This window comes from Bacillus sp. ISL-45 (assembly GCF_018613195.1).
Lineage (GTDB): Bacteria > Bacillota > Bacilli > Bacillales > Cytobacillaceae > Mesobacillus.
This window is the reverse complement of record NZ_JAGGQQ010000003.1, coordinates 1-115,343: the sequence shown is the minus strand read 5'-3', so window position 1 is coordinate 115,343 and position 115,343 is coordinate 1. Positions and strand designations below refer to the sequence as shown.

Here is a 115,343-nt window from a genome sequence, read left to right as displayed (position 1 = left end):
TAAAAAAAATCCCTGATGGAGGAATTTTAACTCCAAAAGGATTCCAGTGCGGCGGAGTACATGCAGGGCTGCGCTATGCCAAGCTTGATTTAGGGATGATTGTAAGCGAGAATCCGGCCAGTTGTGCCGCTGTCTACACGACAAGTCACTTCCAGGCGGCTCCATTGGCGGTAACACAGGAAAGTATTGCGGAGGAGAAGGTTCTCCAGGCAATCGTCGTCAACAGTGCATGTGCGAATGCATGCACGGGAGAACAAGGATATAAGGATGCGCTGAAAATGCGATCATTGGCAGCAGCAAAACTGGGGATTCCTGAACATCATGTTGCTGTTGCATCCACTGGAGTAATCGGTGAATATATGCAGATGGAAAAAATTGAGTCTGGAATCGGAAAGCTTTCTATCGGCAAAACAGCGGATGATGCAAAGGATTTCCAAACGGCGATCCTGACAACGGATACAGTAATGAAAAGCTGCTGTTACACTGCTGAAATTGACGGGGTAACAGTGAGTATAGGAGGGGCCGCGAAGGGTTCTGGGATGATTCACCCGAACATGGCCACGATGCTTGGTTTTTTAACAACTGATGCTAATATATCAAGTGAATACTTGGCGGCAGCGCTAAAGGATGTAACGAATACAACCTTCAATCAAATCACGGTGGATGGAGATACATCCACGAATGATATGGTGCTGGTGCTGGCAAATGGAACTGCAGGAAATCTGTCATTGGACCCGGACCATCCAGATTGGGTAGTTTTTATAGACTTGTTAAAAGAAAGCTGTGCAAGTCTTGCAAAACAGATTGCAAAGGATGGAGAGGGAGCAACAAAATTGATTGAGATATCGGTAACAGGCGCAATGTCTGATGAAGAAGCACGAATGGTCGGAAAACAGATCGCCGGGTCTAACCTTGTCAAAACAGCAGTTTACGGGGCGGATGCGAACTGGGGACGGATCATAGGCGCGATCGGCCAAAGTGAGGCATCCGTAAATCCAAAAACTGTCGATATATCTCTTGGAGAAATTGCTATGCTTAAAGATAGTACACCTGTAGCTTTCGATGAAGATCAGGCGAGGGAGTACCTGATGGATGACAAGATTGAAATTTTCGTTGACCTGCATTTGGGGGAAGGAAAAGGAATGGCCTGGGGCTGCGATCTTTCCTATGATTATGTGAAAATAAATGCAAGCTATCGGACTTAAAGGGGCGGATTAATTGGAAACGGTGGTCATTAAATGCGGCGGAAGTGTGTTAGAGGAGCTTAATGACAATTTCTTCAGTAGTCTAAAAGAATTGATGGCGGATGGGTTCTATCCCGTCATCGTTCACGGGGGCGGGCCAGCAATCAACTCGATGCTTGATTTATATGAAATCCCGGCTATGTTCAAAGATGGTCTTAGAGTGACGTGTGAAAAGACGATCGGAATTGTTGAAATGGTACTTTCCGGACAGACGAATCGGCAGCTGTGCAGCATGCTGATGAAGCAGGACTTCAATGCTCTTGGCATCAATGGGAGCGATGGTCTTTGCCTTCAGGCCGAATATATTGATAAGCAGAGCTTGGGATACGTTGGGACGATTACCCAGGTAAACACTGACTTGATTATGCTGGCGCTTCAAAATGGCTATATTCCTGTGATTACGCCACTCGGTATTGCCAATGATGGCAGCAAGCTAAATATAAATGGCGATTATGCTGCTGCATCGATTGCGAAAGCCTTGAAGGCTGAACGTTGTGCTTTTATAACCAATGTGGACGGAATCCTGATAGATGGTGAGCTGGTGACCGAAATGACTGATAGTCAAATAGAGAGCTATATTTCTGATGGAAGTATCTATGGAGGAATGGTTCCAAAGGTAAAATCCGCCTTGTCAGCTACAGCGGCGGGTGTAGATACTGTCATGATTATTTCTGGCAAAAAGCGATTCTATAAAAATAACTGCTGGCATGGAACAGCGATTGCCGCAAAAGAAGAGGTGTTTTAATGAGCCATTTATTCCCTACTTATCAACGATGGGAAATACAGCCTGTAAAAGCAGAAGGGACGCTCCTTTATGGAAAGGACGGCCAGCAATACCTTGATTTTACTTCTGGCATTGGCGTCTGCAATTTGGGCCATCGTCATGAAGCAGTAGAGCATGCAGTCAAGGAACAACTCGACTTATTCTGGCATGTATCGAATCTCTTTCCGCAAACAATCCAGGAAGAAGCAGCTAAAAAGCTCGCAGATAGTTCTGGATTGGATTGTGTATTTTTTGCCAATAGCGGTGCAGAAGCAAACGAAGCAGCGATTAAACTTGCAAGGAAAGCTACTGGGCGCACCAAAATCATCACGTTCCTGCAATCCTTTCACGGCAGGACTTTCGCCGGCATGGCTGCCACCGGGCAGGATAAAATCAAGCAGGGGTATGGCAGCATGCTTGAAACATTTATCCATATGCCATTCAATGACCTGGATGCTCTAAAAACTGAAATTGATTCTGATACAGCTGCGGTAATGATTGAAATTATCCAGGGTGAGGGCGGAATTCATGTCGTAACAAACGAATTTATAAAGGAAGCAGCAAGTTTATGTGCTGAAAGTGGCGTACTGCTTATTATCGATGAAATCCAGACCGGGATCGGCCGGACTGGCAGACCATTTGCATTTCAGCATTTTGGGATAGAACCTGATATTATAACCGTTGCAAAAGGGCTTGGTAATGGGCTTCCAATAGGAGCCGCCATCGGCAAAGCTGGTCTCGCTGAGTTTTTTGGTCCGGGCACCCATGGTTCGACATTTGGCGGAAATCCGATCAGTACGGCGGCAGCGATAGCCGTTATGGATACCATTTTTAATGAAGGATTCCTTGCAGAGGCATCTGCCAAAGGGAAATTACTATTTGAGTTACTTCATAATGAACTCGGTTGGATGGAAGTGGTTAAAGACATCAGGGGACTCGGGTTGATGGCTGGAATTGAACTGACTGTCGATGCACAGCCGATTTTAGCTGAATTGAGGAAATCGGGAATGATTGCATTGCCGGCAGGAGAAAAGGTTGTCCGTCTGCTTCCGCCGCTGAATGTTACAGAAGAGGAGATAGAGAAGGCTGTCTCTTTACTGAAAGGAACCTTAAGTAAATCTAAGGTAACTGCATAAATTGCAGTAAAATTTTTTAAATTGCGTTGCATAAAAATAAATTAACTTAAATAAATATACGTTTGGAGATGTGTCTGATGAAAGGATATCTGCATCTGGCTGACGGCAAGACATTTCAGGGGCACTTACATGGATCGCTAGCTGAAGAGGCCATTGCCGGCGAGATTGTTTTTTTTACAGGAATGACGGGTTATCAAGAAGTATTGACCGATCCTTCATACAAGAATCAAATCATTGTTTTCACGTATCCGCTGATTGGCAACTATGGAATCAATGATAAAGATTTTGAAAGCAAAAAGCCGCATGTTGCGGCAGTGATTGTCTTTGAAGCTGCAAAAACAGCTTATCACTATGAAGCACAGCACTCATTCACTGAATATCTGGAGAAATGGGATATTCCCGTACTGGAGCATGTGGATACTCGCGAGCTCGTAAAATGTATTCGGCAGAATGGAACGATGCCTGCCATTTTATCAAGCGACTCAATATGTGAATCAAGCTGTGAAACGATCAAGGGTCTCAAGGTGCAGGCAGTATCATCGGTGGTACCAGAAACTTTAGGGTTTGGCGACACTCATATTGTGTTAATTGATTACGGTTTTAAGAAATCAATCGCAGACTATCTGGTAAAACAAAATTGTCTCGTGACAATTGTTCCTTTCAATTATAGCTTAGAACAAATTGCAGCCTTGAAGCCTGATGGTGTGCTTTTATCCAATGGACCTGGTGATCCGAAGGAATTATTTGGACAGCTGCATGAGATCAGGAAAATAATCGAGCATTATCCAGTATTGGGGATTTGCCTGGGGCACCAGCTGGCAGCGCTGGCCCTTGGAGGGGATACAAGCAAAATGCTCTTTGGCCATCGTGGTGCAAACCAGCCAGTTTACGATGTGAAAAGCAACCGGGTGTTCATGTCCTCGCAAAACCACAGCTATGCAGTTGATCCAAAAAGTATCGACAGTACAGGATTGAAGGTTCGTTTCTTCAATAAAAATGATCAGTCAATCGAAGGCCTTTACCATGAAAAATGGCCGCTGATGACTGTTCAGTTCCACCCAGAAGCCAGTCCTGGACCTGAAGACAGTGTATTCATATTTGAAGATTTCATCAATACAGTCAAATACAGAAAACGGAGAGAAGTCAGCTATGCCTAAGGATAAAAATATTCATTCAATACTGGTAATCGGTTCTGGCCCCATTATTATCGGCCAGGCCGCTGAATTCGATTATGCAGGGACACAGGCATGCATTGCCTTGAAAGAGGAAGGATACCGGGTCATTCTTGTAAACAATAACCCGGCAACTGTCATGACGGATCATGTATTTGCAGATGCAGTCTATTTTGAACCGATGACGGCAGAAGCGGTAGAAAAAGTGATCCAGCGGGAAAAGCCGGATGGTATTTTAGGGACTCTTGGCGGCCAGGCAGGATTGAATCTTGTGTTCAAGCTAAGTGAAGAGGGCATTCTCGAAAAATACAATGTAAAAGTGCTGGGGACTTCAGTTTCGAGTATTAAGCAAGGAGAAGACAGGGAAGCATTCCGCAGCCTGATGCATGAGTTGAATGAACCAGTGCCGGAGAGTGAAATCGTTCAATTTGTTGAAGAAGCGGTGGCCTTTGCAAACAAAATCGGCTTTCCGTTAATTGTAAGGCCCGCCTACACGCTGGGAGGCACAGGCGGCGGGATTGCCGGAACAATGGAAGAATTGATCTCTCTTGTATCCGGCGGGCTGAATGAGAGCCCGATTAATCAATGCCTGGTTGAAAGAAGCATTGCAGGCTATAAGGAAATTGAATACGAAATGATGCGTGACGCTGCTGGTACTTGCATCTCCATCTGCAATATGGAGAATATCGACCCGGTTGGCATCCATACTGGCGACTCCATCGTAGTAGCTCCATCACAGACGCTGACGGATCGAGAATACCATATGCTTCGGACATCCGCTGTTAAAATTATATCAGCTCTGGGAATCGTAGGAGGCTGCAATATCCAGTTTGCCCTCGACCCTAAGAGCAAAAATTACTTTTTGATTGAAGTAAACCCCAGGGTCAGCAGGTCCTCAGCGCTCGCATCGAAAGCGACAGGATATCCAATCGCACGGATGGCCGCAAAGCTGGCAGCCGGTTACAACCTTTCCGAAATCATTAACCCTGTTACAGGCAATACCTTTGCCAGCTATGAGCCGTCGCTCGACTATGTAGTGGTGAAAATACCGAAATGGCCGTTTGAGCAATTCCCGCAAATCGACAGGACCTTAGGGACGCAAATGAAGGCAACAGGGGAAGCAATGGCAATTGACCGAAGCTTTGAACGAGCTTTTATCAAAGCGATACGGTCACTGAATAGCAATGCTCTGGATCTACAACTGCCGGCGTTTGAAGAATTTACTGTCGAACAGCTGAATGCTCTGGCTGGAAAACAGACAGACCAGCGGGTTTTTGCATTGCTCGAATTGCTGCGTCGGGGTATGGAAATTCAATCCCTCCATGAAATAACAAAGATCGATTTATTTTTCCTGAATAAATTCAAGTCTTTGACCGATATTGAGAAGTCGATTGAAGGGCTTCAATTTGAAAGTATTACAGCTCCAAAGCTTAGATCTCTGAAAGAAAAAGGATTCAGTGATGCTTTTCTGGCCAAAAAGTGGAGTGTTCGTGAGCAGAAGGTCAGGGAGCTGCGGAAAAGCCATGGTATCAAACCTGTTTATAAAATGGTCGATACATGTGCGGCGGAATTCGAATCTGCGTCCAATTATTTTTACTCCAGCTATCTTGGTGAAAATGAAGCGACGGTTGATAGCAGCAAACGAAAGGTGCTTGTCATTGGCAGCGGCCCGATTAGCATCGGTCAGGGAATTGAGTTTGATTATTGCTCGGTTCATGGCGTTTTTGCCCTCAAAGAAGAAAATGTTGAAACGATCATGATCAACAATAACCCGGAGACTGTCAGCACTGATTTTGCCATATCAGATCGATTATATTTTGAACCCTTAACAATGGAAGACATCCTGAATGTGATTGAAATGGAAGGAATACAGGAAGTCATAGTCCAGCTGGGCGGGCAGACTGCCTTGAATCTGGCGAAGGGTCTTGAGGAAGCAGGAGTCAAGCTGCTTGGAACAAGTTCAGCAACAATTGACCTGTTCGAAGACCGGGATCAATTTTATCAGCTGCTCGACAAGCTTAAGATTCCGCGTGTAAAGGGTGAAACAGCTGAGGATGAGGGTGAACTGCTGTCTGCTGTGGAGGAGTTAGGATATCCAGTTTTAATCCGGCCTTCGTATGTGATTGGCGGACTTAATATGGTGATACTTCGAGATCAGGATGAATTGAAAAGAGTAGTGGATGAAGGTAACATTCAATACCCAATTCTGGTTGATCAATACCTTGAAGCAACTGAGGCGGAACTTGATCTTGCGTCCGATGGGGAGCATGTCCTGATACCGGCCATCATCGAGCATATCGAAAAGACCGGCGTCCATTCGGGGGACAGCTTTTGCATCATCCCAGCCCAAAGCTTCCCAAATGAAACGAAGCAGCGGATGGCGGAGTATGCAAAGAAAATCGTGAAGGAATTGAAGTATAAGGGATTAATGAACATCCAGTTCATTGTTAAGGGAAACGAAGTGTATCTGCTTGAAGTCAACCCGCGCTCAAGCAGGACGATGCCGATCGTCAGCAAGGCAGCTGGTGTTGAATTAGTCAAAAAAGCGACAAAAATATTGCTTGGGAAATATATTTTGTCGAAAGATGAAGTTCTGCTCGACTCTGATGCAAGATACACAGTCGTAAAGCATCCGGTATTTTCGAACTTTGCATTAAAAGGGCTGGACGCCAGGACTGGTCCGCAAATGATATCGACAGGGGAAGGCATCAGCATTGCATCGACACTTGAAGAGGCACTGCATAAGAGCTTCCATTCAATCAGCGGAAAAGCTGTCCAGGGAGACATCGCCTTTGCAGATGAAAATGATTTATTGGAAGCAGGAAAACTGGCAGCCGATTTTCATTTAATTCATATCGAAAAAGTATCCGACCATAAAAAAGTGGCAGCCTTGTATTGTCCGGGTTCATCAGAAAGAGATTTATCTTTGAGGGAATGGGCTGTCAAGAACCGGAAGATCGTATTGACCCAAAAGGAAACACTGCATGCACTATTAAAAAGTGCATCAGCCGAAAGTTGGAACGTTAACTCCCTGGATCAATGGCTGACAGAAACTAATGAGGAAGTGATGGCAGAATGACAGCACTACAGCAGCTTCATATTGATATAAAAGGCAAAGACCTATTAACCCTGGCCGATTTGGAACCACAGGAAATCTTAACTTTATTAGAAAAGGCAGTCATCTTGAAGGAAAAAACTTTAAAGAAACAATTTGACCAGCCCCTCAAAGGCAAAATACTGGGTATGATCTTCGACAAGTCCTCAACGCGTACTAGAGTATCATTTGAGGTAGGCATGATCCAGCTTGGTGGCAGTGCTCTTTATTTAAATGGAAACGACCTTCAGCTTGGGCGCGGAGAGACAGTGGCAGATACAGCCCAGGTTCTCTCGCAATACCTGGACGGCATCATGATCAGAACCTTCTCGCACGAGTCAGTTGAGGAATTGGCCGATTATGCCGACATACCTGTCATTAATGGTCTGACCGATCTGTATCATCCATGCCAGGCACTTGCTGATCTGTTGACGATTTATGAGAAAAAAGGGAAGCTTAAAGGCCTTAAGCTTGCTTACATCGGTGATGGGAACAATGTTGCCCATTCACTGATGATCGCCTGCACAAAAATCGGGATGGATGTATATATTGCTTCACCAAAAGGATACTTCCCCGATAAAACGATAACAGCACGGTGTGAGGACCTTGCAAGAAAAAGTGGTGCAAACATGGTCATCACGGAATCACCTCAAGAAGCTGTTCAAGACGCGGATATCATCTATACAGATGTATGGACCAGCATGGGCCAGGAGTTGGAAAATGAGCAGAGATTAAATGATTTCCATGGCTACCAGGTGAATGAAGCAATACTCAAAGCAGCGAAAAAAGACTACTTGTTTATGCACTGTCTCCCCGCGCACCGCGGCGAGGAGGTAACAGCAGGAGTGATGGACGGTGAGCACTCAGTGGTATTCGAACAGGCAGGAAACAGACTCCATGCCCAGAAGGCATTGCTTGTGGAGATATTGAAGGATTGATTGGGTGAAGAGGTGGAGAAGTCCTATAGAAATATTCTTTAAGCCCAAATGAGTGGTTGAAGGAGCGAAAAGGTTCTATAGAAATGTTCTATAAGCTCGAATGAGTGGCTGAAGGAGCGAAAAGGTTCTATAGAAGATCGTAACTGCCCAAATAAGTGAACCACGAGGCAAAAGGGCATAAAGGAGGTCACTTCAGAGTGACAAAAAACGAAAAAACCGGCTATGAAGGTAGCCGGCTTTTCTTGTATTAGGAAAAGAGCAAGACCAGTGGCCCAACAATGAAGCAGTATATTGCAAAGTACTTTAAGTTTCCGCGCGCCATGATATTCATGAACCATTTTAAAGAGAAGTAAGAGGCAATCAGTGAAGCGATGAAGGCAAAAGAATACGGCAATGCCAGCTCTCCAAGACGGTCATCAAGCAAAAGATCAGAAAAACCGAGAATCATTCCGCCGAAACTAACTGGAATATAAAGCAGGAAAGAGTACCTCAGTGCCGTTTCCTGTCTCATACCCAGGCTCATCGCTGCGACAATTGTTGCACCAGAACGACTGATGCCGGGGATAAGTGCAACTGCTTGGGCAAGTCCAACAATAATGGCATCTTTAAAGCTTAAATCTCCGTCATTCTTGCGGCCCCGCATGTTTCGGATCAGCCAGAGCGCCAGGCCGGTCACTATAAGTGTTACCCCAACAGTTTTAATATGGGCCAGTTCTTTCTCGATAAAATCGCCGAATAGGATCCCAATGACACCAGCAGGAATTGTCCCGACAATTAGATAAATGATGAACATAAAATCTGATTTTGCCTCGGGATCTTTACTTTTAAGATATGCAATTCCGTTAACAATTAACCGGATGATATCGGCTCTGTAAATTAACAAAACAGCAAATAGGGAAGCTGTATTCATTAGAAGGGCAAAACTCATTCCTTCAATTTGCAGTTTGAAAAAATGCTCTGCTATCTCCAGGTGTCCGCTGGATGATACAGGGATCGGTTCGGTGATTCCCTGGAATAGGCCAAGAAATATGTATTTAATCAATTCATAGAAATTTTCCATATTGTTTTTGCATTCCTCCGTTTATTTAAGATGACGTTGAGAATGATCCAGCTCCAGTGCCCAACAGGTTTTCAGCCAATTGGGGCGGCGTTTTAGGCGTGGAGCGCTTAAAGTGGCTGAAAAGATGTCTGCTCTTTTTTTCTCATACACACTAATGTACCGTATAACCCCTTTTTTTGAAAGGATAAAATATGCATAAATACTTTATTTAAATCAGTAAATAATAAAATTGCCGGAATACTTTTATGAAGGAGGAAGGCAAATGGGGCAAAGTCATCAGTTCCGTGCCGGACAAAAGGCACCCAATAATGGTATTTACATTGAAATTGGTGAAACAGGCAGCAATGTCAACAATCCGCAAAAAATTAAACTTAAAGCTGGGGATCGTTTTCCGGAAAACTCCAACCACAACCGCCACTGGACATATATGCCAAAGTTTAAATAACTCCCCCTGGTTCATCCAGGATTTCCGGAATGAAATTCATACTGTCTTTCTTAAAGCCATCCAGTGCGGATGGCTTTACTATTTGGAGATTTTTATTATAATAAAACTAAAGGTCAAAAAAGGTCAAAGGAGTGATTGGTCATGGATTTAAATAGAATGACAGAAAGCTTGCAAAATGCCTTTGTATCAGCTCAGACCCTGGCTGTTCAACATAATCATCAGGAAGTGGATGATCCGCATCTGTTGCTTGCCTTGCTTGAACAGGACGGCAGCCTGGCGGCAACCTTGCTTTCTGGTACCGGAATAAATCTAGACCATTTTCGAGAAGAATTAAACCGCAGCCTGTCAAAGAAACCGCAAGTTTCCGGAAGCGGAGCAGAACAGGGGAAATTATACATTACAGCAGCACTGCAAAAGGTTTTGGCCCAGGCAGAAAAGGAAATGAAACAGTTTGAAGATGACTATTTATCTGTAGAACATGTTTTGCTAGCTTTACTTGAGATACCTGGATCTGAAACAGGCGCAGCTTTGAGGAAATTAAGTGTTAACAGAGACACATTAGTGGCGAGAATTAATAGTGTTAGGGGGAACCAGAGAGTGACTTCACAAAACCCAGAAGCAACTTATGAAGTGTTGAAAAAATACGGACGTGATCTTGTGGAGGAGGTCCGTTCAGGAAAGGTCGACCCGGTAATCGGCAGGGACAGTGAGATTCGCAATGTCATCCGTATACTCTCAAGGAAGACGAAGAATAATCCGGTTTTGATCGGGGAGCCAGGTGTAGGTAAGACAGCTATTGTAGAAGGACTGGCACAAAGGATTGTACGGAGGGATGTTCCGGAAGGCCTGAAGGATAAGACGATTTTTGCGTTGGACATGAGTTCGCTGATCGCAGGCGCGAAATTCCGGGGCGAATTCGAAGAGCGGCTGAAAGCGGTTTTGAATGAAGTGAAAAAGAGTGAAGGCAAAATACTGTTGTTCATTGATGAACTCCATACAATTGTAGGTGCGGGCAAGACTGAGGGGGCAATGGATGCCGGGAATATGCTAAAACCAATGCTTGCTCGCGGGGAGCTCCATTGCATCGGTGCAACAACCCTTGACGAACACAGAAAATACATCGAAAAAGATCCTGCACTTGAACGCCGCTTCCAGCAGGTATTGGTAAAAGAACCAGACGTTGAGGATACAGTGTCAATTTTACGGGGATTGAAGGAAAGGTTTGAAATCCACCATGGAGTCAACATCCATGACCGTGCAATAGTGGCTGCTGCTGCATTGTCAGATCGATACATCACAGACCGATTCCTGCCTGACAAGGCGATTGACCTGGTTGATGAGGCTTGCGCAATGATCCGTACAGAAATTGACTCGATGCCGACTGAGCTAGATGAAGTGACAAGAAGGGTGATGCAGCTGGAAATTGAAGAAGCTGCGTTGACAAAGGAAAAAGATGATGCGAGCCGCGAGCGACTCGAAACTCTTCGTAAGGAACTCGCCAACTTGAGGGAAAAAGCGAATGCAATGAAATCGAGATGGCAGAAGGAAAAGGAAGGCATCCAAAAGGTACAGGAACAGCGGGAGCTGCTTGAAAAGCTGCGACGGGAGCTGGAAAAAGCAGAAAATGACTATGACTTGAACAAGGCCGCTGAATTAAGGCATGGCCGTATCCCTTCTCTTGAAAAAGAATTGAAAGAGCTTGAATTGGAAGTTAGCCAAAATGAAGGAGAACGGCTTCTTCGTGAGGAAGTGACTGAAGAAGAAATTGCTGGAATCGTTTCACGGTGGACGGGCATACCCGTGATGAAGCTGGTTGAAGGAGAGCGCGAAAAGTTACTAAAGCTTGAGAGCATTCTGCATGAACGGGTTGTCGGCCAGGATGATGCAGTATCACTTGTTGCCGATGCAGTCCTAAGAGCAAGAGCGGGCATCAAGGATCCAAACAGGCCGATTGGGTCATTCATTTTCCTGGGGCCTACTGGTGTTGGTAAAACGGAACTGGCCAAAACGCTTGCTCAGTCATTGTTTGACAGTGAAGAGCATATCATCCGGATTGATATGTCTGAGTATATGGAAAAACATGCAGTGTCAAGGCTGATTGGAGCACCTCCGGGATATGTGGGGTATGAGGAAGGCGGCCAGCTTACTGAAGCAGTCAGAAGAAATCCTTATTCTGTCATCCTCCTCGATGAAGTTGAGAAAGCACATCCAGAAGTTTTCAATATCCTTCTGCAAATGCTGGATGATGGTCGGGTAACGGATTCTCAAGGAAGAGTGGTCGACTTTAAGAATACTGTAATCATCATGACCTCCAATATTGGTTCGCACCATTTGCTTGACCGGCAGAATGGGGATGAAGAAATCTCCTCTGAAACCAGGGATCTTGTAATGGGCCAACTGCGTAGCCATTTCCGGCCGGAATTCTTGAATCGTGTAGATGAAATCATTTTGTTTAAGCCTTTGGCATTAAAGGAAATCAAAATGATTGTCGGAAAACTGGTAAAGAATTTGCAAGCAAGGCTATCCGACCAGCAGATACACCTGTCAATCACGGATGAAGCAAAAGAGTTTCTAGCTGAACATGGATTCGATCCCGTATACGGAGCGAGACCATTGAAGCGATTTATCCAGAGGAGTTTGGAAACTAAACTTGCCAGGGAAATCATTGCAGGCAGGATCAAAGAGAAGAGCCAGGTAGAAATTGGGGTTAAAGAAGGAGATATCTCGTTGAGCATTATATAGAATGAAAAAAGTCATCCGCTTTGGATGACTTTTTTGTGAATTTATAAGAAAGTTGAAGCTTTACACCAGGATTAGTGTCTAGCTCCAGCGCCTAGCCCTTCGAGTCGCTTGTCTAGCTGCGGCTCCTAACTCCTCGAGACGTTTCGGTCCTGCCAATGAAGTCAAAGGGCGACTTCACTGTCAGGCCCTCCAACGCATGTCGGAGTTGGGCAGTCGCCTCCGCTTTTCGAATTGTCTAGTGTCGCCTCCTAGAAACTCTCGAAACTTCAACTCCGCCGGCAGGGTCGGAGTCTCCAGTTTCTGCGTTTCTGGACAGTCGGCTATACTTTTCGATTTCGGTCCGCCCAATGAAGTCAAAAACCGACTTCACCGGTCGGCCCTCTAAGGCCCAGGACGTGCAAACCCGCCAGCCACACGATGGGGTGTTTTGTCGGGCAGCGCTTGTCAGGGCTGATCAAGGCGCTTACGCATTTCTTATTTAATGACTATGATTTTCTTCAGAACCAGTTGGAAGAACTGCAGGAATCACAAGGATAATGATTGTTGCCACAACTGCAATGATCACACTTTGAGCTAAGTCCAATCCAACGCCGATCATCGCGCCGGCTACATAATTTAGCATTAGAACCAGGAGGAATGTCCAGAGTAAAGTCCAGAAATATTTCACGATTTTCACCTCTTACATTATTAAATCTTTTCTCATCTTACCACAAGCCATATAAATTATAAATGAAATTTAAATAAAATGAAAAGCGTTTTCATAGAACAATTCGATTTTACCGATAAATTTGGCGGGATCAAGAAAATTTGAGCAAAGATAAGGGATTAATATGGAAAAATGGGCAAACCCCCTTTCATTTCCTGTTAAACTACATACAGTAATATGAATAATCTGTATGGAAGGGGTTGGTAAGATGGAGAGCCGGAACTTTAAACTGGATACCGAATGGAATGTCATCCATTATCCTGAAAGGCCAAATGGTTTCGGTATCCTGATGATTGGAGATGAAAGGCACTTTGTGAGCAGCAACAGCAGCTTCTGGACGCAGAATGAGGGTAAACGTTCACTGTTGAACATATGGAAAAAAGAAGGGTATACTGTTTTTTATTCAAATTTATATGGAAGACATTGGGGAAGTGAAAAGGCTGTCGAGTTAACGCTGAGACTGTGCAGCCATATCGTCCGTAATGAAATATTGAATACTTCCTTCCATTTAGTCGCTGAAGGAATGGGTGCGCTTGTGGCCTTGAAATTATTAAAGCATAATGATTTTAAAATAAGGAGCCTGGTCCTGATCAATCCGATCCTTTCTCTCAGTACCCATCTGGAGCAGGAAAAAGAGAATAAGTTTTTTTATAAAAAGCTTGTCGCTGAACTCGAAGCAGCTTATGAAACAGATATTAACACGCTCCTTGAAAGCCTTGACAGCGAATCTTCCAGACCTGCCTTCAATAAAGATACCCCGGTGAAGATCATCCAAGTATTATCAGGAAACAGGGCTTACAAGCAATCAAGTATCATTAAGGAACTGTCGGTTGAATGGGAAAAGGATGACCTGCCGGTTACCTTAAGCTATGTACTTCCAGAAAAAATGCTTCAAGTAGGAAGCCAAATCGTTCAGTTTTTTAGAAAACATGAGCAAGTCCTTTAACTCCCTGCAAATATTTTCAAGTTTATATTCATAGGATACAAGAGAGTATTTGCAAGGAGGAATTTAATATGGAAAGGGCAGTAATTCTCGGAATATATGATTTTATAGGATATAGCCTTTGCAGGTATTTGCTTGATCTGGGCGTTGAGATAGCTGGTATCCATCCAGAAGAGTCCAAAGAGGATTATTTTACAGAAGAAAAACGCCTGGAAATCGGCAGGAATGCCAACTTCACAGAAATCGGCCTTCACGACTGGCAAGTTGAAGAAGCAGAAGGTTTTCTCTTTCTGACTTTGTTTGAATCGCTCCAAGCACGGAATGAGACAGATGATTTAATGGAAGCACTTTTAAGCAAATTAGAAAACCGACATTTGAAAAGTCTGCCGACAGTCGTTATACTGCCTGCATTTTTTGCCGAGGAAAATGCGGAATTGAGAGAAGCAGATACTAAAATGAGCAGGTTTATCAGCAGCCGGGAATCAACGCTGCTGACAATCTACTTGCCAACCATTTATGGACCCTGGCAGCCGGAGGAGTGTTTCTTTCAGCAGGCAATTTCTCATTCTTCAATTGAAGGCAGGAAAATTCCTGATATTAGTCAATGGGAGTGGAAGCATGATTGTTTGTATATCGAGGATGCTGTAAAAACGATAAAGGAAATGGCTGAATCAGGCCAAAAGGGCCAGTATATACTATCGAGTGGAGAACGAGGCAGATGGCTGCAGTGTGCAGAGGAGCTGATTGGCAAGGAACCTGTAATACTTAGGAATGAAGTTAAGCCGCCGAACTTTAAAGGGTCTATCAAAGTCAGAACAGTAGAAAAAAATGAGCAAATCAGCAAGGGGTTAAACAGGCAAAAAGAGCAATTTACCCGGATACAGGACAGCAGAGTCTAAGTGAATTTCGATAAACCACTTTTCAAAGTTATACTCCAAAGAGTAAAATGGTAAAAGATTCTTATAATCGGTTCCATTTTAATAAAGCGGGCACTGAATGATTTGAAGGATTTGCACAGTGGCGCATAAAGGAGATGCATCGGATGCTGAAACGTTTCGGGCTAATATTGTTAAGCCTTCTTTTGCTTGGGGGATGCGGACAACCACTAGCAACAGGCAAGGTAGAGAAAGTCGGCCTGTTGGTGCCTGAAACTATTAATGATCAGGTGTGGGGGACGAAAGGATATCGTGGACTTCTGCAAATCCAATCCAGCCTGGAAGTTGATGTCTTTTTCAAAGAAGGAATGAATTCACAAGAAGCCGTAGAGGCTGCAGTGAGGGAGTTTGACAGACAGGGAGTCAACTTAATATATGGGCATGGAAATGAATACGCTGCCTATTTCAATAAAATTTCAGGGGAATATCCCGATATACATTTCATTAGCTTTAATGGGGATGCCAGGTCAAAAAATACGACAAGCCTAAATTTCAAGGCATATGCCATGGGCTTTTTTGGCGGAATGGTCGCGAGCCACATGTCTGAAACCGGCAGAGTCGGAATCATTGCAGCATATGAGTGGCAGCCTGAAGTGGAAGGCTTTTACGATGGCGCAATCTTTGAAAACAAGGATATGAAGGTCGACATTCGTTATGTTGGGCACTGGGATGACCAAAAAAAGGCACTCGATGTCCTGAATGATGTCCTGGATGAAGGGGCTGATGTCATATATCCTGCTGGAGATGGGTATAATGTACCTGTCATTGAAAGAGTGAAGGACCGAGGCTTGTATATTATCGGCTATATTTCAGACCAGTCGGATTTCGGTGAATCGACGGTGTTGACAAGTACTGTCCAGCATGTCGATGACTTGTATGAATTGACGGCCGATAAGTTCAATAATGGAGAGCTTAAGTCTGGCAACCTGTCATTCGACTTTCAGGATGGGGTTATTTCCCTGGGCAAGTTCAGTCCTAAAGTCGATTCTAACTTCAGGGAAAGAATAGGCACTTATATTAATTCTTATAAAGAAAATGGTAAATTGCCCAACCAGTAATTATTATTAAAGCTTTACTCGTATTGATTGCTGCTTTTCGTACACCTGCACTGACCCGCAGTCCGAAAGGTTTCGGGCTCTTTTCGAAGATGCTTCCGAATCGGATAGGTGATAAAGGGTGTGCAAGCAACATAATTTACGAAAAGAGCTATTATTAAAGGAGATAATAGACATGCAAAGCAATGACAAAACAATGGAGTTCATGCAAATTGCCATGAAGTACCTTCCGGAAGCGCAGCAAAAACTGCAGGAGGCAGGCATTGAGTTGACTATGGACAACCTGCAGCCATTTTTCACGCTTTTCACAAATGTTATGAACGAAGCTTATGAGCTCGGAAAAGCTGATGCTGCAAAAGAATAGCATACACCAGGAAAAGCTGAGGCTCGCCTCAGCTTTTGTTTTTATCTATGAAATGATCAAAAAGAGGTTTAACCTTTCCCACTAGCGGTTTGAGCTCTTTGGCTGATGTGATCAGTGTATCTACATGGTACATCACTTTATCTAAATCGATTTGTCCCAGATACTTGTTAAGGGGAGAATCATTTTTCTCATTTTGCTCACTTGATTCTTCTTTGTATCTTGGCTTCCCGAACATAAAATGATCGAAATGCGTATTCTCCCTCTCTCGTTGATCTGGGCTCTCTTCATCCTCTCTCTTTAGCCTGAAACCAAATAAGTCTCTATCTCTTCCATCCTCCATTTTCACTCCCACCTTCCTATTTAGTTTGATCTTAAGCAACTGGTTAGACTGGCTTATTCCAGTCTGTCCTGGCGCGTTGAAAAAATGCCCAAAAGCAACGGTCTTCACTGTCAGTTTATGATTCATATGGCCACATGGACTAGGGCATATGCGGAAATCTCAATTTTCAGTTGCAGTGAAAGAGCAGTTTCTGGTAAAATTAGTACCAAGTCATAATAATTGATAATAAAAATTTTAGCGAAAATAGACAGAATCCAAGATAAAAGGAGTTGGATCCCATGAATGCAGGGATAATTGGGGTTGGACGGTATTTGCCGGAGGAAGTGGTAACAAATCTCGATTTGGAAAAGAGGATGGATACTTCGGATGAGTGGATCCGGACCAGGACAGGGATTGAAGAAAGAAGAATAGCAGGCGACGATATGGATACATCGGATTTAGCCTATCGTGCTGCAGCGGAGGCAATCAGGAATGCTGGGATTTCAGCTGAAGAGCTCGACTTGATTCTTGTTGCGACAGTTACTCCAGATCAGCCATTTCCTACCGTCTCGTGCATGCTCCAGGACCAGCTTGGGGCGAAAAAGGCGGCTGCGATGGACCTGAGTGCTGCGTGCGCGGGATTTATGTATGGAATGGTTACCGGAAAGCAATTTATTGAAGCTGGCACTTATAAGTATGTTTTAATAGTAGGTGTAGAAAAGCTTTCCAAGATAACCGATTGGAAAGATCGTAACACAGCCGTGCTATTTGGTGATGGAGCCGGTGCGGTTGTCATGGGACCTGTTTCTGACGGAAAAGGAGTTCTTTCATTCGAGTTGGGCTCTGACGGTTCCGGCGGAAAGCATCTGTATCAGGATGATTATATTGTGATGAATGGCCGTGAAGTGTTCAAATTTGCGGTTAGGCAAATGGGTGAGAGCAGCATCAATGTTCTTGAAAAAGCTGGACTATCAAAAGAGGATGTTGATTTCCTGATTCCTCATCAGGCAAATATCAGGATTATGGAATCAGCCCGCCAGCGACTTGAGCTCCCCGTAGAAAAAATGTCAAAGACCGTCCATAAATACGGAAATACATCAGCCGCGTCAATTCCGATCTCCCTTTTTGAAGAATTGGAAGCAGGGAAAATCAAGGACGGCGATGTAGTGGTAATGGTTGGCTTTGGCGGCGGGTTGACATGGGGCGCCCTTGCCATGCGCTGGGGTCTATAAACGGAATAGAAGAACTTTATATTAGGCTCTTTTCTCAAACTTTGTTGCTACTGACTGCAAAATAGGAGTGAATGACCTATTTTTCTTTGTAAAGTTGGTTCTTTTATGAAGGCTCTTTTCTCAAACTTTGTTGCTATTGACTGCAAAATAGGATTGAATGACCTATTTTTCTTTGTAAAGTTGATTCTTTTGTGAGAAAAGAGCATGCAAACTTAATACCGACCAACAAAATGGCCTACTATTACGTTAAAATCGGCTTTAGGATTTTAACAACAATCTTTACGAAAGGCTCTTTTCTCAAACTTTGTTGCTATTGATTACAAACTAGGATTGAATGGCCCATGTTTCTTCACAAAAATTAAAGCTAATTATGAGAAAAGAGCTTGCACACTTAATTCCGAACTACAAAACGGCTTTTTTACACGTTAAAATCGGCTTTAGGATTTTAACAACAATCTTTACGAAAACAGCCTTACGAAAACAGCCTTTATGAAAAAAGAGCATGCAAACTTAATACCCGAAAACAGTCTTATATTAAATACGGTATAGATAAAGGAGATGCAATAATGATGGAGAAACGCAGAGTCGTTGTTACTGGTATCGGGGCTGTTACGCCTCTTGGAAATGACGCGGGAACTACCTGGAATAATATACTTGAAGGTGTATCGGGAATAGGCCCTGTTACGAGACTGAATGCCGATGATTTCCCTGCAAAGGTTGCAGCAGAGGTTAAGGAATTCAATGTTGAGAACTTTATTGACCGGAAAGATGCAAGGAAGATGGACCGCTTCACTCATTATGCGGTTGCTGCATCATTGATGGCTGTGAAGGATTCAGGACTTGAAATCACGGATGAAAATGCTCCGCGAGTCGGTGTATGGATTGGATCTGGTATCGGCGGAATGGAGACATTCGAACAGCAGCACGAAACGTTCATGAACAGAGGATATCGCAGGGTCAGCCCTTTCTTCGTGCCGATGATGATTCCTGATATGGCAACTGGACAGGTATCGATCACACTTGGTGCGAGAGGCTTTAACTCTTGTACTGTCACAGCATGTGCGACTGGAACTAACTCAATCGGGGATGCCTTCAAGGTCATCCAGCGCGGCGACGCTGACGTAATGGTTACTGGAGGGGCAGAGGCGCCGATTACAAAAATGTCTTTCGCAGGCTTCTGTGCAAATACAGCGCTATCTACCAATCAGGATCCGCAAAAAGCGAGCAGGCCTTTCGATAAAAATCGTGATGGATTTGTTATGGGTGAGGGCGCGGGAATCGTTGTCCTTGAAGATCTGGAGCACGCATTGGCCCGTGGAGCAAAAATCTATGCTGAAATCGTTGGTTATGGTGCTACCGGCGATGCCTATCACATTACCGCTCCAGCTCCTGAAGGGGAAGGCGGAGCAAGAGCAATGAAAATGGCTCTTGACGATGCAGGCCTTGCACCAGAAGAAGTAGGATACATTAACGCCCACGGAACAAGCACTGAATATAATGATAAATATGAAACAATGGCCATCAAATCAGTATTTGGCGAGCATGCTTACAAGCTTTCAGTCAGTTCAACCAAATCAATGACAGGCCACTTGCTTGGAGCGGCAGGCGGGATTGAAGCCATCTTCACGATCCTGGCTTTGAAGGAAGGAATCTTGCCGCCAACAATCAATTTGGAAACACCAGACCCAGAATGTGACCTGGACTATGTGCCAAACACAGCTCGCAAGCATCAGGTAAATGCTGCAATCAGCAACTCACTGGGCTTCGGCGGCCACAACGCGACAATTGCTTTCAAAAAATACGAAGGATAATGGAATACGAGGGAGAGACCCTCGCATATAGAAGCAGAAACCCTGTTTAGTTGAGGGTTTCTGCTTTTTATTTTGTTTTGGCATTGGTGCGGAGCAAATGAAGTTGTGTATTCCCCGTTTTTTCCGCTGGTTTGTGAATTCCGGTAAAATGAACGCCCCTGCATTGTCCGAATATGCTCCCGCTCTAGTACTTCGATAAAAGTAATTCCCCTCTACTACCTGTTCTTTAGCTACCCGAGCTTTGCCTCTGAAAAAACAGAAAATTAAGCACCCAAACTTAACTGAAAAATACCTAAATCTATTTTCCTGAAAAAGTATTTTTCCTTCAAAAAGCATGCTTTTAAAAAATAACGACGGAATATTGTCTTAAAAAAAGTAATGAAAGTGTAATAAAAGAACTACGTCTCTAATAATTAATAATTATCAGAATCTTTAACTGGTCAGAAAGTCAATTCTTTTTATATCAATTTCATTAGATAGGCGGTGTGCAAGAATCGTGACAGCCTTATTGGAACTAAAGAATCTTAAAACCTATTTTAAAAGGAAAAAAACAGTGATTCCAGCAGTAGACGGAGTAGACCTTGTGATCAATAAAGGGGAAACTGTCGCACTGGTGGGGGAGTCGGGGTCTGGAAAAAGTATCACTTCTCTATCTATCATGCGATTGATTCCTAGTCCGCCAGGGGAAATTGTGGACGGGCAGATCCAGTTTGATGGACGGGATCTTGTTAAAGCCAGCGAGGAAGAAATGTGCAGGATCCGCGGCAATGACATTTCGATGATTTTCCAGGAGCCGATGACATCACTGAATCCTGTGCTTACCATCGGGGAGCAAATCACCGAAGTCCTGACATATCATCAGGGGTTGAATCAGGCGATGGCAAAGAAAAAGGCGATCGAGATGCTTGAACTAGTTGGTTTTTCCCGTGCAAAGGAAATCATCAATGATTATCCCCATCGGCTTTCGGGGGGCATGCGCCAGCGGGTGATGATTGCGATGGCGATGAGCTGTAATCCGAAGCTGTTGATTGCGGATGAGCCAACGACAGCATTGGACGTGACCATCCAGGCGCAAATCCTGGACTTGATGAAGGATTTGAGCACAAAATTCGATACCTCCATCTTGATTATCACACATGACCTAGGAGTGGTTTCTGATATCGCTGACCGGGTTGTTGTCATGTATGCAGGCCAGGTCGTGGAAGAGGCAATGGTGGAAGATCTGTTTGAAAACCCACTCCATCCTTATACAAATGGTCTGATGGGTTCAATTCCATCAATAGACGAGGATCATGCGCGGCTTATCTCGATCGAAGGAAATGTACCTTCACCCGAGAACCTGCCAAAAGGCTGCCGTTTTGCCCCACGCTGCCCGCATGCTTTTGACCGTTGCTATAGTGAAATGCCAAATCTTATGAGGAAGTACAGTACCAGGTCTGTAAGGTGCTTTTTACACGATGGCAAGGAGGGGGAGAAATGATCTCAACAAATGAATCTCTTGAAAATAAAACATCAAAGAGTAACTCCGAAACCTTGCTTGAATTACAGGACCTAAAGAAACACTTTCCTATCAAAGCTGGTTTGCTGCAAAAGACAGTTGGTCATATAAAGGCAGTTGATGGAATAAATCTGAAGGTGAATAAAGGAGAGACATTAGGGATCGTTGGAGAATCAGGCTGCGGCAAATCGACTGTCGGAAGAACGATTATCCGACTCTATGAACCTACTGAAGGAAAAATCATCTTCAATGGCCAGGATATCTCCCAACTGGCAGAGAGTGATTTGAGGAAGGATGTGCGCAAAAATATCCAGATGATTTTCCAGGATCCCTTTGCTTCGCTCAATCCGAGGAAAACGTTGAGATCAATCATCAGGGAGCCACTCGATACCCACCATATATATAAAGCCAAAGAACGGGATGCACATGTTGAGGGTTTATTGGAAAAGGTAGGACTTAATGCTTCCTTTATCAACCGTTATCCACACGAATTTTCGGGGGGACAGAGGCAGAGGATCGGGATAGCCAGAACACTGGCGTTGAACCCGGAATTGATTATCGCTGATGAAGCAGTTTCTGCACTGGATGTCTCCATTCAGGCACAAATCATCAATTTGATGGAAGACCTTCAGGAAGAATTCGGCCTTACTTATATCTTCATATCCCATGACCTAAGTGTTGTCAGGCATATAAGCGACAGGGTAGGGGTTATGTACCTTGGGAAAATGATGGAGCTTGCCTCAAAGAAAGAGCTATATGCAGAACCGCTCCATCCCTATACACAGGCACTGCTGTCAGCTGTGCCGGTGCCCAGGAAAAAAGGTGTTATAAAGAGGGAGCGGATTATTTTAAAAGGAGAGCTGCCAAGCCCGGCTAACCCGCCAAAAGGGTGTGTCTTCCATACAAGGTGTCCAGCCGCATTTGATCTTTGCAAACAAGTGAACCCGGACTTCAAAGAAGTCAAGAACAATCATTTTGTTGCCTGCCATCTATATACATAGGGCAGCTGCAGGATTTGAAGGGGGGAGATAGGAACACCTTTCTGCTTGTCTTGAAAACTAGTAAAAATTTAAGGGGGAAAAAATGTGAAATTAAGAAAAGCTTCCTGGTTGTTAATCAGTCTTACCCTGATCCTGTCGATCTTCCTTACAGCATGTACAGGAAATAATGCAGAGGACCCAAAAGAAACTCCTGGAGATGATGGCAAGAAAGAAGAAGAGCAGGCTTCGGGTCCGCAGCAAGGCGGGGATTTGATCATTGGTTCTACTGGTGCACCAACAGTTTTCAACCCGCTTTACTCAACTGATACGTCGAGCTCTGACATTGAAGGGTTCATTTTTGACAGTCTTGTATCATCCGATACTGAATTCAATCCGACGATGAGCATGGCGGAGTCTATTGATATTTCTGAAGATGGCCTGACTTTTACAGCGAAATTGAAAAAAGGCATCAAATGGCATGATGGTGAAGAGTTCACTGCAGACGACGTTGTGTTCACCTTCAGTATCCCGAAAAATCCTGAATACAATGGTGAGCGCGGATCTGCCTTCGAAGCAATGGAATCTGTTTCAAAGGTTGATGATTATACTGTCGAGTTCAAGCTGAGCAAGAAGGATGCTTCCTTCTATCCAGTATCATTAAGCTACTACATCCTGCCTGAGCATATCCTGAAGGATGTCCCTGTTGCTGAACTCGGGGAGCATGAATTCAATACTAAGAGCCCGATTGGTACTGGTCCGTTCAAATTCGTTGAATGGAAAGACGGAGAGTATGTAAAAGTTGAAGCGTTCGATGATTACTTCAAAGGCCGTCCATACCTGGATACACTCACGTATAAGATCGTTCCAGATATGGATGCCATGATTGCACAAATCCAGGCAGGTGATATCCACTTTGCAGCTGGAGTCCCAGGTACAGATATTGAAACGGTCAAGTCATTCCCGGGTGTTAAAGTGGAGTCTGGTCTTGGTCTTTCATACACATATTTGGGATACAACCAAAAGAACGAACTGTTCAAAGACAAAAAAGTCCGCCAGGCGATCACTCACGCTATTGACAGGGAAGCAATCGTCAGCTCTGTCATGAACGGAGACGGAAAAGTGGCGCATGTTCCAGAAAGCCCACTATCGTTTGCATACAATGAAGATGTTCCTAAATTTGAATTTGATGTTGAAAAAGCAAAATCTTTACTGGCTGAAGCTGGCTGGAAGGACTCAGATGGTGACGGAATCCTTGACAAAGATGGCAAGAAATTCTCCTTCACGGTAAAAACAAACCAAGGTAACAAGGTAAGGGAAGACATTGTCGTCGTACTACAGGAACAATTGAAAGAAGTCGGAATCGAAGCGAAGCCTGAAATCGTTGAATGGAGCGCGTTCATCGAGCAAATCTCGGCTCCAAACTGGAATTACGACGCACTTGTCCTTGGATGGAGCTTGTCAACATTCCCGGATCAGTATGATATTTTCCATACAAGCCAGATGGAAGAAGGCTTGAACTTCGTCTGGTACTCGAATCCTGAAGCGGATAAGCTGATGGAAGAAGCGAAGCAGATCCTTGATCAGGATGAGTACAAAGCAGCATATGCCGACATTTATAAGATGCTGGCAGAAGACCAGCCATACACATTCCTGTATTATCCAAATGTTCACAGGGTCATGCCGGCTAATCTGGAAGGCTATGTGTTCCACGCGAAGGATGATTTTTATGATATCTCCAAGTGGTGGCTGAAACAATAGGATCAGGGTGGGAGGGAAGGGAGAATCCCTTCCCTTTCAAGTTTAATTATCTCTTATTACTAAAAGGAGAATTGCCATGCTATCTTATATCATTCGCCGAATATTGATGGCCATTCCTTTGCTGCTGGGCATAACCATCGTCTCTTTTGCCATTATGAAGCTGGCGCCTGGGGATCCTGCCAGCTTGATGATGGATCCGACGATCAGCCCTGAGGACAAGGCCAGGTTCATGGAAAGGTACGGTCTTAACGATCCTGTTCATATCCAGTATTTAAAATGGCTGGGAGCCATGCTTCAAGGTGATTTTGGTACTTCATTGATCCGCAAAGGGGTTCCTGTAATGGAAATGATCATGAACAGGATGCCGAATACTATTTTATTGATGGTCGTTTCGACTCTGCTGGCATTGTTGATTTCCATTCCTTTTGGAATCATTTCGGCCACAAGACCGTATTCGAAGCTTGACTATACAGTAACTGTTACATCTTTTCTAGGCGTAGCAACACCAAACTTCTTTCTTGGCTTGATTCTGATCATGGTTTTTGCTGTCCAGAATAACTGGTTCCCAACAGGTGGGGTGGCAACCCTGAATGCTCCGTTCAGTCTCTGGGACAGAATCCATCACTTAATCATGCCGGCATTTGTTCTGGCGGCCGCGGACATGGCAGGACTGACCAGGTATACAAGATCGAGCATGATGGAAGTGATCAAGCAGGATTATATGAGGACTGCTAGAGCGAAGGGATTCAAGGAGAACAAAGTCATCTATAAACACGGCCTTCGAAATGGACTGATTCCAGTCATCACGATTTTTGGTCTGATGATTCCTTCCTTCATTGGCGGAGCAGTTATAGTTGAAAAAATCTTTACCTGGCCGGGAATTGGCTTGTTATTCGTAGATTCTGCGTTCCAGCGGGATTATCCGGTACTGATGGGATTGACTGTCATTTCGGCGGTATTCGTCGTGATCGGTAATTTGATCGCAGACATCCTGTACGCAATTTTTGATCCAAGGATCGAGTATTAAGGGGAGGTAAACATGGCAAAAACAAATCTAGCTGGAAATCAATCTGGCAGCCTGGAATTGCATGGTGTTAACACCTCGCATGACACAATGCTTGGAATCATAGTCAGGAAATTCGTGAAAAATAAACTTGCTGTTTTTGGCGGTATTTTTCTGATCATCATCATAACTGCTGCTCTGTTAGCGCCAATGATTGCCCCGTACTCACCTTCCAAGCAGAATCTGCTTTTAAAATTGCAGCCGCCGAACAGTGAGCATTGGCTTGGCACAGACAGGTTTGGAAGGGATGTGTTTTCAAGACTTTTATATGGAGCAAGAATTTCGCTTTTGGTCGGATTCGCATCGGTTCTTGGGTCTATTACTATAGGCACCTTCCTTGGAGCTGTCGCTGGCTATGTTGGCGGGATTGTTGATGCGATCATCATGAGATTTGTCGATATCATCCTGTCAATCCCATCCATCTTCTTATTGATTACGCTGGTTACGATTTTCAAGCCGGGAGTGGATAAGCTGATTTTAATCTTCGCGCTGTTGGGTTGGACAACTACTGCACGACTTGTCAGAGGTGAGTTCCTCTCATTAAGGTCGAGAGAGTTTGTCCTGGCATCCAAAACGATTGGTACAAAAACACCAACAATCATTTTCTCTCATATCCTGCCCAATGCCATGGGACCGATCATCGTATCGGCCACGCTGGCAGTAGGCTATGTGATCCTGGCAGAATCAGGATTGAGTTATTTGGGTCTGGGAATACAGCCGCCCCACGCCAGCTGGGGCAATATGCTGCAGGACGCACAGAATTTCACGATTCTTTTGAAATCCTGGTGGTATCCGCTGGCTCCGGGATTGATGATCCTCCTGACCGTTATTTGTTTCAACTTTGTCGGCGATGGACTGAGGGATGCGCTCGATCCGAAGATTAACGAGTAAAATTTGATCTTAAGTTGGGATTAGGAAAACATATAGTAACTGTGAAAAGCCAGAGACCTCTCTGGCTTTTAGTCTTTGTCCAGGGAATTATAAAATGTTTCCGTTGTGGATTCCGTTTTTTGTTCATGTTGGGAAATTTTCTCCATGTGAAGGATCCCTTCGAACCATTGGCTGTTAATAACATAAAATGGCTGTAAAAGGGTAAGCCAGTGGAGGGAATGCAATGTGATCGTCAGGACAGATAAGTGGCTTGGAACTGATTTTGCCAATACAAAGAAAGTGTGTGAAAACCTGCTTGGACATTTTCAGGAAGCCGATAATCCCCAAAAAATCTATTCCTATTTAAAGAACTTTGGCATGTACAAGCCGGACCGACGAAACAAAAGGGTTTTCGAAAAGTTGAAAAGAGAAGGGTACTGGAAACGGACAGAGGAACTCTTTAATAAATACAAAAAGAAATGGAATGGACCGGACATTCCAATCTTCATTTTTCCGATGGATCAATCGAACGCGAGGTTAATGAAGGAAGGGAAAGGGAAATCAGGCGTTTCCTTCATCGATAAAATGTTCATCTTCCTGACTCCGGTCGATGACGAGAAAGAGCTGGAAGCATTGTTCGTGCATGAATACCACCATGTATGCAGGATGCAGGCACAAAAGAAAAAACCTGAGGAATATACTCTCCTGGATTCAATTATTTTAGAGGGCCTCGCTGAGCATGCAGTTGCCGAAAATTGCGGTGAAAATTATACGGGGGAATGGAGCAGACGATATTCGACAAAAATTTTGGCTGACTATTGGAAAAAAGAAGTGGAAAACAAGCTTCTAATTACGAGAGAAGATCGTCAGCATGATGAAATTTTGTTTGGTTTAGCCGGAAAACCAAGGCTTCTGGGCTACGCTATGGGCTATGAGATAGTAAAACAATTTAAGCAAAATAGAAATTTTACTGAAAAAGCATCATTTAAGATTCCTTCCTGTGAATTTACAAAGTTACTAAATTTTTAAAAATTTTAAAAACCTAAAAAACCCATTATCCTCGGGTTTTTTTACTATTTCTAAAAAATTATAAATTTCCCAATTGAAAAAAAAGTATTGCAAATGTAATAAATCTGTAATAACATTTTATTAAAATATATCGAATTTGCAGAATATTTTATTATTTAAAATGTGAGAAGGTGTCCAAATGAGCAACTATTCAATACATAATGAAGCACCTTTGCTTGAGGTCAAGAACCTTGAAACAGCTTTTAATATTGATGGTGAATTTTATAACGCTGTAGACAAGGTGAGTTTTGCTGTCAAACCAAGGCAGATTGTCGGGGTTGTTGGCGAATCAGGGTGCGGGAAATCGGTTATGAGCCTATCGGTCATGCAGCTCCTGCCAAAAGGGGTTGGAAAGATTCGAGGCGGCGAGATTGTTTTCGAAGGAGTTCATCTCGAACAGTTATCCGAAAAGGAAATGAACAAAATCCGCGGGCGGGATATCTCAATGATCTTCCAGGAACCCATGACATCGATGAATCCGGTTTTTACTATAGGATTCCAACTGCAGGAAGTATTGTTCAACCATACAAAAATCTCAAAAGCAGAAGCAAGGCAGAAGAGTATCGCGCTATTGAAAAGCGTGGGCATTTCCCGTCCTGAGAAAATCGTAGATGAGTATCCACACCAGTTATCCGGAGGTATGAGGCAGAGGGTCATGATTGCGATGGCCATTGCCAACCAGCCAAAGCTTCTGATTGCGGACGAGCCTACAACAGCATTGGACGTGACAGTCCAAGCCCAGATTCTCGAATTGCTCAAGAGTATCCAGGAAGTTAATGATATGTCGGTCATCATGATCACCCATGACCTTGGCGTTGTTGCAGAAATGTGTGATGAAGTCATCGTAATGTATGCAGGCCGGATTGTTGAACGTGCTGACGTTGACACACTTTTTTATAACCCGAAGCATCCATACACAGAATTGATGATGGGTGCCATCCCTAAAATGGATGAGGACAAAGAAGAACTAAGCTCAATCAAGGGAATCGTCCCGTCGCTAAAGAATATGCCTGCAACTGGCTGCCGATTCGCAAACCGTTGTCCGAAAGCAATGCCAGAGTGTACAAGTATCACTCCACAGCTTGGAGAAATCGAGCAAGGACATGAAGTGGCGTGCATTCTATATGAAGCAAGTATGCCAAAAGAAGGAGTTAAGGCATAATGAGCAATACAACATTAACAGAAAAAGAGAATTTGCTGGAAATCAATAATCTGAAAACCTATTATCCTGTAAAAGGCGGATTTTTCCGCCGCACAATTGGCAATGTCAAGGCTGTCGATGATGTCTCATTCGAAATTAAAAAGGGTGAAACATTGGGTCTCGTTGGGGAATCGGGCTGCGGCAAATCAACAACAGGAAGAACCATTATCAGATTGTTGAATGCGACAGATGGGGAAATCATTTTTGAAGGCAAGGACATCACAAAATTAAGAGGCAAGACACTTCAGGCGATCCGCCAGGATATCCAGATGGTCTTCCAGGATCCTTACGCTTCACTTAACCCGATGCAAATGGTTGGTGACATTGTTTCTGAACCAATCCGGAATTTCAAGAATGCAAGTTTGAAAGACTTGAAAGATGAAGTCATGGATTTATTAACAAGAGTTGGACTTCCTGAAGATGCTTACTACAAATATGCCCATGAATTTTCAGGCGGGCAGAGACAAAGGATCGGCATTGCCAGGGCGCTGGCGCTGAGACCAAAGCTGATCATCGCTGATGAGCCGGTATCTGCCCTTGACGTATCCGTGCAATCCCAGGTTCTCAATCTATTGAAAGAACTTCAGAAGGAATTTGACTTGACATTCTTATTTATCGCTCATGACCTTAGTGTCGTTAAGCATATGAGTGACCGGATCGGCGTAATGTATCTCGGCAATATGGTTGAAATTGCCGACCGCAACAGCATGTATGCTGAGCCGCTCCACCCATATACCCAGGCTTTGATTTCAGCCATTCCAATGCCGGATCCGCGCAGGAAGAAGGAAAGGATTGTACTTGAAGGAGACGTGCCAAGTCCATTGAACCCTCCAACAGGCTGCCCATTCCATCCGCGCTGCCCAGCTGCGATGGCAGAGTGTTCCCAAGTAAAGCCAGCTTTAAAGGAGGTGAAGCCAGGACACCGAGTTGCTTGCCACCTTTACTAGGGCAATAATTTTTGCAAACAAATACATTGAAAAACGGGGGGAAAACCATGAAGAAACCATTGCTTTGGCTAGCTATGCTAGTATTGGTTTTATCAACATTCCTTGCTGCGTGCAGCGGGGGAGAAAAAGAGAAGACAACAGCTGATCCAAAAAAGGACGACAAAGACAACGCAGCAGAAGAAACAGGACCGCAGGATGGCGGTACATTGACTTACGCTTTAAGCTCTGAGTTCAAAGGCCTTTTGAACTGGAACTTTTACGATGCTGACGGAGACGATGACATCATCGCATTCTTCGACGATGAGTTGATTAGTTATGATGAAAACTTGAAAGCAGAACCAAACATTGCAAGCTGGGAAACTGAAGACAACAAAGTTTTCACTTTCACATTTCAAAAAGGCGTAAAATGGCACAATGGAGAAGAATTGACAGTTCATGACTGGGTATTCGCTCTTGAAACAATCGCTACACTTGGTGGAGAACACCAGCGCTGGTCTAACGTTAACACAATCGAAGGTGCAAAGGATTTCAACGAAGGAAAGTCTGACAAAATTGCCGGTCTTGAAGTAGTTGATGATTATACTTTGAAAATCACTTTTGACAAAGCTCGCGTAAACAACCTTGAGAATGTTTGGGCTTACCCGCTTTCTCGCAAGGAATTCGAAGGAATCGATCCTAAGGATATGGCTGCTTCTGAGCAGGTCCGCACTAAGCCTGTCGGAACTGGTCCATTCAAAGTTGCAAAGGTTATCCCTGGTGAATCAGTAGAACTAGTTAAAAACGAAAACTACTGGAAAGGTGCTCCGCACTTAGACAAGATCGTTGTTAAAGTTATCGATTCTTCACTTACTACTGGAGAACTTAAGAATGGAACTCTTGACATGACTCCATTCCATCCAACAGTTCTTCCGGAAGTAGAAGCTCTTGATAATGTTGAAGTAGTAAAATACCCTGGCTTATCTTACTACTATATCGGTTTCAAACTTGGTAAATACGATGGCAAGAAAAACGTAATGGACAAAGATAAGTATCAAAGCAAAGAATTGCGCCAAGCTATGCTTTTCGCAATCAACCGCGAAGAGTGGGTAGATGCGTTCTTCAGTGGATTAGGAAAGCCGCTTAACCGTCCTATCCCATCTTCACACTGGATTGCTGCACCTAATGAAGATATGCCAATCCAATATGAATACAACCCAGAAAAAGCGAAAGAAATCCTTGACAAAGCTGGATATGTTGATAAAGACGGAGATGGATTCCGTGAAGATCCAAAGGGTGAAAAGTTCACTGTTAAGTTCTCTCACTATGCAACTGGAAACCCAACTTTCGAAGCACGTGCAAAAGCTATGACTCAGTATTGGGAAGAAGTTGGTTTGAAGTCTGAGCTTCAAATGACCGATGTTAACCTTTACTATGATCAGCTTGAAAAAGATGACCCTGCTCTAGAAGTATTCTATGGCGGATGGGGAACTGGTGCAGATCCGGATCCACTTCCACTTTGGGGTATTGAATCTGTATGGAACTACCCACGTTGGGTAAATGAAGATGCTCAAAAGCTTCTTGAAGATGCTGTTGATCTAGAAGTAGTTGGAACTGACACTGAAAAGCGTGCACAATTGTATGCTGACTGGCAGAAGATTTTCAACGAAGAAGTACCATCACTTCCAATCCTTGAACTAGAAGAAGTTATGGCTGTTGCTAAGCGCGTTCAAGGCGTCAAGTACGACGTTTCTGGTTCTAACTCACCTCATGAATGGTGGATCAAGCAATAATCATTAAGTACCACCTATTCAGTTAAGGAGAATGCATATGCTTAAATACAGTTTACGACGCATACTCGGCATGATTCCTATGCTTTTCCTTATCTCTATTGTAGTGTTTTCCCTGGCGAAACTTATGCCAGGGGACTCACTCAGTGGGGAGATCGATCCAAACAATACGGATCCGGCATACATAGAGGAGATGCGCGAGAAGCTCGGTTATAATGACCCAGTCCACATTCAATATTTCACATGGATCACAAATTTCATGCAGGGAGACTTCGGAAAATCAACCCGTTATAAAATCCCGGCAAGTGAAATCATTGGCGAACGTCTGCCAAATACGATATTTCTAGGCTTTTCAAGTATTTTAATAACTTATGTTTTAGCGTTTATCATGGGTATTTATGCCGGAAGGAAGCCATATACAATTGGTGATAACTTCATAGGTACCGCTAACTATATTGGATTGGCCCTCCCTTCATTTGTTGCAGGGGTGTTCGCCATCTATTTCTTCTCATTTAATTTAGGCTGGTTCCCTTCGAACGGTTCTGTGGATATCTCTACCACCGAAGGTACAGCTGCATATTGGTTAAGCCGAATTCATCATGTTTTCTTACCAGCACTTGTATTAGGTTTATTGAGTACTGCAAGCTATACGCAATTCCTGCGTAATGACATTATAGAAAACAGCCGTAAAGATTTTGTAAGGACGGCACGTGCTAAAGGCACACCTGAAAAAAAGATTTACAATCAGCACATCTTACGTAATTCAATCATCCCGCTGATTACATTCCTTGGATTTGATATCGTTGCATTGGTCGGTGGCGCAATTATCACCGAAACAATCTTCACTTATCCTGGTATCGGTCAATTATTCTTGAACTCTGTCAGCCAAAGAGACTATCCAGTCCTTATGACATTGACAATGATGTTCTCATTCTTGACACTGTTTGGAAACCTTGTTGCAGATATTTTATATGGAATCGTTGATCCAAGGATCAGGCTTGATTAAGGAGGATGGCTATGGAAGTTTCTACAGCAAATAATACACAGATTAACCTGAAGCCGGAAAAAGGCATGTCTCCTTGGGCCATCGCTAGAAGAAAATTTGTGAAAAACAAGTTGGCGATGACAAGCTTGATCTTCTTGGTTTTCGTAATGATTGTCTCTTTCCTGGCTCCATACATTACAACAACAGATATAACAAAAATCAACATTGGCTCAATGTCCTTAAAGCCATCTGCAGAGCATTGGCTGGGAACGGACAAAAATGGGCGTGACGTTTTCACCAGATTGTTATACGGCGGAAGGGTATCACTCTTAGTCGGAATAAGCTGTACATTATTCGTAATCATTTTTGGAACGATTGTAGGTTCAATCGCAGGATATTTCGGCGGTATCGTTGACAGCATGCTTATGCGCTTCACTGATTTCGTCCTGAACTTCCCATTCCTGGTTTTCGTTATCGTATTGGCTACAATTTTCCATGGTAAAATCAATGGTCTTGTCATCCTGATCATGGTTATCAGCTTGCTGAGCTGGGGCGGGGTAGCGAGGATTGTCCGAAGCAAGATTTTGGCGGAAAAGGAGAATGAATACATTCTTGCTGCCATCTCAATCGGATGTTCACCATTCAAAGTAATCACAAAGCATTTACTTCCAAATGTCCTTTCAACAATCATCGTACAAGCAACGATCTTGTTCGCTTCCATGATTGTCGCAGAGACTGGATTAAGCTTCTTGGGCTTCGGTGTTCCTTCTGAAATTCCAAGCTGGGGTAACATGCTTGCATTCGCAAATGAACCAGACGTATTACAAGGAAAGCAGTGGATCTGGATTCCACCTGCACTTGCCATTACACTCACGATTTTGTCGATCAACTTCGTTGGTGAAGGTCTAAAAGATGCATTGAATCCAAGATCACGCCGTTAAAAAATCTACCATACAAAGGTAGATTTTTTATTTTGCTTATTTTTCAATCAGAGGGGTGAGGTCATAGACCCGCCCCTTTTTAGAGCCTGCGCAGGGCAGACTGAGTGAAATCAGGAAAGAAGAGGCGGACTTCCGTTTTGATATTGGTATTAATAAAAAATCGGAAAATTGACTGAGCGTAATGGTGTTGCCATAGAGGAAGTAATAATCACTTAATGCGAGGATGTGGGCTGTTTTAGATGAAGTTTGGCATACAGGGCAATACCAGCTTCCATGAATTTTGTGCATAGATATAGCCTTGCATTCCGGACATTGGACTCCTTTTCTCACATCATCAGGATGAATGGAATAGGTATCAAATATATTGGGCTTAAAGGGTACATGATATTTTACCAGCTGTTTAGCTATTCTTTTAGTCTCCTTTATTGTAGTTATCTCTTTTAGATAACGTTTTTCTAAGTCGATAATCCTCGCTATTAGATGGCCAGCTTGTACAACTCGGAAGTTATTGTAAGAGTTATTTCCTTTTGATTTTATAATGGTTGAAGGTCTTGATATAGCAATAAGGTACTCGAGGTTTAATGAGGGTAGGTTATGATCATCAAGCCATTGTGACAATAGCCTGACATGTCTTTGAACTTGGGTGAAGGGATCACGGATGCCTTCTTCTTTTTCGTTGAAAATCCGAATGCACTGATTGAATTCATGGTCAAAGACAATTGTTCCGGCAATATTCTTGGAATCAATAATGAAAGAAACGCTGGGGGAGAGCAGGAGGGAGTCGATTTGAAAGAAGTGGACACCATGCTGTAACCGGAGATCATTAATAATCAGATAGTTATTATCTTTAAGAAACGATAAGTGGTATTCCAGTTCTTTTTCACCTCTTAATCCTGCAAGTTTTTTTCGATATTCTTCTTCTATTAAGGGCAGTTTCGGATGATTTACATCGAGTCGGCGGATTAATGCCTCTTCTGCTTTCAATTTATAAGGTATGTCCCTGTCTTTATAAAACAAAATCATCTCTCCTTTTGATGGTTTATAGGAGAGAATTCTTTAAAATACTGTAAACTCCTCTCGTTGAGTGTGAAGAATTAGTGACAAAAAGGATATATTCCTTAAAATCCTGATATATTCCTGAATTAGGTCAGGATATTCCTTAAAATCTGGTTTTATTCCTAAAAACAAGTGGATACCTTCCGTAAAAAATGAATATATTCCTAAATGTCATAAATAAACACCTTTCAGTACTTCCTCACCAACTTCCTTCATATATATATAATAAAAATGGACAGGCCGGGGTGAGGTAAGTGTGTGAAGTAATTTCCTGTTGTAAAGAGAGTCAATCTTATGATTTTTAGAATGTTTGTTTTGACGATTGGTTTTAGTCTGGCTGTATCAGGGGGGATCAGCACAATCGCGTATTTGAATATGATTACAGCCGGGCACGGTTTGGACGAGTATTTATCCTTTATCTCCCGGAGAGTGGAATGCTACTTGCTGCCAGCGGGAATGGGGATCATCTGGTTAAGTATTTATTGGCCGCATAACAGCGATATAAATTGATCTTCCTTTTAAGGAATATTTTTACTTAGTGCTGCCCATACTGATGGACAAACAGTTTCTTGAAGTGAGGGGTTAAAAATCATGTTGTATCTTCATGATGTCTGGGTAAACTGGTTCGAAGGGGAAGAGAATGGCTATAATGTCTGCCATTTCCACGAGTGGCGGAAGGATGATGGTGTTGAACTGCTTGACCAGGTGCCGCTTCTGAAAATTGATCATCTGTTATTTAATTACATTGAAAATGATTTATCTGAGTTGCCTCAACAGCTTCTGGATGACATTTACCGAAAGGCGTATTTGAGGAAAAATCATGAACGCACACAGCTTGATTATTGCTTCGTCGTATCGGATGGTACTGGAATCCTGGCAGTTGACACAATCGGCTATAATATCCCGATCCGAAAGAGCCGGCTTATCCCGCGTCAGGAACAGCTGGTGTACGAAATGATTGAAAATCAGGATACGATCCAATATGGATTCAATGACCAAAGTGCCTTAAAGGATTTCCATATCTTATCACCTTCTCCAGATTTAATGAGAGGATTGACCCGTAAGGAAAGACAGTTGAAGCAATTATTGTTCATGGCCATGGATCAGCTGAATTCTTCAAAAAATGTAGCTGAAGTCCGATATTGGTTCACTGAATGGAAACCTGAACTATATGAAGAAATTCAACGTCTCTCATTTGAAGAGGTGTGGGAGCAGTTGTATGAAGAAACAAAGTTTGGATGGTCACCTAAGCACCAGAAATTTTGCGAAAATATAATCAAGGGACAGGCCTTTTTCGAAAAACTTTGGGAAATGGAGCACGGCCCAAAAGTAAATTAATTAGCCTTATTGAAATAAAAGGAGCTGACACAGTGTCAGCTCCTTTCTTGGTTTATTTCCGCTTGCGCCCAAGGCCCATCGCATTCTCCATTTTCTTAAGCATTTTATTTGCAACAAAGTTTGCTTTTTCAGCTCCGCGATCAAGAATTTCATCCAGTTCCTCTGAATCAATCAGCTCATAGTATTTTTTCTGGATTGGTTCAATGACATTGACAACAACCTTTGCAAGGTCACCTTTGAAATCACCGTATCCTTTACCCTCATATTCCTTTTCAATTTCAGCAATCGCCTTGCCGGTTAAAATAGAGTAGATGGACAAGAGATTGGAAATGCCTGGTTTGTTTTCTTTATCATATTTTACAATACCCTCAGAGTCAGTTACAGCGCTCTTGATTTTCTTTTCAATTAGCTTTGGTTCATCAAGCATAGAGATGAAAGCCTTACTGTTAGGATCTGATTTGCTCATTTTCTTCAATGGATCCTGTAAGGACATGACTCTTGCACCGACTTTAGCTATTCGTACTTCCGGAATTGTAAAAATGTCATTGTATTTCTTGTTGAAACGTTCAGCAAGATCCCTTGTCAACTCTAGATGCTGCTTTTGGTCTTCTCCGACTGGCACGAGATTCGTATTATATAGAAGGATATCGGCAGCCATAAGCGGAGGATAGGTTAAAAGACCGGCTGAGACAGCTTCTTTCCCGGTCGATTTATCCTTGAATTGAGTCATCCTTTCAAGCTCGCCTATATAAGCAACACATTGCATCATCCATCCTGCCTGAGCATGTGCCGGAACTTCCGACTGAATGAATAAAGTTACTTTCTCAGGGTCAATTCCTGAAGCGATGTACAATGCTGCGAGGCTCTTTATATTTTTGCGAAGCTGCAAACGGTCCTGCGGCACGGTTATCGCATGCTGGTCAACGATACAGAAGTAACAATTATATTGTTCCTGCAGCTCTGTGAATTGTTTCATTGCACCGATATAGTTGCCAAGTGTGATCGTACCGCTCGGCTGGATGCCAGAAAATATAGTCTCCATAATAAATTCCTCCTATGAAATATATATTGTATTCTTTTGTCTGAATTCAGTTGGTATTGCCGCAAACAGAGGAAAAAGAACACAAAAAAGACCATTCGTCCCTAACTTCTAGGGACGAATGGTCCGTGTTGCCACCCTAATTACTCACGAATGAGTCACTCTGCCCATGCCTCAGTGAAGCATGGATACCTTTAACGCAGGATACGTCTGAGTTTACTAAAGTTCAACCCAGAAGCTCAAAAGTCCATTCCATTTGCCAGGCTGTTTGTTTCCACCAACCACAAACTCTCTGAAAGCCTTGAACAGATGTACTACTCTTCATCATTGCTTTTTATGATTTATTAGAAATGATTATAATCAAAACCTCCATGAGAAGCAAGGGTTCAGGTGCAATTTTACAGATAATAAATGAACAGTGCAGCAAGCATCAGGATAAAATCCAGCAATCCAACCATTAGTAACGGGTTAGCATTGAAAGTGACCAGTTCTGATAAAGGTGTCATCTCATCAAACGACTTTTTCTTGTCTCCATCTTCCTTACCAGCAAAAACAGACCGGAAAGAATAAGAAATTGCGTCAAAAAAACCAGAATTAATCGTAAAGACTATAAGAGAAGTAAACAGGAGAACGCTAGCAACATAAAAAGAGAAATTTATATAACTGAGCAATGTAATGCTCTGCTGATAGACAAGCGCAAGAATCAAAATCAATAGCTGTGTAACAATAAAACTAGAAAAAATTTTCCCAAATCTATTACGCATTTTTTAAATTCTCCCTTATATTGTTATTTCATAAAAGTAATTTCTTGAATAATTCTTCCGAATAAATCAAATATTACAATAAGATACGCCCTATATTTACTCCAGAAAGGCTTATAAGTCACTATTATAACACAAATCAAGCAGGGAATTTATTACTATTGTTTCAAAGTTGTAAATTTTTCGCGCAAAAATATTGAACATTTAATTCAATCTATGTATAATAGGGAATGTAAAAAGTTTTCAGAAAACATTAAAAAAGAGGGGGCATATCCTTGAAAAAGTCAAAATTTTCATTTCTATTGATTTTGACTCTAGTATTCTCGTTAATCCTGTCTGCATGTAACGGCGGCGAAAACAATGCTGGAGAAGAAAAGCCTGAAGATGATGCAAAATCAGGCGAAGACACACCTAATGTACCACAAGAATTAAGAATGTTGGATTCTTCCGAAATCCCAACAATGGACACAGTCCTTGCTGAAGGTTCTACAAGTTTCACTTACATAAACAACGTAGGTGAAGGTCTTTACCGCCTTGACCAGGACCACAAGCCAGTTCCTGCACTTTCGGACGGCGAGCCTGAAATCAGTGATGACAACCTTGTCTACACTTTCAAACTAATCGACTCAAAATGGTCTAACGGCGAGCCTGTAACAGCTCACGACTTCGTGTATGCTTGGCAGCGCGCTATCGACCCAGCGACTGCATCTCCATATGGTCCTTACATGATGGGCGGCAAGATCAAGAACGCTGAGAAAATCACTGAAGCCGGATCTAAGAAAGAGGCTTATGATGTAACTGAACTTGGCGTTAAAGCACTTGACGACAAGACTTTGGAAGTAACTCTTGAAAAGCCAATCGCTTACTGGCAAGACCTTTTCGCTTTCCCAACATTCTATCCGCAAAACCAGAAGTTTGTTGAAGAGAAAGGCGAGGCTTTCGCAAGTAATGCTGAAAACTTACTTTACAACGGTCCATTCGTAATGGAAACTTGGGAAGGTACTGACGCTACTGAGTGGGTACTGGCTAAGAACCCTAATTACCACAACGCTGATCAAGTTAAACTTGAAAAGATCACTGTAAACGTAGTAAAAGATTCTAACTCTGCTGTAAACGCATTTGAAGCTGGCGAAACAGATATGACTGGATTGCTTTCTTCTGATATCGTTCCTTCATATGAAGGCGATGAGCGCATGCTTAGCTGGATGGAAGCTGTAGTATTCTGGATCAAAATGAACCAGAAGAACGAAGCACTTGCTAACGTAAATATCCGTAAAGCAATCGCAATGGGCTTCAACAAAGAAGACCTTGCTAAGAGCATCCTGAACAACGGTTCAGTTGCTGCTAACTACTTTGTACCAAAAGATTTCGTAACACTTGATGGTGAAGATTTCCGTGAAAAGCATGGCGACCTAATCACTTTCAACGCTGAAGAAGCTAAGAAACATTGGGAAGCTGGTCTTAAGGAACTTGGCGTAGATAAGTTAGAACTTCGCTACCTTGGTGGAGACACTGAAGCAGCTAAGAAAACTGATGCTTACATCAAGAACCAGTTAGAAACAAACCTTCCTGGCTTGACAATCAAGCTTGAGAGCGTTCCTTTCGCAGTACGTCTAGAGCGTGACAACGCTATGGATTACGATCTTCAATTCGCAGGATGGGGACCAGACTACGGTAACGCATTGTCGTTCACTGACCTTTGGATCACTGATGGCGGAAGCAACAGAATGGGTTACTCTAACCCGAAATATGATAAGCTGATCAAAGATGCTCAAGGTGAACTTGCTACTGATGAGAAAGCTCAGTGGGAAGCACAGCAGGAAGCTGAAAGAATCATGCTTGAAGAAGATGCTGGTCTAGCACCTGTTTACCAGCGTGCAGCTAACATCCTTCTTAACCCGAATGTTAAAGGTCTTGCGATCTACAACTACGGTCCTGACTACTCATTCCAGTGGGTAACAATCGAAGGCGAAGAATAAAAACTTAAAAAAGTTTCTTATTTCAGAATGTAATAATTCTGAGGATAGAAAGAGAGTATATCTAGATATACTCTCTTTTTCCCTGTAAACGATTTGTCGAACAATAGGGAAAATTGAAATTATACAGGAGGTGCACCCATATGGCAAAATACCTGTTAAAAAGGGTACTTTATATGTTTTTGACTCTTTTCATTATTGCGTCCCTTACATTCTTCTTAATGAAAATCATTCCTGGTACGCCATTTGCAAGTGCGAATAAATTGGGTCCTGCACAAATGGAAATCATGAAGGCAAAGTACGGTCTCGACCAGCCGGTACCTGTGCAGTACGCTAAGTATATTGGAAACTTGCTTCAAGGCGATCTGGGTATTTCGTTTCAGTTTAACAATACACCGGTAACTGACCTGATGTTCAAACGCTTAGGACCATCTATGCAGTTAGGTGCCCAGGCTATGCTCTTTGGTACAATTGTAGGGATTGTCCTTGGGATCTTCGCGGCAATAAGACAGAATACTTGGGTCGATTATAGTTCTACTTTTATCGCAGTTTTGGGTAAGTCTATTCCTAACTTCGTATTTGCAGGATTACTGCAATACTTTGTGGGTGTTAAATTAGGCTGGTTCCCTGTACTCTTCTGGCGAGGATTTGAGTATACAATCCTGCCGACCATCGCTCTTTCCATGTTGCCAATTGCGATTGCTGCCCGTTTCATGAGAACTGAAATGATTGAAGTGTTAGGGTCAGACTATATCATGCTGGCAAAAGCTAAAGGTGCGAGTTTCTTTGAGATTGCGTTTAAGCATGCTTTAAGAAACGCGTTAATTCCGTTGGTAACGGTTTTAGGACCTTTGGCAATTTCATTGATGACTGGTTCCCTTGTAATCGAAAAGATTTTTGCGATTCCTGGTCTTGGTGAACAGTTCGTAAAATCTATTACAGTAAATGATTACCCTGTTATCATGGGAACAACCATTTTATTTGCTGCATTATTTGTAGTTATCATCCTTGTTGTGGATATTCTTTACGGTATCATCGATCCACGCATCAGGCTGTCTGGAGGTAATAAGTAATGGCTGACTTTGAATCAAACATTCCAAAAGATCGTTTTAGGCCGGCAGATATCGATTCGGCCAAAAGCGAGGAAATTAACAAGCCAAGCTTAACCTTCTGGCAGGATGCTTGGATGCGTGTACGCAAAAATAAAGGTGCGCTTGTAAGCTTAATTGTAATGGCAATAGTTATCCTATTGGCATTCGTTGGTCCATTAATCAGCGGCAAAGAGTTTGATAAACAAAATGTTTCTCATAATAATTTACCTCCCAAAATCCAGGGGCTAGAACATATTAGCTGGCTGCCATTTGACGGTGTAAAGACAAATAAAGCCGGCAAAGAAATCAATATGTATGAAGTCAAAAAAGTCGATGAATACTACTGGTTTGGTACGGATGCTTTAGGACGTGACTTATTTACTCGTGTGTGGAAAGGTACGCAAATTTCTCTGTATATTGCGTTTTTGGCCGCGGTTATTGATATGATCATTGGTGTTGCTTATGGTGCCATTTCGGGTTACTATGGCGGACGACTGGATAATGTCATGCAAAGGATCACTGAAGTGCTTGTTGGTATCCCGCTAATGATTGTCGTTATCTTGATGATCCTTGTATTGCAGCCAGGTATTATTTCCATTACCGTTGCACTGACCATAACAGGTTGGGTAGGTATGGCCCGTGTTGTACGTGCCCAGACGCTTAAGCTTAAGGAACAGGAGTTTGTACTTGCTTCTAAAACTCTCGGGAACAGTGATGGCAAAATCATCTCTAAACACTTATTGCCAAACCTTGCTGGTGTTATTATTATCAATACAATGTTCACGATTCCAAATGCGGTATTCTTTGAAGCATTCCTGAGCTTTATCGGACTTGGTCTTCAGGATCCTTATGCATCACTCGGTACATTGATTGATGAAGGTTTTAAAGTGCTAAGGTTACACCCACATGAGATGATAATTCCAGCTGTTATCATCAGTATCATCATGATTACGTTCAATATGCTGGCAGACGGATTGCGCGATGCGCTTGATCCGAAAATGCGCGATTAAGGGGCAGGTGAATGTATTATGGAAAATATTCTAGAAGTTAAGGATTTAAATATATCCTTCCATACATTCGCGGGCGAAGTGAAAGCGATCCGCGGTGTAAACTTTGAACTGAAAAAGGGAGAAACCCTTGCAATAGTTGGTGAGTCGGGATCAGGTAAATCAGTAACGACAAAAGCAATCATGAGGTTGCTGCCTCCATCCAATTCAGAGATTACGGAAGGAGAAATCTTGTTCGAAGGCAAAGACTTAACTAAATTGACAGACAAGCAAATGCAGAAAATCCGTGGACAGGATATCTCGATGATTTTCCAGGATCCAATGACCTCTTTAAATCCAACTATGAATGTTGGAATGCAGATCATGGAACCTTTGATCAAGCACCAAAATATGAGTAAATCAGCGGCGAAAGAGCGTGCGGTTCAGCTGTTGAAGCTGGTAGGTATCCCGAAACCTGAATTACGTATCAAACAATACCCGCATCAATTCTCAGGCGGCATGAGGCAGAGGGTTGTTATCGCGATTGCTTTGGCATGTAATCCAAAGGTTCTAATTGCCGATGAGCCGACAACAGCGTTGGATGTAACAATCCAGGCGCAGATTTTGGAACTGATGAAAGATTTGCAGCAAAAAATCGACACTTCCATCATTTTCATTACCCATGACCTTGGTGTTGTAGCGAACGTTGCTGACAGAGTGGCAGTCATGTACGGTGGGAAAATTGTCGAAATCGGTACAGTGGATGAAGTCTTCTACAATCCGCAGCATCCATACACTTGGGGATTGATCAGCTCTATGCCAAGCCTTGATGCTAAAGAAGAAGAACTTTATGCGATCCCTGGTACACCGCCAAACTTATTGTATCCGCCAAAAGGTGATGCTTTTGCGCCTCGTAATGAATATGCAATGCAAATCGACCTAGAAGAACAGCCTCCAATGTTTAAAGTGTCTGACACACATTATGCTGCTACATGGCTGTTGCATCCAGATGCTCCTAAGGTAGAACCACCGGAAGCTGTGAAGAGCAGAATGCGTAAATTCATGGGCGCTAAATAACTGTAGGAGGAGGACTGGCTGATGGAAAATAGAGAAAAGCTTCTTGAAATAAAGAATCTAAAGCAGTACTTCAATATGGGTCAACCAAATGAAGTAAGAGCTATCGATGGAATTACTTTTGATATCTTTAAAGGAGAAACTCTTGGATTGGTTGGAGAGTCAGGATGTGGCAAGTCCACGACGGGCCGAACAATCATCAGGCTTTATGAAGCGACAGATGGAGATGTCCTTTACAAGGGAGAAAACGTACACGGCAAGAAGAGCAAAAAAGATTTAAAAAGATTCAACAGAAGTATGCAAATGATATTCCAGGATCCTTATGCTTCCTTGAACCCAAGGATGAAGGTTTCCGATGTAATTGCCGAGGGTATTGATATTCACGGCCTTGCGAAGAGCAAACAAGAAAGAATGGAAATGGTATATGAACTGCTTGAAACAGTTGGCTTAAACAGAGAACACGCCAACCGTTATCCACATGAGTTTTCAGGTGGACAAAGGCAGCGGATCGGGATTGCGCGTGCCCTTGCCGTGCAGCCGGAATTTATTATCGCAGACGAACCAATTTCCGCTCTTGACGTTTCCATCCAGGCACAAGTTGTCAACCTGATGAAGAAACTTCAGCGTGAAAAAGGTTTAACATACTTGTTTATCGCACATGACCTTTCTATGGTAAAATATATCAGCGATCGCATTGGTGTAATGTACTTTGGTAAGCTGGTGGAGTTAACTACAGCTGAAGAGCTATACAAAAACCCGCTTCACCCATACACACAATCATTGCTTTCTGCAATCCCGCTTCCAGACCCAGAATCTGAGCGTACACGCCGACGCAAAACATATGATTCAAATGTACATCAGTATGCAGATGGAGAAGAAGTGAAGATGCGCGAAGTCGTTCCGGGGCACTATGTCTATTGCTCAGAAAAGGAACTGAAGCAATATCAGCAGCAATATGTCAAATAAACTAAACGATCTCTTATTTTGAGATCGTTTTTTTGTTTTCAAAAGGGCCGGTAATAAATTCCAAATAAAAATATTAAACTATAATATCTAAATCTGTCGAAAGTGGGTAAAATAGACTTATAGAAACATATTATAAAGATAGCGGTTATTTTGAGTGAGGTACGTTTTGAAAGGAGAGTTGTTTGTGCAGTTTAAAAAAATAGCAGCAGCAGCATTATTAGCTGCCTCTTTTTCACAAGCAGGAGGTACAGTATTTGCAGAATCGAAAGCGCATGAAACAGAAAGACTTCCGGTCAGGGAACATCAATCGTTGGTCAGGGAAATACCAGAGCAGATGCCAAGGTTCAAGTTTGATTCAGGTTATTCATTTGAATATCCTGATGCTGTAAGAGGAATCTATGTAACCGGGAATTCTGCTGGAGGAGAGAGGTTTAAAAGTCTTACCAAACTTGTTGATGAGACTGATTTAAACGCGATGGTCATTGATATAAAAGAAGACCATGGATATCTTACATATAAACCAGATGAGAATTCTCCTTTTAAAGATATCGGAAAGCCCTATATTAAAGATCCAGAAAAATTATTAAAGACTTTGGAAGAAAAACAGATTTATCCTATCGCCAGGGTAGTCGTTTTCAAAGATACAGCTCTGGCAAATAAAAAACCGGAGTGGTCATTTAAAGAAGGGAATCAAGTCTGGAAAAATGGCAGGGGAGAATCATTCGTAAATCCATTTGTGAAAGAAGTGTGGGATTACAACGTTCAAATTGCCATCGAGGCAGCAAAAATGGGCTTCCAGGAAATCCAGTTCGACTATGTCCGTTTCCCTGAGGGATTCGAAAAGAGGGACTCTACTCTTCAATATTCCATGGGGGACTATAAGGAAACAGACATGGATAATGTCCAAAAACGGGTCAAAGCAGTGACCGATTTTGTGGCCTATGCTAGGAAAGAATTAAAACCTTATGATGTCAAAGTATCAGTGGATATCTTTGGTTATACGGCAACTCTCCCTGAAGCCCCGGGAATTGGACAGAACTTCTCGAAAATCTCCGAGAATGTGGATGTCATTTCTTCCATGATTTATCCAAGCCATTGGACTTCTTATTTCGGGATTGCCAAGCCTGACACAGAGCCATACCGTCTCGTTCAGGAATATGCAAAAATGGAGAAAAAGAAGCTTGATGAATTAAAGACCCCGCCTGTTTCACGTCCATGGTTGCAGGATTTCACAGCATCATGGTTAGGCAGTGGAAATTACCTTGTCTACGGGAAAAAGGAAGTCGAAGACCAGATCAGGGCATTGAAGGATCAGGGGATTAACGAATACTTATTATGGAATGCAAGCAATAAATACTCTCCTAATGTTGATTACACACCATGATCATTCTCGATGTTAAAAATTATACTTTCTGATACTAAAACAGCCTGGAACGATGAAAATCATTCCAGGCTGTTTTCATATCATTAGATTATCGATATGAAAATAAGTTATAATAACAGATGGGATATGGATTACTTCTTGCTGCCGCCGACATTTTTCCAGCCAGTTTGCAAACTTGTTGATTGATCGACGAATTCATTTCTTTTATTTCCACTAAAGAACCTAGTTCCTACTCCATTGGTGATCACACCAATTGTCGCGGTAATACCCACAATCAGTAAAGCAACGATAGTTAGATCCATTATGTAACCGCCCATGATAAACCTCCACCTTTTTTTTCACATAATCTTGTTAGTGATTTTGTGATAAATATAATACATGATCCCCGTACATCTTTATTTTAAAAGAATTGCCGGTGTATTAAAAGAACTTTATAAAGAAAAAATAATACAAGTATTTAGATCATGGTTATATAAGAAAAGCTGGGTGCTTATCGGGATGGAATAAAATCAAAAAGGAGATAAGCAATGCATTGGTATGAGAAATTAAATCAATATTTCCCAATTGAGGAAATGAAATCAAAAGAACACATGGAAACACTTTTAAAGGAAAGACCAGAGATGTACCATAAGGATGAGGGGCCAGGACATGTGCTCATGTATGTAGAGACAGAGGATTTTGTGTTCATTGATTACCTATTCGTATCTAAGTCGACCCGCGGTCAGGGGCTCGGCCACAAGTTGATCGAGAAGCTGAAGGAAAAAAGCAAGCCGATTATCCTTGAGGTTGAACCAGTTAATTATGAGGACACAGATACTGAAAAACGCCTGCGCTTTTACAAGCGGGAAGGTTTCGAGCATGCGAGGACGATTGGTTACAGGCGTCGGTCGCTCGCTACGAAGGAAATCAATGAGATGGAAATCCTTTTCTGGTCACCTGATGAGGCGTCTGAGGATCTAGTGTACGAAGCCATGAAGAAAACCTACAACATGATTCACACTTATAAAGATAAAAAGTTTTACGGAGAATCATACCAGCCAGTTGATGAAGTATTGACTGTCGAAGATCAACGTGATGATTTGCTTCAGGACATCTAAGTCACGAACGCAACCAGTGTTTTTACACGGTTGCGTTTTCATTGTTACTAAATTAATTGAGAATAAATTTTTTTAAATAAAAAGGTTTAAGTCCTGCACAACCGGGTAAATATAATTAAATTAAGAAAATGAATACCCGACGGACACATCTGGGAAGAATTGTACGAATATTTATATAGATTGAAGCAGAAGGTGATGAAAAAATATAATCTTTCTTGAAACTTTTTTCTATTTCGTTCGTTATATATAGAGAAGAGAGAAAATAATCTTACATAAATACCCGGAATAATTTAAGAAAAGGGATACCTTTTATCAAATCCATGGTGTATAATAAACAATATGAATTATAAAATTAAACTTATTATTATTTAAGAAATGGCAGTTCATTTGAAGCAAATAATATATAAGTAAATCTAAGGGAGTGTGAATTAGCAATGGTCACTTTATACACTTCACCAAGTTGTACCTCTTGCAGAAAAGCCAAGTCTTGGCTGGAAGAACATGAAATCTCATATACTGAAAGAAATATATTCTCAGAGCCTTTATCAATTGATGAAATAAAGGAAATTCTTCGTATGACAGAAGATGGGACGGATGAAATCATCTCAACCCGGTCTAAGACTTTCCAAAAGCTTGATGTGAACCTGGAAACAATGCCTTTGCAAGAACTGTTTGAGGTTATCAAGGAAAACCCTGGCTTGCTCCGCCGTCCGATCATCATTGATGAAAAACGCCTGCAGGTTGGATACAATGAAGATGAAATTAGACGATTCCTGCCACGTAAAGTGCGTACTTTCCAGCTTCGCGAGGCTCAGCGTTTAGTAAACTAAACCTTTAAGCTCCCTTTTTGGGGGCTTTTTATTTTTCATGCCGCGCCTAACCCGGTGTGCTCCTGGCAATGCAGACAAATTGAAATTCAGGCACTTTTCTGGTAAAATGTAAAGAATACTTTAAATTGGTTTGTTAAGTCGCAATGAATTTTGGCTAACCTTCTTGATTGTATCTTTAGGGGCGGGAAGCCTGTGGTTAAGGCAGCGCATTAGCACAATCCCCGCAGCATATTAAACAGATAAATCTATTCAGGCGAGTCCATTCATCAGCCTTTTATAAAAGTTCTTTTCGTGAATTTTGTTGCTTGTACCACCTTTTTGCGCATTATAAGTTCGGAAGTCTCATCTAAAAGAACCTCGATGCCTATAATAATGCGGACATAACCATGTACGATAGCAAAAATAATTAATGCGGAAACTGCCTTTATAAAAATGGGTGTATATTTTGTTTCCAAAATGGCTTAATATAACATAAAATAAAAGTACAAGATCGTTTATTTCTTTTTACACAGCCCCTTTATAAATCAAGGTGATTCAGGCTTATTTATTAAGGGTAAATGATAAAGACCAACTGCTTTTTTGGGGGTATTTAGTCCCTTCAAATCTTTGCCTGGAAGGGAGAGAAAGCGAATGGAAATCGAGCGTATTAATGAGAATACCGTGAAATTTTATATTTCATATATGGACATAGAGGAGCGCGGTTTTGACCGGGAGGAAATCTGGTATAACCGTGATCGCAGCGAAGAGCTATTCTGGGAGATGATGGATGAAGTCCATGCCGAGGAGGAGTTCGCAGTTGAAGGCCCTTTATGGATCCAGGTTCAGGCCCTGGAAAAAGGTCTGGAGGTTTTAGTGACAAAGGCACAGCTGTCCAAGGACGGTCCAAAGTTTGAACTGCCGCTTCCAAATGATAAGATGAAGGATCTTCCAGTCGATGAGAGGATTGAAGAGCTGCTTGACCATCAGTTTAATCCAAAAGGAATTGATGATGCGGATCCTGCCTTCGAGGATGATTTAGAATTCCTGCTATACTTCAAGGATTTTGAAGATGTCATTGCTCTTTCAAAACGGCCGGGAATCGATAAAGTCAAAACAAGCTTATACAGCTATGAAGACAAATATTATTTATACATTGAGTTTCCTGAGCAGGAATTTGAGGATGAAGAAGAAATTGACAATATCCTTAGCGTTCTTCTAGAGTATGGGCAGGAGTCGACAGTCACGATTTACCGTCTCGATGAATACGGTAATAAGATTATCGAAGAAGATGTGTTTAGTGTCATAAGAAAGCATTTTTCCTGAGTGAAGGCCGATTTCAGAAATGAAATCGGCTTTTTTGATATAATAGTCTGTATGTATGAATCCCTTCATTACATATAAACGTATATATATATCTGAAGTTCCCAACGCTTGTTGCGGGAAAAATACAGAGAGAGAAACAGGTGGTTACATGAAGAATACAGTTCGGATCTTAACGTTTTTATTGATCCTTGCTGGGATCTACTATTTGTTTTATGAAAGACTTGATCCAGTTTATCTTGGATATATCAGTTTATTTATGTCGCTCACAGTCATCTTCATCAGCTTTGTGATATTCCTCGAGAATCGGCATCCAGCCCAGACATTGACATGGATTGTCGTACTGGGCGGCTTCCCAGTTGTAGGTTTTATTTTTTATCTGTTATTCGGCAGGAATAAACGCAAGGAAAAGATGTTCCGGCGTAAATATTTTCTTGATAAAAAAGCCTTCTCAAAAATCGAAGGAGACTCGGAAAGGGTCAACAAGGCAAGGATGCTTGACATGGAAGAAGATCATCGCCGCTTGTTTACCCTCGCCCAAAAGCTTGGGAACAGTCCGATTTCATTTGCGACCTCCACAAAGGTGCTGACAAATGGTGATGAAACTTTCAGCCACATTCTTGAAGAGCTAAAAAAAGCTACCCACCATATACACATGGAATATTACATTGTCCGCCATGATGAAATTGGAGAAGAAATAAAGGAAGTCTTAGTCAGCAAAGCAAGGAAAGGGGTTAAGGTCAGATTCCTGTTTGACTCTGTCGGTTCCTGGAAGCTGTCAAAAAAATATATTTCCGACCTGAGTGAAGCGGGGGTAGAGGTGGTCGAGTTTGGTCCTGTCCGCCTGCCGTTCCTAAATAGTAAATTTAATTTCAGGAATCACAGGAAAATCATCGTTATTGATGGAACTGTTGGTTTTGTAGGCGGCCTGAATATCGGAGATGAATACCTGGGCAGGGACAAAGGGTTTGGCTTTTGGCGGGACACTCATCTTATGGCAAAGGGAGAAGCAGTAAGGAGTCTTCAGCTGATATTCCTTCAGGATTGGTATTACATGACGAATAAAAGCTTTTTGACGTCGGATTATCTTTCACCATCCCTGCAGGCCAACACTCATGGAGGAGTCCAAATGATAGCTGGAGGACCTGACAATGAATGGAGTGTCATAAAGAATATCTTCTTTTCCATGATTTCCTCTGCTGATAAATCAGTTTGGATCGCGTCACCATATTTCATCCCTGATGAAGACATTTTCAGCGCAATTAAAGTAGCGGCGCTCAGTGGTCTGGATGTCAGGCTGCTTGTCCCGAAGCGGCCAGATAAAAGAATCGTATTCTTTGCTTCGAGATCGTACTTTCCGGAACTGCTTGAAGCTGGTGTGAAGATTTATGAATATGAAAAGGGCTTTATGCATAGTAAAATCGTCATAGTCGATGGTGAGCTCGCTTCCATCGGGACATCTAATATGGATATGAGAAGTTTCCACCTGAATTTTGAAGTCAACGCCTTCCTATACAAAACGAATAGCACGACGAAGCTTGTGAAAGAATTTGAAAATGATGTACTCCATTCAATAGAGATTGTCATGGATGATTTTAATAAACGTCACCTTGGCTATAGACTGCTCGAATCCACTTCGAGGCTCTTGTCACCGATGCTGTAGAAACCCGGATTTTAACTCCGGGTTTTTTTGCATTTTATAAGAAAGTATAAACATTTTTATTAAGATTAGTTTCTAGCTCCAGCGCTTGTCGGGGCTGACCAAGGCGCTTCCGCTTTTCTTGATTTGTGAACGTTTTATTAACCTTTTTCAAATATAAAGGTATTAACTCAATGAACTAGAATATGTCATGGAGAAAGGAGGCGCATAAAATGTGCTAGTTGCGAAAAAAAATGATGGCAAAAGGCTATCATTGGGTGAAAGATATGAAAAAAGTGATTTAATAGAAATCAGGTCGAGGGAGAAATTCTACTGTCCAGAATGTGATGAAGAAGTGGTTATGAAACTAGGCAATAAGAAGATTTGGCACTTTTCTCATTTGGCGGGAGGAAGCTGCCGGTATGAGTATGAACGAGAATCAGAGTACCATCTTACCGGAAAGCTAAAGCTTTATAATTGGCTGAAGAAGCAAGGAATTACTGCTGAACTTGAACAATTCGACCCAATAATGAAGCAGAAACCGGACATTGCTTTCGTATTTCAGAACCAAAAATATGCGATTGAATTCCAATGTTCTGTCATTCCTGCTGAGATATTTGAAAAAAGAACAAAAAGGTATTTTGATCATGGGGTAATTCCGATTTGGGTTGCTGCCGAGAACTTGATTAAGCGTAAGTCGAATAATGTTGTCTCAATCAATAACTTCCTCTTCCTCTTCATTCGGCGGTCCAGGTACTCCTGGAATATACCGGCCTTTTGCCCAATTACAGGGCAATTCGTTAATTTGCATGGAGCCATTCCAATCACTTCTAAAAAGACAATCACAAATTTTGAAGTACAGTCGATAAATCAGTACGCAATAGCGGAGTTTCTCAGTCCGGCTGATAAGCCATTTGCCTTCTTGAAGGCCTGGCAAAGTGAAAACCAAAAAATGAAATCACACTACTTAACTTCTCCTGGTGCATGGCAAAATCCATTCCTGAAAGAACTCTACCGCAATCATCTAAGTCTTCTTACAATTCCATCCCAAATGGGACTTCCTGTACGCTCAAGCCCCTATATCGAAACGCCTTCATTAATCTGGCAGACATATCTCTACCTCGATGTTTTCCGGCATTATCAAATTGGGGAAATTATAGATTATTCGAAAATCCGGGAAGCCTTTTATCAGCGTGTAAGAAGGAAAGAAATCAAACTTCGCATCTTGCCCGCAGCTCGAGAAAAAGATCACTGGCATGCTCTTGCTGAATACGTATTTCTTTTAACAAGAGTGTCATTCTTGGAAAAAATTGATTCAGGCAAAGTGAAAGTACTCCGGAAAATTATTATTCCGAATTCAATTGATGACCAAATTAAGGCTGAAGCAGACTTTTTCAACAAGTACGAAAATGAAATTAGAGAATCCGTATTCCCATAACATGAAATGTATTATAACTGCGTAAAATAGGGTAGTTGGAATTAGGGCATTTAAAACGAAAAAATTTTTCCTTATTAAAATTTATAGAAGGAATTAATAAACCATTAGCGAATATGTTACTAGAAAAGTTTTTCGAATTCCGAAATATTGTTAGGAGGATTTATATGTCAAACGAATCTGCAGTTAAGAAATTGCCAGTAAGGGACGAGGTTGCCACAGAGAATACGTGGAGACTTGAGGATATTTTTGCAGTTGATGAACAGTGGGAAAAAGAATTTAATGAAGTAAAGGGCTTGATTCCTTCTGTCCAGGAGTATCAGGGCAAGCTGGGAGAGAGCGCTGAACAACTATATACTGCACTTCAGCTGCAGGATAAATTGCTTGAGCGTCTTGGAAGACTTTATACATACGCGCATATGCGCTATGACCAGGATACAACGAATTCTTTTTATCAGGGACTGGATGACCGCATCAAGAATCTATATTCACAAGCGGCAAGCGCGCTTGCGTTCATCGTACCAGAAATCCTGGCTGTTGATGAAGAGAAAATAAAAAGCTTTTTGAATGAAAGAGAAGAGCTGAAGCTTTATGAGCATGCATTGGAGGAAATCAACCTGCAGCGTCCGCATGTCCTATCTGCTGAAGAGGAAGCGCTTCTGGCTCAGGCTTCGGAGGTTATGAGCTCACCTTCAAATACCTTCGGAATGCTGAACAATGCGGATCTCGAATTCCCTTCAATCAAGGATGAGAACGGAGAGGATGTGGAAATCACACATGGCCGCTACATCCGATTCCTGGAAAGCGAGGACCGCAGAGTTCGTGAAGATGCTTTCAAAGCTGTTTATAAAACATATGGCAGCTTCAAGAATACTTTTTCCAGCACATTAAGCGGCAATATCAAAAAGGATAATTTTAATGCAAGGATTCGTAAATATGACTCTGCGAGGCATGCTGCGCTTGCTGCGAATAATATTCCTGAAAGTGTCTATGAAAATCTTGTTAATACGGTGAATGACAATCTGCACCTTCTTCACAGATATGTTAAGCTCCGCAGGAAGGTACTTGGCCTGGATAAGCTTCATATGTATGACCTTTACACACCGCTTGTTAAGGATGTGAAAATGGAGATTCCTTATTCAGAAGCAAAGGAATATGTCCTAAAAGGATTAGCGCCTCTTGGGGATGAATATAATACTATCCTTAAAGAAGGATTCGAAAATCGCTGGGTGGATGTGTATGAGAATAAGGGTAAGCCCAGCGGTGCCTATTCATCAGGCGCGTATGGCACTAATCCATATATCCTGATGAACTGGCAAGATAATGTCAATAATCTGTTTACGCTGGCTCACGAATTCGGACATTCCGTACACAGCTACTATACAAGGAAGACACAGCCATATCCGTACGGCAACTATTCAATTTTCGTTGCTGAAGTGGCATCCACTTGCAATGAAGCATTATTGAATGACTATATGCTCAAGACAATCGATGATGAGCAGAAGCGACTGTATCTTTTGAATCATTACCTTGAGGGCTTCCGTGGAACAGTATTCAGGCAGACGATGTTTGCCGAATTTGAACATTTGATCCACCAGAAAGCACAGAATAACGAGGCATTGACAGCTGATGCACTGACAAAGGACTACTACGAGCTAAACAAAAAGTATTTCGGTGAAGAGGACATCATGATCGATGAAGAAATCGGTCTTGAATGGTCAAGAATTCCTCATTTCTATTATAATTACTATGTTTACCAGTATGCCACTGGGTTCAGTGCAGCAACAGCACTGAGCAAACAGATCCTTGAAGAAGGACAGCCGGCAGTCGAGCGCTACATTGAATTCCTGAAATCAGGCAGCTCGGATTATCCAATCGAGGTACTGAAAAAAGCAGGCGTCGATATGACAAGTTCGAAACCAATCGAGGAAGCATTGAAAGTCTTTGAAGAAAAGCTTAATGAAATGGAAGCGCTGCTTTCATAATAGAAAAGCACAAGCGCTGCAGCTAGACGATTCTCAAAGTGTATATATACTTTCTAATATCCCAAACGAAAACGGCCGCAGAGAATGCGGCCGGTTTTTTATATGTTATTAAAATCTTGTCACAAACTTGCAGCTGGCAAAAATGGTCTTGGAGTTTAGCGCGGTAGTTGTGCATAGTTTAAAAACCTTTAAACTTTTTACGGTTATTTAAATATATCAGTAAAATAAATAATGCTAGAAACAGGATAGGGGAGGTAAGATATAAGGGCAGAAGATGCATTAACCCCAAAATATGAAGGATAAAAGAAAAAAGTATGAATAGAGCCATAAGGGAAAGACCTATTTTATCCAATTTAATCACTCCGAATCGCTTTATATCTCATTTATATGCTTGTGCCCAGGCATTCATGAATCGGATTTGACAATATTGTGAAATAACACACAAGGATATTGTGATAGGGAGCCAGGATATGATATATTTATGGCGTGAAGTTGATCACAAGCAAACATTTACCCCTTTGTTTGACCGTGAAAAATTTCTCCCATCCCCTTTGTTCGTATAAAATAGAGAAAAGGCCTTGCAGTTGGAGAGCTGCAAGGCCTTTTTCTGTTTATCGACAGCACAAAAATTCTTTGCATATAAAAAACCGTGCAAATGCACGGTCAGCCTTCGTGATATCGCCAGAACACCCCATATTTTGCAGGGATTTGTTCGACTTGTTGTTTTAGCATTAATTTCTTTAATTCCTTCTCGGCCTGTTGGACAGTCATGTTATATACAACAGCTACTTCCTTGGAAGCAACCATCTTGTATTGCTTCATGAATTGCTCAAGCATTGGCGGCTGTGCAGGTTCTGGTTTTTCCTGCAGCATTTCTTCTAGAATCTGGACATATACCTCATATGGGTAAAGCCCCGTAACCTTGATGCCCTCCTCCTCGACGTTAGCGTTAAAGAAGACGAAAGTCGGAATTTCCTGGACATCCATTTCATTCGTTATTTTCAAGTCGCATTGAAACGCTTTTGCAGCAGTTTCAGAATGGATATCGGTTACAAATTCCTCTACGTCCAATCCGACGCTCCTTGCGCAGTTTTTTAACACCTCGAAGTTAGAGACATTCTGTTTTTCAAGGAAAAGGACTTCCTGAAGCTGGCGCAGGAATCTGATGCCTTTCTTTCTCCCCTGAAGCTCAGCTGATTTTATCGCAATGGATGCTAAATAAGGGGATGACACAGGGTTTTCAAACCACAGAGACCCGTCACAGGACATTCCTGTTCTGCTTGCTGTTTTTTCCCAAAGCTCAGCAATCGTTTCATAACGTTTTTTTCTGCTCATGTTCAATGTGGCCAGTTTGCCGCTTAATACATGGCGAATTGAAAAATATCTGCCATATTCGATTTGGAGCTTCTTGATGATTGGTTCTAGTGCCCAGCATTCCGGACAGAGCGGGTCGACAAACATGTAAATTTCGATGGGCTTTTTATCCAGGCTATGACAAAACTCAGATGGGTCATAGCTTAGAAGGTTTTCCCGACTCAGTTTCATGTGTTATCACCAGTTTCATCATCAGGAGTATTAATCATATGCTGGGCGGTCAGGTAAAGTCTTGCGTAAAAATCCTCCCTTACAGATCCTTTTAGTCCAACTTCATCCATGGCTTCAGTCATGCAGGCGAGCCAGGCTGTCGCTCTGGCCGGAGTGATTTCGAACGGCAAATGCCTTGCGCGGAGCATTGGATGGCCATGTTCATTGGTATATAAGGGTGGTCCTCCTAAATATTGAGTTAAGAACTGCTTTTGCTTTCGAGCAGTTTCGGTTAAATCATCCGGGAATATAGGAGCAAGATCAGGATGCATTCCAACACGGTGGTAAAAAGCATCGACCAGCCGGTGAAGTGTCCCTTCGCCAATGGCTTCGAATGGTAAGGTCTTATTCTCAACCATATTGATAACTCCTTTAAAATAGATTTTGAAATTTCTTTCTGCTTTGATAGTTATGCTATTTATTGTAGCAATGCTAAATTTATATCTCAAACAAATCGTCTTGGGTTCTGTGAAAAATGGAAAGGATTTGCTGTTCAAGTCTGGAAGCTTTTGTCTGGCTGACCAAGGCGCTTGCGCTTTTCTACTAATGTACACAAAAAGGCCGCCTGTTACCACTGACAGGCGGTCTAAACCAATGGGAATTTTATCCTTTTAAAGCAGCCTTTTATGTGTAAAAGACATCTGTGACTTTACGTACATAGTTTTGCGTTTCTTTAAACGGAGGAATTCCACCATATTTATCTACATTTCCCGGTCCTGCATTATAGGCTGCAAGAGCAAGCTCAAGATTATTGTCATACCTGTCCAGCATTTGGCGAAGGTATTTACTTCCGGCAATGATATTCTCCGCTGGATCAAAAACATTTTTGACACCGAGTCCACTGGCTGTTGCAGGCATAAGCTGCATCAGTCCTGACGCACCTGCATGGCTGACTGCATTTGGATTGAAATTTGATTCCTTTTGAATAACAGATTTAATAAGTTTGGCTGGAATATTGAACATGGAAGCAGCCTTATCAATGATTCCATCAAAATTAGCATTACTTTTGGCAGCTACTTTCGTCAGTTGAACAGGAGGCAGCATATGGCTAACGCTCTGTTTTGCTAAATCTAAATTGTTAACGGCAGTTTGCGCGCTGTTAAATAACTCCTCAAGCCTTGTTGCAGTGGCACCTAGAGCATTGCTTTCCTCACTCAGGATGCCGGAGAGCATTTCCTGAAAAAGGCCATTTCCAGATTGGCTCGTGGGCTTGTTAAAGTTTTGGAGTGCCTGTAATTCAAGTATGACTTTTAACTGGTCGACATTCATTGTGATTCTCCTGCCTGATCTATTATTGTAAAAGATTATATTTTTTTGCGTAAAATCTTTTAATTTTATTATCGGTCGATCTGAGAGGGATTTTTAGTTCTTCCAGTAATTTCAAGAATTCCTTATATCCTGCAGTCTCATTCGTCACTTCATATTCTAGCTCATAATCTTCTGTATTTAAATAGTAACTATGGTCCAGAACAAGCAATCCTTCTTTGTACTCAAGCTCAGCACGGACGGTGGTAAGAGACCCGAAATATAGCAATGACTCTGGATCTTTGATTAATCCCGAAACAGCGTCTTTAACCATACCATTTGGCAGTTTCCCCGTTGACAAAGCATCCTCCGCCTGGCTGGGCGTCAGCGTCTGGTTCGTTTCAAGCAATCCCTGTTGTGCAGGCTGCTTTAATGTCAATTCAAACCAGGATTCTTTTTCCCTGATTCTCAAGGCAGAACCTTTTTCCTTTAAGGTGAATGAGTTCGTATCGAAATAATGATTAATTTGTTTTTTGAATTGATTTGGTCCTATTTTAAAATGTATCGTAAGTAATTGGAATTCTTCCTGAGTCAGCATGTTCTTGAATTCTATTTCGATATTCTGGCTCACATATTTCCGCCCTTTCCAGTAAGTTGTCCTTATTATCTCTTTAAATCAGTTTGGCTTCAATGCTTAGTAGAAAATGGTTCGATATGATAAAATAAAAAAGATTATGGAGGTTGAAGATATGAGTCAAAAAATTTTAATTACAGAAGCGAAAATTGAAAATAATGAGCTGCGTCTCTCCACAAACACAGAGACTGACATTGGGGATTTTTCTCCAACAGGGCAAATGCTGGTTGATTCCGATCAATTATCATTTGTTTATATTGTTGATCAAGAGGATGGATATCGATACGTCACCATTCCAGAAGAGACTTGGAGTGTTATTCAGGATGGTCTCCAAGCTGGGCTTGAAACGTTTTTAACGAATAAAATCGGAAAACTTAAATTGGATAGCTTCCAAAGTGAAATGGAATATTTGATTGAGAATATCACCGGCAACAGCAATTATGGAGAGGAAATGGTCGCGAAAGTGGAACAGGTTTTTGCCGCACCCTCCGCTTAGGCTTTCGTGAATAGAATCGGATGAGGTGACTGATGTGAAACACTGGGATCAATTTTTAGAACCCTATAAGCACGCTGTTGAAGAATTGAAGGTAAAGCTTAAGGGAATCAGGAGCCAATATGAGCTCCATTCTGACCATTCCCCGATTGAATTCGTCACGGGAAGGGTAAAGCCTATTGCGAGCATCCTTGATAAAGCCCATCAAAAAGGAATTTCACTTGATAAACTTGAATCGGAAATGCAGGATATTGCCGGCTTGAGGATCATGTGCCAGTTCGTAGATGACATCAAGACAGTTGTCGAACTATTAAGAAGCCGTAATGATTTGGAGATTGTCGAGGAGAGGGATTATATCTCGCATAAAAAAGCGAGCGGCTACCGATCTTATCATGTCGTGATCAGCTATCCTGTCCAAACGATCCGTGGCGAAAGAAAGATCCTGGCCGAAATTCAAATAAGGACATTGGCGATGAATTTCTGGGCGACAGTCGAGCATTCGCTTAATTATAAATACAAAGGGCTTTTTCCGGAGGATATAAAAATCAGGCTGCAGCGCGCGGCAGAGGCAGCATTCCGTCTCGATGAAGAGATGTCGACCATCAGAGGAGAAATTCAGGATGCACAGGCATTTTTCACACGGAAGAAAGAAATGCAGCAGGGTGGGAAGAAATAGTAAATCCGAAATGCAGGGGTGTTTTGATACATGAAATTTGCGATCACTTCAAAAGGAGATTCCCGGTCCAATACGTTGATGCACAAGATGAAAACGTATCTTTTGGACTTTGATCTACAATATGATGAAGACCAGCCGGATATTTGTATTTCAGTAGGAGGCGACGGCACTCTTTTGTATGCCTTCCATCGATACAGCAGCCGGCTGGATAAAACAGCATTCATTGGAGTACATACCGGACACCTCGGCTTTTATGCCGACTGGGTCCCTGAAGAAATCGAAAAGCTTGTTATCGCCGTGGCCAAAACGCCATACCAGGTGATTGAGTATCCATTGCTCGAGGTCATTATCAGGTACCAGCACGGCGGCAGAGAAACTAGATATCTAGCCCTGAATGAATCGACCGTCAAATCTGTTGAAGGCACCCTGGTCATGGATGTTGAAATCAGAGGCCAGCATTTTGAACGCTTCCGTGGAGACGGTCTATGCGTATCCACGCCATCAGGAAGCACTGCCTACAATAAAGCATTGGGCGGTGCCATTCTGCATCCGTCACTGAGAGCAATCCAGGTTGCGGAGATGGCATCCATCAACAACCGTGTCTTTCGGACAGTGGGATCACCGTTAATCCTTCCTGACCATCATACCTGTACACTAAAGCCTGTCAATAGACCCGACTTCCAGGTAACGGTTGACCATTTGACCCTACTGCATAAAGACGTGAAATCAATCCAATTCCGCGTAGCAGACGAAAAAATCCGTTTCGCCCGATTCCGCCCCTTCCCATTCTGGAAAAGGGTGCATGATTCCTTTATCTCAGATAGTGATTAAAGAGCAAATGTTGAAGGGAAATTTTAAGAACCCGCGTTTAATGGACATTTCGATGCCGGAACAAGCACAAAATGTCTAAGAACCCGCGTTTAATGGACATTCTGAGGCCAGAATGAGCACGAAATGTCTAAGAACCCGCATTTAATAGACATTTTGAGGCCAGAATGAGCACAAAATGTCTAAGAACCCGCGTTTAATGGACATTTTGTGGCCAGAATGAGCACGAAATGTCTAAGAACCAGCGTTTAATGGACATTTCGATGCCGGAACAAGCACAAAATGTCTAATAACCAGCGTTTAATGGACATTTCGATGCCGGAACAAGCACGAAATGTCTAAGAACCCGCATTTAATGGACAATTTGAGGCCAGAATGAGCACGAAATGTCTAAGATGATGATGTAAATACAAAGTCTTGATAAACGAAAAGAAGAACGACAGGAGCCGCTGATATGGCAACAAACTTCACATTGGATTTTACTGCTGAGGAAGCTGATCAAGGGAAGCTGCTAAGGGAATTCCTCAAAGAGAAAGAAATCTCTAAATCAGCACTGACAGATATTAAGTTCAAGGGCGGTTTTATTTCGGTGAATGATCAGGAAGTAAATGTCAGGTACGCATTAAAAACAGCTGATCGAGTCAGAATCGAGTTTCCTCCTGAAGTTCCGTCTGAGGGAATGAAGGGGGAGGAAATCCCGCTTTCGATTATATATGAGGATGAATATTTGCTGGTGGTCAATAAACCTCCAGGAATGAATACGATTCCTTCCAGGGAGCATCCATACGGAAGTCTGGCGAGCGGACTTATCGGATATTATGAAAGTCACGGAATACCAGCTACCACGCATATTGTTACCAGGCTGGACAGAGATACTTCCGGACTGGTCCTGATTGCCAAACATAGCCATGTCCATCACTTATTCAGTAAGCAGCAGCGTTCGGGCGGTGTAAAGCGGAGCTATGAAGCTTTTGCTGAAGGTTTTGTCGAACAGGGTGATGGAATGATCGATGCCCCGATCGCAAGGAAGCCAGACAGCATTATAGAACGAGAAGTGCATCCTGATGGACAGTATGCCTGCACTTTATTTGAAGTTAAAAAACGATATGAGGGGTTCACTCATATGAAGCTCTGGCTAAAAACAGGCAGGACCCATCAAATTAGGGTTCATTTGAGTTACTTTGGCCATCCGCTTCTTGGTGATACTTTATATGGAGGCAGCCGGTATTCGATTTCAAGGCAAGCCTTGCATTGCAGGGAACTTACCTTTAGCCATCCATTTTTACATAAGCAAATGCATTTTACTGCAAGTTTGCCAATCGATATGCAAGAAGTGCTTGATCAAGGCAAGTCGTTTTGAAAACGATTTGCCTTTTTACATTTCTCTCAAATATTTCATCAGATATTTCCGGAAAAAAATCAAATCATAAGGAAGTAATGAATGCAATATGAAGGAGGAAGCATCACTTGAACATATATAAACATGGAAAGATAATGGCAGTATCTGCTGTTATGTTATTAGGGCTTACAGCATGCAACAATAATGATGAAGCGATGGATATGCGTGACAACAGGATGACTGCTCTGGGGAATAACCAGGAAAGCTATTGGGATAATGATGCAAATAGAATCAAGCAGCAAAGACGCAGAGCAGAAATCAATGCTGGTAAAGGAAATACTAATAAGCAAAACCAAAATCAAAATGGCGATAAGGCGACGAGTGAAATTATGCAGATGCCTGAAGGGTACATCACCGTAGACCCGAACTCTTACAGTACGGGAATTCCAAGTTCTAAATACCCTCATACAGAAATGAACACGCAGGGCAGGCTAACATTAACAGAAGGACAACGAGCTGATCTCGATAATATGCTGGCTGAATTGCAGCGTCGTACAGGTGTTGAACTTCCGGATTTGAACAAGGGACCTGAACAGGGTGCTGCACCTGAACAAGGAGCTGCACCAGCACCGCAGGAAAGGGCAACGCCAGCTCCAGCTCCTGAGCAAGGAACTGCCCCAACACCGCAGGAAAGAACAGCACCAGCTCCTGAACAAGGGGCCGCACCGGCACCACAGGAAAGGGCAACGCCAGCTCCAGCTCCTGAGCAAGGAACTGCTCCAACACCACAGGAAAGAACAACACCAGCTCCTGAACAAGGAGCTGCACCAGCACCACAGGAAAGAACAGCACCAGCTCCACAGGAGGAAGCAGCACCAGCTCCTGAGCAAAAAGCAACTCCTTCTGGTACCGAGATCAGTGCATTTGAAGCGAAAGTCATTGACCTGACAAACGAACAGCGCAGGAAAAACGGCTTGCCAAACCTGCAGCCTGACACAGCATTAAGCAATGTAGCTCAGGAAAAGTCAAATGATATGCAGGCGAAGAATTATTTTTCACATACAAGTCCAACTTATGGTTCTCCATTCGATATGATGAGGGACTTTGGTGTTTCGTACAATACAGCCGGTGAGAACATCGCGATGGGCCAGCGAAGTGCTGAAGAAGTCGTGAACGCATGGATGAACAGCGAAGGACACAGGAAGAATATCTTAAGTCCTAACTACACGCATATTGGTGTTGGGCATACAACACAGGGGAACTACTGGACGCAAATGTTTATTGGGAAATAATAAGAAAAAGCTAACCATTGATGGTCAATGGTTAGCTTTTTTAAATAGGGGTATTATTTTATCTCCCTGAATTTTTCGGGCACAAACGGCATCGAGGACGGAACAGATACAAGTTCCATTTCTGGATAACGCAATGCTGACAAATTGCCGCCAAAAACAGCTCCTGTATCTATATTATAAGTGTTGTTAAGGACTCTTGGCTCTCTTACCGGTGTATGTCCATATACAATGGTTGCTTTTCCTTGGTAATTCTTTGCCCAATCACGGCGTACAGGAGTTCCGTCTGGATTGGTTTTACCAGTGATATCGCCATATAGGACAAAGGTTTTTACTTTTGAATTATGTTTCCCTATGTAATCTTCGCGGATTCCGGCATGGGCGATCACAAGCCGGCCCTGGTCGAGGACGTGGTATAAAGGCGCAGATTCATATAAGGAAATGAATTTCCCGCGGAATTCATTTATTTGCTCTGAATTCAGTGACATAATTTCCGAAACTGTTGTCTCAAGTCCATGTGTTGTCTGGACTTTATTTCCTAACAGATATCGGTACAGTTTATTGCAATGGTTCCCCGGAACATAGAAAGCGGCTTTTTTATTCATTGCCAATTCCCAAACCAGAGTTGCTGTTTTTAATGATTCTGGTCCTCTGTCAGTCAGATCACCGACAAAAGCAAGATGCCGGTTATCCGGATGAACCGGAAGGCCGGTGCTCCAGTCGTAACCAAGTTTTTTGGTGAGTTCTTCAAATTCCTGATAACAGCCATGGATATCGCCGATAATATCTAGGTTCATTTATGAATGTCCTCCTTTAATTGTATATTCTTCCCGCAGTCTGAAAAAGGACAAGTTTACATCAAAAAAGGGAATGTTAAGACAAAGCAATAATCTGGTATCTAACATATATTGCCCAATTAATTTTAAATGAAAAAGAGTAGATAAAAGACAAAGAATTTAATAAATGCTAGTATAATGAAATGTACATAAAGGAAAGGGGGTAAGGTGTATGTCTGAAGAACGTCAAGAATCAGCATCCAGGCAGCAAATCAATTCTGAGCTGCTGATGGAAGCACTTTACTCTGAGAAAATTGATGATTTCCGTTCAGAATTTCTAGACTTGCATCCATATGACCAGGCCGAATTTTTCAGTGAGCTTGATGATGAGGATCGGGCGAAGGTTTATAACTTCCTTTCACCAGAAGAGATGGCAGATCTTTTTGAAAACCTGGAAGCGGATGAAGAGGACTTTAAAGATGTATTGGCCCAGATGAATCCTAATTATGCGGCTGACATGCTGTCTAATATGTATGCGGATGACGCGGTCGATGTCCTGAATGAACTCGATAAAGACCAGGTTGCCAGTTATTTGACCATCATGGACGAAGATGCAGCACAGGAAATCAAGGACTTGCTGCATTATGAAGAATATACTGCCGGAAGCATCATGACGACAGAATTCATTGCGATCTCTGCCAACCAGACGGTGAGATCGGCAATGTATATCCTGAAAAAAGAAGCGCCGCAAGCCGAGACGATTTATTACATCTTTGTCGTTGATGAAGAAAAAAGGCTGGCTGGTGTTGTATCTTTGAGAGACCTGATTGTTGCAGATGATGAAACGATGATTGTTGAGATTATGAATGATCGAGTAGTCTCTGTTTCGGTTGGCGAGGATCAGGAGGAAGTAGCCAGGATGATGAGGGATTATAATTTCCTCGCCCTTCCTGTAGTCGACTTCCAAAACCATCTCCTCGGAATCATCACGGTCGATGACATTATAGACGTCATGGAAGAAGAAGCTTCGGATGACTATTCAAAGCTGGCAGGTATAGCCGACCTTGATACTGTAGACCAAAATCCATTAAGTGCTGCCAAGAAGCGTTTGCCCTGGCTGATCATTTTGCTCTTTTTGGGCATGTTTACGGCTAGCCTGATAGGAAGGTTCGAGGATACATTGGATAAGGTAGCTATTTTGGCCGTTTTCATTCCTCTCATCGCCGGTATGGCAGGTAATACAGGAACCCAGGCACTTGCTGTAGCTGTAAGGGGGATTGCGACTGGGGACCTTGAAAAAGAGAGCAAATGGAGCATTATCCTTAGGGAAGCGGGAACTGGATTAATTACAGGAGCAGTTTGCGGCATCCTTGTCACATTCATCGTCTATTTTTGGAAAGGTGAACTATTCCTTGGAGCGTTGGTAGGAATTTCTATCTTTATCACGCTGATCATTTCGACACTGGCAGGAACGCTGGTTCCGCTGCTCATGCACAGATTGAAGATCGACCCTGCCGTTGCATCAGGTCCGTTTATCACGACGATTAATGATATCATCAGTATCCTGATATATTTTGGAATTGCAACAGCTTTCATGAGTTACCTTACTTAATATACAACGTTCAGGTGATAACTGTTCGTTTAGATCGATACAACGCAAATCCTATTTAACAAAGGAGGGAAGAGGATGGAACATCATGCTTCGATTACCTCACTCGTAATCGTCATCATTGTTGCATTTTTAACACCTATTTTATTGCACCGTTTAAAATTGAACATCATACCAGTTGTAGTCGCAGAAATCATAATGGGCCTAATCATAGGTAAAAGCGGCTTCAACATCGTCCATGAGGATGCCTGGCTTGGCACCCTTTCAACCCTGGGATTCTTGTTCCTGATGTTCTTGAGCGGGCTGGAGATTGACTTTACAGCCTTTTCAGGGAACAAAAAAAATCAAACCAGGAAGGGCAATGAGCAAAAAGAACCGAATACGTTTATTGTGGCCACGATCATCTTCATTGGCATTTTCATCGTCTCATTTGGCTTATCGTATTTGTTCGTACTTGCAGGCTTCATCGAAAATGTATTTTTAATGACATTGATCATTTCAACGATTTCACTAGGAGTTGTCGTGCCTACATTGAAGGACGCACACCTGATGAAAACAAATATCGGACAGACAATCTTGTTGGTGGCGGTTATTGCTGATCTGGCAACGATGATCCTGCTCGCGGTCTTTGTCTCTATTTATGATGGAGGGGAAGGAAACACCTGGCTGCTGCTCGTCCTGTTTGCGGCGGGAGTTGGGCTGTATTTTATCGGAAGAATTTTCAAGAACCGTACTTTCATCAATGCACTTTCGACAGGAACAACTCAGATTGGCACTCGTGCTGTTTTTGCCCTGATTATTTTGCTGGTCGCAATCTCTGAAACGGTAGGGGCCGAAAATATCCTGGGTGCGTTCCTGGCAGGTGTGCTTGTCTCCCTGCTGGCACCGGACCAGGAAATGGTCCATAAGCTTGATTCCTTTGGCTATGGCTTCCTGATTCCTATCTTCTTCGTAATGGTTGGGGTGGACCTGGACGTCTGGTCTTTGTTCAGTGACAAAAAGCTATTATTACTAATTCCGTTATTGCTATTGGCGCTGTTTTTGTCAAAATTGATCCCAGTCTATTTGTTGAAAAAATGGTACGACACGAAAACAGTCCTTGCAGCCGGGTTCCTGCTGACATCCACTTTGTCACTAGTCATAGCGGCTGCAACAATTGGGGAAAGAATGGAAATGATCACGCCGGAGATGAGCGGTACACTGATTCTTGTTGCAGTAATCTCCAGCGTTCTGACACCAATCTTATTCAAAAAGTTATTCCCGCAGGAAAAGACAGAGGAAGTAAAAGTCAAAGTGGCATTCATTGGCGCCAACCAGATGACACTTCCTGTTTCCCGGGCCCTTCAGTCTTCATTGTATGAACCGGTTCTTTTTCATACGAAACAGGAAAAAGCGGATAACCGAATTGCTGATTCAGTGTTTGAAATCATCGAGATGGAGAATTATGAAATTGATACACTAGATAAACACGAGGTGTATGATGCGGATATCATTGTCATCTCCACCGGAGATCCTGATCTGAACGCGACGATTGCTGTCAGTGCAAAAGAGCATGGTGTTGAACGTGTCATTGCGAGAATTGAAAGTCCGGACCTTGCAGAAAAAGCCCAGGAAGAGGGAATCGAGGTATTCTCGGTCCTCCGTTCAACAGAATCACTGCTTCGTGCAATGATTGAATCACCAGGGGTCATGACAATCCTGACCAATCAAGAAAATTCCCTGCATGAAATCAGGATGCTGAATGATCATTTTGACGGTATGTCACTAAGACGCTTCCCGTTCACTGGAGATGTCATATTTGTCCGGATCTTGCGTGAAAATGAATCAATCGTGCCTCACGGCGATACCGAGCTGAGGCTGAATGACCGTCTGATCGTTACTGGTTCCAAGGAATATGTCGATGAACTGAAACGAGAACTTGAATTCTGTTTTTGGTGCTAATTGAACTAAACCCGCCATCCCGGCGGGTTTTTCTTTGCAAATGAAGAAATTTAGTGTACAATTAGCACTAGGTACTAATAACTTGTATTAACAGGGGGATAATTTTCAAAATGACTCTTTCATTGAACGGTAAAACATATGTAGTAATGGGTGTAGCCAATAAAAGAAGCATTGCCTGGGGTATTGCTCAATCTCTCCACAATTCCGGGGCTAATTTAATTTTCACTTATGCAGGAGAGCGTCTTGAGAAAAGTGTACGCGAACTTGCCGCATCCCTTGATCAAAACTATTTAGTTTTGCCTTGCGATGTTACAAATGATGAAGATGTTGCTAAATGCTTCAAAGAAATAAAGGAAGAGGCTGGCACGATTTATGGTGTGGCTCACTGTATCGCATTCGCGAACAAAGAAGAGCTGCAGGGTGACTATATGAATGTATCACGCGATGGATTCCTGCTGGCCCATAATATCAGTGCATACTCATTGACTGCCGTCGCCAAGGAAGCGAAAGAGCTGATGGCTGAAGGCGGGAGCATTGTCACTTTGACGTATCTCGGCGGTGAACGTGCAATCCCGAACTACAATGTCATGGGTGTGGCAAAGGCATCCCTGGATGCAAGTGTCCGTTACCTTGCTGCAGACTTAGGAAAGCACAATATCCGTGTAAACTCCATTTCAGCCGGCCCAATCCGAACACTGTCTGCTAAAGGCGTAAGTGATTTCAATTCTATTTTAAGGGATATTGAAGAGAGAGCTCCGCTACGCCGCAATACTACTCCGGAAGAAGTCGGTGACACAGCCGTTTTCCTGTTCAGTGACATGTCCCGCGGGATAACTGGCGAAAATATTCATGTTGATTCAGGATTTCATATTTTATAAGAGAAAAGCCCGCATAATAGCGGGCTTTTTTTGTTTTTGTCAGGAACGATTTCGGCACCTATTATAGGCAAACGCATAAATATAAAAAGACTGAAGTAACGGAGGTGCTGTATGGGAAGGAAAAGAAGTCGTAAGCAAACGCCCTTGTTTTACATTAATCAACCAAACATAGAGTTCCCGAAACTCGATATGCAAAAGAATTTTATCTATAAAACTAATGAGGCTGATACGGAGCCGGAATTGCTTGATAACAACAAAACCGAAGATGATGCCGAGATGGTGGAACAGGAAGAAGTGGAAGAAGAAACAAATGAAAGTGAACAGGTGGGCGATAAAAAGAAAAAGACATTCCAGGAGTATACTCTGGAAGAAAAGATTAAGCATTTAAACCTCGTCCCCGCTACAGTAGCGAAGGTTAAATATGAGTTTATTACGCTTGAAAGATCCTATAAGGGATATTTTACGGGGATGAAAGGAAGAACTTTGCTCATCCATTCTGTGAGTCCAAGGAGGAAAAACGTTAATCTCCTAGTGGAGGATATTGTAGATATAAAAAGAATCGGACTGTAAAAATAGGCTTACCAATTTAAGGTAAGCCTGTTCTTACACACTTTCATGTTAGTCACTGCCAGGAAGGCTTGAAAGCGGCAAACCCTCTACAGGGTCTAAGCAAGTGACAGCACAGAAGCAATCGAGGTCGACAGTGATGCAGATACCAGTTCTGAAGAATTCATTTCTTGAACCGCCAGTTTGAATTTGGCGGCAAGGATCATCAAAGCCTTGGCCCTCATCGCCACGTGTAACCAGTAATTCAACTTTAGCGCAGCAGTCGTTGTCTACTGAAATTACCCGGAAGAAGAATGACCTAAAGCAATCCAATCTTTGTGGACCTCCGCCATTTGGTCGGACACGAGCTCCAAACCCTTCGAATGGTACACAATCACCGCAGTATAAAATAATTGGAATTGTATCTAAACCGTTGGTCGGAGTTTGCACGCCAGCCAGCAATTCTCTTATAGATCTATCGCAACTGACATCGCAATCATCGTCAACATCTACTTGATCCTGAGCGTCCGCTATTGCTCTTAGTACTTCACATACGCAATTGTCGCCATCATGCTTTTTACCTTTGCAACCCATAAAATATTCATCTCCTTTTAGTTGATATGACCTATTGTCCTTAATAGAATATGAATCGCCCTCCTAATGGTGTGGGTGTTTGTCTAATTTTTCAGCATCTTTCCTGAAAAAATAAGGTCAGGAGCGGACATGCTAAAGACCGCTCATAGGTATTTGCCATGTAGAAGCTGAATTGATTTGATCAAACAGGTGGTGTAAAGAATGGGAAGTTGGCTAGACTTATGCCTGCTTGTGTTTGCGAGCTTTCGATTGACCAGGCTGATTGTCTACGATAAAATCACTGAGTTCCTGCGTGCACCTTTCCATGATACGGTAGTTGAAACTTTGGAAGATGGCAGCACGGAAACATATATAGAAATCAAAGGAGATGGACTTAAATATTGGGTCGGAGAGCTGTTGAGCTGCCACTGGTGTTCCGGAATCTGGTCGTCTGTTTTCATATATGCTGCTTATGAATTGTTACCACAGCTATCCATGCCGGTCATAATAATTTTGGCGATTTCAGGAATTTCCTCGTTGGTACAGCATATTTTCATAGAAGACTGATCCTTAAGTTCTCTTAATGCTTGAAATATAGTGAGTCCGTCCAGAACCCCTTTGGATACTTGTTCATAAAGTATAATATGGACTCTTTAATGAAGGGGTTGTAATCATGGAAGAAAAACCAAAAAAGGATAGCAGCAAGGGTTCAACAGAATCTAAAAGTAGTGCAGCAACCCGCCGAGTGCGTAAAAAACGCGGCTGTGGCTGCGGTAAAAAGAAAAAGCGAGTATAGAAGCAACGTCTGCCAAAACTTTCTGGCAGGCGTTTTTTTTTGAGTTGTTTGAGCGTTAAAAAGGCATGCTATAAAGGCTGCAAAGTGCAATTGTTTCGTCATGGCCGGCTGTAATGAGAACTATAAAAACTAACTGGTACATTTTTCAGACAGTGGATTAATCTAATGCAGTTTTTCCTTAGAATAACTTTTTTACAATTACATGGAAATAAAACCCACACTAAAAAATTCATAAATTGGGTTTCAGACGTGGAAAATAATTTTATCAGATGAACCATAGGAAGGGATTAATGATGAATATGAAACAAGCTGTAAATCTTTTGGCGATAGTTATAATGCTTGGAGCTGGCACTGCTGGCTGTACTTCTTTTGGGAAAACTTCACCACAGAGCAGAGCATCCATGATTCAGTCCGTCAATCCTGATCCAGGTGCGACAAATGATCTGGATGAGAAGGATATCAAGCTTGCCAAGAAGGTTAAGAAAGATATCGCTGCACTTGATGAAATTTATGATGTCGCCGTCATTGCAGGAAAAAAAGAAATATTAGTCGCATACAAGGTTAAGCATTTAAAGCGGTTCGGCATGAAGCGGATCGAAAAAGAAATCAATAAGAAGCTGGAAAAGAATTATCCTGATGAAGATTTTATTGTTTCCAGTGACTATAAGATTTTTATTGAAGCGGTGGAGCTTCGGGAGAAAATGAAAGATCCGTCCTTTCCGGATAAGAAAGCCGAAGAGCAATTGCAGCGGATTATTTCGCTGAAAAAGGAATTAACATAAGAAAGGATGGGTGAAATGGGGGATAAAAAAAAGCAAAAGATGACACCTGAGCAGCAGCAGTATCAGGAGCTGGAACAAAAGCATGAACTAAAACGCCCAGTAGTTAAAAATTGTATCAAGGCATTTTTGGTTGGCGGATTGATTTGTACAATAGGTCAGGTAATCACCTATTTTTATATCTACTTTTTTAATTTTACAGAACAAACAGCTGGTAATCCGACTGTTGCTACGATGATTTTTCTTTCCATGCTGTTGACAGGGTTTGGTGTATATGACCATATCGGACAATTTGCAGGAGCGGGCAGTGCTGTACCGGTTACTGGCTTTGGGAATTCCGTCATCTCAGCGGCGATAGAACACCGAACTGAAGGTTTTGTCCTCGGTGTCGGCGGAAACATGTTCAAACTGGCAGGGTCAGTCATTTTATTTGGTGTCTTTGCCGCTTTTGTCGTTGCTCTGGTAAAAACTTTGTTGACGATGATGGGGGTGCTGTAAATGTTGATTGGAAAGCAATCATGGCAATTTGCTAACATGCCTGTCATTGAATCATGGGGCTCATCAGGCGGTCCTTTCGAGGCTGAGGGAAAATTGGCAGCTGATTTTGATGTCCTGCATGATGATTTGTGGATGGGAGAAGACTCATACGAAAAAGCACATAGAGTTTTACTGGAGGAGGCAATTAAGTCTGCGTTGCAGAAAGGGAATTTCAACAAAGAGGATATGCAATTTATGCTTGCAGGGGATTTAATCAACCAGATCACACCGACCAGTTTTGCGGCAAGGACGATGGAAATTCCATATTTCGGCCTCTTCGGTGCCTGCTCAACCTCAATGGAGGGCCTTGCGCTAGCATCATTTATTGTGAACTACCAGGGAGCAAAGAAGACTGTAACCGGCGCATCAAGCCACAATTCGGCGGCAGAAAAACAATTCCGCTACCCGACAGAATATGGTGGACAAAAGCCACCGACAGCACAGTGGACTGTTACCGGAGCCGGAGCGGCTGTTTTAACGGACAATCCGGAAAAGCAGGGGAAAATCGTAACCACCTCTGCGACTATTGGGAAAGTAGTGGACATGGGGATTACTGATCCCTTTAACATGGGCGGGGCAATGGCTCCTGCAGCCGCTGATACGATCATCGCCCACTTTAAAGATTTTAATCGAGAACCCTCCTATTATGACTTGGTTGTCACAGGTGATCTTGGAAGGATTGGACAGGCTACTACATACGAGCTTTTGCAGCAGTCTGGACTAGAGATTACCAAGGAACAATTTAAGGATTGCGGTTTGATGATTTATAACGATGACCAGCAGGTCCAATCTGGAGGCAGCGGAGCAGGATGCTCGGCTTCCGTCCTGTATGGCCATTTACTAAACCAGATGAATAATGGTGTCTATAAGAGAATCCTTGTTGTTGCGACAGGAGCTCTGTTATCACCGCTATCTTTCCAGCAAAATGAAACCATTCCATGTATAGCCCACGCAGTATCTATAGAAATGAATTAAAAAGGAGGAATCAAATTGCTGCCAATGTTTTTCTGGGCTTTTGTTATCGGAGGCTTGATCTGTGTATTTGGCCAATTGATGTTTGACATTGTGAAATTGACACCAGGGCACACGATGAGTCTGCTTGTGGTTATTGGGGCTGTCCTTGACGGTTTTGGGCTTTATGAACCTTTAATTGATTTTGCCGGAGCAGGTGCTACGATTCCAATTACAAGCTTTGGAAATTCACTTGTGCACGGAGCGTTGCAGGAGGCAGAGCAGCACGGTTTGGTCGGCGTCCTGACAGGGATGTTCGAAATCACGAGTTCGGGTATATCGGCTGCTGTGATCTTTGGCTTTATCGGCGCCCTTATCTTTAAGCCAAAAGGCTGATTCTGTGTCACAGGAATGATCTAATGCCGGATATTCTTAGAACCATCATAAGGTCCATCTTGCTGATTGTAGGCTTATTTATCATCACTAAGCTTCTTGGAAAAAAGCAATTGTCGAGTCTGTCATTTTTTGAATATATCGTTGGTATCACTGTGGGAGATATTGCTGGCACATTAGCGATGGACCCTGATTTGAGCTTGAGGGACGGAATTGCCAGCCTGGTTGTCTGGTCGTTCGTCCCTTTGGCGATTTCAACAATATCCTTAAGAAGCAGACTATTCCGCAAAATAGTTGAGGGGAAGTCAACAACCTTCATTGAGAAGGGCAATATTCTCGAAAAGAATATGCGAAAAGAGAAATACAGTATAGATGAACTCCTGGAACAACTCCGCAAGAAAAGTGTATTTAAAGTGGCTGATGTTGAGTTTGCTTCGCTTGATTCCAATGGAGAATTGAGTGTTTTGTTGAAGAAAGCCAAACAGCCTTTAAAGTATGAGGATTACAAAATACAAATGGAAGAAGAGACTCCCTCGGTTGCCGTTTTGATGGACGGTAATTTTATCGAGGAAAATTTAAGGCGGGTTGGTCTGGATAGAAATGCTTTAATTGCAAAAATCCATGAAAAAGGGAACAAGCCACAGGAAGTTTTTTACGCTGAAGTGGATTCTAATGGAAACCTTAAAATTGACCTATATGATGAATATTTAACAGGTCATTTCCCGGATTTTGATCATATTTAACCCACGATTTTTAAATGGGTGGGGGCTCGCCCATACGTATTCGTTAAGCCTTACATATATTGCTATTGAGTAATAAAAAGTGAGGTGAAGAAGAATGGGCTACGGTTTTGGTGGCTTTTGCGGCGGCGGCGGCTACGGCTACGGCGGTGGCGGCTATTACGGCTCCACTTTCGTATTGATCGTCGTATTGTTCATTTTGTTGATTATTGTAGGAGCAAGCTTCTACAACTAAATGTAAGTAGGAAAGCTGTTCCATTCGGGACAGCTTTTTCTTGTTAGGGGGGATTGCTGATTTTTATCAGCTCACTTTCACCTTTTTTTGCTTCCTTCATACTATAGAGTAGTTAAAGAAGGAGGCGTGATTTTATATGGATAATAATTTCTTCAAGAATATAGAAAAAAAGACTGGCGTAAATATGAATGATGTATTTGAGTTAGCGAATTCATTACAAAATGCGAATTTTAAAGATGAGCAAACAGTAAGAGGGGTTATCCGCCGTGTTTCAAAAATGGCTAACAAGCCAGTAAGTAAAGAAATGGAAGACAAGATTGTGGAATCCATTGTCAAGGATGGAAAACAGCTTGATTTTGGCCAGATCTCCAAAATGATCAATAAAAAGTAATTCTTGAATGTCAAATCAGGACCTGAGTTTAAATCCCCAGGTCCTGATTTGGCATTTTTCTTTTAATATTCGCTAAAAAGCGGGAAGGGTTAGCTTTTCTTCCGCGTCTCTTTTGTGGAACGGAAATGAACAAGTTCTTCTCTGCTCTTGTTACTGCTACATAGAGCAGCCGGCGTTCTTCTTCCAGAGGGAGCTGGTCCCCATTACGATATGCATCCAAAGCATAATCATGTGGAATGCTGCCGTCTACTGTTCCGATAATATAGACGTTTCCGTATTCAAGCCCCTTAGCGCGATGAATGGTGCTGAGGGTGATAGCATCAGTGTGATTCCTGCTGCTTCGCTTGATTTCTGTGTTCATGGCCGTCATATGGTCAGCATGCTCGAGGAATTCTCCGACGGTATTAAAATTGCGCGCAGCTACTTTTAAATCCCGGATGTCATCAGAGCCCTTTTCAAGCTGATTGCCTTCATTTCCGCGCTTTTTGATAAAGTCCTGATAGCCAAGGTCCTTCTCGACTATATCGATTGCCGCAATTGGTGATAGAGGTGACAGCGAGCGTACAATCGGAATGAGCCTCTTCAGCTTTTGTTCCTGGAAAGCGAAGCCAGTTTTTACATAGGCAAGTGCTTCAAGCATTGAACAATCGTTAAGGATACTATTCGCCTGTAAATCACGGAAAATCGACTGCTTTAAAAAGAGAGATGGCAAAATGTTTTTAATTGAATCAGGATCGTCAGGATTCATACTTAGACGCAAAAATGACAGCATTCCTTTAACCATGAAACGCTCGTAAAAGGATTCTATGTCCTGATCAAGACGGAAGGGCAGGCTGGAATTCGCGAGCCTCTCGAAGATTGCGCGGCTGGCTGCATTCGTCCTGAACAGGATGGCAAAATCGCCTGGGCGTTCACCCTGTTCAATTCGCTCTTTTATATCCGTCAGTATCATCGTTGCCTCTTCTTCTTCATCATAAGGGTGGAAGATTACCGGCGGGCACTCACCGGAAAATTGCGCCCGCATTTCTTTTTCGTGACGTATGAGATTCGCGGAAATCAAAGTGTTGGCTGTCTCTACAATCTCATGCGGCGAGCGGTAATTTTGGTTTAATATGATTAGTTTAGTATGTTTGAAGTCTGTCTTAAACTTGGACAGGTAGGCGGGATCGCTGCCTCGGAATGAATAGATTGACTGATCATCATCGCCAACAGCGCATACATTCCCATTCTTGTCAGATAGCATTTTCATGAGTTCATATTGAACTTTATTGATATCCTGAAACTCGTCGATTAAAAAATAGTGAAAACGATTTTGATAGTTCTCCAGGATTGCTGGCTTTTCCTTAAAAAGCTTATAACAGCCGAGAAGCATGTCATCAAAATCGTATAATTTTTGCTTGTCTTTAGCAGCTTCATAGTCTTTATACAGCAAAGCGACCTTTTCTTCCCATGGAGATTCCGGCTTCACTTCATTTGGCATGATCATCGTATTTTTCCATAAACCGATTTGCTGGAGAGCCAGGTCATAAGCAAACTCTTTCTCGTCAAGCTGGAGCTTTCGGCCAGCTTCCTTTAATATTTGTTCCCGCTGCCATTCTTTTTTCATCAGCTTGTCAGATGACCAATTTTCACGGTCGTGAAAACAGAGGATTCGGTAAAAGATGCTATGGAAGGTGCCAGCGATCAGCCGGTTGACCTTAGCAGGGGACATTCCCGGGTAATTGGCAATCCGTTTCTTCATCTCAGCTGCAGCCTTCGCAGTAAAGGTAACAAGCATGACAGAACCTGGATCAATGTTATTCTCTTCAATCATGAAGGCCGTTCTCGCGGTCAGTACTCTCGTCTTGCCACTCCCGGCACCTGCCAAAATCAATAATGGTCCCTCTGTAGAAACAACAGCCTTTTCCTGGTTGCCATCAAAATGGATTTCTGCTTCTCTAAGCTGTTTTAAATAGTTTAGCTTTACCCCTGGCTTAGCCGGTGGGTGCGGAGTAAATGGTGAAGGAATCTTTACTTCGCGAGAAGAAACGAACTTTTCCTCTATTTCTGCTTCAGCCGTAATGGAACGGGACTTTGGGATACGGAAGCCATTTCGTTCGATATATTCTGCTTTCTCGGACGGCTGGACTGAAAGGGAGGATTCACTTTGTCTATTGCAATCTTCCTTTGTGGAAAGATGATGGTAGAAATGTGGCTTGTCCTTGATGCCGAGGTAAAAACGGACAGGTCCTCCGCATACAGAACAGGTAAGCATTCCTTTTTTTCCATCATCATATAGCTTTTGATAGTCCTCGCGGTGATATTGATCAAGGCTTATTATCTGATGATTATACTTGGCTGTTTTCATGTTTTCCCTCATCTCCGACCAAAAATAGCACAATCTTTATCATAGCAGAATATAATTTCTAACAAAAGGTGTTTTCTGCTCGGTAAATGACTTTAGGAATTCTTTATCATGACGGATGATAGGAAAATTTTTCTCATCAGTGGTTTATTACGGTCATAAAGAGGTAAAAGGAAAAGAAGAATATAGTGAGAATATAAATAATATAACTTGGGGGATATCAAAATGGGATACATTCTTCCAGTGACAAATTATCAATATATACAATATGCCGAACGTGAAATAGGGACTGATTATGATCCATTTATGATTCAAAAAGTGAGCAGGGTCCGTAAAGAAGATCCTGTGGAAAAGGGTCAGGAACAACAAGAGCAAGCCATTGCGCCAATGCAAAAGCGGAAGGACCAGCAGCCTGTTGCACGAATGCAGCTGGCGGCCTCGGATACTAGTTTCTCTAATACGGATCGTGTTTATAAGAAAAAGGTAAATCCCTTAGTTGTCAGCAAAGCATATGCTGAATTAACGGGAAAAGGAAGGCACTACAGCGAGTCGATTTAAACTCAGCTGTTGTGCTTTTTTTGTTGTTACGGAGATGAATTTGTTGTGGATAATTAAATTTAATCAGCCAATGGGCTTTTTGCTCTTAGTTGGAAATAGGGAAAACGAAAACTCCACTCATATTAGAATGGAGTTTCACTTAATTTAAATAGATTTCTTCATCGTTTTGTGCGGAATTCCGGCATCCATGAATTCTTCTGATACCGTTTCATATCCTAGTCTGGAGTAAAATGGGATAGCATGTGTCTGTGCGTTCAATTTCAAGGTCGATATGCCCTGTGACTTGGCATACTCCTCAATTTTATTCATGACGGCGACACCAGCGCCGGTTTTGCGATTCTCTTTTAAAACGCAAATCCGTTCGACCTTGCCGATACCGTCCAATACCCGGAATCTCCCTGCGCCAGCTGCTTTTCCTTTATCATCATATAACACAAAATGGACAGAGTCGGATTCGAATTGATCGATTTCTTCTTCTTCCGGAACATTTTGCTCATGGATGAAGACTGCCTTGCGTACCTCGAATGCGTCTGCTAATTCTTGTTCGTTGTTAACAATTTTCACTTCCACGTTTGTTTATTCCTTTCCAAGACGAAATGTTTCATATACTGTCCACGAGCCATTATCAAGCTGGTAAAGCAAATGAATCCTGTCTGCAGTATCTTCAAAGCTTACATCCGTCATTTTTAATGAGCCATATACATCAGAATGTTCGTCATCTGACATTTTTTGTCCGATGGTGATATGTGGTACAAAGTTATACTCCTGATCGCCGTCAAAGGCAGACTTAAGTTCTATATGAAGTTTTTCTAATTCTTCCGGTGATTCAACCTTCAAGTAAATTACGTTATTTACGGGTTTAAAGGAACTGATTTTAGAGATTTTGATGTTGACTGGATTGAAGTTCCTGGCAATGGTATAGATTTTACTGGCAATTTCCTTGATCTCTTCCTCCGTTGCTTCAAAGGAGGATTTTAAAGTTAGATGAGGCGGGATTAACGCATAGTGAGGATCATAGCGCCTTCTCATTGAATTTGCATAATCCTGGATTTTCTTCGATGGAAAAATGACAATTCCGAATTTCATCTCCGGTACCCCCGTTTCATAAAGTGTAGTGCAGAACGATTAACTGATAAACATATAATATGATTTACCATTCATTATAACAAATTTTCAAAATATATAATATAAAGAAGCATATATTATGAAAACATATGCCTGATTGCCCTCTTAAGGTCAGGCTGCCAATGGGTCCATGTATGGTCCCCGCTGAATTCATCGTAGAAATAGCCAAAGCCTCTATCCTTGAATTTCTTTGAAAGCTCCCTGTTCGGTGTCAGGAAGTCTTTGTTTTTGGAAGAGCTCGTTTTTACTTCTGTTTCTTGGTCACCAACAGTATGGTAAATCTGCAGCAATTCTGGTTTGTCAAAGCCCTTGACAGCCGAAGCTACTTCCTCATTTACATACGGTGATTGCAGCAGTACCTTTCCAAATGTGTGTGGATACTGGAGTGCTGCAAGCAGTGAAACTGTGGCTGCGAGTGAATCGCCAATCAGTGCGCGGCCCATCCCCATTTGATAGGTAGGGTATTGTTCATCGAGGTATGGTACAAGCTCATGAGCCAGAAAACGGATATAGGCTTGATGCTGTTCACCTTTTGGATGATACTTGCGCCTTCTGTCTTCGACTGATTCATATGGTATTCCCACGATGATGACGTTTTCAATTTCCTTTTTGCCAAGGAGCTCGTCTGCAATTCTGCCGATTCGGCCCAGCTGGAAATAATCCCGGCCATCCTGAGCGATCAATAATGAATATTTATATAAGGGAGAATAGTTGGCAGGCAAGTATACCAGCATGGTCACTTCTTCTCCAAGTTCCTTGCTTTGAAGCACGATTTCTTCTATTTTACCCATTGGAAAGTCCATTCATTTACCTCCAAATCTTTCAATTGCAATATTATATTTTAACCGTCAACACGATTTTAGCATATGTATTTTCAAAAATCTTTTATGGCAATCTATTTGTATCGGATAAGAAAGATAGTATGTAAGTAACATGTTTGACAATTGTGTGAAGTCTTATGTTAAGATTAGGTTGAACAATTCTATTTCTATAAGGGGGAATTCTGATGAAAAAAAGAAAGTTTCTTTTGTTCACTGCATTGATGCTGGTTCTTTCAATGGTACTGGCTGCATGTGGCGGCGGCGGCTCTGAAGAAGAGGGCAGCGGAGAAGGTAAATCAGAAGAAAAACCAAAATACATGAGCATCCTTACTGGTGGTACGGGTGGTACATACTTCCCGTTGGGCGGATCATTTGCCAAAATCGTCTCTGACGCAACTGGGGTTAGCACAAATGCTGAAACAACAGGAGCTTCTGCAGAAAACATGCAGAGCATTAAGGATGGTAAAGGTGAAATCGCCTTCACGCAGACTGACATTGCTTCCTACGCAACAGAAGGAAAGCTGATGTTTGATGGAAACAAAATTGACAATATTAAAGCAATCGGAACATTGTATCCTGAAACAATTCAAATCGTAACTACAGCAAAATCAGGAATCAAATCAGTAGAAGATCTAAAAGGCAAAAAGGTCTCAATCGGTGCGCCAGGTTCTGGTACTGCAGCGAATGCTGAACAAATCCTGGAAGTCCACGGTCTATCACTGGATGATATCCAAAAGCAGGACTTGAGCTTTGATGAATCAGTTAATGGTATTAAAGATGGCAATATTGATGCGGCTTTCGTCACAGCTGGAACACCTACAGCGGCTGTTGAAGAGCTTTCCGCAACTGAAGATGTTGTGATTGTACCAATTGAAGCTGACAAAGCTGATGAGCTGATTGAAAAGTATCCGTACTATGCAAAAGAAGCAGTCCCTTCTGGAACATACAAACTGGATTCAGAAGTGCCTACAGTGGCAGTTCTTGCGATGCTTGTTGTAAAAGCAGACCTGTCAGAGGACCTTGTCTATGACATTACAAAGTCAATCTTTGAAAATCTTGACCAGGTAACACACGCAAAAGCTAAGCAAATCAAGCCGGAAAATGCACTGAACGGTGTGGGAATTGAAGTCCATGCAGGTGCACAGAAGTACTATGATGAAGAAGGTATCAAGGCCGCTGAGTAATTGTTTTAACATGACCGGATCGTGCCCATAGAGGGTATTATCCGGTCAATTCACCTTAACAAGAAGGCTTTTCGCAAAGAAAGGCCATATGGATTAAAACCAAGGCAGGATAGACCGAACTTCCAAACGGTCTATTTTTTACTGTATTGAAGAAAGCACTCCATCGGAGACAATGGACAGGCGAGGCTAATGATATGAAAATAAACTGGTTTAAATCAAAAATCTTCGTTCTGTTAACCCTCATCATTTTTTTAGCAATTATCTCAATCAATATCCCTTACAAGCAAGCTCTGGTTTTTCTTACACCTGAAAATAATGATATACTCTGCTATGTACCGATAAATACAGGGGAAGCCTTTAAAATAAAGTATAAGCACTCGATCCATCTGTCAGATGTGATTGAAAGCTACAACGTTACCGAAAGCCAAAGAATCAGACAGTTCGAACTGGAGTACGAAGATTTTGCGATCGGTATGCCATCTGAAGTTGCGGATGGAGAGAACTTTGAGATGAAGGATGGCAAGTACTATATTACAAATATGACCAGGGAATTTTCGCATTTTGATATGCGGCTGGGCCAGGTCCGGGCTAACCACACCCTGATTTATGAAGACATAACGTACCCCTTGTCAAAGGCGATTGAACCAGGAACAAGGGTACGGATAAAGATTGAGAAAATTAGTTTATTGAAGCAATTGGAAGGAGTGAATATCCTTGACGACAAATGAAGAAATGGTATCTCAAGAAAAACAGCAAGAGCTTCTGGAGAAATATGATCCGGAAGCCGCAACTAGAAAATTAGCAGGCAAGATGGGATGGGTTGTTTTCTTCGGGCTTCTGGCTTTCTCAGTGTTCCAGCTATACACCTCCATATTTGGTGTCCTGACTGCCCAGCTGCAGCGTTCGATCCACCTGGGATTCGCTCTGGCACTGATTTTCTTGTTATTTCCGGCAAGGAAGAAGAATCTGAAGGTGAAAAAGGTGGCATGGTATGATCTGCTATTGGCGGTGATTGCTGTTGCTGTCGGAGCCTATTGGCCAGTGATGATTGAGGAACTCGTAAACCGTGTCGGCCGTTTGACACCAACAGATTTCTACATTGGTATTGCCGCTATCCTGCTGGTCCTTGAAGCGACACGAAGGACGGTTGGCTTGCCGATCATGATTATTGCAGCCTTATTCATGGCTTATGCCCTTTTTGGACCTTATATGCCAGGGTTTTTGGCGCACAGAGGTCTTGATTTGGAATCTCTCGTCCAGACAATGTTCTTTACGACCGAGGGTATTTTAGGAACTCCATTAGGTGTTTCATCAACATTTATTTTCCTGTTCCTATTGTTCGGGGCATTCCTGGTAAAAACGGGTGTAGGTCAATATTTCAATGATCTCGCTGTTGCTGTTGCGGGCAAGAGTACTGGAGGCCCAGCTAAGGTTGCGATTTTCTCCAGCGCCCTGCAGGGAACAATCAGCGGAAGCTCAGTGGCTAATGTTGTTACATCCGGTTCTTTTACGATTCCGATGATGAAAAAGCTCGGCTACCGTAAAGAATTTGCCGGTGCTGTTGAAGCAGCGGCATCAACCGGGGGTCAGCTGATGCCTCCAATCATGGGAGCAGCAGCCTTCCTGATGGTTGAATTCATCGGTGGCGGAATCACCTATTGGGATATCGCCAAGGCTGCGACGATCCCGGCGTTATTATATTTTACTGGTATCTGGATCATGACCCACTTCGAAGCGAAGAGAATTGGGCTGCGCGGTTTATCTGATGAAGAAATGCCCGACAGAAAAGAAGTTCTTAAAAAGATTTATCTGCTTTTGCCTATCCTGATTGTTATTATCCTGATGGTGAGCGGCATGAGTATCATGCGTGCTGCTTTGTGGTCGATCCTATCTACGATTGTCGTAAGTTCTTTTAGCAAAGAGACGAGAATCGGATTTAGAGATGCGATCGATGCACTTGTCGATGGGGCGAGGACAGCTCTGGGAGTAGCGGCAGCTACAGCAGCGGCTGGTATCATTGTTGGGGTAGTTACGAAAACCGGCCTAGGGTTGAAGCTTGCAAATGGCTTGCTTGATCTTTCAGGCGGTTATTTGATACCAACTTTGATGTTGACGATGCTTGCAGCAATCGTCTTGGGTATGGGTTCGCCAACCACGGCTAACTATGTTATCACATCAACAATTGCAGCACCTGCGATCATCCTGTTGGGTGTACCAGATTTGTCTGCTCACTTATTTGTTTTCTATTTCGGTATTATTGCCGATATCACTCCTCCTGTTGCGCTTGCAGCATTCGCGGCGGCAGGTGTTTCCGGCGGAGAACCGCTGCGGACCGGTGTGAATTCGGCCAAGCTGGCAATCGCCGCTTTTATCATCCCTTATATGTTCGTGTTGTCTCCTGAACTCCTGATGATCGACACAAGCTGGACAGAATTAATTTGGGTGGTATTCACTGCCATTTCAGGTATGCTGGCGATTGGTGCTGGCATAATCGGATACTGGCTGAGGAAATTATTCTGGTGGGAAAGAGTGCTGGGAATCGTCGGAGGTATTATGCTGATCTACCCAGAAGGTATGACAGATATAATCGGTCTTGGCCTATTCATTCTCCTTGTTGCACTCCAAGTGATCATCAAGGATAAAGACTCAGTGAAACCAAAGACTGCAAACTAATCAATATAAAAGGAGTCCTTACTGAAGGGCTTCTTTTTTTAGCTTGATTTAAGCAGCTTGCGTCTTACAGGCATAACTGAAAGTATGTGTTCCTTTTTGAACAGGCGGTCTGCCTTTCTGAGAAAACAATATGCTTTAAAATAACGATCGTGCAACTCTTTTACAATAACTCTCCGCTGGGTAATCTGGTTATTTGCTGCAAGATAGATCATCTCGACAGGAAGGTTTTCATTAAATGATTGTTCAAGAAGGCCATTCATGCGTTTTCCACTCCTTATAATTTCTAATTACATTATACCCGAACATTCGTTCTTTATTCAATCTTTTTAGAACGCTTGTTCGTAATATTTTTCGGAGAATATATGGTATGATTTAGGAGGGAGGTGTTATGAGTGGAAAATGAAATGCTTAAGGTGTTTGATGAACAGGGAAATTGGATGGGAACGGGTACGAGAACAGAAGTACATAAAGCAGGATATTGGCATGAAACCTTTCATTGCTGGTTAACAGAGAGAATAGGCAATGAAGATTTTCTTTTCTTCCAAGTCCGGAGTTCGATTAAAAAAGATTATCCTGAATTGTTGGATATCACTGCAGCAGGGCACATTCTTGCTGATGAAAGTCCTTTGGATGGCTTAAGGGAAGTGAAAGAGGAGCTTGGAATTGAATTGGCCATGGAGGATTTGCATTCTTTAGGAATAATAAAAGATTCATTGAACAGTCCAGAATTAATCGACAACGAATTATGCCATGTTTATTTGTATGATCAACATCAACCCTTCGATCATTACAAACTGCAAAGAGAAGAGGTATCCGGTATCATGATGGCAAGCCTGACTGAATTTGAAAACTTATGGTTTGGGAAGGTTGAGGAAATAAAAGTAGAAGGTTTCCTGGTGAGCGGGGATCATAAAAAGAAATCGCATAGCATGCTTGTGAAGAAGCACGATTTTGTTCCGCATGAGGATGAATATATTAAAAGTGTACTTAATGCAATTAAGAAATTATAAATCAGGATTTTTATGCAAAAGATTATTGACAATCCTATTAATCCAGTATATATTAGTTAATGTCCTCACTAAACAGGACAAACTAATAAGATTCCTTAGCTCAGCTGGGAGAGCGCTACCTTGACAGGGTAGAGGTCGCTGGTTCGAACCCAGTAGGAATCATACTAAAAAGCTTCAATCCTTTTCTTAAGGGTTGAAGCTTTTTTGATTTTCCTCTCTCACATCAAGTTTGGCGGGATCTGTTCAATGCGCATAACCGCAGGTGGTGTATTAAAGATATAAGGAGGTGCTGGTTTAAGTTTTGGCTTTGGCCCAAATGGAGCAGGATTTTGGACGTACTGGAATGTGCCAAGGCCGTCCATGCTGGTTCCGCTTGCCCATCTGCCAGCCGCACTTTCGTCTCCCTCTGAAAGATTAAACAGCACGTAGGAAACTTCCTGTTTTTCCAGGTGTTTCGGGAAGGTGCTTGGCACCACTACGTTTTCCTTTGCTTCCAATTCCTTTATAGCAGCGATCCACTGGTTTTGGTGCATTGTGTCTCTTGCCAGCAGCCAGGATAGCATATCCCTTACGCCGCGGTCTGTCGTTTCATAGTAAAGTCTGGCGACCTGGAGCCTGCCCTGGGACTCAGCATTCAGGTTAGCCCTGAAGTCTGCGAGAAGATTGCCGCTCGCGATGATGTAATCTGCCGTCCAACGGTTTCCAACGCTGTCAGCCGGCATTGCTCCCAAACCTGATACGATGATATGCTGTGGATTCATGCCCCCTAAAATCGCTTTCATCACCGGATCCTTTGCTGCTTCCTCTTGTGCGCCAACAGGAGCTCCATCTAACAGCCTGGCGACCATGGTAGAAAGCATTTCAATATGGGCCAGCTCTTCTGTACCGGTATCCATCAAGAGATCCCGATATTTTCCGTCACCGCGCGTATTCCATCCCTGGAATAAATATTGCATTGCAACAGAGATTTCCCCGAATTGTCCGCCAATAACTTCCTGCAGCTTTTTGGCGTAGACAGGGTCTGGCCTTTCCGGTTTCGCTTGATACTGTAATTCCTTAACGTGATAAAACATCGTATTCCTCCCCAAAACGAAATTCACACTCCACTGCTATGATATGGGCGATTTCAGTTTAAGGAACTTGGACCTGCAAAACTGAGGGGAATTCCAGGTTTGTATTTCTTTTGTGTTTAGCTCATTTATTTAATAAGAAAGAAATAGAATGGAAAAGGATCTTATTTGTGGTGATGGTTTAATCGAAATCCAGAATGAGGGGGGAGGAACAATATCCTTTTTTAAGAGAAAAGTAAAGTCGCCTATTGAAGTGATTCATGAAAAATTACAAAGAAGGCAAAAAATGAACTTGACTAAGAACCCCTTAGAAGAAGAGAGAAAAATCATCCAAGAGATAAAGTTGAAGACCAAGGAACTAAATAAAAACAATATTACTAGAACGAAAGCCTACCTGGACTTTTATAAGAAGCACCCGGAAATCAATTGGGCATTACTGGCCCATATGGTCTCAAGGAATGGCGGATGGAGCATGACAGATTTAAAAGCAGAGCTATTAACAAGGCTGTTACCCAAAAAAGAAAAAAGCTCGTTTTTCTCATTCCTTGAACGAGGGAATTGGCTTATCTTCCAGGATGCATTTCCACAGCTGCTGCTTTATGAAGAAAGTCTTAAAAGGAAAGAACCGTTATTCAGGCTGCTTCCCCACTTTAATATTTCGGTCTTTATTGAGACGATATGGGATTATTATTGGGTATCATCTAATTCACCCCTGCTCACAATTGGTTTAATTATCAATGAACAGAACTATATTGAAAATAGAGTCATCCAAAACCAGAACTATATCAAGGATGTATTCAGTACCCTGGAGTTTGAGATACAGGATTTTTTGTCCTTCAATCAAATTCTTTTCCCCTACAATGACTATGGTGTGACTAAACTTGCTGGGCAGACAGTGAATCAGTTTCAATCATTGCATGAACGAATCCAATTAGGAAAAAGACTGTATGCCATCCTTTTTGATACAGAAGTATTGAAAAAAGTGGAAGAGTGGGCCACGGCACATTCTCATACAGGTTCAAGAAAAGATTACTGGCCTCATATCTTCAACGATGTGCATGAAGGAATTCCCGGACTTAACTATCAAATTAAATTGAGTTCATGCAAGCTAAAACCAGGGGCAAGAAGAATCTACAGCCCAAAACTTCAAAACACCTGGAAAAACGTTACACATCCTGAAGCAGAGGCTGGAGAATGGTTCGGTGATTATAAAGTATTGAATTATCTTACCGGGATAGAAGAACCTTCTATTGGAAATATAGAATATGATTACTGCCAGACACTTGAAAAGCTGGAACTTGCCGCTTCTGCGAAGAAGATTATTTCTATCATTGATTAAGATATGTTTAACTATATGAAGAAGAAAACGGTTTATTTTTCTAGACGAATCATAAAACATTCTATATAGTAGAGATGACAATTGGAGAATAGGAAATGTAGGGGAGCCGGAAGTGCCGGCTGAGAAAGTGTCCATAGATGCTGACCCTTTAACCTGATCTGGTTAGTACCAGCGTAGGTAACATCTTCTGATAGACGTTTTTCGTTTATTATGGATTTATTCATGCGCTTGGGATTCCCTGAGCGCATTTTTTATTTTATTAACTTTACTTTAGCCTTCTTTTCCGCCTTCATTGTCAAACAAATAGAGAAGAGGGGAAAAACATGAAGAAATTATTAATCTTGTTTTCTGCATTTTTGTTAGTCTGGGGTCTGGCTGCCTGTTCTTCAAGTCAGTCATCAATGGAGAAGGAAGACAAATTGAAGAAGGTGTCAATTGTGCTTGATTGGACGCCGAACACAAACCATACGGGAATCTATGTCGCAAAAGAAAAAGGCTATTTCAAGAATCGCGGTTTGGACGTAAATATAATCCTCCCGGGGGAAGCAGGAGCAGACCAGCTTGTCGCATCAGGAAAATCGGAATTCGGAGTAAGTTACCAGGAAGGAATCACGCAGGCTAGAATCCAGGGGATACCGCTTGTTTCACTGGCGGCTGTTATTCAGCATAATACATCTGGATTTGCCTCTCCAAAGGCTAAAAATATAGTTTCACCAAAGGATTTTGAAGGCAAAACATATGGCGGCTGGGGATCGCCAATTGAAAAAGCTGTAATCAATTCATTGATGAAGCAAGAAAATGCCGATGTCGAGAAAGTGAAGATTGTTAATATGGGAGACTCTGACTTTTTTACAGCGGTAAATCGTGATATTGATTTTGCCTGGATTTATTATGGTTGGACAGGAGTTGAGGCGGAAATTCGTAATGAATCGATCAATATGGTTTATCTAACAGATTTCTCAAAGAAACTGGACTACTATACACCCGTCATCACCACGAATGAAAAAATGATCAAAGATGATCCGGAAACAGTCAAAGAATTTATGGCTGCACTAACAGAGGGTTATGAATTTGCGATTGAGCATCCAGCTGACAGTGCAGATATTTTGATTAAGGCGGTACCTGATTTGGATGAAGAACTGGTGAAGAGAAGCCAAGAATGGCTATCCCCTAGATACCAGGATGACGCTGAGCGCTGGGGTGAGCAAAAGCTGGAGGTTTGGCAGAATTATAGTGATTGGATGTTTGAGAATGACCTTTTGGAGAAGGAATTAGAAGCTGAAAAAGCCTTTACCAATGAATTTTTACCAGAAAGGGGGAACTGATGATGGCAACAGCGTTAGTGAGTGTACAAATCATACCTAAAGCTTCTTCTGCAGAGGAGGTCATTGGATTGGTGGATGAGGCAATCAAAATCATTGATAAGTCTGGTGTAAATTATGAAGTCCATCCGCTGGAAACAACAATGGAGGGTGAACTGGAGCAACTGTTAGCGGTGATAGCTGAGATGAACAAAAAGATGATTGAACTTGGAGCTCCGAATGTCATATCCCAGGTGAAAGTCTTATATCAGCCAGAGGGAATTACGATGGGCAGGCTGACGGAGAAATATCGGCAATGAACACATTATGGAATAGAGGATGGCGGCCATTTATGGTCCTCCTCCTTTTCTTCTTGTTTTGGGAAATGATTACTCGTGTACAAGAGATACCGGCATGGCTGCTGCCTGCTCCTTCTGTCATCTTTAAGGAAGCGGCAGGGAGTTATCCTTTATTTTTGCCGGATATAGGAGCAACCCTGACATTGGCGATTACCGGGCTTTTGCTGGGATCAACCATCGGATTTTTGATTGCCATGATACTCCACTTGATACCTTCTATGAGAAATGCATTTTATCCATTGTTGATTCTATCGCAAAATGTACCGATTATCGTTTTAGCCCCTCTGTTGGTCATTTGGTTTGGTTTCGGCTTTTTGCCCAAATTGCTCATTATCATTCTAGTTTGTTTTTTCCCGGTCACTATTGCTTCATTGGATGGTTTCAGCAATGTTCCGGGAGAACTTCTTCATTACATGAGGATGTCAGGCGCCACACGGTTCCAGACATTTTCGAAGCTTGAACTCCCTAATGCACTGTCCCCTCTGTTCTCTGGATTGAAAATAGCAGCGACTTACAGCGTCATGGGTGCGGTTATTTCAGAATGGCTGGGAGCTGAGAAGGGAATTGGCGTATTTATGACACTATCTTCCTCAGCCTTCAGGACAGATCGTGTGTTTATTGCCATTTTCATTATTATCTTTTTCAGCATGCTGCTCTACAGTGTAATTGTGATGATTGAAAAGAATGTAATAAAATGGAATGTCAAAAGTGAGGAATGATGGAAGTGAAAATCAGACTTGAAAACGTCAGTAAATCCTTCAAAGACACAGGGTTAGTGCTTGATGATCTGTCTTTTTATGTGAAAGAAGGAGAATTTGTTTCCATTATTGGACCTTCTGGCAGTGGTAAAAGCACCATTTTTCAATGTATTGGCGGCTTGATCGAACCTGAGGAAGGCATATTGTTTCTTGATGACCGGAAAATTAATGGGGAAACAGGGAATATAGCATATATGCCCCAGCAGAATTCGCTTTTGCCCTGGAGGACGGTAACTGATAACGTTTTGCTAGGCCAGGAACTGTTTCAGAAGCCTGATAAACAAGAGGCTCAAAATTGGTTAAGGAAAATAAACCTATCAGACTATCAAGATGCTTATCCCCGCCAGCTTTCAGGTGGGATGAAGCAAAGGGTCGCTTTTTTAAGGGCGCTTCTAAGCCCACAATCTGTTTTGCTGCTTGATGAGCCATTTTCAGCACTGGATGAGTTCACCCGTTTTGATATGCAAAAGTGGTTGTTATCGATTTGGGAAGCGAAACGGAAATCAGTTCTGTTTATTACCCACAATATTGAAGAGGCAATTTTTTTATCTGACCGGATCTATCTCTTATCCCCTAGGCCAGCTAAAATCATTCGTGAGATTGAAGTATCTTTTAATAGGCCGCGAACAGACACATTGCTTATGGAAACCGAGTTTCTCGAGCTGAAGCGGGAAATATACAGAGATTTAAAGGCAGGCGGGCTGCATGAAAGTGTTTGATGCTCACATTCATTTTGATAAGTATACCGAAAGAGATCAAAATCAAATTATCAAAACGTTAGCAGAAAATAAGGTAGAAGGTATGATAACAGTCTCTATGAACCTTTTATCCAGCAAAGAAAATCTAAAATTCGCTGACCAACATCCGAATATTTATCCCGCTTTTGGATGGCATCCCGAACAGCCTCTGCCGGCCGATAGTGAAGTTGCAGAACTGTTGGATTGGATTGAAGCAAATCAAGAAAAAATGGTCGCTGTCGGTGAAGTTGGACTGCCTTATTATCTGCGGAAGAAGGCAAAAGGCAGGTTTCCTTATCAGGGTTATGTGGAAGTTTTAGAGCAATTTATTGTTTTGGCCAAGAAGCTGGATAAACCGATCATCCTTCATGCAATTTATGATGATGCATCTGCAGTATGTGACCTGTTGGAAAAACATAATGTAAGGAAGGCTCATTTTCATTGGTTTAAAGGGGATAAAAAAACAATGGAGAGAATGGTGGAGAACGAGTATTTTTTATCATTCACTCCAGATATCCTATACGAAATCGAAACCAAAGAGGTTGCAGAGTTTTATCCATTACATATGATCATGCCAGAAACAGATGGACCTTGGCCATTTGAAGGGATTTTTCAAGATAAGCTGACTCAGCCTTCATTGGTTCACCAGGTGGTCGAGCAAATTGCGGCCATTAAGAAGGTCAGGGTTGAAGATGTTTACAACAGTTTGTACAACCAGGTGAAAAGTTTCTATCAAATATAATTTAGAAAGGATGGGATCAGCCTATCCTTTCGTTTATATCATTGTAAGTGCCGGTAACAGAATCAGGGATGATGCTGGTGCTGTTCTTGGTCTTTGATTAAATGCAAGTCATTTATCCAGTCATCCCCAAGAAGACTTCCTGAGTATAGGTAGATGATAAACAATGTAAAAATAAGGACTGGTTTTACGATATATTTTTTTGATTTAATGGATGACTCAGTTTTTGGAAGTATTTTAAAAAGGAATAAGCTAGCTGCTGAAATCGTTAAGAAGATATTGATCAAGATCAGCGATTTTTCAGGCACCAGCATTTCTCCAAGCATTGCCCCCATCATGCCGCCCATAATACCGGACATAAGACCTTCGATTGCTGCAGCAGAACTGAATAAAGCACCTGTTATCGTGCCAGCCGCTGCCCCTATCAGCATTGACAGAATGGTAGAGAGAAATAAATCACCGCGATAAACAGTTCCAAATAAAACTCCACTAGTCAATCCTATATTCATGCCGAGAAACATTGAAATAATCATCCCATTCATGCCTGTCAATCGATCTCTGTTTCGCAGGACAAGCATAATGGAAATCAGGAGTGTAACGGTAAGGCTAAAAAGAACATAAGCATTAAATATAATCATCGCAAGCCTCCTTTTCACCATCATATGAAAGGCAAGGACAAACCATTACTATGTTATTAGGAATATCTCCTTGGAAATGTTACCATTTCTATCGGTTTCGTTTACTGCTGCATTCACAGGGTACAAAGATAGTAGATGGATAACATCTAAATTCGATCTCAGGAGGGATAAGTAATGAATAAAAAAAATGCTCCCAACAAAGGGTTGAATACGGAACAGAACAATGGTTTGACTGATACTCAGGAAGTGCTTTACGCAAAGGAATTCTCTCGAGCAGTAAAGGCTGAAAATAAGTACAGAGAAGAAAACGGAAACAAAGGTAAATAGAAAGAAAAAAGATGGCTTTTAGGCCATCTTTTCTCTTTCGAATTTTTTTGGTGAAGAACTCTATGTTTATGCAAAAATGTGACGGGTAATAGTTCTATGTAGGCAAAATCACACAATATGTTAAATGGTAAATAGTTGTATTGGCATATATATCTTAGTTTAGAGAATCTCAGCTATGAGACTATGAATGCCGCAACAGAAACCATTACGCTCAAAAGAGTGTAAAAACTAGAATGGAGGTAATAGTCAATGGAAAAGACAATCGTAGGTGGAGTATTTAGGGATTCAGACGAAGCAATTGGTGCAATTAGAAGACTTAAGGAAATGGGATTTGATACGAACGACTTATCGATCTTGGCAAAGGACGATGATAAACTCGACGACATCGAAAATCAAACGGATGTCGATGTTATTGAAAATGATTCTGGTCGAGGCAAAAATGCTGGCAAAGGCGCAGGAATTGGAGCCGGAACGGGTGGAGTACTTGGAGGTATCGCTGGTCTGATTGCCGAAATTGGCTTGCTTTCAATTCCTGGGATTGGTGTCCTTGCTGCCGCTGGTCCGCTAGCGACCACCTTGAGTGGTGCAGCCATTGGAGCTACAGGTGGCGGAATTGTTGGTGCATTGACAGGCGCCGGAGTAACGGAAGATGACGCCAAGGAATATGAGAGATACTTGAAGGAAGGTAATATCCTGGTGTTAGTCGAAGTGGAGGAGGAAAGAAGAGAGGAAATCCATACCACTTTTAGAGACTCTAATTCATTAAACACTGATATGTATGTGACTTCCTAAGCTGGAGGGCAAGAGGCATTCCTTTGGATAGGAATGCCTCTTTTTTATGGGTGATAAATGGTTTTGCATGAAGGTCACAAAAAGCACCTGTTCCAGTAGAACAGGTGCTGCTAATGAAGAGAAGTCATCCGGTAAGCTTTGGCCACTTTTTATAACGCAGGACATGGTAAATGGCCAGCCCGTCACTATAATTGCCATTTCCGTAATCGACTGGAACCAATGAAAAGGTTGCCAGCCAGACAGAAAAATAGGAATAGCGGACAAATATAGTATGAGGTTCTAAAAAGCCCTGTGAGATGAGGATGTTAAGCACCAGAACTGATCCAAGATTAAAAATGATTCCACCTGCATGGACAAGGAAATGAGTTAACCGATTATTCCATTTAAGGTGCTCATACTCACTAAAAGCGTCCAAAAAATACATGCTGTTTAAACTGAAGGGTCCTTTTTTGAAAATTCTTTTTCCGCGCCCTAGGGAGAAACTGAATTTCCCTCCAAATATCCATGCGAAGAAGGAATGCCCTAACTCATGAATTAGTGAAACTACTGGATAAATAAATAACAGTGCCAGAAGAAAGCCAATGAAGTCTGAAAAGCCGAACATGATTAGAGACCTCCTATCTTAAGAATGTTTTTTATAATCAATGTACAGATTTTACCCATGGCCAAGTAACCTAAACGAACATATAAGTTGAAAAATATTACACATTTCCTTATTATTTTCAACTTTTTACACAAATAGACAACTTAACCAACTTATAAGCTGGAAAGGACAGGTGAAAAATGGATAACCGTAAAAAAAGTAATTTTAGATCATTGATTTTGACTGGCATTGCTGGTTTAGTTGTAGGAGCTATTCTTATATTCTTGCTTGGCCCGTTTTCGTCTGAAAAAGATTTAGTGTCTACAGCCAAGAATGATTCAGAGGGAAAGTTTACTGCAAAAGTCAGTGCTGATGAGGGCGAAGAGAATCCCACTATAAAGGAAGCAGTAGACAAAAGTATGGATACGGTTGTCAGCGTAGTGAAATACGAAGGCGGAAGTATGTGGGAAGGAACCGAGCCGCAAAAAGCTGGTTCTGGTTCTGGAGTTATTTACAAAAAAGAGGATAGCAAAGCATATGTAGTAACCAATCACCATGTTGTTTCTGGAGCAAGCCAGATTGAAATTAGTCTTGGAAACGAAAAGAAGCTGCCTGCAAAACTCCTAGGCTCTGACCCATTGCTTGACCTTGCAGTATTGGAGGTAAATGGCGATGAGATTAAAGATGTTATTGAACTTGGCAAGTCGGAAAAACTGGAGCCAGGAGAAACTGCAATTGCTATTGGAAATCCCTTGGGCTTTTTGCACGGTACTATTACAGCCGGTGTGATCAGCGCACCCGATCGGGTGATGCCGGTCGATATAGATCAGGATGGAAGTATTGATTGGCAGTCAGAAGTAGTCCAAACAGATGCGTCAATTAATCCAGGTAACAGCGGCGGCGCATTGATTAATATCCAGGGCGAATTGATTGGCATCAATTCATCAAAAATTGCCCAGGAAGCTGTTGAAGGAATCGGTTTTGCAATACCAGTTGATGTGGCTTTGCCAATTTTAAAAGATCTCGAAGAACACGGAGAAGTGCTGAGGCCTTATATTGGAATTGTCCCAATTTCCCTGGCCGACATCCCATCACAATATTACAGTGAGACGTTGAACCTGCCAGAGGGTGTGGAAAATGGAATTGTCGTCAAGGAAGTAGTTCCGACATCACCAGCAGGAAGAGCTGGGTTAAAGGAATACGATGTCATCACAAAACTGGATGATACAGAAGTAAATACTGCAGGAGAACTTCGTAAATACTTATATACCGAGAAAGAAATTGGAGATGAAGTTGCAGTGACTTTTTTCAGGGATGGAAATGAAGAAGCTGCAACATTGACTCTAGTCGAAGATTTGTCACAAAGTAATTAATCTAAAATAACGTTTAGAATTGCACCTCCATTGTTAGAAACAAAACAAACAATGGAGGTGCAATTTTTATATGGCGCTTTTTCTGGTTAATGGAGAAGAACCTTTTCCGTTCCCTTTCAGGCTCGGATGCCGCTCCTTCGGGCACTGACACGCCTTTTCCGTTCCCTTTCATGCTGGGGTGCCGCTCCTTTTGGCACTGAAACACCTTTTCCGTTCCCTTTCAGGCTGGGGAGTCACTCCTTCGGGCACTGACACGCCTTTTCCGTTCCCTTTCAGGCTGGGGAGTCACTCCTTCGGGCACTGCCACGCTTTTTCCGTTCCCTTTCATGCTGGGTGCCGCTCCTTCGGGCACTGAAACATAAAATTAAAAGCGCCTATACCCTTCCTGGAAGACCGAATAGGATAATATAGAATAAATAAAGGCGGGAGGGGAAAATATGTCACGTGAAAAAGGAAAGGTTATCCATGTAGATAAGCTTACAATTCATGCCAAAGAGGTTGAAATCATTCAGGAAAGGTCAAGGGAACACCATGAGGGAAGAAGGCATCCCTTGGATTTCTTTGGTCATAGAAGAAGGCATGGTCGTGAATTGGGTGAAGAGAAACACATTGAGCATGAGAGCAGTTCAGTTGAGGGAAGAAATGAAGGACACAGAGGGCCAAGGTGGCTTTAGAAAAACGAGCGACTTGAAAAATTCAATGTTCTATATAATTGCAGGAAATGCTATTTAAATTGGCCTTTCCTGTTTTTTTGTTTAAACGATAGTCTAATGACAAGCAGTTTTGGGTAACGAGCCTTATTGGTGCACCATTCTATTCAGAGGAGGAAACAGGTCACATAAAACCTGAATATGTGCCCAGTCTCTGTCCAAGAAGAGGAAACGGGTCACATAAACCCTGAATATAGGTACCTGTTTTTTTTAGACGCTATTGATCTTTGTGGTGCCCTATTTTTTGTTATCAACAAGCTTAACTTGGTGACTGTATTCGGCAAGGATCAAGCAAAAGGAGATATAGTGATTCATTGGGATTCAAACAAATGCAAGGGCATATATTATCAAAGATTCTAATATTAGGAGGAATCTATATTGTCTGGACATGAGTTCGGTCTGCCGGAGATATTTGAACATGAAGCACAGGGTTATTTAGCGACTGTGTACCAGGATATTCAGCATGTCCTGAAAGTGCCAGTGGTTAATTTTATTTTTAGAACACTAGCATTTTATGAGGACTTTCTTGGTATCGCCTGGCAGCAGGTTCGGCCTAATATGCTGACCGTTGAGATGGAAGAGGCTGCACATGAAATCAGGTACCCTGATGTTTCTTTGAAGTTACCTTCAGTTGATTGGAGGAAAATCTATGATGATGAGACTATCCAAAAAATCAGAAAGATTATTTTTACGTTCAATTATGTAAACCCTAAATTACTGCTAATCGCGAGTGCCTGGTCAGAAAGCTTGGGCAGCAGACCGATTGAAGGGGTTGGGATGAGCAGTGGATTTATACAACCAGGAATTATTCCTGGGCTCCCTAAAATAAGGATGGTTAAGATTGAAAAAGCAGCTCCTCAAGTCCAGTCTTTGCTTCTTGATATTATTAAACAGCATCATGCCTACGATGCTGCCAGTGATTACCGCGCTTTAGCAAATTACCCTCAGTTCTTGTCCATTGGCTGGAATGCACTGAAGCCTTATATTGGTTCAAAAGAATATACATTATTAAAAGAAAGAATTAAAACAAAATCGATTGAATCTGTCCATAACTCCATGAGGTTTCCAATATCTTTTAGTACAAATGATCTTGCCCAATACTATTATCCAAGGGATATTGCAGGAATACTGGGAATCGTCTCCATGTTTCAGGATCTGCTTCCAGGTCTGATTATTGAAATGGAGGTATTTAGGCAAATGATCCGTTAGGCTTTTTTTTCTTTCTCCACGAATATCTTTTTTCAATAGCACTATAGAACCCCACCCAGTTCTTAATGAATAAATTGCATGTAGTTGCCAATATGACCATACAGTTATATTGGAGTGTAATTGGCACAATTAGGGAGGTTATGCAATGAATCACTGGGAGGAAATACTCCAAGCACCGGGTCTGAACAAGGCAAAATATAAGCTGGTACCGGGCGGCCGATATTTTAAATTGACAGTGAGCCCCCTGCAGCAGAAAATTTTAAAGGAAGTTACTCTAGATATCGTTGGGTATAATAATTCTTCACCTGGACCTTTAATTATAGTGAATGAAGGGGATAAGGTCTTTATCGAAGTGGAAAATCGATTGAGTGAAAAAACAGCGCTTCATGTTCACGGTTTATCGAAGCCGAATGTTATGGATGGTATGCCGGAAATAGAGCCTACTCCTTTTATTGAGCCAGGAAAATCGTTTAGGTATGAATTTATCGCATGGCAAAGCGGAAGTTTCTTTTATCATTCATCAAATCCGCTACAGGAGAGTAATGGGTTGATTGGGGGATTTGTTGTACTGCCGAAGAACCAAGTTGAAATTCCACACCGGGACTACCTGCTGCTGATCCAGCAGTGGGAAATTGATCAGCCTCCAGTTGGCAAGATAGAACCCGGATTGTTCACGCCAAAAAACTTTAACAGGAACCCAAATTTCTTTACGATCAATGGAAAGTCCTTTCCTGATACATCTCCATTAACAACAAAGTATGGAGAACGGGTAAGGGTAAGGTTCATTAATAATGCGAACATGTCCCATACTATGCATATTCACGGACATGATTTTGCGATTGTTGCAGAGGATGCGTTCAAGAGAAAGAAAAGGATGATGGATACAATCAATCTGCCTTCAGGTAAACGGTTTGATATTGAATTTATATCAGCAAATCCAGGTGTTTGGCCGGTTAATGGAACGAAGCCTTTTCATAAAACCAATAATGGTGAATCACCAGGTGGAATGCTTAACCGGTTAATCTATAACTGACAAACTGAAGTATGCAATCATAAATACAAATACTAGAACTAAGAATATGTCATTTAGAATGATACAATGTCGTAAACGGACATACCGAAGCCAGAAAGCTGAGAAAGTGTCCGATAGATTAAACTATCCAATACTAAACTTCTACAATAGAAACTTCATTATTATATAAAAACAGCTTGCAGACCATTATTGTCTGCAAGCTGTTTAATTAATCCTTACGCCGGTGCGTCAAGTTCATCATCTTCAACGCGTTTTTCATGGTGTTCGACGTCTTTGCGGGCGTTGAAGCGATCAGCTTTTTCCAAGGTTACTGTTATGTTGTAGTCCGGAATACCGGCATATTTTTCATAGCGGCCTCTTGGCAGCAGGAAGTTTCCTTCGGGGAAGTGCACCTGGACGTTACCCCGTGAAATGTCTACGAATTTAGCTCTGCCCTGGAAGACGCCGAAGCCGTTGTATAGAACAATTCCTTCACCTTCGGCAATGCTAAGGTCCTGTCCGTCTTCTGCATTCATCAGGACATCATAGCGTCCGGCGCCGTTAAGCGGATCTACTTCATTGTAGACCATGGAATTGAATTGTTTTCCACGGCGGGAGGTAACGATGAATTGTCCTTCCTTTTTACCTAGTTCAGGGATATCAACTGAAATCAGATTTCCTTTTCCGTCAGAAGTAGGGCAGATTCCATCCTCACATAACCAGGCTCCGCCCCACTGGAACACATCTCCTGCTTTTTTAAGATGTTGTATGCCGTCATAATTAGGATTCGCCAGTGCGATTTCATTCCGTATCTCCTGTGCATCTTTAAAATCAACCAAATGCGCAGTTTCAGGCTTTACCCGCTTAGCTAAATCAATGTAAATTTTCCACTCAGCGCGAGCTTCTTCAACCTGATTCTTGTTGCCTTCGATTTCCGGGCTGAAATATACCATTCGCTCAGTTGAAGTGGATGTTCCGCCGCCTTCCTGTTCATAACGAGTCTTCGCAGGGAGGATAATGACGGCTTCCTTTGCATCAACAAGGGTAGAAGTATTCAGGATGATATCCTGATGGACACGAATCTCGAGTTCAGACAATGCTTTTTCCACAAAGTGTGGGTCTGGCATTGTTTCGAGGAAATTACCTCCAGATAAGTAATACATTTTGATTTTGCGTTCATGCTCTTCAGGAAGCAAAATATTCTCGAGGGTCACCCCGACTATATCGCCTTGCCAAATCGGAAGCTCGAATTCCCATAGGTCCTCAATTCGCTTAATATTTTCACCATAAAAATCTCCTCCTGGAAGAACGAAAGGATCAGCACCCATTTCGCCGCTGCCCTGAACAGAAGAGTGTCCGCGGAAAGGCATCAGGCCTGCGAACTTTCGGCCAAGGTGTCCCCGAAGCAGCGCAAGGTTCGCCACTTGTGAAATATTGTCTGTTGCGAAAGAATGCATCGTCAAACCAAGTGCCCAGGCATAAACTGCATTCTTGCTGTTAGCGAGCAGTTCCGCCAACTCGATAATGCGTTCTTTAGAAATGCCAGAAGATGTGACAATATCTTCCCATTCTTGCTCCTGAACCTTCGCTTTCAATTCCTCAAAACCGTTCACATGCTCTTGAACAAATTCATGATTAATGGCTGAACCGTGCCTGATTTCCTCCATATCAAACCAGTGCTTCATGATTCCATGCATGAAAGCAATGTCCCCGCCGATATTGACCTGGTAAAAATCATCCGCAATTTTCGTGCCAAAAAGAGCGGATTCTGGATTTGAAGGAATCCAGTACTCATCCATTGCCGGTTCTTTATACGGATTGACGACGATGATTTTTGTTCCTTTTTTCTTTGCTTCCAGCATGTACTTAGAAGAAACCGGAGAGCTGTTCGATGCAACACTTCCCCAGAACAACAAGACATCAGTACCAATCCAGTCCTGGTAATTTGAAGTGGAAGCCCCAACACCAATCGAGCGTTTTAAAGCTGTTTTTGAAGGCGAATGGCAAATCCGGCTTGCATTGTCAATATTATTCGTACCAAGAAAGCGGGAGACTTTTCCGGCTACATAGTAAGATTCATTGGTAATCCCTCGGCTTGTCAGGTAAAAAGCGTACTGTTTTGGGTCCAGCTTTTTCGCTTTCTCTGCAATCATATCCATTGCATCATCCCAGGCAATGCGGGAAAATTTCCGCTCACCCTTCCTGCGGATCATTGGATAAGGGATACGTCCCAGCTTACGCAGCTGGGTGCTGTCATATTTTCTTAGTTCATCTATATCAGCATGAAGAATCTCCGGCTTTATTGCCCCGGCAGTATTCAGCCTGAGGACATTCAATCTTGTCGTACAAATATGCGGGCCTGTCAAAGTCTGGTCTTGCAACCCTGATACACCTAGTGCACAACCATCACATACTCCTTTGGTCAGGATGTTGGTCGCGTAGCCGAAGTTATCCCGATTGTCCCAAAGGGTTTTCATGGTATCTCTTATATGTTTCGGCTTCACCTTGCCAAGCCCGAAAGGAATCGGACTTACCCAGTGCTTTGGTGCAGGCATTGCCGCTTTTTTCTGTGGTCCTGGATGTTTTGTTTTACCCAATTTGAAACACTCCCATTTATAACAATCTTTAAGTCTATAAAAAAAACCACCGTAAACCCGAAGCCGATGCTCCAGGTTCAAACGGTGGTTAGTCTTTAGCAGGTTCGCTGCCAAGTGCCATACCTTATAAGTTACTGAATTTTTCTTGAATGTCCTCATCAAAAACAAAGATGGACATTCCAAAATCACGATCGATATCTATATCTACAAAAAGTTCTACCAACTTGCAGCCGAGAAACTCTTCCATTTCCACTGGAGGATTCTTTCGGTACATTTCTTTAACCATTTCTGTTCTTGCGGCCCTAAGTGCCTGTTTTCCTTCATTGGCCGATGCAATGAACTTTTCTACGGGTGAAAGGTTTCCTTCCATTTCGCAGATTGCCCATTTCTTACAGAAGGTAGTGGTTATTTTGCTTGGCCCTTTGCCCATATGCTTTTTGCGAAAGGATCGGACCAGATTGCTGAATTCTGCCTCGTATTTATTCATATTATCCTCCTGTCATCTATACAGGTTATAAGACGATAGGTATTTTACCATATAGAGAGGCAATTAGAAAAGCGCTGGAGCTAGACAATTCTTTAAGTGATATATAATTCTTCAGATACTATTAAAAGTATTAACCAGCAAGTTTTTCATTTGCTTCAATTTGTTTTCGAAGCTTATTGATGTCGCGGCGGATTAAAATAGACACCGCCAGTGCAACAACGAACAGTCCGCTAAAGAAAGTCAGGCTTGTTCCATAGCTTCCAGTTGTATCCTTCATCCATGCTGCGAACATTGGTCCAGCCAATCCTGCAGCCGCCCATGCAGTCAGGATATAGCCGTGTATCGCGCCTAGCTGTTTTGTTCCAAATATGTCACCAATGAATGCTGGGATGGCTGCAAAACCGCCGCCGTACATTGTGTAAACTACTGCAAGCATGACCTGGAATAAGAATGCTTCCTTTGTATGCGGCAGCAGCATGAACAAGACAATCTGTGTTGCAAAGAAAATTGTGTATGTGTTGGGGCGGCCGATATAGTCAGAAATCGAAGCCCATGCGATTCGTCCAAATCCGTTGAAGAGACCTAATACTCCAACCAGTGCCGCTGCCTCTGCAGTAGTTAAGCCAATACTCTCTTGAGCTAAAGGTTTTGCAGCTGACAGGATCGCGATGCCGCAAGTAACATTGATGAAGAGCATGACCCATAGATAGTAAAAACGCGAAGTCTTTATTGCTTCATTCGCTGTAAGCTGGGAAAGATCTTTCTTGACTTTCACTTTTCCTGATTCAGCTTTTTCCCTAAAGCCTTTTGGAGCCCAATCAACAGGCGGCCTTTCGAGGTACAGGGATGACAGTGTCATGATAATAAAATAAGCCGCACCGAGAATGTAAAATGTATTGGCAGTACCTACGGATTTAATCAGAGAATCCATGATTGGGCTGCTGATCGCGGCTGCGAAACCAAATCCCATGATGGCAAGTCCTGTGGCAAGTCCACGTCTGTCTGGGAACCATTTTACCAAAGTGGAAACCGGGGCTATATAACCCACTCCCAGGCCTATACCGCCTAAAACACCATATGTAATATACAATAATGGCAATGAACCGAGATTGACCGCCAGGCCTGAGCCTAAAATACCTGCTCCGAAAAAGGCTGCTGCCAGGAGTCCAGCTTTTCTTGGACCGTGTTTTTCAACAAAATGCCCGAGGAACGCTGCGGATAAACCTAAAAATAAAATGGCAAGGCTGAATGTAAATTGTACTTGCTTGGAAGTCCAACCGAACTCCTCGATTAATGGGTTCGTAAAGTTGCTCCAGGCATAAACAGACCCAATGGAAATATGGATTCCCACTGCTGAGGCTGCAATAAGCCATCGATTCTTCGTTTTTTTCATGCTTTTTCCCCTTTCCTTTGTTTGTTTTGTTTGTTTTTGCATATGGCCAATAACTGCAACAATGAAGTGGCTGGAATCTTTTAAACTGCAAAGCTCTTGATTCCAAGTTCGATATGTATACTATTGCCGTTCTCTTGCAGAGCGAGCACCTTGAAAACAGAAAACCGTCAATCTTTCCAAGCCCGCCATAAAGAAAACGGACATTGACAGAAAAATTGACGGTTAGTACTAAGCAGGTATCGCTACTTACGGACCAACAGTTAATCGCTTACATTTCCGTTACACCTTAACCGATGACAGGGTCGCTATCTCGAATCAAAATGTGACAGAATAGTGAACTTCGGGAAAATTTTATCATCTTAGAACTTCAGATGCAATATATTTTAGGTTGTTAAATCAATTTTACACTATTGTTGTGTTGTAAATTTTTCTTGTGAAAAAGAAAAGAATGTGTTTAGATTTTAAGTATTCTCAAATTCTTAAAATTCAGGTGACGGCTATGTTAGAAAATATGAGTGATAAATATACCATAACAAAATATCAGGATGGACAATTTCTGGATGTAGAAGATAGCATCGTAAATGAATTCCCATTGACCATTTATGTTAATGACATGGAGTTTGCAACCATGGTTTGCACTCCTACACATTTTGAGGAGATGGTTGTCGGTTTTCTGGCATCTGAAGGGGTTATCCGTTCCTACAATGACATTCATTCACTTAGCATCGATGAAAGCAGAGGGTATGCCTATGTTATGCTAAAAGTGAATATGACGACAAACCAGGAGTATTATTCAAAACGCTTTATTGGATCCTGCTGCGGGAAGAGTCGTCAATTTTATTTTCACAATGATGCCCGGACAGCAAAAACTTCAATGTCCAAAACAACCATATCAGCGACTCAGAGCATTGCACTGATGAACCAGATGCAGAACAGCTCACAGGTTTTTATGGAAACTGGAGGAGTGCATAATGCAGCTCTTTGTTCACCTGATGAAATGATTGCAGTGCGCACGGATATTGGGCGGCATAATGCATTGGATAAATTATATGGATATAGCATTTTAAATAGGGTGCCAGTACGAAATAAAATCATTGTATTCAGTGGCAGGATTTCTTCAGAAGTACTATTGAAGGCTGCGAAGATCGGGGTAGGAATCGTCCTGTCTAAATCAGCGCCAACAGACCTTGCGATCAAACTGGCTAAGGATTTAAATATAACCGCTGTAGGATTTATCCGTGGAAAATCCTTCAATGTGTATTCCTGTCCCGAAAGAATTATTGATTAAATTCTCCTTTAGTGGAATATTGATGTATATATTTTCGTTAAGTTTTTTATAGAGCAAAAGGACTAAAAGCCAGGGGCCGTAATTCGGTTCCTGGCTTTTCTTAGTATAATGTATTTTTTTCGCGTATAGTGTCGGACAAGCAAGAATACGGAGTATGCCAGAGGATATGCCGGGAAAAAGGAGGCTCGCTTAGCTGAGTAGGCGAGAGCCTTGCAAACAGGAGTATTTCGTGAATTATCAGATAATTTACGTTTTGATTGAATATTACAATATTGTTACAATTATCTGCATAAACAAATATTCACATCCGAGGGCAATATTCAGAGGAATAGGAAATATGAATGAATCCCGACATTAATAGTTTAAATGTTTGGGAAGTGGGTATAAAAGCTTTAGGGCGAATGTTGCGGTTTTTTTATACATAGGTTATAAGGACCGTTTAACAGAATAAATATTAAAGAAGTAGAGATTACGAGGGGGAGTTTTAAACAGTGAAGAAAATTTTAACTTTATTCATTTTGATGGTGACCATTGCAGGTCTCCTGGCTGCATGTGGCAGTGATGAAAAAGCATCCGGCGACGGCGGCATGAAATTGGCTGAGGAAGGCAAATTTACTTTTGCTTCATCTGGTGAATTCAAGCCATTCAGCGTCACGAACGGTGAGGGCCAGATGACAGGTTTTGACATCGATGTTGCCGAAGCAGTGGCAAAGGAAATTGGTTTGGAACCAAACCAGAAAAAGTTCAAGTTTGCCAGTATTGTTGAAGGTGTAAAGTCAGGGCGTTTCGATGCGGCTGTTGCGAGCCATACCATTAATGAAGATCGCTTGAAGCACGTGGATTTCTCCACACCATACTACTATTCTGGACCTCAGATTTTCGTCAGACCAGATAGCGATGCTGAAAAACTTAATGACCTTGAGGGACTGGAAATTGCCGTTTCAAAAGGTTCTACCTATGCAAAGACTGCTGAAGAAGTGACAGATAATATTGTGCTTTATGACAGTGACGTAACTGCTTTAGAAGCGTTAGCCAATGGAAGACACGACGCTGTTATAACGGACTTTATTACAGGGAAAGAAGCGATTGGTGCTGGTCTTGAAATTGAAGGCAAAGAGCTTCTTGGCCGAAGCGAGCAGGCAATTGCCATAGCCCAAGACAACGATGAATTATTGGAGAAAGTCAACGAGGCATTGGAAACTTTAAGAGAAAATGGAACGTTGAAAGAAATCAGTGAAAAATATTTCGGTGAAGACATTACAGTTAAACCGGAGTAATAAGTTGTCATCTGGAGCGAATGTGCGGTATAACTGCACATTCGTTTCTGCTTAAAAATGATGTTTACCAAGAACGATAATAGAGCCCACAGGGAGTTGAATGAATTTTGCCAAGTCTATCGCATGTTATAGAAGTCTTTTTTGACACGTATGATATATTCCTCAAAGGCATGCTGCTCACATTGCAAGTTACAGCAGTTTCAATTTTAATTGCTATTTTCATAGGATTGTTTTTTGCCTTTCTTAAAATCTCTGGCATTAAAGTATTGGAATGGATCGCAAATGCCTATATCTATTTGGTCAGAGGAACCCCATTGATCGTCCAGATCTTTATTTTCTACTTTGGAATGACCAATTTAAATATCTCCGCTTTCTGGTCCGTTGCCCTTGGACTAGCATTCCATAACGGTGCCTATATCGCGGAAATTTTCAGGGGAACAATCCAGTCTATTGACAAGGGACAAATGGAAGCTGGCCGTTCACTGGGAATGAGCAGAGTTCTTACCATGCGGAGAATCATCCTTCCACAAGCATTCCGCCGCGCCCTGCCGCCGCTAGGGAATCAGTTCATCATTGGCCTCAAGGATTCATCATTAGCAGCTTTTATCGGAATGTATGAATTATTCAATGTTGCGACAACAAAAGGTGCAAACGATTTTGACAATATGACATACTTGCTTATTGTTGCTGTGTACTATCTATTCCTTGTTTACTTGATATCTGCTTTGGTTGGACTGCTTGAGAAGAAACTTTCGGTAAGTGATTAAGGGGGAATTTGTTTTGGATGGAAGAGATATGATCAATGTGAAAAAACTGAATAAATCATTCGGCGACCTTCATGTATTGAAGGATGTTGATATAACGGTAAAAGAAAGCGATGTTGTATGCCTGATTGGGGCTAGCGGCTCAGGTAAAAGTACCTTGCTGCGCTGCCTGAACTTCCTGGAAATCAAGGACAATGGACAAATCATCGTTGAAGGTGAAGAAATTAACGCAGAATCTCATGACCTGAATGAAGTGCGCCAGAAAATCGGCATGGTTTTTCAGCACTTTAACCTGTTTCCTCATAAAAATGTGATTGAGAATATTATTGAGGCACCTGTCCATGTAAAGGGTGTCAGCAGGTCGCAAGCGATCAAGGAAGCAAGGGAGCTGCTAGGAAAAGTTGGCCTTTCAGATAAAGAAAAGGTCTATCCATCTAAGCTTTCCGGCGGTCAGAAGCAGCGGGTGGCGATTGCGAGAGCACTGGCGATGAAGCCTGATATCATGTTGTTCGATGAACCTACATCTGCACTTGATCCGGAACTTGTCGGGGAAGTACTGGCGACCATGAAGGAACTTGCAGAAGAAGGCATGACAATGGTAGTTGTCACACATGAAATGGGCTTCGCACGCGAGGTAGCTGATTGGGTTGTCTATATGCACGGAGGACGGATCGTAGAAGTTGGTCATCCTGAAGAAATATTTGAAAATCCAGTTGAAGAACGTACACGTGAGTTTTTAAGCAAAACATTTTAATGAGCGGACGCTTAGGTTCTCTAAGCGTTCATTTTTAACTTATTAAAGGCTTAGTTTTGCGGTGAAAGAAACGTAAAACGTGTTTCACGATGGATAATTGAGGGAAAAAGATTGCAGAATAATTACATGGCAATATTTCAAGACATGCTTTCATCCCCTTTTCCAATCTACTTACTTACCCTGAACGTACATGAAATTTATTTACATATCTGAAAAAATGCATATTTATTGGAGGCTGACATGATCAAGAATATTTTATCAAACTTTGTTTTTTCTGTGTCAGCTGCGGTGATTTTGTTGTTCGTCGTAGTTGGGGCTATTGTGCCAAAGAAGTTTGGTGCAGTGGCTGGAGAGTTGTTTAGTTTTACAACTGTTAATTTTGGCTGGTTCTACTTGCTAGCAGTATTTATTATTGTTTTGTTCTTAATAGGACTGGCTGTCAGTAAATATGGTGCCATCAGGCTTGGCGGTGAAGGGGAACGGCCTGAGTTTTCTTTCTTTACCTGGATTGGCATGCTTTTCTCAGCCGGTTTTGGAGCCGGGCTCGTTTTCTGGGGAATTGCTGAACCAATGAGCCACTTTTTCAACACTCCATTTGCTGATATAGAAGGAGAATCAAGGAATGCAGCCAGAGTCGCAATGGGCTACTCATTCTTCCACTGGGGAGTCAGCCAATGGTCGGTTTTTGCAATTGTGGGGTTAGTAATCGGATTCCTTCAGTTCCGCAAACAAAGAAACGGGTTGGTATCTACAGCTCTTGAGCCGATTACCGGCACAAAACCCGCTGTTAAAAATACAATAGATACACTGGCCGTAGTGGCAACTGTAATGGGGATCGCAACGTCTGTCGGGCTTGGTGTCCTGCAGATGAATGGCGGTTTGAACGCTGTGTTCGATACTGGAAACTCGATTGGCATTCAAATGATCATTATTTTAGTCATTTTCATTGCCTATATGATTTCATCTTCAACCGGGCTTGATAAAGGGATTGCAATGCTCAGCAACTTGAATCTCGGGATTGCGATTGTGCTTTTGTTATTCGTATTGATTGCTGGTCCTACAGTTTTTATCATGGAAAGCTTTACACTGGCAATTGGTGACTATTTCGCAAATTTCATCCAATACAGCCTTAGGCTTCAGCCATATCAGGAAGGTACCTGGACAAGGGATTGGACAATCTTTTATTGGGCATGGGCGATTGCATGGTCTCCTTTTGTTGGAGCGTTCGTTGCCCGTGTTTCAAAGGGAAGGACAATCAGGGAGTATATTTTTGGAGTCATGGTGATTCCGCCTGTAATTGCCTGCCTCTGGATTGCAGCCTTCGGTGGAACTGCTTTATGGAATGACCTGAATTACGATACAGGGATTGCTGCAGCAGTAAACGAAGATTTAACCTCTGCTTTATTCAAGACTTTTGAAGTTCTGCCCATGACGTCAATTTTATCGATCTTATCGATCATTTTGATTTTCACCTTCCTGGTCACGTCCGCAGACTCAGCTACCTATATTCTTGCAAGTATGACGACATCAGGAAGTTTGAACCCTCCAAGATTCGCGAAAATCGTCTGGGGTTCACTAATGGCAGCCATATCTGCCGTGTTGCTATACGCTGGCGGGCTCGAAGCATTGCAAACCGCTTCATTGATTGCCGCACTTCCCTTTACAGTCTTGCTTCTGCTGCTGATGTTCGCGATTCTTAAACTGCTGAAAAAAGAACCGCTGCCAATAAGACCGGCAGATTTAAGGAGATTCAGGAGATTAGAGAAGGCAGCGAGCAAGGATACAAAGGAAAAGTAAAATGACGAAGTTAGCCGGAGCCTCCATGATGGAGACTCCGTTTTTTTTGTAATGGTAAGAACGCATGAAACTTGTTCACTCATTTGTGTATCCTCCCCAAGCGCCTGTGTTTTCTTTAAGCTTAATTGTGATTTAAGAAAAATTTAAGAATTAGTTTAGAAACAGTTTAGAATTAATGGTTACCCTTTGCTTGTAAGATGATTTAACGATTTTGAGGAGGTTAAAGAAATGAACATGAAGGCGCTGGCTGTAATAGGAATTAGCGGGGCAGTCATGCTCGGCAGTGTGTATTCGATTTCGGCGAATACGTCAGGGTATGAGTTGTACAAAGATGCTTTAAAGAAAACACATCAATTGGAAAGCACGACGACGGAATTCAGTATGGACCTAATGGAAAATAGCAAGGAAATTTATAGTTCAGACACGACACTCATGACAAACCGTCTTGGAAAAACAATGGAAGGAAGAACCACTGTTTCGAATGGTGAAACCGCAAGATCTTATGAGATGTATCGACAAGACGGGCAATTCCTGGTAAAAAAGGACAACGAAAATAAAGTGTATTCAATGACATCAAATGGCCGGGTTCATGGAACAGGGTCAGACAGGCTGGAACTCAAGGAAGACCTGGAAAAGCTGGTGGATGTCCTGACAAAAGACCTTCAGCAAAAGATGATTGTCAAAGATGGCAAAAGTGGTTCCAAGGAAGTAATCCTTAACCTGTCAGAATCTGAAATACCAATGGCAGCCAATGTTGTTACGTCCTTAATGCTTAAGCATGCTGCCATGATGAATGACCGTACGGAATTTATGGAATCAAGCTTTCATGATGTGAAAATGAAGTTTCCTGAGCTAAAAGAAGATATTGTCATTAAGTCAGCCGATGTCAAAGCTAGAATAAGCACCCAGAACTTTGTAGATGCACAAGATGTAAAAGTGTTAGTGACAGGCAAGGATGAACAAGGAAAAGTCCATCAAGTAAGTTTAGCGATCAGCCTGGACCTGAAAAATGTGAATTCAACCAAAGTAGGGACGCTTGACCTAACGAATTTGACCATTGAAGAAGTGAAACACGGAAAAGCACATCATTAATAACTTGCTGCAGAAGGTGAGATGTATGGAAACAGTTCTTAAAGTGTCCGATATTGGCAAAAGGTTTAAAAATGGGCGTGGAATAAACGAAGTCAACTTCTCGATTAAAGAAGGCAACGTCTTTGGCCTGATTGGTCCCAATGGTGCTGGCAAGACTACTTTGCTGAAGGCTATAACTGGTCTTCTAAAACCTGATTCTGGTAAAATAATGATTTTTGGCAGGGATCTTGAAGAAGACTTTAAGTCTGCGATCAGGGATGTAGGAGCAAATATAGGTTCCGGGAGTATTTATTCACATATGACCGCCTGGCAGAACCTGAAAATGATCATCAGGTTTTATCCGGAGATGCCCCTTTCCCGAATAGATGAAGTATTGCATTCAGTAGGCTTGAGCCAATATAAACATGAAAAGGCATCATCTTACTCAATGGGAATGCTTCAGCGCCTAGGGTTAGCTGCCGCCCTGCTTCCAAATCCTAAGCTGATTGTTCTCGATGAACCCGCAAATGGTCTTGATATAGATGGGATGATCGTTTTCAGGAATGTTGTGCAAGAGCTGTCGGAAACAGGAGTCACTTTCCTTATATCCAGCCATCTCACCGCTGAGCTTGATAAATTCTGCACCCATTTTGGCATCCTGATCGACGGGGAGCTACAGTGTATTATTGAAAAAGATTTAATACCGGCAGGAAAATCTATTGAAGACCTCTATGTCGAAAAGATAGGAGGCGTTCGTATTGCGGGAATTTGCTAGCAATACTCGTAATGAAATCGATAAACTTATTGCAAAGAGAAGTGTACAATATTATTTTGTACTTGCGGCAATCCTGCCAATATTAATAGGAGTTGCATCCATAAGAATCCAGGCAAATGATATGATCACCTTGACTTCTCTTAGCGTCAATTTTTTTATTATAAATAGTTTCCTGCTTGTCGTTCTTCCACTGTTTATCTTTATGTCCAGTTCGGAACTATTTGCAGGAGAATGGGAAAAAGGATCATTGTTTCAAGTCAGGCCAATAACCCGAATGGAGATATACCTTTCCAAAGCTTCAGCTATAACGGTGCTGACTTATATGCAGTTGCTAGTAGTTTGGGTCTCTTCTCTAATCACTTCCATTGCTCTGGAAAAAACGATTGTTTGGAACGAGGCAGGTATACTATTCATCTCTTTGCTTGTTTCAATTATACCATTGGGGGCGATCGTTTCTTTCGCTGCATTCATTTCCCAGTGGTTTAAGAACGGTCCTGCCTCATTGGCAAGCTGTATTTTTCTGTATGGTTTAATGGCTGTATTGCCATTTGCCTTTCCAAATTTCTTGCATCTTTTTCCAACAGCTTATATGGACTGGTATCAGCAGTGGCTTGGAAATGTGAATGTTTTATGGCTTGGGCAATCTTTCATCTATTTGTTCTCCTTCAGTTCATTGTTTTTGACTGTCGGCTATTATATGTTTAAAACAAAGGAACTATAGTGAAGGTGTTAACATGACTATTAAATATCGACTGATATTATCCTATCTGGCTATGATCTTTGTGCCTATGATTCTTTTTTTTCTGGCGGGCTTGCTTCTAATGTTTCTATTCCTTGGTGATATCCGCGAGGTCAGTGACCTGATGCCGGAAAGTCATGGTTATAAAGAAACGACCAGCGAGGATGCAAAGCTATTTGGTCAATTGAAGGAAAAATCCTTTGTTGATCCAAAAGGGCTGGCTAGTGTTGAGTATTTATCAGATATATCTGCTGAATTAGAACAAGATGGTATTTTCACTGTCTTGCGTCAGGGAAATAAGATCATTTATTCATCAAATAAAACTGCTCACCTGTCTGCTTCTGATCTTCCTGGATATGGAGTATCCTCAACCTCCCGTAATATCGAAAAAATCAGGAATGATAGTTATTCTCTGAGACAGCATGATTTTTACATTCCTGAACAAGGGAGTGCTTCGTTATTTTTAATAAAGGACGCCAGCCCACTCACCAGGCTGATGCGTACATTTTATCCAATTCTTTTTGTCATGCTGATACTAATCCTTATTATAACGAACGGATTACTAACCTATTATGTATCCAAGAGCATCATCCAGCCAATTGAACAGTTGAAGGAAGCAGCCAAGAAAATCAAAGAGGGAGATCTTGACCATACCATTATCGTAAATGGCAGAGATGAACTTGCTCAGTTGAGTGCAGACTTCGAAGAGATGAGAAAGCAGCTGAAAGAATCTGCAGAGGTGCAAGCCCAATATGAAAAGAATCGGAAGGAATTAATAGCGCATATCACTCATGACCTTAAAACGCCGATCACATCCATTAAAGGGTATGTAGAAGGGATTCGGGATGGAGTTACAAACTCTCCTGAAAAACTGGAGCGCTATCTTCAAACGATCCACCAGAAATCAATTGATATGGATTCTTTGATCAATGAATTATTTCTTTATTCAAAACTTGATTTAAAAAAACTGTCTTTTGATTTTGAGGAAGTCGATTTAAGGGATTATTTGATAGATTATCTTGAGGAACTGGCTTTTGATCTGGAAAAGAAGAATGTGAAGCTATTTTTTGAATGTAACGCTGCGGAACCATATCAGGTGAGCATCGACCGTGAAAAGTTGAAAAGAGTGTTTTCAAAATTTCATTGATAATAGTCTTAAATACATGGATAAGGAAGAGAGAGCAATCATCATTTCTCTTTATCAAGATCAAAATGAAGTCATCCTTGAACTGGCTGATAACGGTCCAGGAATCAGTAATGAGTCACTCCCATTCATCTTTCAGCAATTTTACCGGGAAGAGGGATCTCGTAACAAACAAACAGGCGGCAGCGGTCTTGGATTGTCTATCGCTGGCATGATCATTGATGAACATGGAGGCACCATCAAGGCTGAAAGCAGTTTAGGTATCGGGACAAAAATCATTATTTCTTTGGAAAGGTATGTGAGATCATGAAAAGAATCCTTATCGTTGAAGATGAAATGAGTATAGCTGAACTTGAACGGGATTACTTAGAGATCAATGGTTTCACAGCTGATATAGCAAATGCCGGTGATAAAGGCATGCAGATGGCCTTGGCCAATGAATATGATTTAATACTGCTTGATGTCATGCTTCCAAATATAGATGGTTTTGAAGTGTGCAAAACAATCAGAAAAACGAAGGATGTTCCAATCATGCTCGTGACTTCAAGAAAAGAGGACATTGATAAAATCAGGGCCTTTGGATTGGGGGCTGATGATTATGTGGTCAAACCTTTTAGTCCAAATGAATTGATTGCGAGAGTCAAAGCCCATTTAGCCAGATATGAAAGGCTGGTGGCAAAGCATCGCGAACCGGCACATACGGATATCTATATTCGTGGACTGCATATTGACCGGTCAGACCGCAGGGTGTATGTAAACAATCGGAAGACTGTTTTTACGACAAAAGAATTTGATGTACTGACATTCCTGGCGACTAACCCTAATCAGGTTTTTAGCAAGGATCACCTGTTCGATCGGATTTGGGGGTATGACAGCATGGGTGAAATCTCAACTGTAACTGTTCATATTCGAAAAATAAGAGAAAAAATCGAAATTGATCCATCCAATCCTGAATATATTGAAACCATTTGGGGTGCGGGCTATCGCTTTAAAGCATAAAGAGAAAGGAAGTAACAAATGATCCACACTCATATTACCGCATGGGTGTTAGCCCTTATAATATTCATAGTAATTAGATTTTTGAAACAGAAAGACAAGAACACGAATGTTTTGCATATGATTCTCCGTGTGGTCTACATTGTGACACTAGGAACTGGCCTTATGCTCATTTTTGAATTATATCAGATTTCATTTTTATATATTTTGAAGACAGCATTAGGAATGTGGATGATTGCCGTACTTGAAATGATCCTTGTAAAGGGTAAGAGAAATGAAAGTGTTAAACATTTATGGATTCAGTTTTCTCTTGTCTTGGCCATATTGCTTTATCTTGGTTTTAAATTACCACTGGGCTTCCACTTTTTTTCATAATGACAAATGATAAACTTGAAACGCTGCAAACTGGCAGCGTTTTTTTGTATCCCAACATCAATCTTCTATGTATGTATTGAAAAAATAGGAAATATAATGGAAAGTACTTTATATTTGGGGATTATTACCGATAGACTTATTGAATGAAGGGGGATAATGAATGGACTTAACTATTAATCAATTAAAAAAGAAATCTCTGGAAGCATTAAAAGGGAAGTGGGGCATAGCAGTGCTCCTAACGTTCCTGGTATTTTTGATAACGACCTTTGTACCGATGATTGCTGAAATAGTCGCTAGCGGAGGATTCATGACTTGGGCCAACCAGACAGAAACTTCGGGTATAGCCTCCCTGACCAACATCTTTTTTTCTTTACTATTTATTCCTCTGTCGGCTGCGAGTTATTGGTTTTATCTTGTGATTGCCAGGTGGAATGACCCAAAGATTTCACAGGTGTTCGCTGTTTATAAAGACTGGGAACTATCCCTGAAAGTTATTGGAACAGCTATCCTGGTGGGCATTTTTACAATGTTATGGATGTTGTTATTAATTATTCCTGGACTGATAAAAGGCATTTCCTACTCACAATCGTTCTTCTTGTTAAAGGACAATCCGGAATATTCAGCGCTGGAAGCAATAACGGAGAGCAAAAAGAGGATGAAAGGTTATAAATGGAAGTTCTTTCTGATGAACTTGAGTTTCATTGGCTGGGTATTTATAGCGATTTTCACGCTCGGAGTAGGATTCCTATGGCTATCACCATATATATCAACAACCAATGCTAACTTTTATAATGAATTCATTTTTACACAAGGTAATGAGGAAAAAGAATCAGCAGACTTAGTTATATAATTTGCTTCTGTATTAATCAAACTTTAATAAGTAAAAAATTATTGATGAGCTAGTATAAGGCCTTAATAATGTCTGCGCTATTTTTCTACAAAATATTTTAAAACTTTTGAAACTAAAACTTATGACAAACGTATTACATATCAAGAAATAATTGGAATAAGGAGGATGCTTTGTACGATTTTAGCAAGGAGTGAGGAAAATGGAGCTGTTTGGCCTGCCATTAGAAACAATCTATTTTTATGGACTGGTCATCTCAGGTGCGGTCACGATTCTTTATTTGCTTTTTGGTGATGCTCTTGAGGGACTGACAGAAGCAATTCCTATTGTGAATCCAACATTAATTTTTTCCTTTGTTGCGATTTTTACAGCAGGTGGGTATTTAGGTGAAGTTTTTACAAAGCTGCACAGTGTTCTGATTGCGGCTGCTTCTGCAATTATTGCTCTTATTCTAGTAACTTTGCTGAATGTTTTTGTGCTGATTCCACTATCCAATGCCGAGGAATCCCTCGTGTACAAAGAGAGTGATTTAAGAGGGAGAATCGGAACCGTCATCACTGGTATTCCGGGCGACGGCTATGGTGAAGTCATGATTGAGAATATCAGCGGCCGTATCTCTAAGCCGGCAGTCAGTTTTACAAAAACAGAAATACCTTATGGAAAAAAAGTATTGATTATCGATATTGAAGATGGAGTCCTGCAGGTCAAGTTGTATGAAGAATTAGAGACTTATATTTAGGGGGAAAAGGTATGGATCTTATGTTTATAGTTATTGGTTTTGTTGTATTCCTTGTTATCGCTATGATAGCCGTTTTCATCACCAAGTATAAAACGGCTGGACCAGATGAAGCTTTGATTGTTACCGGCAGCTTCCTTGGCAGCCGCAATGTTCATACGGATGAGTCGAGCAACAGGATAAAAATTATTCGTGGAGGCGGCACGTTCATCTTCCCGGTATTCCAGCAATCCCGTCCGCTCAGCCTGCTCTCAAGCAAGCTTGAAGTCACTACACCTGAAGTGTACACAGAACAGGGTGTTCCAGTCATGGCAGATGGAACGGCGATTATTAAAATCGGAGGTTCCATCAGTGAAATTGCTACTGCTGCTGAGCAATTCCTAGGAAAGTCAAAAGAAGACCGCGAGAATGAAGCAAAGGAAGTATTAGAAGGGCATCTGCGTTCGATTTTAGGATCGATGACTGTAGAAGAAATCTATAAGAACCGTGATAAGTTCTCGCAGGAAGTTCAGCGTGTTGCTTCACAGGATCTTGCAAAAATGGGACTTGTCATAGTGTCATTCACGATTAAGGATGTGCGTGATAAAAATGGGTACCTTGATTCCCTTGGTAAACCTCGTATTGCCCAGGTAAAGCGTGACGCTGACATCGCCACTGCAGACGCGGAAAAAGAAACACGTATCAAGAAAGCGGAAGCAGATAAAGAAGCGAAAAAGGCTGAATTTGAACGCGCGACTGAAATCGCCGAAGCAGAAAAAATTAATGGTTTGAAAGTTGCTGAATACCGCCGCGAGCAGGATAGTGCCAAGGCGAGAGCTGACCAGGCTTATGATTTGGAAATGGCGCGTACGCAGCAAGAAGTTACCGAACAGGAAATGCAGGTCAAAATCATCGAGCGTCAAAAGCAAATCGAGCTCGAGGAAAAAGAAATTCTGCGCCGTGAGCGCCAGTATGATTCCGAGGTCAAGAAGAAAGCCGATGCGGACCGTTATGCTGTCGAGCAATCCGCAGCAGCAGATAAGGCGAAGCAAATCGCTGAAGCAGATGCAAATAAATACCGTATTGAAGCAATGGCTAAAGCGGAGGCAGAAAAAGTCCGTATGGATGGTCTTGCGAAAGCGGAAGCAGAAAAGGCGAAGGGTGAATCAGAAGCTGAAATCATCCGCCTGAAAGGTCTTGCCGAAGCAGAAGCAAAGGAAAAAATCGCCGAAGCGTTCGAACAGTTCGGCCAGGCCGCAATTCTCGACATGATCTTGAAAATGCTTCCTGAATACGCGAAGCAAGTTGCCGCACCACTTGGAAACATTGATAAGATCACCGTTGTCGATACTGGCGGCAGTGACTCTAATGGCGGAGCAAACAAGGTCACAGGCTATGCGACTAATTTAATGGCAACACTTCAAGAGACCCTTAAAGCTTCATCAGGAATCGATGTGAAAGACTTAATCGAAAACTTCTCAGGAAAAGCAAATGTAAGACACAGTATCGATGCATTGACAGATGAGATTCGTGAAACTAAGACTGAAAACAGGATTGAAGCTGTGATCAAGCAGGAAGAATAGAAGGGAAACCCGTCTGGAAACCAATTTCAGGCGGTTTTTTGCATTTACATTCAGGGGGCATAACAACGAATGAGACGGTATTTTATTTAGGAGTTAACGATTGATAACGCCTTTTAACTTAAAAATTAACTATTGATATCGCTTGTAATCTGGAAGTATATTAGGTCCCTGCGTTGAAGCGAGATAGGAAACTGAAAAAGTTAACAAAATATTCACAAAAAACGAAGGCAGTTTGGATTAGAATAAGCTTTAAGGAAGGAAGTGGACTATGTTACTTAAAAAAAGAAGTGAATCGAAGGAATTAGTTGTAATGCGCTATCTGAACATGCGAATGGAGTTGTCTGCAAAGGATAAATTTCATCTTGCGAATTTGGAAAAGGGGTATAGAGGGGAGGTTGAATTTGATCGGCTGACTGAAAACCTCTCTGAGGAAAGGTATATAATAGATGACCTATTGCTACAGGTAAATAATTCTTATTTCCAAATTGATAAGGTAATAATCTCTGGGGGATTGATCCATCTATTGGATGTGAAATATCACGAAGGTGATTTTTACCTGGAATCAGACAAATTCTACTCCGTGGCGAGTGGCAAAGAATACAAAAATCCAGTCATACAATTAAAGCGAAGCGAGACGCTCTTTCGCCAACTGCTTCAAAACCTCAAATTAAATTACCTCGTCCAGGCTTCAGTCGTTTTCAACAACCCAGAATTCACCCTTTATCAAGCCCCGATGGACCTGCCAATCATTTTACCAACCCAAATTAATCGCTTTTTAAAAGAACTTAACGATGCACCTTCCAAGATGGACGAGAACCATAAAATACTCGCCCAAAAATTGCTTTCATTACACCATGATAAAAATCCGTATACCACTTTACATGAATACGATTATGAACAATTGGAAAAGGGCATGCATTGCAGGGAGTGTGGGTCGTTTAATACTTCCATTGAAATGCAGGGTTTAGTATGTGGCAGGTGTGGGAACTCCGAACGAGTGGAGCAAGCAATCGTACAGAACATAGAAGAATTCAGGCTATTGTTTCCTGAAAGAAAAATAACGACACAAAGCATCTACGAATGGTGCAACAGGACGATAAATAAAAGAAGGATAACCAGAGTGTTAAAGAAGTACTATAAAGCAGTCGGAAACACGTCGGATACTTATTACGAATGAAATGGTCAAGATATTCTAAAAGGCACACTAGCAGTAAAGAGGAGGGATGGGGTTCGGACAAAGCCGGGTAACAAAGCAACGATTTTGTCTGAAGTAGGTGCAGGTTCGGACAAAACAGGGAGACGGACTGTTAGTTTTGTCTGAAGCAGGTGCAGGTTCGGACAAAAGAGGGGGCCAAAGCAACGATTTTGTCTGAAGTAGGTCAAGGTTCGGACAAAACAGGGAGGCAAAGCAACGATTTTGTCCGAAGTAGGTGCAAGTTCGGACAAAACAAGGAAGCGAAGCCGTAATTATGTCTGAAGTAGCTACAGGTTCGGACAAAACAGGTAGCCAAAGCCACGATTTTGTCTGAAGTAGGTGCAGGTTCGGACAAAACAGGTAGCCAAAGCCACGATTTTGTCTGAAGTAGGTGCAAGTTCGGACAAAACAAGGAAGCGCAGCCGTAATTATGTCTGAAGTAGGTGCAGGTTCGGACAAAACAGGGAGCCAAAGCCACGATTTTGTCTGAAGTAGGTGCAGGTTCGGACAAAAGAGGGAGCCAAAGCCACGATTTTGTCCGAAGTAGGTGCAAGTTCGGACAAAACAAGGAAGCGCAGCCGTAATTATGTCTGAAGTAGGTGCAGGTTCGGACAAAACAGGTAGCCAAAGCCACGATTTTGAGTCAAGTCCATATTAAT

At 42.2% G+C, this 115,343-nt stretch carries 116 protein-coding genes, 1 tRNA gene, 1 riboswitch and 1 other annotated feature (1 of these 119 running past the window's edge); of the genes, 91 read left to right on the top strand and 26 right to left on the bottom strand.

Translation table 11 applies throughout. The annotated features are described in order from the left end of the window. The 6 genes from argJ to argF form a co-directional block, all read left to right on the top strand. Positions 1-1,205, top strand: partial view of a bifunctional ornithine acetyltransferase/N-acetylglutamate synthase gene (gene argJ / locus J7E35_RS02350; RefSeq protein WP_251009680.1) — the 3' portion only. Its footprint begins 31 nt before the window's first position; only the last 1,205 of its 1,236 coding nucleotides appear in the window; its start codon lies beyond the left edge, outside the window; it ends in the stop codon at positions 1,203-1,205. Between the two features lie 22 nt (positions 1,206-1,227). Then, positions 1,228-1,989 (top strand): acetylglutamate kinase, encoded by a 762-nt coding sequence (gene argB / locus J7E35_RS02345; RefSeq protein WP_483297646.1) that lies wholly within the window; start codon positions 1,228-1,230, stop codon positions 1,987-1,989. Beyond that, positions 1,989-3,143, top strand: a complete 1,155-nt coding sequence (locus J7E35_RS02340; protein WP_214776600.1) for an acetylornithine transaminase — start codon at positions 1,989-1,991, stop codon at positions 3,141-3,143. The genes argB and J7E35_RS02340 overlap by 1 nt, the downstream gene beginning before the upstream one ends. 77 nt (positions 3,144-3,220) lie before the next feature. After that, positions 3,221-4,300 (top strand): carbamoyl phosphate synthase small subunit, encoded by a 1,080-nt coding sequence (locus tag J7E35_RS02335; protein WP_214776599.1) that lies wholly within the window; start codon positions 3,221-3,223, stop codon positions 4,298-4,300. Then, positions 4,293-7,394 (top strand): carbamoyl-phosphate synthase (glutamine-hydrolyzing) large subunit, encoded by a 3,102-nt coding sequence (locus J7E35_RS02330; protein ID WP_214776598.1) that lies wholly within the window; start codon positions 4,293-4,295, stop codon positions 7,392-7,394. The genes J7E35_RS02335 and J7E35_RS02330 overlap by 8 nt, the downstream gene beginning before the upstream one ends. Continuing rightward, positions 7,391-8,347, top strand: coding sequence for an ornithine carbamoyltransferase (gene argF, locus J7E35_RS02325; RefSeq protein ID WP_214776597.1), 957 nt, complete (start codon positions 7,391-7,393; stop codon positions 8,345-8,347). The genes J7E35_RS02330 and argF overlap by 4 nt, the downstream gene beginning before the upstream one ends. A gap of 247 nt (positions 8,348-8,594) precedes the next feature. Here argF and J7E35_RS02320 read toward each other — a convergent pair whose 3' ends face one another. Continuing rightward, the gene (locus tag J7E35_RS02320) at positions 8,595-9,407 is read right to left on the bottom strand and encodes an undecaprenyl-diphosphate phosphatase (RefSeq protein WP_214776596.1); all 813 of its coding nucleotides are present in this window, start codon (positions 9,405-9,407) and stop codon (positions 8,595-8,597) included. 262 nt (positions 9,408-9,669) lie between these two features. On the opposite strand from J7E35_RS02320, the gene J7E35_RS02315 reads away from it, so the two are divergent. Together J7E35_RS02315 and clpB are read left to right on the top strand one after the other, a co-directional pair. After that, the gene (locus J7E35_RS02315) at positions 9,670-9,852 is read left to right on the top strand and encodes a YjzC family protein (RefSeq protein ID WP_079508079.1); all 183 of its coding nucleotides are present in this window, start codon (positions 9,670-9,672) and stop codon (positions 9,850-9,852) included. A 141-nt stretch (positions 9,853-9,993) separates the two neighbouring features. Further along, positions 9,994-12,594, top strand: a complete 2,601-nt coding sequence (gene clpB, locus J7E35_RS02310; protein WP_214776595.1) for an ATP-dependent chaperone ClpB — start codon at positions 9,994-9,996, stop codon at positions 12,592-12,594. Positions 12,595-12,829: 235 nt separating this feature from the next. On the opposite strand, the gene J7E35_RS23440 is transcribed toward clpB, so the two are convergent. Together J7E35_RS23440 and J7E35_RS02305 are read right to left on the bottom strand one after the other, a co-directional pair. Beyond that, positions 12,830-12,964: a hypothetical protein gene (locus J7E35_RS23440; RefSeq protein WP_285290758.1), complete on the bottom strand. Its 135-nt coding sequence runs from the start codon at positions 12,962-12,964 to the stop codon at positions 12,830-12,832. Between the two features lie 108 nt (positions 12,965-13,072). Beyond that, complete coding sequence (locus J7E35_RS02305) at positions 13,073-13,261, bottom strand: DUF2929 family protein (RefSeq protein ID WP_214776594.1); 189 nt, start codon at positions 13,259-13,261, stop codon at positions 13,073-13,075. A 247-nt stretch (positions 13,262-13,508) separates the two neighbouring features. On the opposite strand from J7E35_RS02305, the gene J7E35_RS02300 reads away from it, so the two are divergent. The 4 genes from J7E35_RS02300 (at position 13,509) to J7E35_RS02285 (ending at position 16,597) form a co-directional block, all read left to right on the top strand. Beyond that, positions 13,509-14,246: a hydrolase gene (locus tag J7E35_RS02300; protein ID WP_214776593.1), complete on the top strand. Its 738-nt coding sequence runs from the start codon at positions 13,509-13,511 to the stop codon at positions 14,244-14,246. A gap of 68 nt (positions 14,247-14,314) precedes the next feature. Next, on the top strand, positions 14,315-15,142 hold the full coding sequence (locus J7E35_RS02295; RefSeq protein WP_214776592.1) for a hypothetical protein: 828 nt from the start codon (positions 14,315-14,317) through the stop codon (positions 15,140-15,142). A 143-nt stretch (positions 15,143-15,285) separates the two neighbouring features. Next, positions 15,286-16,236: a BMP family ABC transporter substrate-binding protein gene (locus tag J7E35_RS02290; RefSeq protein ID WP_214776591.1), complete on the top strand. Its 951-nt coding sequence runs from the start codon at positions 15,286-15,288 to the stop codon at positions 16,234-16,236. Positions 16,237-16,408: 172 nt separating this feature from the next. Then, entirely contained in the window at positions 16,409-16,597 is a 189-nt protein-coding gene (locus tag J7E35_RS02285) for a ComZ family protein (RefSeq protein ID WP_041967344.1), read from the top strand. A 28-nt stretch (positions 16,598-16,625) separates the two neighbouring features. Here the strand turns inward: J7E35_RS02285 and J7E35_RS02280 are convergent, their stop codons facing one another. Beyond that, positions 16,626-17,063, bottom strand: coding sequence for a hypothetical protein (locus J7E35_RS02280; protein ID WP_214776590.1), 438 nt, complete (start codon positions 17,061-17,063; stop codon positions 16,626-16,628). 152 nt (positions 17,064-17,215) lie between these two features. On the opposite strand from J7E35_RS02280, the gene J7E35_RS02275 reads away from it, so the two are divergent. The 13 genes from J7E35_RS02275 (at position 17,216) to opp4C (J7E35_RS02215) (ending at position 33,036) form a co-directional block, all read left to right on the top strand. Continuing rightward, positions 17,216-18,148: a beta-ketoacyl-ACP synthase III gene (locus J7E35_RS02275; protein ID WP_214776589.1), complete on the top strand. Its 933-nt coding sequence runs from the start codon at positions 17,216-17,218 to the stop codon at positions 18,146-18,148. A gap of 569 nt (positions 18,149-18,717) precedes the next feature. Then, positions 18,718-19,959, top strand: coding sequence for a beta-ketoacyl-ACP synthase II (gene fabF / locus J7E35_RS02270; RefSeq protein ID WP_214776724.1), 1,242 nt, complete (start codon positions 18,718-18,720; stop codon positions 19,957-19,959). A 496-nt stretch (positions 19,960-20,455) separates the two neighbouring features. Next, entirely contained in the window at positions 20,456-21,439 is a 984-nt protein-coding gene (locus tag J7E35_RS02265; protein ID WP_214776588.1) for an ABC transporter ATP-binding protein, read from the top strand. Further along, on the top strand, positions 21,436-22,458 hold the full coding sequence (locus tag J7E35_RS02260) for an ABC transporter ATP-binding protein (protein WP_214776587.1): 1,023 nt from the start codon (positions 21,436-21,438) through the stop codon (positions 22,456-22,458). Before J7E35_RS02265 ends, J7E35_RS02260 begins: the two co-directional genes overlap by 4 nt. An 84-nt stretch (positions 22,459-22,542) precedes the next feature. After that, positions 22,543-24,195, top strand: a complete 1,653-nt coding sequence (locus J7E35_RS02255) for a peptide-binding protein (RefSeq protein ID WP_214776586.1) — start codon at positions 22,543-22,545, stop codon at positions 24,193-24,195. A gap of 76 nt (positions 24,196-24,271) precedes the next feature. Then, entirely contained in the window at positions 24,272-25,222 is a 951-nt protein-coding gene (locus tag J7E35_RS02250) for an ABC transporter permease (RefSeq protein WP_214776585.1), read from the top strand. Positions 25,223-25,309: 87 nt separating this feature from the next. Beyond that, on the top strand, positions 25,310-26,149 hold the full coding sequence (opp4C, locus tag J7E35_RS02245) for an oligopeptide ABC transporter permease (RefSeq protein WP_251009690.1): 840 nt from the start codon (positions 25,310-25,312) through the stop codon (positions 26,147-26,149). A 225-nt stretch (positions 26,150-26,374) separates the two neighbouring features. After that, the gene (locus J7E35_RS02240) at positions 26,375-27,157 is read left to right on the top strand and encodes a DUF2268 domain-containing putative Zn-dependent protease (protein ID WP_353050025.1); all 783 of its coding nucleotides are present in this window, start codon (positions 26,375-26,377) and stop codon (positions 27,155-27,157) included. 178 nt (positions 27,158-27,335) lie between these two features. After that, positions 27,336-28,358 (top strand): ABC transporter ATP-binding protein, encoded by a 1,023-nt coding sequence (locus tag J7E35_RS02235; protein WP_192472267.1) that lies wholly within the window; start codon positions 27,336-27,338, stop codon positions 28,356-28,358. Next, complete coding sequence (locus tag J7E35_RS02230) at positions 28,358-29,344, top strand: ABC transporter ATP-binding protein (protein ID WP_214776583.1); 987 nt, start codon at positions 28,358-28,360, stop codon at positions 29,342-29,344. Before J7E35_RS02235 ends, J7E35_RS02230 begins: the two co-directional genes overlap by 1 nt. Positions 29,345-29,391: 47 nt before the next feature. After that, positions 29,392-31,113: an oligopeptide ABC transporter substrate-binding protein gene (gene opp4A / locus J7E35_RS02225; RefSeq protein WP_214776582.1), complete on the top strand. Its 1,722-nt coding sequence runs from the start codon at positions 29,392-29,394 to the stop codon at positions 31,111-31,113. Between the two features lie 37 nt (positions 31,114-31,150). Continuing rightward, positions 31,151-32,116: an oligopeptide ABC transporter permease gene (gene opp4B, locus J7E35_RS02220; protein ID WP_214776581.1), complete on the top strand. Its 966-nt coding sequence runs from the start codon at positions 31,151-31,153 to the stop codon at positions 32,114-32,116. Between the two features lie 11 nt (positions 32,117-32,127). Then, positions 32,128-33,036: an oligopeptide ABC transporter permease gene (gene opp4C / locus J7E35_RS02215; protein ID WP_214776580.1), complete on the top strand. Its 909-nt coding sequence runs from the start codon at positions 32,128-32,130 to the stop codon at positions 33,034-33,036. 36 nt (positions 33,037-33,072) lie between these two features. On the opposite strand, the gene J7E35_RS02210 is transcribed toward opp4C (J7E35_RS02215), so the two are convergent. Then, positions 33,073-34,053, bottom strand: coding sequence for a nuclease-related domain-containing protein (locus J7E35_RS02210; RefSeq protein WP_214776579.1), 981 nt, complete (start codon positions 34,051-34,053; stop codon positions 33,073-33,075). A 333-nt stretch (positions 34,054-34,386) separates the two neighbouring features. Between J7E35_RS02210 and J7E35_RS02205 the strand changes: the two genes are divergently transcribed. Continuing rightward, positions 34,387-34,602: a YuzI family membrane protein gene (locus J7E35_RS02205; RefSeq protein ID WP_214776578.1), complete on the top strand. Its 216-nt coding sequence runs from the start codon at positions 34,387-34,389 to the stop codon at positions 34,600-34,602. Between the two features lie 81 nt (positions 34,603-34,683). Then, the gene (locus J7E35_RS02200) at positions 34,684-35,430 is read left to right on the top strand and encodes a YjbA family protein (RefSeq protein WP_192472274.1); all 747 of its coding nucleotides are present in this window, start codon (positions 34,684-34,686) and stop codon (positions 35,428-35,430) included. 52 nt (positions 35,431-35,482) lie between these two features. Here the strand turns inward: J7E35_RS02200 and trpS are convergent, their stop codons facing one another. Both trpS and J7E35_RS02190 read right to left on the bottom strand, forming a co-directional pair. After that, positions 35,483-36,475 (bottom strand): tryptophan--tRNA ligase, encoded by a 993-nt coding sequence (gene trpS / locus J7E35_RS02195; RefSeq protein WP_214776720.1) that lies wholly within the window; start codon positions 36,473-36,475, stop codon positions 35,483-35,485. A gap of 104 nt (positions 36,476-36,579) precedes the next feature. After that, positions 36,580-36,806: a binding site (T-box leader), on the bottom strand. 61 nt (positions 36,807-36,867) lie between these two features. Then, on the bottom strand, positions 36,868-37,233 hold the full coding sequence (locus J7E35_RS02190; RefSeq protein WP_214776577.1) for a DUF3899 domain-containing protein: 366 nt from the start codon (positions 37,231-37,233) through the stop codon (positions 36,868-36,870). Positions 37,234-37,505: 272 nt separating this feature from the next. Between J7E35_RS02190 and J7E35_RS02185 the strand changes: the two genes are divergently transcribed. The 6 genes from J7E35_RS02185 (at position 37,506) to J7E35_RS02160 (ending at position 44,707) form a co-directional block, all read left to right on the top strand. After that, positions 37,506-39,209, top strand: a complete 1,704-nt coding sequence (locus J7E35_RS02185) for a peptide ABC transporter substrate-binding protein (protein WP_214776576.1) — start codon at positions 37,506-37,508, stop codon at positions 39,207-39,209. Between the two features lie 140 nt (positions 39,210-39,349). After that, positions 39,350-40,279 (top strand): oligopeptide ABC transporter permease, encoded by a 930-nt coding sequence (opp3b, locus tag J7E35_RS02180; RefSeq protein WP_214776575.1) that lies wholly within the window; start codon positions 39,350-39,352, stop codon positions 40,277-40,279. Next, on the top strand, positions 40,279-41,307 hold the full coding sequence (gene opp3C, locus J7E35_RS02175; protein WP_214776574.1) for an oligopeptide ABC transporter permease: 1,029 nt from the start codon (positions 40,279-40,281) through the stop codon (positions 41,305-41,307). Before opp3b ends, opp3C begins: the two co-directional genes overlap by 1 nt. Positions 41,308-41,325: 18 nt before the next feature. Continuing rightward, positions 41,326-42,360 carry an ABC transporter ATP-binding protein gene (locus J7E35_RS02170; RefSeq protein WP_214776573.1) on the top strand — a complete coding sequence of 345 codons (1,035 nt, stop codon included), beginning with the start codon at positions 41,326-41,328 and terminating at the stop codon, positions 42,358-42,360. A gap of 21 nt (positions 42,361-42,381) precedes the next feature. Continuing rightward, the gene (locus tag J7E35_RS02165; protein ID WP_214776572.1) at positions 42,382-43,323 is read left to right on the top strand and encodes an ABC transporter ATP-binding protein; all 942 of its coding nucleotides are present in this window, start codon (positions 42,382-42,384) and stop codon (positions 43,321-43,323) included. A gap of 184 nt (positions 43,324-43,507) precedes the next feature. Next, positions 43,508-44,707: a putative glycoside hydrolase gene (locus tag J7E35_RS02160; protein WP_353050026.1), complete on the top strand. Its 1,200-nt coding sequence runs from the start codon at positions 43,508-43,510 to the stop codon at positions 44,705-44,707. Between the two features lie 131 nt (positions 44,708-44,838). Here J7E35_RS02160 and J7E35_RS02155 read toward each other — a convergent pair whose 3' ends face one another. Beyond that, a complete protein-coding gene (locus J7E35_RS02155; protein WP_041968165.1) occupies positions 44,839-45,024 on the bottom strand; it encodes a hypothetical protein in 186 nt (61 codons plus the stop codon). A gap of 210 nt (positions 45,025-45,234) precedes the next feature. Between J7E35_RS02155 and J7E35_RS02150 the strand changes: the two genes are divergently transcribed. From J7E35_RS02150 to pepF, 6 genes are all read left to right on the top strand, one after another. Continuing rightward, positions 45,235-45,804: a GNAT family N-acetyltransferase gene (locus tag J7E35_RS02150; protein WP_214776571.1), complete on the top strand. Its 570-nt coding sequence runs from the start codon at positions 45,235-45,237 to the stop codon at positions 45,802-45,804. A 434-nt stretch (positions 45,805-46,238) separates the two neighbouring features. Continuing rightward, complete coding sequence (spxA, locus tag J7E35_RS02145; protein ID WP_167833817.1) at positions 46,239-46,634, top strand: transcriptional regulator SpxA; 396 nt, start codon at positions 46,239-46,241, stop codon at positions 46,632-46,634. A 630-nt stretch (positions 46,635-47,264) separates the two neighbouring features. Continuing rightward, positions 47,265-47,936, top strand: a complete 672-nt coding sequence (gene mecA / locus J7E35_RS02140; RefSeq protein ID WP_214776570.1) for an adaptor protein MecA — start codon at positions 47,265-47,267, stop codon at positions 47,934-47,936. 148 nt (positions 47,937-48,084) lie between these two features. Further along, the gene (gene cls / locus J7E35_RS02135) at positions 48,085-49,596 is read left to right on the top strand and encodes a cardiolipin synthase (RefSeq protein ID WP_214776569.1); all 1,512 of its coding nucleotides are present in this window, start codon (positions 48,085-48,087) and stop codon (positions 49,594-49,596) included. 211 nt (positions 49,597-49,807) lie between these two features. Continuing rightward, positions 49,808-51,010: a competence protein CoiA gene (locus J7E35_RS02130; protein ID WP_214776568.1), complete on the top strand. Its 1,203-nt coding sequence runs from the start codon at positions 49,808-49,810 to the stop codon at positions 51,008-51,010. 164 nt (positions 51,011-51,174) lie between these two features. Then, entirely contained in the window at positions 51,175-52,992 is a 1,818-nt protein-coding gene (gene pepF, locus J7E35_RS02125) for an oligoendopeptidase F (RefSeq protein WP_214776567.1), read from the top strand. Positions 52,993-53,655: 663 nt separating this feature from the next. Here pepF and J7E35_RS02120 read toward each other — a convergent pair. From J7E35_RS02120 to J7E35_RS02105, 4 genes are all read right to left on the bottom strand, one after another. Then, a complete protein-coding gene (locus J7E35_RS02120) occupies positions 53,656-54,537 on the bottom strand; it encodes a ClpXP adapter SpxH family protein (RefSeq protein WP_214776566.1) in 882 nt (293 codons plus the stop codon). After that, positions 54,534-54,935, bottom strand: a complete 402-nt coding sequence (locus J7E35_RS02115) for a globin domain-containing protein (RefSeq protein WP_214776565.1) — start codon at positions 54,933-54,935, stop codon at positions 54,534-54,536. Before J7E35_RS02115 ends, J7E35_RS02120 begins: the two co-directional genes overlap by 4 nt. 265 nt (positions 54,936-55,200) lie before the next feature. Further along, on the bottom strand, positions 55,201-55,845 hold the full coding sequence (locus tag J7E35_RS02110; RefSeq protein ID WP_214776564.1) for a lytic transglycosylase domain-containing protein: 645 nt from the start codon (positions 55,843-55,845) through the stop codon (positions 55,201-55,203). A 22-nt stretch (positions 55,846-55,867) separates the two neighbouring features. After that, on the bottom strand, positions 55,868-56,452 hold the full coding sequence (locus tag J7E35_RS02105; RefSeq protein WP_214776563.1) for a CYTH domain-containing protein: 585 nt from the start codon (positions 56,450-56,452) through the stop codon (positions 55,868-55,870). 118 nt (positions 56,453-56,570) lie between these two features. On the opposite strand from J7E35_RS02105, the gene J7E35_RS02100 reads away from it, so the two are divergent. The 5 genes from J7E35_RS02100 to J7E35_RS23825 all read left to right on the top strand — a co-directional run bounded on the left by J7E35_RS02100 (position 56,571) and on the right by J7E35_RS23825 (position 61,083). Then, positions 56,571-56,951 (top strand): UPF0738 family protein, encoded by a 381-nt coding sequence (locus J7E35_RS02100; RefSeq protein WP_251040713.1) that lies wholly within the window; start codon positions 56,571-56,573, stop codon positions 56,949-56,951. Positions 56,952-56,985: 34 nt separating this feature from the next. After that, the gene (yjbM, locus tag J7E35_RS02095) at positions 56,986-57,624 is read left to right on the top strand and encodes a GTP diphosphokinase (protein WP_214776562.1); all 639 of its coding nucleotides are present in this window, start codon (positions 56,986-56,988) and stop codon (positions 57,622-57,624) included. Between the two features lie 30 nt (positions 57,625-57,654). Further along, on the top strand, positions 57,655-58,455 hold the full coding sequence (locus tag J7E35_RS02090) for an NAD kinase (protein WP_167833807.1): 801 nt from the start codon (positions 57,655-57,657) through the stop codon (positions 58,453-58,455). 451 nt (positions 58,456-58,906) lie between these two features. Continuing rightward, positions 58,907-59,812, top strand: coding sequence for an RluA family pseudouridine synthase (locus tag J7E35_RS02085; RefSeq protein WP_214776561.1), 906 nt, complete (start codon positions 58,907-58,909; stop codon positions 59,810-59,812). Between the two features lie 107 nt (positions 59,813-59,919). Further along, on the top strand, positions 59,920-61,083 hold the full coding sequence (locus J7E35_RS23825; protein WP_483297645.1) for a CAP domain-containing protein: 1,164 nt from the start codon (positions 59,920-59,922) through the stop codon (positions 61,081-61,083). A gap of 53 nt (positions 61,084-61,136) precedes the next feature. Here the strand turns inward: J7E35_RS23825 and prpE are convergent, their stop codons facing one another. Continuing rightward, positions 61,137-61,877: a bis(5'-nucleosyl)-tetraphosphatase PrpE gene (gene prpE, locus J7E35_RS02075; protein WP_214776560.1), complete on the bottom strand. Its 741-nt coding sequence runs from the start codon at positions 61,875-61,877 to the stop codon at positions 61,137-61,139. Between the two features lie 268 nt (positions 61,878-62,145). On the opposite strand from prpE, the gene mgtE reads away from it, so the two are divergent. The 4 genes from mgtE to J7E35_RS02055 all read left to right on the top strand — a co-directional run bounded on the left by mgtE (position 62,146) and on the right by J7E35_RS02055 (position 66,854). Then, a complete protein-coding gene (mgtE, locus tag J7E35_RS02070) occupies positions 62,146-63,468 on the top strand; it encodes a magnesium transporter (RefSeq protein ID WP_251009696.1) in 1,323 nt (440 codons plus the stop codon). A gap of 75 nt (positions 63,469-63,543) precedes the next feature. After that, positions 63,544-65,406 carry a monovalent cation:proton antiporter family protein gene (locus J7E35_RS02065; protein ID WP_214776558.1) on the top strand — a complete coding sequence of 621 codons (1,863 nt, stop codon included), beginning with the start codon at positions 63,544-63,546 and terminating at the stop codon, positions 65,404-65,406. 110 nt (positions 65,407-65,516) lie between these two features. Continuing rightward, entirely contained in the window at positions 65,517-66,284 is a 768-nt protein-coding gene (gene fabI / locus J7E35_RS02060) for an enoyl-ACP reductase FabI (RefSeq protein WP_214776557.1), read from the top strand. 111 nt (positions 66,285-66,395) lie between these two features. Next, on the top strand, positions 66,396-66,854 hold the full coding sequence (locus J7E35_RS02055; protein ID WP_214776556.1) for a CotO family spore coat protein: 459 nt from the start codon (positions 66,396-66,398) through the stop codon (positions 66,852-66,854). Positions 66,855-66,902: 48 nt separating this feature from the next. Here J7E35_RS02055 and J7E35_RS02050 read toward each other — a convergent pair whose 3' ends face one another. Then, positions 66,903-67,424 (bottom strand): CotY/CotZ family spore coat protein, encoded by a 522-nt coding sequence (locus J7E35_RS02050; protein ID WP_214776555.1) that lies wholly within the window; start codon positions 67,422-67,424, stop codon positions 66,903-66,905. Positions 67,425-67,625: 201 nt separating this feature from the next. Here J7E35_RS02050 and J7E35_RS02045 point away from each other — a divergent pair, with 201 nt between their 5' ends. The 9 genes from J7E35_RS02045 to spoVIF all read left to right on the top strand — a co-directional run bounded on the left by J7E35_RS02045 (position 67,626) and on the right by spoVIF (position 72,225). Beyond that, a complete protein-coding gene (locus J7E35_RS02045) occupies positions 67,626-67,970 on the top strand; it encodes a DUF1360 domain-containing protein (protein WP_214776554.1) in 345 nt (114 codons plus the stop codon). Between the two features lie 106 nt (positions 67,971-68,076). Beyond that, complete coding sequence (locus J7E35_RS23435; protein WP_285290340.1) at positions 68,077-68,199, top strand: hypothetical protein; 123 nt, start codon at positions 68,077-68,079, stop codon at positions 68,197-68,199. A gap of 293 nt (positions 68,200-68,492) precedes the next feature. Then, complete coding sequence (locus J7E35_RS02040; RefSeq protein ID WP_251009683.1) at positions 68,493-68,981, top strand: YhcN/YlaJ family sporulation lipoprotein; 489 nt, start codon at positions 68,493-68,495, stop codon at positions 68,979-68,981. Positions 68,982-68,996: 15 nt separating this feature from the next. Continuing rightward, the gene (gene spoVAC, locus J7E35_RS02035; protein WP_214776553.1) at positions 68,997-69,476 is read left to right on the top strand and encodes a stage V sporulation protein AC; all 480 of its coding nucleotides are present in this window, start codon (positions 68,997-68,999) and stop codon (positions 69,474-69,476) included. Next, on the top strand, positions 69,477-70,490 hold the full coding sequence (gene spoVAD, locus J7E35_RS02030; protein WP_214776552.1) for a stage V sporulation protein AD: 1,014 nt from the start codon (positions 69,477-69,479) through the stop codon (positions 70,488-70,490). Between the two features lie 15 nt (positions 70,491-70,505). After that, positions 70,506-70,862, top strand: a complete 357-nt coding sequence (gene spoVAE, locus J7E35_RS02025; protein ID WP_214776551.1) for a stage V sporulation protein AE — start codon at positions 70,506-70,508, stop codon at positions 70,860-70,862. 23 nt (positions 70,863-70,885) lie between these two features. Next, complete coding sequence (locus J7E35_RS02020) at positions 70,886-71,602, top strand: DUF421 domain-containing protein (protein ID WP_214776550.1); 717 nt, start codon at positions 70,886-70,888, stop codon at positions 71,600-71,602. Between the two features lie 94 nt (positions 71,603-71,696). Next, positions 71,697-71,834, top strand: a complete 138-nt coding sequence (locus tag J7E35_RS02015; protein ID WP_214776549.1) for a YjcZ family sporulation protein — start codon at positions 71,697-71,699, stop codon at positions 71,832-71,834. Positions 71,835-71,970: 136 nt separating this feature from the next. After that, entirely contained in the window at positions 71,971-72,225 is a 255-nt protein-coding gene (gene spoVIF / locus J7E35_RS02010; protein WP_023615234.1) for a sporulation-specific transcription regulator SpoVIF, read from the top strand. 28 nt (positions 72,226-72,253) lie between these two features. On the opposite strand, the gene J7E35_RS02005 is transcribed toward spoVIF, so the two are convergent. Next, positions 72,254-74,572, bottom strand: coding sequence for an ATP-dependent helicase (locus tag J7E35_RS02005; protein ID WP_214776548.1), 2,319 nt, complete (start codon positions 74,570-74,572; stop codon positions 72,254-72,256). 222 nt (positions 74,573-74,794) lie between these two features. Between J7E35_RS02005 and J7E35_RS02000 the strand changes: the two genes are divergently transcribed. Beyond that, positions 74,795-75,127: a hypothetical protein gene (locus tag J7E35_RS02000; protein ID WP_214776547.1), complete on the top strand. Its 333-nt coding sequence runs from the start codon at positions 74,795-74,797 to the stop codon at positions 75,125-75,127. Between the two features lie 144 nt (positions 75,128-75,271). Here J7E35_RS02000 and J7E35_RS01995 read toward each other — a convergent pair whose 3' ends face one another. The 3 genes from J7E35_RS01995 to J7E35_RS01985 all read right to left on the bottom strand — a co-directional run bounded on the left by J7E35_RS01995 (position 75,272) and on the right by J7E35_RS01985 (position 77,055). After that, a complete protein-coding gene (locus J7E35_RS01995; RefSeq protein WP_214776546.1) occupies positions 75,272-75,697 on the bottom strand; it encodes a GNAT family N-acetyltransferase in 426 nt (141 codons plus the stop codon). 6 nt (positions 75,698-75,703) lie between these two features. Beyond that, positions 75,704-76,213, bottom strand: a complete 510-nt coding sequence (locus tag J7E35_RS01990; RefSeq protein ID WP_214776545.1) for a YjcG family protein — start codon at positions 76,211-76,213, stop codon at positions 75,704-75,706. Positions 76,214-76,329: 116 nt separating this feature from the next. Beyond that, the gene (locus J7E35_RS01985) at positions 76,330-77,055 is read right to left on the bottom strand and encodes an alpha/beta hydrolase (RefSeq protein ID WP_214776544.1); all 726 of its coding nucleotides are present in this window, start codon (positions 77,053-77,055) and stop codon (positions 76,330-76,332) included. A gap of 203 nt (positions 77,056-77,258) precedes the next feature. Here J7E35_RS01985 and J7E35_RS01980 point away from each other — a divergent pair, with 203 nt between their 5' ends. The 3 genes from J7E35_RS01980 (at position 77,259) to J7E35_RS01970 (ending at position 80,930) form a co-directional block, all read left to right on the top strand. Further along, positions 77,259-78,257: a TAXI family TRAP transporter solute-binding subunit gene (locus tag J7E35_RS01980; RefSeq protein WP_214776543.1), complete on the top strand. Its 999-nt coding sequence runs from the start codon at positions 77,259-77,261 to the stop codon at positions 78,255-78,257. 146 nt (positions 78,258-78,403) lie between these two features. Next, entirely contained in the window at positions 78,404-78,985 is a 582-nt protein-coding gene (locus J7E35_RS01975) for a DUF1850 domain-containing protein (protein WP_251040712.1), read from the top strand. Positions 78,986-78,989: 4 nt separating this feature from the next. Next, positions 78,990-80,930, top strand: a complete 1,941-nt coding sequence (locus J7E35_RS01970; RefSeq protein ID WP_214776708.1) for a TRAP transporter permease — start codon at positions 78,990-78,992, stop codon at positions 80,928-80,930. A gap of 38 nt (positions 80,931-80,968) precedes the next feature. Here J7E35_RS01970 and J7E35_RS01965 read toward each other — a convergent pair whose 3' ends face one another. Beyond that, entirely contained in the window at positions 80,969-81,190 is a 222-nt protein-coding gene (locus tag J7E35_RS01965; RefSeq protein WP_214776542.1) for a hypothetical protein, read from the bottom strand. Positions 81,191-81,322: 132 nt separating this feature from the next. On the opposite strand from J7E35_RS01965, the gene J7E35_RS01960 reads away from it, so the two are divergent. Continuing rightward, on the top strand, positions 81,323-81,940 hold the full coding sequence (locus J7E35_RS01960; RefSeq protein WP_214776541.1) for an NUDIX hydrolase: 618 nt from the start codon (positions 81,323-81,325) through the stop codon (positions 81,938-81,940). Positions 81,941-82,029: 89 nt separating this feature from the next. Beyond that, a tRNA-Val gene (locus J7E35_RS01955) sits at positions 82,030-82,102 on the top strand. Positions 82,103-82,158: 56 nt separating this feature from the next. Here J7E35_RS01955 and J7E35_RS01950 read toward each other — a convergent pair. After that, positions 82,159-83,013: a manganese catalase gene (locus J7E35_RS01950; protein ID WP_214776540.1), complete on the bottom strand. Its 855-nt coding sequence runs from the start codon at positions 83,011-83,013 to the stop codon at positions 82,159-82,161. A gap of 283 nt (positions 83,014-83,296) precedes the next feature. Between J7E35_RS01950 and J7E35_RS01945 the strand changes: the two genes are divergently transcribed. The 6 genes from J7E35_RS01945 (at position 83,297) to J7E35_RS01920 (ending at position 88,246) form a co-directional block, all read left to right on the top strand. Next, positions 83,297-84,349 carry a DUF2515 domain-containing protein gene (locus tag J7E35_RS01945; protein WP_251040711.1) on the top strand — a complete coding sequence of 351 codons (1,053 nt, stop codon included), beginning with the start codon at positions 83,297-83,299 and terminating at the stop codon, positions 84,347-84,349. 89 nt (positions 84,350-84,438) lie between these two features. Beyond that, positions 84,439-84,546, top strand: a riboswitch (TPP riboswitch). Positions 84,547-84,672: 126 nt separating this feature from the next. Then, on the top strand, positions 84,673-85,674 hold the full coding sequence (locus J7E35_RS01940) for an ABC transporter substrate-binding protein (RefSeq protein ID WP_214776538.1): 1,002 nt from the start codon (positions 84,673-84,675) through the stop codon (positions 85,672-85,674). 2 nt (positions 85,675-85,676) lie between these two features. Then, positions 85,677-85,970: a thiamine-binding protein gene (locus J7E35_RS01935; protein ID WP_214776537.1), complete on the top strand. Its 294-nt coding sequence runs from the start codon at positions 85,677-85,679 to the stop codon at positions 85,968-85,970. After that, positions 85,967-86,728 carry an ABC transporter permease gene (locus J7E35_RS01930; RefSeq protein WP_214776536.1) on the top strand — a complete coding sequence of 254 codons (762 nt, stop codon included), beginning with the start codon at positions 85,967-85,969 and terminating at the stop codon, positions 86,726-86,728. The genes J7E35_RS01935 and J7E35_RS01930 overlap by 4 nt, the downstream gene beginning before the upstream one ends. Then, entirely contained in the window at positions 86,728-87,486 is a 759-nt protein-coding gene (locus J7E35_RS01925) for an ABC transporter ATP-binding protein (RefSeq protein ID WP_214776535.1), read from the top strand. Before J7E35_RS01930 ends, J7E35_RS01925 begins: the two co-directional genes overlap by 1 nt. Next, the gene (locus tag J7E35_RS01920; RefSeq protein WP_214776534.1) at positions 87,473-88,246 is read left to right on the top strand and encodes a TatD family hydrolase; all 774 of its coding nucleotides are present in this window, start codon (positions 87,473-87,475) and stop codon (positions 88,244-88,246) included. The genes J7E35_RS01925 and J7E35_RS01920 overlap by 14 nt, the downstream gene beginning before the upstream one ends. 62 nt (positions 88,247-88,308) lie before the next feature. On the opposite strand, the gene J7E35_RS01915 is transcribed toward J7E35_RS01920, so the two are convergent. Next, positions 88,309-88,881, bottom strand: a complete 573-nt coding sequence (locus J7E35_RS01915; RefSeq protein ID WP_214776533.1) for a hypothetical protein — start codon at positions 88,879-88,881, stop codon at positions 88,309-88,311. A 174-nt stretch (positions 88,882-89,055) separates the two neighbouring features. Between J7E35_RS01915 and J7E35_RS01910 the strand changes: the two genes are divergently transcribed. Both J7E35_RS01910 and J7E35_RS01905 read left to right on the top strand, forming a co-directional pair. Beyond that, on the top strand, positions 89,056-89,208 hold the full coding sequence (locus tag J7E35_RS01910) for a YfhE family protein (protein ID WP_214776532.1): 153 nt from the start codon (positions 89,056-89,058) through the stop codon (positions 89,206-89,208). 249 nt (positions 89,209-89,457) lie between these two features. Beyond that, positions 89,458-90,000, top strand: coding sequence for a general stress protein (locus J7E35_RS01905; RefSeq protein ID WP_214776531.1), 543 nt, complete (start codon positions 89,458-89,460; stop codon positions 89,998-90,000). Positions 90,001-90,124: 124 nt separating this feature from the next. Here the strand turns inward: J7E35_RS01905 and J7E35_RS01900 are convergent, their stop codons facing one another. Further along, positions 90,125-90,604 (bottom strand): hypothetical protein, encoded by a 480-nt coding sequence (locus J7E35_RS01900; protein ID WP_214776530.1) that lies wholly within the window; start codon positions 90,602-90,604, stop codon positions 90,125-90,127. A 179-nt stretch (positions 90,605-90,783) separates the two neighbouring features. Here J7E35_RS01900 and J7E35_RS01895 point away from each other — a divergent pair, with 179 nt between their 5' ends. After that, a complete protein-coding gene (locus J7E35_RS01895) occupies positions 90,784-91,956 on the top strand; it encodes a S1C family serine protease (protein ID WP_214776529.1) in 1,173 nt (390 codons plus the stop codon). 13 nt (positions 91,957-91,969) lie between these two features. Here J7E35_RS01895 and J7E35_RS01890 read toward each other — a convergent pair whose 3' ends face one another. Continuing rightward, on the bottom strand, positions 91,970-92,128 hold the full coding sequence (locus tag J7E35_RS01890; RefSeq protein WP_214776528.1) for a hypothetical protein: 159 nt from the start codon (positions 92,126-92,128) through the stop codon (positions 91,970-91,972). Positions 92,129-92,393: 265 nt separating this feature from the next. Here J7E35_RS01890 and J7E35_RS01885 point away from each other — a divergent pair, with 265 nt between their 5' ends. The 3 genes from J7E35_RS01885 (at position 92,394) to J7E35_RS01875 (ending at position 94,908) form a co-directional block, all read left to right on the top strand. Continuing rightward, complete coding sequence (locus J7E35_RS01885; RefSeq protein WP_214776752.1) at positions 92,394-92,630, top strand: hypothetical protein; 237 nt, start codon at positions 92,394-92,396, stop codon at positions 92,628-92,630. Positions 92,631-93,044: 414 nt separating this feature from the next. Then, on the top strand, positions 93,045-93,875 hold the full coding sequence (locus J7E35_RS01880; RefSeq protein ID WP_214776527.1) for a halocarboxylic acid dehydrogenase DehI family protein: 831 nt from the start codon (positions 93,045-93,047) through the stop codon (positions 93,873-93,875). 145 nt (positions 93,876-94,020) lie between these two features. Beyond that, positions 94,021-94,908 (top strand): multicopper oxidase family protein, encoded by an 888-nt coding sequence (locus J7E35_RS01875; RefSeq protein WP_214776526.1) that lies wholly within the window; start codon positions 94,021-94,023, stop codon positions 94,906-94,908. A 215-nt stretch (positions 94,909-95,123) separates the two neighbouring features. Here J7E35_RS01875 and J7E35_RS01870 read toward each other — a convergent pair whose 3' ends face one another. From J7E35_RS01870 to J7E35_RS01860, 3 genes are all read right to left on the bottom strand, one after another. Next, entirely contained in the window at positions 95,124-97,484 is a 2,361-nt protein-coding gene (locus J7E35_RS01870; protein WP_214776525.1) for an FdhF/YdeP family oxidoreductase, read from the bottom strand. A gap of 124 nt (positions 97,485-97,608) precedes the next feature. Further along, positions 97,609-97,971 carry a Na-translocating system protein MpsC family protein gene (locus tag J7E35_RS01865; protein ID WP_214776524.1) on the bottom strand — a complete coding sequence of 121 codons (363 nt, stop codon included), beginning with the start codon at positions 97,969-97,971 and terminating at the stop codon, positions 97,609-97,611. A gap of 130 nt (positions 97,972-98,101) precedes the next feature. Continuing rightward, positions 98,102-99,364: an L-lactate MFS transporter gene (locus J7E35_RS01860; protein WP_214776523.1), complete on the bottom strand. Its 1,263-nt coding sequence runs from the start codon at positions 99,362-99,364 to the stop codon at positions 98,102-98,104. A gap of 511 nt (positions 99,365-99,875) precedes the next feature. Between J7E35_RS01860 and fdhD the strand changes: the two genes are divergently transcribed. From fdhD to J7E35_RS01780, 16 genes are all read left to right on the top strand, one after another. Further along, a complete protein-coding gene (gene fdhD / locus J7E35_RS01855; protein WP_483297644.1) occupies positions 99,876-100,652 on the top strand; it encodes a formate dehydrogenase accessory sulfurtransferase FdhD in 777 nt (258 codons plus the stop codon). 521 nt (positions 100,653-101,173) lie between these two features. Beyond that, complete coding sequence (locus J7E35_RS01850) at positions 101,174-101,929, top strand: transporter substrate-binding domain-containing protein (protein ID WP_214776706.1); 756 nt, start codon at positions 101,174-101,176, stop codon at positions 101,927-101,929. 107 nt (positions 101,930-102,036) lie between these two features. Then, the gene (locus J7E35_RS01845) at positions 102,037-102,696 is read left to right on the top strand and encodes an amino acid ABC transporter permease (RefSeq protein ID WP_041968211.1); all 660 of its coding nucleotides are present in this window, start codon (positions 102,037-102,039) and stop codon (positions 102,694-102,696) included. A 28-nt stretch (positions 102,697-102,724) separates the two neighbouring features. After that, positions 102,725-103,447: an amino acid ABC transporter ATP-binding protein gene (locus tag J7E35_RS01840; protein ID WP_214776704.1), complete on the top strand. Its 723-nt coding sequence runs from the start codon at positions 102,725-102,727 to the stop codon at positions 103,445-103,447. A gap of 240 nt (positions 103,448-103,687) precedes the next feature. After that, positions 103,688-105,244, top strand: a complete 1,557-nt coding sequence (locus J7E35_RS01835) for a BCCT family transporter (protein ID WP_214776521.1) — start codon at positions 103,688-103,690, stop codon at positions 105,242-105,244. Between the two features lie 228 nt (positions 105,245-105,472). Then, positions 105,473-106,336, top strand: coding sequence for a hypothetical protein (locus tag J7E35_RS01830; RefSeq protein WP_214776520.1), 864 nt, complete (start codon positions 105,473-105,475; stop codon positions 106,334-106,336). Between the two features lie 25 nt (positions 106,337-106,361). After that, positions 106,362-107,090, top strand: a complete 729-nt coding sequence (locus J7E35_RS01825) for an ABC transporter ATP-binding protein (protein ID WP_214776519.1) — start codon at positions 106,362-106,364, stop codon at positions 107,088-107,090. Next, entirely contained in the window at positions 107,074-107,811 is a 738-nt protein-coding gene (locus J7E35_RS01820) for an ABC transporter permease (RefSeq protein ID WP_214776518.1), read from the top strand. Before J7E35_RS01825 ends, J7E35_RS01820 begins: the two co-directional genes overlap by 17 nt. 13 nt (positions 107,812-107,824) lie before the next feature. Further along, positions 107,825-108,976, top strand: a complete 1,152-nt coding sequence (locus J7E35_RS01815) for a sensor histidine kinase (RefSeq protein ID WP_214776517.1) — start codon at positions 107,825-107,827, stop codon at positions 108,974-108,976. A gap of 16 nt (positions 108,977-108,992) precedes the next feature. Next, positions 108,993-109,283 (top strand): ATP-binding protein, encoded by a 291-nt coding sequence (locus J7E35_RS01810; RefSeq protein ID WP_214776516.1) that lies wholly within the window; start codon positions 108,993-108,995, stop codon positions 109,281-109,283. After that, complete coding sequence (locus tag J7E35_RS01805) at positions 109,280-109,972, top strand: response regulator transcription factor (protein WP_214776515.1); 693 nt, start codon at positions 109,280-109,282, stop codon at positions 109,970-109,972. The genes J7E35_RS01810 and J7E35_RS01805 overlap by 4 nt, the downstream gene beginning before the upstream one ends. An 18-nt stretch (positions 109,973-109,990) precedes the next feature. Further along, on the top strand, positions 109,991-110,344 hold the full coding sequence (locus J7E35_RS01800) for a YisL family protein (RefSeq protein ID WP_214776514.1): 354 nt from the start codon (positions 109,991-109,993) through the stop codon (positions 110,342-110,344). 160 nt (positions 110,345-110,504) lie between these two features. Beyond that, positions 110,505-111,194, top strand: a complete 690-nt coding sequence (locus J7E35_RS01795) for a DUF975 family protein (RefSeq protein WP_214776513.1) — start codon at positions 110,505-110,507, stop codon at positions 111,192-111,194. Positions 111,195-111,393: 199 nt separating this feature from the next. Then, a complete protein-coding gene (locus J7E35_RS01790; protein ID WP_214776512.1) occupies positions 111,394-111,930 on the top strand; it encodes an NfeD family membrane protein in 537 nt (178 codons plus the stop codon). Between the two features lie 11 nt (positions 111,931-111,941). Further along, positions 111,942-113,489: a flotillin lipid rafts scaffold protein FloT gene (locus tag J7E35_RS01785; RefSeq protein WP_214776511.1), complete on the top strand. Its 1,548-nt coding sequence runs from the start codon at positions 111,942-111,944 to the stop codon at positions 113,487-113,489. A 268-nt stretch (positions 113,490-113,757) separates the two neighbouring features. Further along, the gene (locus tag J7E35_RS01780; protein WP_214776510.1) at positions 113,758-114,666 is read left to right on the top strand and encodes a nuclease-related domain-containing protein; all 909 of its coding nucleotides are present in this window, start codon (positions 113,758-113,760) and stop codon (positions 114,664-114,666) included. Positions 114,667-115,343 lie beyond the last annotated feature (677 nt).

Coding starts and splice junctions, on each gene's coding strand:
- J7E35_RS02340 (WP_214776600.1), top strand. CDS start 1,989: ATGAGCCATTTATTCCCTACTTATCAACGATGGGAAATACAGCCTGTA.
- J7E35_RS02335 (WP_214776599.1), top strand. CDS start 3,221: ATGAAAGGATATCTGCATCTGGCTGACGGCAAGACATTTCAGGGGCAC.
- J7E35_RS02330 (WP_214776598.1), top strand. CDS start 4,293: ATGCCTAAGGATAAAAATATTCATTCAATACTGGTAATCGGTTCTGGC.
- argF (WP_214776597.1), top strand. CDS start 7,391: ATGACAGCACTACAGCAGCTTCATATTGATATAAAAGGCAAAGACCTA.
- J7E35_RS02320 (WP_214776596.1), bottom strand. CDS start 9,407: ATGGAAAATTTCTATGAATTGATTAAATACATATTTCTTGGCCTATTC.
- J7E35_RS02315 (WP_079508079.1), top strand. CDS start 9,670: ATGGGGCAAAGTCATCAGTTCCGTGCCGGACAAAAGGCACCCAATAAT.
- clpB (WP_214776595.1), top strand. CDS start 9,994: ATGGATTTAAATAGAATGACAGAAAGCTTGCAAAATGCCTTTGTATCA.
- J7E35_RS02300 (WP_214776593.1), top strand. CDS start 13,509: ATGGAGAGCCGGAACTTTAAACTGGATACCGAATGGAATGTCATCCAT.
- J7E35_RS02295 (WP_214776592.1), top strand. CDS start 14,315: ATGGAAAGGGCAGTAATTCTCGGAATATATGATTTTATAGGATATAGC.
- J7E35_RS02290 (WP_214776591.1), top strand. CDS start 15,286: ATGCTGAAACGTTTCGGGCTAATATTGTTAAGCCTTCTTTTGCTTGGG.
- J7E35_RS02285 (WP_041967344.1), top strand. CDS start 16,409: ATGCAAAGCAATGACAAAACAATGGAGTTCATGCAAATTGCCATGAAG.
- J7E35_RS02280 (WP_214776590.1), bottom strand. CDS start 17,063: ATGAATCATAAACTGACAGTGAAGACCGTTGCTTTTGGGCATTTTTTC.
- J7E35_RS02275 (WP_214776589.1), top strand. CDS start 17,216: ATGAATGCAGGGATAATTGGGGTTGGACGGTATTTGCCGGAGGAAGTG.
- fabF (WP_214776724.1), top strand. CDS start 18,718: ATGGAGAAACGCAGAGTCGTTGTTACTGGTATCGGGGCTGTTACGCCT.
- J7E35_RS02260 (WP_214776587.1), top strand. CDS start 21,436: ATGATCTCAACAAATGAATCTCTTGAAAATAAAACATCAAAGAGTAAC.
- J7E35_RS02250 (WP_214776585.1), top strand. CDS start 24,272: ATGCTATCTTATATCATTCGCCGAATATTGATGGCCATTCCTTTGCTG.
- opp4C (WP_251009690.1), top strand. CDS start 25,310: ATGCTTGGAATCATAGTCAGGAAATTCGTGAAAAATAAACTTGCTGTT.
- J7E35_RS02235 (WP_192472267.1), top strand. CDS start 27,336: ATGAGCAACTATTCAATACATAATGAAGCACCTTTGCTTGAGGTCAAG.
- J7E35_RS02230 (WP_214776583.1), top strand. CDS start 28,358: ATGAGCAATACAACATTAACAGAAAAAGAGAATTTGCTGGAAATCAAT.
- opp4A (WP_214776582.1), top strand. CDS start 29,392: ATGAAGAAACCATTGCTTTGGCTAGCTATGCTAGTATTGGTTTTATCA.
- opp4B (WP_214776581.1), top strand. CDS start 31,151: ATGCTTAAATACAGTTTACGACGCATACTCGGCATGATTCCTATGCTT.
- opp4C (WP_214776580.1), top strand. CDS start 32,128: ATGGAAGTTTCTACAGCAAATAATACACAGATTAACCTGAAGCCGGAA.
- J7E35_RS02205 (WP_214776578.1), top strand. CDS start 34,387: ATGATTTTTAGAATGTTTGTTTTGACGATTGGTTTTAGTCTGGCTGTA.
- J7E35_RS02200 (WP_192472274.1), top strand. CDS start 34,684: ATGTTGTATCTTCATGATGTCTGGGTAAACTGGTTCGAAGGGGAAGAG.
- J7E35_RS02190 (WP_214776577.1), bottom strand. CDS start 37,233: ATGCGTAATAGATTTGGGAAAATTTTTTCTAGTTTTATTGTTACACAG.
- opp3b (WP_214776575.1), top strand. CDS start 39,350: ATGGCAAAATACCTGTTAAAAAGGGTACTTTATATGTTTTTGACTCTT.
- opp3C (WP_214776574.1), top strand. CDS start 40,279: ATGGCTGACTTTGAATCAAACATTCCAAAAGATCGTTTTAGGCCGGCA.
- J7E35_RS02170 (WP_214776573.1), top strand. CDS start 41,326: ATGGAAAATATTCTAGAAGTTAAGGATTTAAATATATCCTTCCATACA.
- J7E35_RS02165 (WP_214776572.1), top strand. CDS start 42,382: ATGGAAAATAGAGAAAAGCTTCTTGAAATAAAGAATCTAAAGCAGTAC.
- J7E35_RS02155 (WP_041968165.1), bottom strand. CDS start 45,024: ATGGGCGGTTACATAATGGATCTAACTATCGTTGCTTTACTGATTGTG.
- J7E35_RS02150 (WP_214776571.1), top strand. CDS start 45,235: ATGCATTGGTATGAGAAATTAAATCAATATTTCCCAATTGAGGAAATG.
- spxA (WP_167833817.1), top strand. CDS start 46,239: ATGGTCACTTTATACACTTCACCAAGTTGTACCTCTTGCAGAAAAGCC.
- mecA (WP_214776570.1), top strand. CDS start 47,265: ATGGAAATCGAGCGTATTAATGAGAATACCGTGAAATTTTATATTTCA.
- cls (WP_214776569.1), top strand. CDS start 48,085: ATGAAGAATACAGTTCGGATCTTAACGTTTTTATTGATCCTTGCTGGG.
- pepF (WP_214776567.1), top strand. CDS start 51,175: ATGTCAAACGAATCTGCAGTTAAGAAATTGCCAGTAAGGGACGAGGTT.
- J7E35_RS02120 (WP_214776566.1), bottom strand. CDS start 54,537: ATGAAACTGAGTCGGGAAAACCTTCTAAGCTATGACCCATCTGAGTTT.
- J7E35_RS02115 (WP_214776565.1), bottom strand. CDS start 54,935: ATGGTTGAGAATAAGACCTTACCATTCGAAGCCATTGGCGAAGGGACA.
- J7E35_RS02110 (WP_214776564.1), bottom strand. CDS start 55,845: ATGAATGTCGACCAGTTAAAAGTCATACTTGAATTACAGGCACTCCAA.
- J7E35_RS02100 (WP_251040713.1), top strand. CDS start 56,571: ATGAGTCAAAAAATTTTAATTACAGAAGCGAAAATTGAAAATAATGAG.
- J7E35_RS02090 (WP_167833807.1), top strand. CDS start 57,655: ATGAAATTTGCGATCACTTCAAAAGGAGATTCCCGGTCCAATACGTTG.
- J7E35_RS02085 (WP_214776561.1), top strand. CDS start 58,907: ATGGCAACAAACTTCACATTGGATTTTACTGCTGAGGAAGCTGATCAA.
- prpE (WP_214776560.1), bottom strand. CDS start 61,877: ATGAACCTAGATATTATCGGCGATATCCATGGCTGTTATCAGGAATTT.
- mgtE (WP_251009696.1), top strand. CDS start 62,146: ATGGAAGCACTTTACTCTGAGAAAATTGATGATTTCCGTTCAGAATTT.
- J7E35_RS02065 (WP_214776558.1), top strand. CDS start 63,544: ATGGAACATCATGCTTCGATTACCTCACTCGTAATCGTCATCATTGTT.
- fabI (WP_214776557.1), top strand. CDS start 65,517: ATGACTCTTTCATTGAACGGTAAAACATATGTAGTAATGGGTGTAGCC.
- J7E35_RS02055 (WP_214776556.1), top strand. CDS start 66,396: ATGGGAAGGAAAAGAAGTCGTAAGCAAACGCCCTTGTTTTACATTAAT.
- J7E35_RS02050 (WP_214776555.1), bottom strand. CDS start 67,424: ATGGGTTGCAAAGGTAAAAAGCATGATGGCGACAATTGCGTATGTGAA.
- J7E35_RS02045 (WP_214776554.1), top strand. CDS start 67,626: ATGGGAAGTTGGCTAGACTTATGCCTGCTTGTGTTTGCGAGCTTTCGA.
- J7E35_RS23435 (WP_285290340.1), top strand. CDS start 68,077: ATGGAAGAAAAACCAAAAAAGGATAGCAGCAAGGGTTCAACAGAATCT.
- J7E35_RS02040 (WP_251009683.1), top strand. CDS start 68,493: ATGAATATGAAACAAGCTGTAAATCTTTTGGCGATAGTTATAATGCTT.
- spoVAC (WP_214776553.1), top strand. CDS start 68,997: ATGGGGGATAAAAAAAAGCAAAAGATGACACCTGAGCAGCAGCAGTAT.
- spoVAD (WP_214776552.1), top strand. CDS start 69,477: ATGTTGATTGGAAAGCAATCATGGCAATTTGCTAACATGCCTGTCATT.
- J7E35_RS02020 (WP_214776550.1), top strand. CDS start 70,886: ATGCCGGATATTCTTAGAACCATCATAAGGTCCATCTTGCTGATTGTA.
- J7E35_RS02015 (WP_214776549.1), top strand. CDS start 71,697: ATGGGCTACGGTTTTGGTGGCTTTTGCGGCGGCGGCGGCTACGGCTAC.
- spoVIF (WP_023615234.1), top strand. CDS start 71,971: ATGGATAATAATTTCTTCAAGAATATAGAAAAAAAGACTGGCGTAAAT.
- J7E35_RS02005 (WP_214776548.1), bottom strand. CDS start 74,572: ATGAAAACAGCCAAGTATAATCATCAGATAATAAGCCTTGATCAATAT.
- J7E35_RS02000 (WP_214776547.1), top strand. CDS start 74,795: ATGGGATACATTCTTCCAGTGACAAATTATCAATATATACAATATGCC.
- J7E35_RS01990 (WP_214776545.1), bottom strand. CDS start 76,213: ATGAAATTCGGAATTGTCATTTTTCCATCGAAGAAAATCCAGGATTAT.
- J7E35_RS01985 (WP_214776544.1), bottom strand. CDS start 77,055: ATGGACTTTCCAATGGGTAAAATAGAAGAAATCGTGCTTCAAAGCAAG.
- J7E35_RS01980 (WP_214776543.1), top strand. CDS start 77,259: ATGAAAAAAAGAAAGTTTCTTTTGTTCACTGCATTGATGCTGGTTCTT.
- J7E35_RS01970 (WP_214776708.1), top strand. CDS start 78,990: ATGGTATCTCAAGAAAAACAGCAAGAGCTTCTGGAGAAATATGATCCG.
- J7E35_RS01965 (WP_214776542.1), bottom strand. CDS start 81,190: ATGAATGGCCTTCTTGAACAATCATTTAATGAAAACCTTCCTGTCGAG.
- J7E35_RS01950 (WP_214776540.1), bottom strand. CDS start 83,013: ATGTTTTATCACGTTAAGGAATTACAGTATCAAGCGAAACCGGAAAGG.
- J7E35_RS01945 (WP_251040711.1), top strand. CDS start 83,297: ATGAACTTGACTAAGAACCCCTTAGAAGAAGAGAGAAAAATCATCCAA.
- J7E35_RS01940 (WP_214776538.1), top strand. CDS start 84,673: ATGAAGAAATTATTAATCTTGTTTTCTGCATTTTTGTTAGTCTGGGGT.
- J7E35_RS01935 (WP_214776537.1), top strand. CDS start 85,677: ATGGCAACAGCGTTAGTGAGTGTACAAATCATACCTAAAGCTTCTTCT.
- J7E35_RS01930 (WP_214776536.1), top strand. CDS start 85,967: ATGAACACATTATGGAATAGAGGATGGCGGCCATTTATGGTCCTCCTC.
- J7E35_RS01925 (WP_214776535.1), top strand. CDS start 86,728: ATGGAAGTGAAAATCAGACTTGAAAACGTCAGTAAATCCTTCAAAGAC.
- J7E35_RS01920 (WP_214776534.1), top strand. CDS start 87,473: ATGAAAGTGTTTGATGCTCACATTCATTTTGATAAGTATACCGAAAGA.
- J7E35_RS01915 (WP_214776533.1), bottom strand. CDS start 88,881: ATGATTATATTTAATGCTTATGTTCTTTTTAGCCTTACCGTTACACTC.
- J7E35_RS01910 (WP_214776532.1), top strand. CDS start 89,056: ATGAATAAAAAAAATGCTCCCAACAAAGGGTTGAATACGGAACAGAAC.
- J7E35_RS01905 (WP_214776531.1), top strand. CDS start 89,458: ATGGAAAAGACAATCGTAGGTGGAGTATTTAGGGATTCAGACGAAGCA.
- J7E35_RS01900 (WP_214776530.1), bottom strand. CDS start 90,604: ATGTTCGGCTTTTCAGACTTCATTGGCTTTCTTCTGGCACTGTTATTT.
- J7E35_RS01895 (WP_214776529.1), top strand. CDS start 90,784: ATGGATAACCGTAAAAAAAGTAATTTTAGATCATTGATTTTGACTGGC.
- J7E35_RS01890 (WP_214776528.1), bottom strand. CDS start 92,128: ATGAAAGGGAACGGAAAAGGCGTGTCAGTGCCCGAAGGAGCGGCATCC.
- J7E35_RS01885 (WP_214776752.1), top strand. CDS start 92,394: ATGTCACGTGAAAAAGGAAAGGTTATCCATGTAGATAAGCTTACAATT.
- J7E35_RS01875 (WP_214776526.1), top strand. CDS start 94,021: ATGAATCACTGGGAGGAAATACTCCAAGCACCGGGTCTGAACAAGGCA.
- J7E35_RS01865 (WP_214776524.1), bottom strand. CDS start 97,971: ATGAATAAATACGAGGCAGAATTCAGCAATCTGGTCCGATCCTTTCGC.
- J7E35_RS01860 (WP_214776523.1), bottom strand. CDS start 99,364: ATGAAAAAAACGAAGAATCGATGGCTTATTGCAGCCTCAGCAGTGGGA.
- fdhD (WP_483297644.1), top strand. CDS start 99,876: ATGAGTGATAAATATACCATAACAAAATATCAGGATGGACAATTTCTG.
- J7E35_RS01850 (WP_214776706.1), top strand. CDS start 101,174: ATGGTGACCATTGCAGGTCTCCTGGCTGCATGTGGCAGTGATGAAAAA.
- J7E35_RS01840 (WP_214776704.1), top strand. CDS start 102,725: ATGATCAATGTGAAAAAACTGAATAAATCATTCGGCGACCTTCATGTA.
- J7E35_RS01835 (WP_214776521.1), top strand. CDS start 103,688: ATGATCAAGAATATTTTATCAAACTTTGTTTTTTCTGTGTCAGCTGCG.
- J7E35_RS01830 (WP_214776520.1), top strand. CDS start 105,473: ATGAACATGAAGGCGCTGGCTGTAATAGGAATTAGCGGGGCAGTCATG.
- J7E35_RS01825 (WP_214776519.1), top strand. CDS start 106,362: ATGGAAACAGTTCTTAAAGTGTCCGATATTGGCAAAAGGTTTAAAAAT.
- J7E35_RS01815 (WP_214776517.1), top strand. CDS start 107,825: ATGACTATTAAATATCGACTGATATTATCCTATCTGGCTATGATCTTT.
- J7E35_RS01810 (WP_214776516.1), top strand. CDS start 108,993: ATGGATAAGGAAGAGAGAGCAATCATCATTTCTCTTTATCAAGATCAA.
- J7E35_RS01805 (WP_214776515.1), top strand. CDS start 109,280: ATGAAAAGAATCCTTATCGTTGAAGATGAAATGAGTATAGCTGAACTT.
- J7E35_RS01800 (WP_214776514.1), top strand. CDS start 109,991: ATGATCCACACTCATATTACCGCATGGGTGTTAGCCCTTATAATATTC.
- J7E35_RS01795 (WP_214776513.1), top strand. CDS start 110,505: ATGGACTTAACTATTAATCAATTAAAAAAGAAATCTCTGGAAGCATTA.
- J7E35_RS01790 (WP_214776512.1), top strand. CDS start 111,394: ATGGAGCTGTTTGGCCTGCCATTAGAAACAATCTATTTTTATGGACTG.
- J7E35_RS01785 (WP_214776511.1), top strand. CDS start 111,942: ATGGATCTTATGTTTATAGTTATTGGTTTTGTTGTATTCCTTGTTATC.
- J7E35_RS01780 (WP_214776510.1), top strand. CDS start 113,758: ATGTTACTTAAAAAAAGAAGTGAATCGAAGGAATTAGTTGTAATGCGC.